This window comes from Psychrobacter sp. CX21, from assembly GCF_057396255.1.
On the sequence record NZ_JBXYJG010000011.1, the window covers coordinates 1 to 109,931 of the forward strand.

93 protein-coding genes, 1 tRNA gene and 1 pseudogene are annotated in these 109,931 nt (G+C 38.5%); 54 read left to right on the forward strand and 41 right to left on the reverse strand.

Annotation, left to right across the window (positions count from 1 at the left end; all coding sequences use genetic code 11):
- The first annotated feature begins 57 nt into the window (after positions 1-57).
- Positions 58-1,272: an IS256 family transposase gene (locus AC2SLP_RS07515; protein ID WP_486535535.1), complete on the forward strand. Its 1,215-nt coding sequence runs from the start codon at positions 58-60 to the stop codon at positions 1,270-1,272.
- Between the two features lie 45 nt (positions 1,273-1,317).
- On the opposite strand, the gene AC2SLP_RS07520 is transcribed toward AC2SLP_RS07515, so the two are convergent.
- The 12 genes from AC2SLP_RS07520 to AC2SLP_RS07575 form a co-directional block, all read right to left on the reverse strand.
- Positions 1,318-1,845, reverse strand: a complete 528-nt coding sequence (locus AC2SLP_RS07520) for a PepSY domain-containing protein (protein ID WP_486536056.1) — start codon at positions 1,843-1,845, stop codon at positions 1,318-1,320.
- 321 nt (positions 1,846-2,166) lie between these two features.
- Positions 2,167-4,365, reverse strand: coding sequence for a choline BCCT transporter BetT (betT, locus tag AC2SLP_RS07525; protein ID WP_486536057.1), 2,199 nt, complete (start codon positions 4,363-4,365; stop codon positions 2,167-2,169).
- A gap of 284 nt (positions 4,366-4,649) precedes the next feature.
- Positions 4,650-5,237, reverse strand: a complete 588-nt coding sequence (locus AC2SLP_RS07530) for a HupE/UreJ family protein (protein WP_486536058.1) — start codon at positions 5,235-5,237, stop codon at positions 4,650-4,652.
- 138 nt (positions 5,238-5,375) lie between these two features.
- Entirely contained in the window at positions 5,376-6,014 is a 639-nt protein-coding gene (gene ureG / locus AC2SLP_RS07535; RefSeq protein ID WP_486536059.1) for an urease accessory protein UreG, read from the reverse strand.
- Positions 6,015-6,072: 58 nt separating this feature from the next.
- Complete coding sequence (locus tag AC2SLP_RS07540) at positions 6,073-6,780, reverse strand: urease accessory protein UreF (protein WP_486536060.1); 708 nt, start codon at positions 6,778-6,780, stop codon at positions 6,073-6,075.
- Positions 6,770-7,333: an urease accessory protein UreE gene (locus AC2SLP_RS07545; protein ID WP_486536061.1), complete on the reverse strand. Its 564-nt coding sequence runs from the start codon at positions 7,331-7,333 to the stop codon at positions 6,770-6,772. The genes AC2SLP_RS07540 and AC2SLP_RS07545 overlap by 11 nt, the downstream gene beginning before the upstream one ends.
- 38 nt (positions 7,334-7,371) lie before the next feature.
- Complete coding sequence (ureC, locus tag AC2SLP_RS07550) at positions 7,372-9,075, reverse strand: urease subunit alpha (RefSeq protein WP_486536062.1); 1,704 nt, start codon at positions 9,073-9,075, stop codon at positions 7,372-7,374.
- Positions 9,065-9,406, reverse strand: a complete 342-nt coding sequence (locus AC2SLP_RS07555) for an urease subunit beta (protein ID WP_486536063.1) — start codon at positions 9,404-9,406, stop codon at positions 9,065-9,067. Before AC2SLP_RS07555 ends, ureC begins: the two co-directional genes overlap by 11 nt.
- 11 nt (positions 9,407-9,417) lie before the next feature.
- Complete coding sequence (ureA, locus tag AC2SLP_RS07560; RefSeq protein WP_486536064.1) at positions 9,418-9,720, reverse strand: urease subunit gamma; 303 nt, start codon at positions 9,718-9,720, stop codon at positions 9,418-9,420.
- 240 nt (positions 9,721-9,960) lie between these two features.
- A complete protein-coding gene (locus tag AC2SLP_RS07565; RefSeq protein WP_486536065.1) occupies positions 9,961-10,869 on the reverse strand; it encodes an urease accessory protein UreD in 909 nt (302 codons plus the stop codon).
- A gap of 254 nt (positions 10,870-11,123) precedes the next feature.
- Complete coding sequence (locus AC2SLP_RS07570; protein WP_486536066.1) at positions 11,124-11,612, reverse strand: hypothetical protein; 489 nt, start codon at positions 11,610-11,612, stop codon at positions 11,124-11,126.
- A gap of 447 nt (positions 11,613-12,059) precedes the next feature.
- On the reverse strand, positions 12,060-13,286 hold the full coding sequence (locus tag AC2SLP_RS07575; protein ID WP_486536067.1) for a hypothetical protein: 1,227 nt from the start codon (positions 13,284-13,286) through the stop codon (positions 12,060-12,062).
- A 453-nt stretch (positions 13,287-13,739) separates the two neighbouring features.
- On the opposite strand from AC2SLP_RS07575, the gene AC2SLP_RS07580 reads away from it, so the two are divergent.
- The 8 genes from AC2SLP_RS07580 (at position 13,740) to AC2SLP_RS07615 (ending at position 20,605) form a co-directional block, all read left to right on the forward strand.
- On the forward strand, positions 13,740-14,600 hold the full coding sequence (locus AC2SLP_RS07580) for a YagK/YfjJ domain-containing protein (protein ID WP_486536068.1): 861 nt from the start codon (positions 13,740-13,742) through the stop codon (positions 14,598-14,600).
- A gap of 130 nt (positions 14,601-14,730) precedes the next feature.
- Positions 14,731-15,012, forward strand: coding sequence for a hypothetical protein (locus AC2SLP_RS07585; RefSeq protein WP_486536069.1), 282 nt, complete (start codon positions 14,731-14,733; stop codon positions 15,010-15,012).
- A gap of 53 nt (positions 15,013-15,065) precedes the next feature.
- Complete coding sequence (locus tag AC2SLP_RS07590; RefSeq protein WP_486536070.1) at positions 15,066-16,058, forward strand: DUF932 domain-containing protein; 993 nt, start codon at positions 15,066-15,068, stop codon at positions 16,056-16,058.
- A gap of 88 nt (positions 16,059-16,146) precedes the next feature.
- Entirely contained in the window at positions 16,147-17,184 is a 1,038-nt protein-coding gene (locus AC2SLP_RS07595; RefSeq protein WP_486536071.1) for a YqaJ viral recombinase family nuclease, read from the forward strand.
- A gap of 101 nt (positions 17,185-17,285) precedes the next feature.
- Complete coding sequence (locus AC2SLP_RS07600) at positions 17,286-18,194, forward strand: recombination directionality factor (RefSeq protein WP_486536072.1); 909 nt, start codon at positions 17,286-17,288, stop codon at positions 18,192-18,194.
- Between the two features lie 163 nt (positions 18,195-18,357).
- On the forward strand, positions 18,358-18,618 hold the full coding sequence (locus AC2SLP_RS07605) for a helix-turn-helix transcriptional regulator (RefSeq protein WP_486536073.1): 261 nt from the start codon (positions 18,358-18,360) through the stop codon (positions 18,616-18,618).
- A 643-nt stretch (positions 18,619-19,261) separates the two neighbouring features.
- Entirely contained in the window at positions 19,262-19,642 is a 381-nt protein-coding gene (locus AC2SLP_RS07610; RefSeq protein WP_486536074.1) for a surface-adhesin E family protein, read from the forward strand.
- 330 nt (positions 19,643-19,972) lie between these two features.
- Positions 19,973-20,605, forward strand: a complete 633-nt coding sequence (locus AC2SLP_RS07615; protein ID WP_486536075.1) for a hypothetical protein — start codon at positions 19,973-19,975, stop codon at positions 20,603-20,605.
- A gap of 533 nt (positions 20,606-21,138) precedes the next feature.
- On the opposite strand, the pseudogene AC2SLP_RS07620 reads toward AC2SLP_RS07615, so the two are convergent.
- Positions 21,139-21,246: pseudogene (locus tag AC2SLP_RS07620) on the reverse strand (transposase); the annotation flags it as partial.
- A gap of 329 nt (positions 21,247-21,575) precedes the next feature.
- On the opposite strand from AC2SLP_RS07620, the gene AC2SLP_RS07625 reads away from it, so the two are divergent.
- From AC2SLP_RS07625 to AC2SLP_RS07655, 7 genes are all read left to right on the forward strand, one after another.
- Entirely contained in the window at positions 21,576-21,791 is a 216-nt protein-coding gene (locus AC2SLP_RS07625) for a hypothetical protein (RefSeq protein ID WP_486536076.1), read from the forward strand.
- 270 nt (positions 21,792-22,061) lie between these two features.
- Positions 22,062-22,931: a hypothetical protein gene (locus AC2SLP_RS07630; protein ID WP_486536077.1), complete on the forward strand. Its 870-nt coding sequence runs from the start codon at positions 22,062-22,064 to the stop codon at positions 22,929-22,931.
- The gene (locus tag AC2SLP_RS07635) at positions 22,931-23,185 is read left to right on the forward strand and encodes a J domain-containing protein (RefSeq protein WP_486536078.1); all 255 of its coding nucleotides are present in this window, start codon (positions 22,931-22,933) and stop codon (positions 23,183-23,185) included. Before AC2SLP_RS07630 ends, AC2SLP_RS07635 begins: the two co-directional genes overlap by 1 nt.
- Positions 23,178-24,293 carry a HesA/MoeB/ThiF family protein gene (locus AC2SLP_RS07640; protein WP_486536079.1) on the forward strand — a complete coding sequence of 372 codons (1,116 nt, stop codon included), beginning with the start codon at positions 23,178-23,180 and terminating at the stop codon, positions 24,291-24,293. The genes AC2SLP_RS07635 and AC2SLP_RS07640 overlap by 8 nt, the downstream gene beginning before the upstream one ends.
- 4 nt (positions 24,294-24,297) lie before the next feature.
- Positions 24,298-24,549 (forward strand): ubiquitin family protein, encoded by a 252-nt coding sequence (locus AC2SLP_RS07645; RefSeq protein ID WP_486536080.1) that lies wholly within the window; start codon positions 24,298-24,300, stop codon positions 24,547-24,549.
- Between the two features lie 3 nt (positions 24,550-24,552).
- Complete coding sequence (locus tag AC2SLP_RS07650) at positions 24,553-25,065, forward strand: ubiquitin-conjugating enzyme E2 (protein WP_486536081.1); 513 nt, start codon at positions 24,553-24,555, stop codon at positions 25,063-25,065.
- A 96-nt stretch (positions 25,066-25,161) separates the two neighbouring features.
- On the forward strand, positions 25,162-25,713 hold the full coding sequence (locus tag AC2SLP_RS07655) for a Mov34/MPN/PAD-1 family protein (protein ID WP_486536082.1): 552 nt from the start codon (positions 25,162-25,164) through the stop codon (positions 25,711-25,713).
- Between the two features lie 179 nt (positions 25,714-25,892).
- On the opposite strand, the gene AC2SLP_RS07660 is transcribed toward AC2SLP_RS07655, so the two are convergent.
- Positions 25,893-26,189 carry a tetratricopeptide repeat protein gene (locus AC2SLP_RS07660; RefSeq protein WP_486536083.1) on the reverse strand — a complete coding sequence of 99 codons (297 nt, stop codon included), beginning with the start codon at positions 26,187-26,189 and terminating at the stop codon, positions 25,893-25,895.
- A gap of 703 nt (positions 26,190-26,892) precedes the next feature.
- Here AC2SLP_RS07660 and AC2SLP_RS07665 point away from each other — a divergent pair.
- From AC2SLP_RS07665 to AC2SLP_RS07675, 3 genes are read left to right on the forward strand one after another with little or no spacing between them, the layout of a single operon-like run.
- Positions 26,893-29,766 (forward strand): ATP-dependent helicase, encoded by a 2,874-nt coding sequence (locus AC2SLP_RS07665; RefSeq protein WP_486536084.1) that lies wholly within the window; start codon positions 26,893-26,895, stop codon positions 29,764-29,766.
- A gap of 10 nt (positions 29,767-29,776) precedes the next feature.
- Complete coding sequence (locus tag AC2SLP_RS07670) at positions 29,777-31,570, forward strand: site-specific DNA-methyltransferase (RefSeq protein ID WP_486536085.1); 1,794 nt, start codon at positions 29,777-29,779, stop codon at positions 31,568-31,570.
- Between the two features lie 2 nt (positions 31,571-31,572).
- Entirely contained in the window at positions 31,573-34,266 is a 2,694-nt protein-coding gene (locus AC2SLP_RS07675) for a DEAD/DEAH box helicase family protein (RefSeq protein ID WP_486536086.1), read from the forward strand.
- Between the two features lie 70 nt (positions 34,267-34,336).
- On the opposite strand, the gene AC2SLP_RS07680 is transcribed toward AC2SLP_RS07675, so the two are convergent.
- The 3 genes from AC2SLP_RS07680 to AC2SLP_RS07690 form a co-directional block, all read right to left on the reverse strand.
- Positions 34,337-35,695, reverse strand: coding sequence for a tyrosine-type recombinase/integrase (locus AC2SLP_RS07680; protein ID WP_486536087.1), 1,359 nt, complete (start codon positions 35,693-35,695; stop codon positions 34,337-34,339).
- Between the two features lie 163 nt (positions 35,696-35,858).
- Positions 35,859-35,944: transfer RNA gene (locus AC2SLP_RS07685), tRNA-Leu, on the reverse strand.
- 150 nt (positions 35,945-36,094) lie between these two features.
- Entirely contained in the window at positions 36,095-36,868 is a 774-nt protein-coding gene (locus tag AC2SLP_RS07690; RefSeq protein ID WP_486536088.1) for a ferredoxin--NADP reductase, read from the reverse strand.
- Positions 36,869-37,438: 570 nt separating this feature from the next.
- On the opposite strand from AC2SLP_RS07690, the gene AC2SLP_RS07695 reads away from it, so the two are divergent.
- From AC2SLP_RS07695 to gspK, 7 genes are all read left to right on the forward strand, one after another.
- Positions 37,439-38,365 carry a tRNA (N6-threonylcarbamoyladenosine(37)-N6)-methyltransferase TrmO gene (locus tag AC2SLP_RS07695; protein WP_486536089.1) on the forward strand — a complete coding sequence of 309 codons (927 nt, stop codon included), beginning with the start codon at positions 37,439-37,441 and terminating at the stop codon, positions 38,363-38,365.
- Between the two features lie 243 nt (positions 38,366-38,608).
- Entirely contained in the window at positions 38,609-39,397 is a 789-nt protein-coding gene (locus AC2SLP_RS07700; RefSeq protein WP_486536090.1) for a TatD family hydrolase, read from the forward strand.
- A gap of 121 nt (positions 39,398-39,518) precedes the next feature.
- Positions 39,519-40,199 carry a TetR/AcrR family transcriptional regulator gene (locus AC2SLP_RS07705; protein WP_486536091.1) on the forward strand — a complete coding sequence of 227 codons (681 nt, stop codon included), beginning with the start codon at positions 39,519-39,521 and terminating at the stop codon, positions 40,197-40,199.
- A gap of 231 nt (positions 40,200-40,430) precedes the next feature.
- Positions 40,431-41,123, forward strand: a complete 693-nt coding sequence (locus tag AC2SLP_RS07710; protein ID WP_486536092.1) for a pilus assembly FimT family protein — start codon at positions 40,431-40,433, stop codon at positions 41,121-41,123.
- Between the two features lie 3 nt (positions 41,124-41,126).
- Entirely contained in the window at positions 41,127-41,792 is a 666-nt protein-coding gene (locus AC2SLP_RS07715) for a prepilin-type N-terminal cleavage/methylation domain-containing protein (RefSeq protein ID WP_486536093.1), read from the forward strand.
- The gene (locus tag AC2SLP_RS07720) at positions 41,782-42,657 is read left to right on the forward strand and encodes a prepilin-type N-terminal cleavage/methylation domain-containing protein (protein WP_486536094.1); all 876 of its coding nucleotides are present in this window, start codon (positions 41,782-41,784) and stop codon (positions 42,655-42,657) included. Before AC2SLP_RS07715 ends, AC2SLP_RS07720 begins: the two co-directional genes overlap by 11 nt.
- A gap of 188 nt (positions 42,658-42,845) precedes the next feature.
- A complete protein-coding gene (gspK, locus tag AC2SLP_RS07725; RefSeq protein ID WP_486536095.1) occupies positions 42,846-44,405 on the forward strand; it encodes a type II secretion system minor pseudopilin GspK in 1,560 nt (519 codons plus the stop codon).
- 9 nt (positions 44,406-44,414) lie between these two features.
- Here the strand turns inward: gspK and AC2SLP_RS07730 are convergent, their stop codons facing one another.
- The 5 genes from AC2SLP_RS07730 to AC2SLP_RS07750 form a co-directional block, all read right to left on the reverse strand.
- Positions 44,415-45,110 carry a TetR family transcriptional regulator gene (locus tag AC2SLP_RS07730; protein WP_486536096.1) on the reverse strand — a complete coding sequence of 232 codons (696 nt, stop codon included), beginning with the start codon at positions 45,108-45,110 and terminating at the stop codon, positions 44,415-44,417.
- Positions 45,111-45,304: 194 nt separating this feature from the next.
- Positions 45,305-46,825, reverse strand: coding sequence for a deoxyguanosinetriphosphate triphosphohydrolase (locus AC2SLP_RS07735; RefSeq protein WP_486536097.1), 1,521 nt, complete (start codon positions 46,823-46,825; stop codon positions 45,305-45,307).
- A gap of 428 nt (positions 46,826-47,253) precedes the next feature.
- Complete coding sequence (ychF, locus tag AC2SLP_RS07740) at positions 47,254-48,345, reverse strand: redox-regulated ATPase YchF (protein WP_486536098.1); 1,092 nt, start codon at positions 48,343-48,345, stop codon at positions 47,254-47,256.
- A 469-nt stretch (positions 48,346-48,814) separates the two neighbouring features.
- Positions 48,815-49,789 (reverse strand): phosphodiester glycosidase family protein, encoded by a 975-nt coding sequence (locus tag AC2SLP_RS07745; RefSeq protein ID WP_486536099.1) that lies wholly within the window; start codon positions 49,787-49,789, stop codon positions 48,815-48,817.
- Between the two features lie 146 nt (positions 49,790-49,935).
- Positions 49,936-51,678 carry an FMN-binding glutamate synthase family protein gene (locus AC2SLP_RS07750; protein ID WP_486536100.1) on the reverse strand — a complete coding sequence of 581 codons (1,743 nt, stop codon included), beginning with the start codon at positions 51,676-51,678 and terminating at the stop codon, positions 49,936-49,938.
- 540 nt (positions 51,679-52,218) lie between these two features.
- Here AC2SLP_RS07750 and ndk point away from each other — a divergent pair.
- From ndk to bamB, 8 genes are all read left to right on the forward strand, one after another.
- The gene (gene ndk, locus AC2SLP_RS07755) at positions 52,219-52,650 is read left to right on the forward strand and encodes a nucleoside-diphosphate kinase (protein ID WP_486536101.1); all 432 of its coding nucleotides are present in this window, start codon (positions 52,219-52,221) and stop codon (positions 52,648-52,650) included.
- A 356-nt stretch (positions 52,651-53,006) separates the two neighbouring features.
- Positions 53,007-54,218: a dual-specificity RNA methyltransferase RlmN gene (gene rlmN, locus AC2SLP_RS07760; RefSeq protein WP_486536102.1), complete on the forward strand. Its 1,212-nt coding sequence runs from the start codon at positions 53,007-53,009 to the stop codon at positions 54,216-54,218.
- Between the two features lie 334 nt (positions 54,219-54,552).
- Complete coding sequence (gene pilW, locus AC2SLP_RS07765) at positions 54,553-55,416, forward strand: type IV pilus biogenesis/stability protein PilW (protein WP_486536103.1); 864 nt, start codon at positions 54,553-54,555, stop codon at positions 55,414-55,416.
- On the forward strand, positions 55,407-56,333 hold the full coding sequence (locus AC2SLP_RS07770; protein ID WP_486536104.1) for a helix-turn-helix domain-containing protein: 927 nt from the start codon (positions 55,407-55,409) through the stop codon (positions 56,331-56,333). Before pilW ends, AC2SLP_RS07770 begins: the two co-directional genes overlap by 10 nt.
- Positions 56,334-56,615: 282 nt before the next feature.
- Complete coding sequence (gene ispG / locus AC2SLP_RS07775) at positions 56,616-57,743, forward strand: flavodoxin-dependent (E)-4-hydroxy-3-methylbut-2-enyl-diphosphate synthase (RefSeq protein ID WP_486536105.1); 1,128 nt, start codon at positions 56,616-56,618, stop codon at positions 57,741-57,743.
- A gap of 172 nt (positions 57,744-57,915) precedes the next feature.
- On the forward strand, positions 57,916-59,241 hold the full coding sequence (gene hisS, locus AC2SLP_RS07780; protein WP_486536106.1) for a histidine--tRNA ligase: 1,326 nt from the start codon (positions 57,916-57,918) through the stop codon (positions 59,239-59,241).
- 253 nt (positions 59,242-59,494) lie between these two features.
- Positions 59,495-60,262, forward strand: a complete 768-nt coding sequence (locus AC2SLP_RS07785; RefSeq protein WP_486536107.1) for a YfgM family protein — start codon at positions 59,495-59,497, stop codon at positions 60,260-60,262.
- Between the two features lie 238 nt (positions 60,263-60,500).
- Positions 60,501-61,697, forward strand: coding sequence for an outer membrane protein assembly factor BamB (gene bamB / locus AC2SLP_RS07790; RefSeq protein WP_486536108.1), 1,197 nt, complete (start codon positions 60,501-60,503; stop codon positions 61,695-61,697).
- A 127-nt stretch (positions 61,698-61,824) separates the two neighbouring features.
- Here bamB and AC2SLP_RS07795 read toward each other — a convergent pair whose 3' ends face one another.
- Positions 61,825-62,823 (reverse strand): DUF1853 family protein, encoded by a 999-nt coding sequence (locus AC2SLP_RS07795; protein WP_486536109.1) that lies wholly within the window; start codon positions 62,821-62,823, stop codon positions 61,825-61,827.
- Positions 62,824-62,968: 145 nt separating this feature from the next.
- Between AC2SLP_RS07795 and AC2SLP_RS07800 the strand changes: the two genes are divergently transcribed.
- Positions 62,969-63,781, forward strand: a complete 813-nt coding sequence (locus AC2SLP_RS07800; RefSeq protein ID WP_486536110.1) for a 3'-5' exonuclease — start codon at positions 62,969-62,971, stop codon at positions 63,779-63,781.
- 102 nt (positions 63,782-63,883) lie between these two features.
- Here AC2SLP_RS07800 and AC2SLP_RS07805 read toward each other — a convergent pair whose 3' ends face one another.
- Entirely contained in the window at positions 63,884-64,894 is a 1,011-nt protein-coding gene (locus AC2SLP_RS07805) for an alpha/beta hydrolase family protein (protein ID WP_486536111.1), read from the reverse strand.
- A 467-nt stretch (positions 64,895-65,361) separates the two neighbouring features.
- On the opposite strand from AC2SLP_RS07805, the gene AC2SLP_RS07810 reads away from it, so the two are divergent.
- Complete coding sequence (locus AC2SLP_RS07810; RefSeq protein WP_486536144.1) at positions 65,362-65,943, forward strand: LOG family protein; 582 nt, start codon at positions 65,362-65,364, stop codon at positions 65,941-65,943.
- 130 nt (positions 65,944-66,073) lie between these two features.
- Here AC2SLP_RS07810 and AC2SLP_RS07815 read toward each other — a convergent pair whose 3' ends face one another.
- Complete coding sequence (locus AC2SLP_RS07815) at positions 66,074-67,915, reverse strand: FAD-dependent oxidoreductase (RefSeq protein WP_486536112.1); 1,842 nt, start codon at positions 67,913-67,915, stop codon at positions 66,074-66,076.
- A 430-nt stretch (positions 67,916-68,345) separates the two neighbouring features.
- Between AC2SLP_RS07815 and AC2SLP_RS07820 the strand changes: the two genes are divergently transcribed.
- Positions 68,346-68,771 (forward strand): DUF1294 domain-containing protein, encoded by a 426-nt coding sequence (locus AC2SLP_RS07820; RefSeq protein WP_486536113.1) that lies wholly within the window; start codon positions 68,346-68,348, stop codon positions 68,769-68,771.
- Positions 68,772-69,461: 690 nt separating this feature from the next.
- Here AC2SLP_RS07820 and lspA read toward each other — a convergent pair.
- From lspA to yihA, 3 genes are all read right to left on the reverse strand, one after another.
- A complete protein-coding gene (lspA, locus tag AC2SLP_RS07825) occupies positions 69,462-70,082 on the reverse strand; it encodes a signal peptidase II (protein WP_486536114.1) in 621 nt (206 codons plus the stop codon).
- A complete protein-coding gene (gene ileS / locus AC2SLP_RS07830; protein ID WP_486536115.1) occupies positions 70,075-72,948 on the reverse strand; it encodes an isoleucine--tRNA ligase in 2,874 nt (957 codons plus the stop codon). The genes lspA and ileS overlap by 8 nt, the downstream gene beginning before the upstream one ends.
- A gap of 248 nt (positions 72,949-73,196) precedes the next feature.
- Entirely contained in the window at positions 73,197-73,895 is a 699-nt protein-coding gene (gene yihA / locus AC2SLP_RS07835) for a ribosome biogenesis GTP-binding protein YihA/YsxC (RefSeq protein WP_486536116.1), read from the reverse strand.
- Positions 73,896-74,402: 507 nt separating this feature from the next.
- On the opposite strand from yihA, the gene AC2SLP_RS07840 reads away from it, so the two are divergent.
- The 4 genes from AC2SLP_RS07840 (at position 74,403) to AC2SLP_RS07855 (ending at position 78,179) form a co-directional block, all read left to right on the forward strand.
- Positions 74,403-74,831, forward strand: coding sequence for a c-type cytochrome (locus AC2SLP_RS07840; protein ID WP_486536117.1), 429 nt, complete (start codon positions 74,403-74,405; stop codon positions 74,829-74,831).
- A 756-nt stretch (positions 74,832-75,587) separates the two neighbouring features.
- Positions 75,588-76,253 carry a c-type cytochrome gene (locus AC2SLP_RS07845; RefSeq protein WP_486536118.1) on the forward strand — a complete coding sequence of 222 codons (666 nt, stop codon included), beginning with the start codon at positions 75,588-75,590 and terminating at the stop codon, positions 76,251-76,253.
- A 421-nt stretch (positions 76,254-76,674) separates the two neighbouring features.
- Positions 76,675-77,784 (forward strand): hypothetical protein, encoded by a 1,110-nt coding sequence (locus tag AC2SLP_RS07850; RefSeq protein ID WP_486536119.1) that lies wholly within the window; start codon positions 76,675-76,677, stop codon positions 77,782-77,784.
- Entirely contained in the window at positions 77,781-78,179 is a 399-nt protein-coding gene (locus tag AC2SLP_RS07855; RefSeq protein WP_486536120.1) for an RnfH family protein, read from the forward strand. The genes AC2SLP_RS07850 and AC2SLP_RS07855 overlap by 4 nt, the downstream gene beginning before the upstream one ends.
- A gap of 296 nt (positions 78,180-78,475) precedes the next feature.
- Here the strand turns inward: AC2SLP_RS07855 and AC2SLP_RS07860 are convergent, their stop codons facing one another.
- Positions 78,476-78,850, reverse strand: a complete 375-nt coding sequence (locus tag AC2SLP_RS07860; protein WP_486536121.1) for an outer membrane protein assembly factor BamE — start codon at positions 78,848-78,850, stop codon at positions 78,476-78,478.
- A gap of 252 nt (positions 78,851-79,102) precedes the next feature.
- Between AC2SLP_RS07860 and fur the strand changes: the two genes are divergently transcribed.
- Positions 79,103-79,537: a ferric iron uptake transcriptional regulator gene (fur, locus tag AC2SLP_RS07865; protein ID WP_486536122.1), complete on the forward strand. Its 435-nt coding sequence runs from the start codon at positions 79,103-79,105 to the stop codon at positions 79,535-79,537.
- Between the two features lie 85 nt (positions 79,538-79,622).
- Here the strand turns inward: fur and AC2SLP_RS07870 are convergent, their stop codons facing one another.
- Both AC2SLP_RS07870 and AC2SLP_RS07875 read right to left on the reverse strand, forming a co-directional pair.
- Entirely contained in the window at positions 79,623-80,738 is a 1,116-nt protein-coding gene (locus AC2SLP_RS07870; RefSeq protein ID WP_486536123.1) for a PilT/PilU family type 4a pilus ATPase, read from the reverse strand.
- 46 nt (positions 80,739-80,784) lie between these two features.
- Positions 80,785-81,825, reverse strand: coding sequence for a type IV pilus twitching motility protein PilT (locus AC2SLP_RS07875; RefSeq protein ID WP_486536145.1), 1,041 nt, complete (start codon positions 81,823-81,825; stop codon positions 80,785-80,787).
- Positions 81,826-82,130: 305 nt separating this feature from the next.
- Between AC2SLP_RS07875 and AC2SLP_RS07880 the strand changes: the two genes are divergently transcribed.
- Positions 82,131-82,871: a YggS family pyridoxal phosphate-dependent enzyme gene (locus AC2SLP_RS07880; RefSeq protein WP_486536124.1), complete on the forward strand. Its 741-nt coding sequence runs from the start codon at positions 82,131-82,133 to the stop codon at positions 82,869-82,871.
- Positions 82,872-82,984: 113 nt separating this feature from the next.
- On the opposite strand, the gene AC2SLP_RS07885 is transcribed toward AC2SLP_RS07880, so the two are convergent.
- A complete protein-coding gene (locus AC2SLP_RS07885) occupies positions 82,985-84,643 on the reverse strand; it encodes an NAD+ synthase (protein ID WP_486536125.1) in 1,659 nt (552 codons plus the stop codon).
- 761 nt (positions 84,644-85,404) lie between these two features.
- Here AC2SLP_RS07885 and AC2SLP_RS07890 point away from each other — a divergent pair.
- Positions 85,405-85,812, forward strand: coding sequence for a hypothetical protein (locus AC2SLP_RS07890; RefSeq protein WP_486536126.1), 408 nt, complete (start codon positions 85,405-85,407; stop codon positions 85,810-85,812).
- Between the two features lie 60 nt (positions 85,813-85,872).
- On the opposite strand, the gene AC2SLP_RS07895 is transcribed toward AC2SLP_RS07890, so the two are convergent.
- A complete protein-coding gene (locus tag AC2SLP_RS07895) occupies positions 85,873-86,634 on the reverse strand; it encodes a cell division protein ZapA (protein WP_486536127.1) in 762 nt (253 codons plus the stop codon).
- Positions 86,635-86,742: 108 nt separating this feature from the next.
- Positions 86,743-87,147 carry a hypothetical protein gene (locus AC2SLP_RS07900; RefSeq protein WP_486536128.1) on the reverse strand — a complete coding sequence of 135 codons (405 nt, stop codon included), beginning with the start codon at positions 87,145-87,147 and terminating at the stop codon, positions 86,743-86,745.
- Between the two features lie 397 nt (positions 87,148-87,544).
- Between AC2SLP_RS07900 and AC2SLP_RS07905 the strand changes: the two genes are divergently transcribed.
- Both AC2SLP_RS07905 and argE read left to right on the forward strand, forming a co-directional pair.
- Positions 87,545-88,213, forward strand: coding sequence for a UPF0149 family protein (locus AC2SLP_RS07905; RefSeq protein WP_486536129.1), 669 nt, complete (start codon positions 87,545-87,547; stop codon positions 88,211-88,213).
- Positions 88,214-88,308: 95 nt separating this feature from the next.
- Complete coding sequence (argE, locus tag AC2SLP_RS07910; RefSeq protein WP_486536130.1) at positions 88,309-89,571, forward strand: acetylornithine deacetylase; 1,263 nt, start codon at positions 88,309-88,311, stop codon at positions 89,569-89,571.
- A 168-nt stretch (positions 89,572-89,739) separates the two neighbouring features.
- Here argE and miaB read toward each other — a convergent pair whose 3' ends face one another.
- Positions 89,740-91,236: a tRNA (N6-isopentenyl adenosine(37)-C2)-methylthiotransferase MiaB gene (gene miaB, locus AC2SLP_RS07915; protein ID WP_486536131.1), complete on the reverse strand. Its 1,497-nt coding sequence runs from the start codon at positions 91,234-91,236 to the stop codon at positions 89,740-89,742.
- 642 nt (positions 91,237-91,878) lie between these two features.
- On the opposite strand from miaB, the gene AC2SLP_RS07920 reads away from it, so the two are divergent.
- The 3 genes from AC2SLP_RS07920 to AC2SLP_RS07930 all read left to right on the forward strand — a co-directional run bounded on the left by AC2SLP_RS07920 (position 91,879) and on the right by AC2SLP_RS07930 (position 96,248).
- Positions 91,879-93,927, forward strand: coding sequence for a lytic transglycosylase domain-containing protein (locus AC2SLP_RS07920; protein ID WP_486536146.1), 2,049 nt, complete (start codon positions 91,879-91,881; stop codon positions 93,925-93,927).
- Positions 93,928-94,406: 479 nt separating this feature from the next.
- Entirely contained in the window at positions 94,407-95,390 is a 984-nt protein-coding gene (locus tag AC2SLP_RS07925; RefSeq protein ID WP_486536132.1) for a malate dehydrogenase, read from the forward strand.
- Between the two features lie 618 nt (positions 95,391-96,008).
- Positions 96,009-96,248 carry a DUF2789 domain-containing protein gene (locus AC2SLP_RS07930; protein WP_486536133.1) on the forward strand — a complete coding sequence of 80 codons (240 nt, stop codon included), beginning with the start codon at positions 96,009-96,011 and terminating at the stop codon, positions 96,246-96,248.
- Between the two features lie 309 nt (positions 96,249-96,557).
- Here the strand turns inward: AC2SLP_RS07930 and AC2SLP_RS07935 are convergent, their stop codons facing one another.
- The 4 genes from AC2SLP_RS07935 to hflX form a co-directional block, all read right to left on the reverse strand.
- A complete protein-coding gene (locus AC2SLP_RS07935; RefSeq protein ID WP_486536134.1) occupies positions 96,558-97,436 on the reverse strand; it encodes a lytic transglycosylase domain-containing protein in 879 nt (292 codons plus the stop codon).
- 460 nt (positions 97,437-97,896) lie between these two features.
- Complete coding sequence (locus tag AC2SLP_RS07940; protein WP_486536147.1) at positions 97,897-98,583, reverse strand: LrgB family protein; 687 nt, start codon at positions 98,581-98,583, stop codon at positions 97,897-97,899.
- A gap of 33 nt (positions 98,584-98,616) precedes the next feature.
- A complete protein-coding gene (locus tag AC2SLP_RS07945) occupies positions 98,617-99,138 on the reverse strand; it encodes a CidA/LrgA family protein (protein WP_486536135.1) in 522 nt (173 codons plus the stop codon).
- A 432-nt stretch (positions 99,139-99,570) separates the two neighbouring features.
- Positions 99,571-100,986, reverse strand: coding sequence for a ribosome rescue GTPase HflX (gene hflX / locus AC2SLP_RS07950; protein ID WP_486536136.1), 1,416 nt, complete (start codon positions 100,984-100,986; stop codon positions 99,571-99,573).
- 325 nt (positions 100,987-101,311) lie between these two features.
- Between hflX and AC2SLP_RS07955 the strand changes: the two genes are divergently transcribed.
- Positions 101,312-102,280: a lysophospholipid acyltransferase family protein gene (locus tag AC2SLP_RS07955; protein WP_486536137.1), complete on the forward strand. Its 969-nt coding sequence runs from the start codon at positions 101,312-101,314 to the stop codon at positions 102,278-102,280.
- Between the two features lie 143 nt (positions 102,281-102,423).
- On the opposite strand, the gene AC2SLP_RS07960 is transcribed toward AC2SLP_RS07955, so the two are convergent.
- A complete protein-coding gene (locus AC2SLP_RS07960) occupies positions 102,424-103,464 on the reverse strand; it encodes an aldo/keto reductase (protein WP_486536138.1) in 1,041 nt (346 codons plus the stop codon).
- Between the two features lie 175 nt (positions 103,465-103,639).
- The gene (gene fkpB / locus AC2SLP_RS07965; protein ID WP_486536139.1) at positions 103,640-104,158 is read right to left on the reverse strand and encodes an FKBP-type peptidyl-prolyl cis-trans isomerase; all 519 of its coding nucleotides are present in this window, start codon (positions 104,156-104,158) and stop codon (positions 103,640-103,642) included.
- Between the two features lie 516 nt (positions 104,159-104,674).
- On the opposite strand from fkpB, the gene rpsL reads away from it, so the two are divergent.
- From rpsL to tuf, 4 genes are all read left to right on the forward strand, one after another.
- On the forward strand, positions 104,675-105,049 hold the full coding sequence (rpsL, locus tag AC2SLP_RS07970) for a 30S ribosomal protein S12 (RefSeq protein WP_486536140.1): 375 nt from the start codon (positions 104,675-104,677) through the stop codon (positions 105,047-105,049).
- A 145-nt stretch (positions 105,050-105,194) separates the two neighbouring features.
- A complete protein-coding gene (rpsG, locus tag AC2SLP_RS07975) occupies positions 105,195-105,668 on the forward strand; it encodes a 30S ribosomal protein S7 (protein WP_486536141.1) in 474 nt (157 codons plus the stop codon).
- 471 nt (positions 105,669-106,139) lie between these two features.
- On the forward strand, positions 106,140-108,269 hold the full coding sequence (fusA, locus tag AC2SLP_RS07980) for an elongation factor G (RefSeq protein WP_486536142.1): 2,130 nt from the start codon (positions 106,140-106,142) through the stop codon (positions 108,267-108,269).
- Between the two features lie 478 nt (positions 108,270-108,747).
- A partial coding sequence (gene tuf, locus AC2SLP_RS07985) for an elongation factor Tu (RefSeq protein WP_486536143.1) occupies positions 108,748-109,931 on the forward strand: 1,184 nt, incomplete at its 3' end.

Sequence of the window (109,931 nt, forward strand, 5' to 3'; positions counted from 1 at the left end):
GAGACTTTCCCAAACTTTGTGTAACTGCTTATAATCCATAGTAAAGGAGAATAAGCAATGACAAAACAAACAGAACTAAAAAAACTAGCCGAACAAATGGCCAAACACGTTGGCAGCTTTGAAGACATCAAAGCATTTCAAAAAGAGCTCATGCAGTCATTTATTGACACTGCATTAGAAGCCGAGATGGAAGAGCATCTAGGCTATCCTAAGCATGAAAAGGCGGATACCCCAAACAAGCGCAACGGTCACACCAAAAAGACAGTGCGCAGTGACACAGGTGAGATTGAAGTATCTACACCCAGAGACCGTGAAGGAAGCTTTGATCCTGTATTGGTTGCAAAGCATCAAACTCGTATCACTGGGCTCGATGATAAAATCATCATGTTTTACGCCAAAGGCCAGACAACCACTGAGATTGTTGAGAGTATCAAAGATATCTATGACGTTGATATCTCAACCAGTCTCGTATCAAGGGTTACTGACAACATCATAGATGACATCACAGCATGGCAGAATCGTCCACTAAGTAGCTTATATCCTATCGTATATTTAGACTGCATTGTCGTTAAAGTACGTCAAGACAAGCAAATCATTAATAAAGCCATCTATCTGGCCTTAGGCGTCAATCTTGAGGGCAAAAAGGAGCTACTGGGTATGTGGCTATCGGAGAATGAAGGCGCTAAGTTCTGGCTAGGTATTCTCACTGAACTACAAAACCGTGGGGTTCAAGATATTCTTATTGCCTGTGTGGATGGTTTAAAAGGCTTTAGCGAGGCAATTAATACGGTATATCCAAACACACAGGTTCAGCTATGTATTGTGCATATGGTACGTTACTCTATGAAGTTTGTACCATGGAAAGATAGAAAAAAAGTAGCGGCTGGTTTAAAGGCGGTTTATGGTGCTGATACGCTTGAGCTGGCAGAGGCTAGCCTTGAGCAGTTTAATGAGATCTGGGGCGATAAATACCCGCATGTGGTTACCTCTTGGCGCAATAATTGGGAGGGCTTAACCGTGTTCTTTGATTACCCGAAAGACATTAGAAAAGCCATTTATACGACCAATGCTATCGAGTCATTAAATAGCGTGATTCGTACCGCTGTGAATAAGCGTAAGATATTCCCATCTGATCAAGCGGCGTTAAAGGTTGTTTATCTAGCGACTCAGCAGGCGTCTAAAAAGTGGTCGATGCCCATCCGTAACTGGACGTCTGCTCTTAATCGATTTATGATTATGTTCGATGAGCGTGTTAGTAAGCATTTAATCTAAATTGCAGTTACACAGAATTCAGGATGGGCTCAAAATAAAGCCAGATTAATCACGTTTGGTTTCAATAACACTACCAGTCATAGTATCCACATACACTTTATATTTTTGACCAGAATTAATAACTTTTACTTCAAAAACAGGTTTACCATTTTTGGTATCAAACTCAGCCTCAGTCACTTGCCCTGATACGCTACGATTAGCTATTTGCATAGCTTGAGTCAGTGAGATTTTTGCATTTACTAGGTCATCATACTTTCGAATGTCATTATTACTTAAATTATCACTTGAAGATTTAAGTATTCTACCAGTATTTGAATCAATTTCAAACTCATATTCCATAGTATTAGAAATCAGTTCTACTTCATACTCGTAATCATCATGATCATAATCTACGCTTTTAACGATACCTTGAGCTTCACTTTTAGCAATATCAACTGCTTTAGTAACACTGATTTGATTTTGAACAGTGGTGATATTGGTAAGGGGTTTAGGAGGTGCACTAAACGCAATACTTGAGGACATTACGGCAAACGTTAAAACTGTTGAAGATGCTATAATTTTTAAAATCTTCATAGATATTCTCCTATATAAATATTCTTATCAAACTTTAGTTCTTGAAGTGTAAAAGAGGCTAAAGGATGATAAAAAAAGATTAAAGGGTGTAAAAGTACTGATTCCAGACTATTAACTGTTCGATTGATAGTTAGGATTCTTATAGTTATAAATTATATAATCCTCATATTAATTTATGCTTACGGTTAGTTTAATGTAGTCATTTTAAAATTCTCTAATCACTTTGTTAAAAATTGAATATAAATGTAAATCATTTCCTAATAAGTAAATTTATATTTATACAGCTAATTTAATCAACTATATCCTTTAAATGTGTTCAAATTAAGGGGCTGTAATATGAGTGATAAAGGCCTCATATTGATCTAAAACATCATCAATAACTTGCTGTTTGGTTAAACCCATCAAATCGTATCCTCCCGAGCCCGTTTGGGTAGCAACTTCTAGGCGATAATACAAACCTGAGTTTGGCGGCGCTTTACCACTAAAGGTAGGAGAGGGCACGTCTACTAATAGAACCTCATAATAAAAATCTTCGTGCTCTTCGCTGACTACTTTTAGTATTGGACTGCTGTTATTCAGGTTAATATCGTCATTTTCAGGGATATCAAGTAAGATTTTATAGCCTTGACGCTCAAACTCGTAAGCTACTTCTGTTAAAGCAGGTTTAATGGTTCTATTTATAAAGGTGAGTACTTCACGCCTTGAGGGATAAGTCAGCATCTGACCCAGTCGTTGTTTCCAAGATCTATGTGGTAAAGTACTACCACTTGGCGCAACGGTTGGTCGTCTTAATACTTTTCCTTCGTTTTCAGCAGCTTCAATTTTTAGAGCTTTATAAAATGAGAACATAACCAGATAAGCAATGATGGTTACAGGTAAAGCAAATATTAACGTGGCATATTCCATCGTTATAACCCCACCTGCTAATAACATCGCTATGGTCAATAGTGCCGTTAATATCGCCCAAAAGATACGCAGCCATTTAGGACCATCTTCGGCAGGATCGGGAATAGAGGATGAGAAATTGGACATTACCATAGCACCTGAATTTGCACTGGTAATATAAAATAAAAATCCTGATAGTGTGGCTAATATGACTAAGAAGGTAGCTCCGGGGAATAGCTCCAGTAAAGCGTACCATCCTTGTTCGGGGCTAGACATTGCCAATTCGGCAAATGCTGTATTACCTTGTAAGACTTCGTATAACGCAGAGTTGCCAAAGAAGGAAACAATAATAAAATCACATAATACAGGGATGGTGATCGCGGCGATGACGAACTCTCTTAACGTTCTACCTCTAGAAATACGAGCTAAAAATACGCCCACGAAAGGCCCCCAAGCAAGCCAAAATGCCCAAAAGAAAAGAGTCCAACTGCCCATCCATTCACTACTACCTGGCTCATAAGCAAACGTCTGGAACATACGAGCGGGCAAAGTGACGAAAAACTGTCCAAGATTTTCTACCAATGCGTTTAATAAAAATGCGGTTTGACCAGCTACGAGAATAAAAATCATCATCGCAACCGCACTCCATAGATTTAGCTCAGATATCCAGCGTACGCCTTTATCCACTCCAGATGTGGTCGATAAAATAGTAAGAATTACTGCGCCAAGTACTAAAGAGATTTGTAAACTTAACCCCTCGGAAAAACCAAACAGTTTTGAGAAGCCTACATTCAAAAGTACCACACCGATTCCCATAGTCGTGGCAACACCAAATACAGTACCTACCAGTGAAATGGTGCTAATTGAATGACCTAAAGACCCATTGACTCGTTTACCTAACAAAGGATATAGCGCTGCTCTGATAGATAAGGGCATGTTCCAGCGGTAAGCGAAGTAACCCATTGCCATACCTAATAAAGCATATACTGACCAACCTGCAATACCATAGTGAAACATGGTCCATACCACCGCATTTTGTAAAGACTCAGCATTAGGTCCATCTCCTGTAGGCGGCTGCAAATACTGAACAACGGGTCCTGTTACTGAGAAAAAGAGCATATCAATCCCAACACCAGCGGCAAATAACATGGCTGCCCATGTTGCAAGCTTGTACTGAGGTCGTGAGTCATCAGGGCCTAAACGGATTTTTCCATACTTTGATAAAGCAATCCATATAACAAAACCGATAACAATGGTCATGGTCAGTACGTAGTACCATCCTAAATTGGTCGCAATCCAATCCACAACAAGCTTCATAACATAGCTTGCGTGCTGCGGCATAATTATCGCCCAGATTGAAAAGGCAACTATTATCATTGAGGAGATGATTAACACCCCCCAATTTACTTTAGCTTTAGCTTGAGACGAAAATTCTTCGGCTCCTTTTTTTAAATCTTTACGCGAAATTGGTGGCTCGCTATCACTGTCTTTCTTTAGTCGTACGGAGCCGCCAAACTGACTACGTTCAAAGGGTTTTGTGAAAGTAGATTCAGTGCTCTGTGAGCTGGAAACATTCTCTACAGTCTTAGCATTTTTGCTATTTGTACTGTCCATATCATTGGGGCTATTTGCCATACTCATAATCCTTAATAACTATCCACAATATTGAGCAATAGTATTGATTATTGGTATCAGTTAGTATCAATTTATTGCAACAATAAAGTGGGTAAAGAGAAACTAAGACTTTAGGTCAAAATTAATAATGAATAACTCTATATCTATCCTTCGTCTTTTAAATGCTACAGTAAAACCTAAAAGCCGTAGGTTAATACCCACGGCTTTTGGATTTACGATATATGCTTTAGATAGAATATAGCTGTTTAAATAACAGTTAAGCTACAGTATTTGAATTATAAAACTTAACCTGCAACCATAAAGCCACCAACAACTGCGACCACACCGCCGAGAGCACGGGTAACACGGTTGTCTGATTTTTGCATCGCTGAACCTAGCGCACGGCCGCCATAGGTAATTGCTAACGTAGCCGCTAAAAAGCCAATCATATACGTAGCAATATTAGCCCCTGCTGCCATTTCTGTTCCATGCGCATAACCATGAGCAATCATAAATAGTGCTACTAAAGTACCCCCAACGGCGGTAGGAAGTTTAGCTAGCGTTGCAATCAATACACCAGCGAGTAGTACTGACACAGCAATTCCCGTTTCAATACCAGCTAAGTTTACACCCGCCCACGCTATTGCCGCACCTAATATCATACCGCCAGCCACAAACAATGGCGTACCACGCTTCATGGTAGTATTTTGACGCATACTCCAAAACCCGATAGCCGCCATAGCTAATAAGTGGTCAAGCCCCATAAATGGATGGGTTAAGCCGCTTAGAAAAGCACTTCCATGTATTAAGCCATCGTGACCGGGGTGTGCCATCGCTACAGAGGCAGTAACCATAAGGCTTGCTGTAATCATTAACTTTGTTATATTTTTCATGCGCTGATTCCTTTTTGTGATGTTATTAACCCAAAATCGTGGTTTTTTAGGCTGTTACTATTGGATGTTACTGGTGGCCGTTATTGTTTAGTTAATAAATTTGGCTATTTTTATAAAACACTGATAATACACAGCCAATTAAGCATTCGCAGCTAGTTTTTCAGGACGACGCTCAGGCAGCATGCCTTTATCTAAAATAAAGTTGATAATCTCTTCCACACCTACGCCGTCATAAAGATTGGCGAAAATAAAGGGTCGATCACCACGCATCTTTTTCGAATCACGCTCCATAACCTCTAGTGACGCATGAACAGATTCAGCAATATCGATTTTGTTTATAATAAGTAGATCAGATTTAGTAATACCAGGACCGCCTTTACGAGGAATCTTATCCCCAGCAGCGACGTCAATGACATAGATAGTTAAGTCTGAAAGCTCTGGACTGAACGTCGCTGCTAAATTATCTCCACCTGATTCAACTAACACTAATTCCAAACCTGGATGACGGGCTTGTAGGTCATCGATAGCGGCTAAATTCATGGACGCATCTTCTCGAATAGCCGTATGCGGGCAGCCACCAGTCTCTACGCCTATAATACGATCAGACGGTAGGGCATCATGCTTTAATAAAAAGTCCGCATCTTCACGGGTGTAAATATCATTGGTAACGACTGCTAGATTGTAGTGGTCTTTTAGAGCACTACATAACTGGCGTAATAGTGCGGTTTTTCCAGAGCCCACAGGACCCCCAACGCCAACTCGTAAACAGTGTGTCATAATTTTATTTTCCTTTATTGATACAGATCGTTAGTTTATACATAAACTATAGTTAATTTTAACTTCTAAATAATCTAGAGTATTGAGTTTCATGCTGGGCACTGCCTAAGGCAAGTCCTGGCATTATAGGGCCAAGCTCGTCATCTTCAAGTGATAAAGCAGTATCTACAGCAACAACCAACTCCGGTCTTAACTGCTCATTAATGCGCTGCGCTGCAGTTTGACCTAGTGGCATCGCCTTACAAGCAACCGCTAATTGGTTCTCAAGCCATGCCCAAGCAAAGCCGATAAGCGTTAAGCGAACGGGCACATCGCGCTTATGTGCTGTCCACGCAAATGCAGTAAGATAAGTCGTCTCTTGCGGGAATTTTGCCTCACCGTCATCAATATTGGGCTGCAAGTCGAGACTATTAAGCAGCCTGACCAATGCCTGTCCAAGCCGGGTATCTTCATCACTAAGCTCAGCGCTTTCTCGATTAGCAAGGAGCCATTCGTTCCAATATGCTAATTGTTCGTTATTAGCCTCATCCCATGCCTGCATCAGTCTAGCCAGTACCGGTAACTCACAGCGAGTCAGTCCATCGTCTAATACACCTGTGATCCAATAAGATAACTGTTCTTCATTAGTCACCCACTCAAGCTCAAATGCGCTCTCTAGACCTTGAGACCAGGCGAATGCGCCTATCGGTAGTGCAGGGCTAACCAGTTGCATGAGTCCGAGCAAGCTCAAGTCAGTGATTGGTGTTGATTTAGAATCAATGCTCATGATGATGTCCATGACTGTGGCTACTATGTTCGTGTTCGTGATTATGACTATGTGCATAGCCATGACTTTGAACATGCTCACGCCCAGCGTGCGCATAAGCACCAGATTCTGGATCAAAAGGGGCATCGTGATGTACAACTTCTGCGCCTAACAGACGAGCCAACTCTTCTAGGACGTGGTCCGGAGGAAACCGTACCCAGTGGCGTCCATCGCTATCAGAACCAATAGCAAGTGACACATGACGATTACCCAGATGATAAGCCAGTCGAGCCAGCGGTAAGTTGCCTTCGATATAAGCCGTTGCTACCGGTTCAGCAGCAGCTAATACTTGGATAATCTCACCCGTTGACGCTTTTAATAAATCTTTATCACGTAATACAGGACCTCGATCTAAAAACAAACCAACCTCATGCTCATTATTGGTAGTGGCTTTTAGACGACCACGAATACGCAGCTCATAAGGTAGCGTTAGTGTGTCAAATATTTCAACACCATTATAACCCTTAGCGTCGTCAATCGTGGCATGCTCTATTCTTTCAACTAATTGCAGCATTTATACTTTCCTAAAGCATTTAAAACGGATAGTAGTATTTAAAACAAATGATAACGTTGTGCCAATGGCACTTCGGCGAGTGGATCACAAGTCAATAGCTCTCCATCAGCACGCACTTCATAGGTTTCTGGATCAACAGAGATGTCTGGACAGGCATCGTTTAGCTTCATGTCTTTTTTACGCTTGTCCCGTATGTCTTTACAGGCCACTAACTGGCTTTTAAGACCCAGTTTTTCTTCAATACCTGTGTTCATCGCCGCTTGGCTAACGAAGGTCATGCGAGTGGCAGATACGGCGCCGCCAAAGGCACCAAACATAGGACGATAGTGAACAGGTTGCGGAGTTGAGATCGCTGCGTTTGGATCGCCCATTGGTGCACCAGCAATCATGCCGCCTTTAAGAATAAGTGAAGGTTTTACCCCAAAAAATGCCGTTTTCCATAGTACTAAATCAGCAAATTTACCCACTTCAACGGACCCAATCTCATGAGCAACCCCATGCGTAATCGCTGGGTTAATAGTATATTTGGCAATATAGCGTTTGACGCGGAAGTTATCTGTGCCACGATCTTTATCTTCAGGAAGAAGGCCTCGCTGAATACGCATCTTATGTGCCGTCTGCCAGGTTCGGCATACCACTTCACCGATTCGTCCCATCGCTTGCGAGTCTGATGAAATCATAGAAATCGCGCCAAGGTCATGTAATATATCTTCAGCCGCAATAGTCTCACGTCGGATACGAGAATCGGCAAACGCCACATCTTCAGGAATATTAGGATCCAAGTGATGACATTCCATCAGCATGTCCAAATGCTCATCAACTGTGTTAATAGTATAAGGACGGGTGGGATTGGTTGACGACGGTAATACGTTAGGCTCACCGCAAGCGATAATAATATCTGGGGCGTGTCCACCACCAGCGCCTTCGGTATGATAGGAATGAATACAGCGATCTTTGAACGCCTCTAAAGTGTCTTGCACAAAGCCTGATTCATTTAAACTGTCAGCATGCAGCGCGACTTGAATATCGTATTTATCAGCAATATTTAAAGCGTTATTAATCGCGGCGGGCGTAGCTGCCCAATCTTCATGGACCTTCAAGCTCATAGCGCCTGCTTTGACTTGTTCTTCTAGAGCTTCAGGGGAGCTACTACTGCCTTTACCAAGAAAGCCTATATTCATAGGAAGCTGATCTACAGCTTGCATCATTTTACCGATGTACCAAGGCCCTGCGGTATTGGTGGTTGCTACTGACCCTGTCGCTGGACCTGTACCGCCACCAATCATGGTGGTCAGACCACTCATTAAGGCTTCTTCAAATTGCTGAGGGCATATGAAGTGAACGTGAGTGTCAATTCCGCCTGCGGTTAAGATCTGTCCTTCACCGGCTATAATCTCAGTACCGGCGCCGATACACATATCAACATCTGGCTGCGTATCTGGGTTACCCGATTTACCAATAGCGGCGATACGTCCATCTTTAAGGCCCACATCCGCTTTTACAATGCCCCACCAATCGATAATGATGGCATTGGTAATAACAGTATCCATCACGTCTTTAGCACAGAGCTGACTCTGACCCATACCATCACGGATAACCTTACCCCCACCAAACACTACCTCTTCACCATAGTGAGTATGATCTTTTTCAATCTCAATCCACAGCTCAGTATCCCCTAGACGGACGCGATCTCCGGTGGTAGGACCATATAAATTTGCATACGCTTCGCGATCAATCTTCATTATTATTCTCCTTCGCGTCATTCTTATCAATGGCACCCATCACATCGCCTCTAAATCCATAAATACGGCGTAAACCACTATACGGCAATAGCTCTACTTCACGTTTCTGACCTGGCTCAAAACGGATAGCCGTCCCAGCAGGAATGGCCAAACGATTGCCATACGCTTTTTCACGATCAAAGCTTAGTGCACTGTTAACTTCAGCAAAATGATAATGTGAACCCACTTGGATGGGTCTGTCACCTTTATTAGCCACTTCTAAGGTGAAACTTTCACGGCCTGAGCATAGCTCAATATCTTCGTCTTTAAATTTATATTCTCCGGGTATCATGGTTGCTCTCCTTAAACAATAGGGTGATGAATGGTCACCAGTTTGGTACCGTCTGGGAAAGTCGCTTCAATTTGCACACTTTCAATCATCTCGGGTACGCCTTCCATGACATCGTCACGCGTCAAAATCTCACGACCTGAGCCCATTAGTTCTGCAACGGTTCTACCTTCTCGAGCCCCTTCCATAACAGAGCAGCTTATAAAAGCAATGGCTTCTGGGTAGTTAAGTTTTAATCCTTTTTCCTTGCGGCGTTCAGCGAGCAAACCCGCAGTAAAAAGCATGAGTTTGTCTTTATCTCTTGGGGTTAATTCCATGTGTGACTCCCGTGTTATTGTTATAAAAGAAGGTGATTTGAACAGTTTTTAAATCTGACTATTAAATTAAGATTCTAAATTTTCCAAATAAAATTGAATGTCTTGTATATAGCTCGTTTTAAAGGTAAAACTTGATTTTAAAGATTAACCGAGTTGTTAATGTTATAAAACCCAAAATGCGTGATGATAACGTTATTTAGCTTAATCTAATCTGAATTCACCTAAGGGGTTATTAGTTTGCTAGGTTAACCAAATCCGTGGGGTGGTGGCTTCTTTATCAATGAGCAAAGGACGTAAGATATTTCGCGCATTTTGGAATAATTCCCAAGCCTCATTGCGCTCCATCCCAAGGTAGCGAAGAAGTAGCACGCCACGTCGATAGGTTACTGCCCAATGTTTACTGGCAGTTAACTGACTTCGTAACTCACTAATCGCTAAATCTGGATCGCTTAAACCAACTGTCCATAATGTCGCATGAACCGTCGCACCCCCTTGCCCCCACATCCCTTTAAATCTAGGATGGGTAGGATCTATAGACTGACGCTCTAACCATAAAGGGTGCCCGTTTTGGGTTAATTGAAAATGCTGCTCTATTTTGCCGCTTGCATAAGGCAAATCACTGGCAGGTCGACCTAGCCCTATTATCTCCCAGCCCAAACATTTAGCAGAGTCCTCAAGATCAATGACGACGGTTTGTTTGCCAATTGATCCATCAAAGGCTAAAGTTTCTTGCGGTAGCCATTCAAGCGTTGCGCCATTTGCAACTTTTAGATGAGTATGCTGTGCCCACGCGACCCCATTGCTATCTGCTTTGTATAATTTATTAGCAGCAGGTGTGGTCAGCAGGGTTTGAGCGTTTTCGGATACGGTGACGTCAATTGTTAGTGAGTCACCACTAGCGATACCGCCTGGGGGATGGAGTAAATATACATGACAACACCCATCTCGACCTTCTGGATAAAAAGCTCTTTGAACACGAAGGGGTCCGTAATGACGTGATACGTTCATACGGGTGATTGAGGTGTCATCTTGTGGGTAGGCTGCAAAGCCTAAGGTAAGAGAGGCAGGCCAGTGTCGTGATGAATCAAAATGATGACCATAGTCGATTTTAGTTTTAGAGGAGGGTGGTTCTACAGTTAATACGGTCATGTAAAGATCCATTTTGAGCGCAAATACAATTTTGCTATTAGTGTTTTAGTTGTCACACTTTTCTTATAATTTAATTGGTCTAATTTTTTAAGGTAGTGCAAAATCTAATAGCTAATGCCAAGTTCAAAGGCAGTGCCATATTAATATTAACTTTAAATGGTGTCCCGTAGTACAAACATCCTATAACTATAAACTGAGAAAAGATGTCTTATAGTTTAAATAAAATTTTATAAACATGCCATTTTATTAAGCAATTAACCGTCTTTAGACTGATTTTCAATAAGTGCTTTAGTTTCTAGGACTTTCATCTTAATGTTGTCTATGTCATTTAATAAATCGTCTAGTTTATCGAGAATATCATCACTATTGTCATCTTGCTTCAATACGATATCTGGATCAGATTTTTCGTTCTTATCTTCAGCAGATTTGCGCCACTTGTCCAATGTCCCTGTATTGATATTATGATACATTGCCAAAGCTTTTTTGGTCATGGTCAAATTATGACCTTCGGATAACAACTTATAAAGTTGGTTTAATATTAAATTTTTATGTTTTGCTTCATAGATATGTTTGCCTGACTCAGAAACCTGTTCAGGTTTAAATTTCACTAAGCCTTCTAACATCTCTTCATTAGTTTTAGTTGAGGCTTTAGGGTTTATGTTTTTGACCTCAGACTTTATGTCCGCCCCCTGAGGATCCGTAGCTATAGGGAAGGCCTTACCTGTATTTATTGTTTTAGTCATGACTCTTGTCCTGTGAAAGAAAAAGTAATTATCGTTCGATGTTATCTGCAAAAAATAAGCCCGTCAACTCACATTTACATAATAACTTATATCCATAATTACTTAATGAATTGAATCCATAATTAATATGTTAATTTTATTAAATTAAGAATAAAGTCATGGTTTCGTTCTAGGGATTTTAATATACTATAAAAGAGTGTGGTGAAGGGGTGCATTTTTTAAATACAAAAACAAAAAAACCCTTACAGAATCTCTGTAAGGGTTTGCTATATCAATAAAAGATATATTGGTACCAGTGGTCGGAATCATATATACCAGACAAACAACTGATTTAAAAGGTTTTTATTTTATACTAGTTAATGAGTGTACATGGCAGTGTACAGATAAATAATTGTTTGGGTTTTGATTACTAAGTCCGTGTCCCATAACTAGTAGAACTATCATTGTCTACTTTGATTTAAATAGTTCGTTGTACTTATCCTCGATCAACTGACTGATCACTTTATTAGCAGTTGTACCTTTAGCTTTCATGATTGAGTCTAAGTGATCATGGTTCTTTTTGTATATCTTGAGCTCATTTAACTCATCGTTTTTGTTAGCAGATGAAAACTTATTCCATGCATCTTTCATATTTTCTATGACTTTAGCTCTGTACGATATTTTTGGCATAGACTCAAAATCGGTAGAAGGGTCATTCAAGTCAATATTATTTGTAAAAGCCTCGTAGGTGTAATTAGCGTTTGATAAGATATCAAGACTAGCTAAAACTAAATCATATTTATCTTTATAGGTATTAGGTATGAAGATGCCTTGAAGTATCAAGTAGTCTCTTTTCTCAGAACATAGATAGTTATACGCCCATTCAATTTGACTACTGTCGTCACTTTTAAACCATTTTATCTCTCTATCAGTACGGTTTCTAAAATAGTTAGCTTTTATATTTTCTAATCGCCACGTTAGAAGGTTGGTATTATTATGAGGGACGTACGAAGTATAGTAAGGTAGTGTTAAGTGTATATGGTTAAAGTCAATTACTTCATATTTTAAGTAATTCAAAATAAAGTTAGTTAGATCATCGGCTCCATCAAAAGATTTACTGTTGAGTATCCCCTGGACCATATAGGCCACATGTAAAGCATTACGTAGATCTATTTTTATCCATTCGAGCGAGCTATTTGGTAATTGAGTATTGATTTTGAACTGCATCAGTTCATGGAAGTATTGAATAGGATAATAACAACTCTTGAAAATACTTATTAAAGTGAGTTTGAAAGACCCATTGTCATACTCTACAATTGACGAACCATAACCATTAGAAATATTATTATGGGCAATCACTAAACTTTTGCATTCATCTTCGTTAAAACGTTCAATCGTTTTGTAAAAATCTTTTAAATCTTTCCCATTTTCTTTTAAGTTATTAAAGTATAAATCAGTATTGAATTTACAGCTCTGAGTAAAATTATATGCGTTAGCGTGAATTACAGCTTCTTGATATGAATTAGAATATTCTGGTGTGTTAACTTGTATTTCCTGTACATCGTTATTTGAAATACTTACTGCCGTATAATTGTCATGATTAGCATCACCCAAAACTTCGTAAGCATCTTCATCTAAATCGTAAGTTTGATCTTGTTTATTCATATTAAAATTTGAATTATTGGTGTTTGTCATAGCTCGATTCCCTTCAAAAAAACTCTTATAGAGTAGGTTAAAAGTCCATAAAAGTAGGAAAAAAATACTATTTATCTCCGATAAAACTCCCTAATTATAAGGCCTGGTAAGTATATATTCAGTTTTTAACCTTATTTTTAGCTTAATTATATTTTCCTACCTTATAATCTAACTATACCCCTATAATAATTTAAGTGATAGTGTAAAATAAGAAAAGTTTAATAAGCTAATACGGCTTCACTTTATGCACTTAAAGTGGGTTATTTATATTATATTGAAACTAGTGACTTTAAATTAATATTGTATCAAGTAACCTCTAATTGTAGTTCGATAATTATTTACTGGATACCTATAAGTTATGTATTAATAACTTAATAGGCTATTTAAATGATAAATAAGACACAGTCACAAAGTAAAGTTTTAACAGATATAGATTCGTTGGTAAGAGCAATCATGTCTTATCAAACTGATATAAATACAGTAATGTTAGCACTAAACTATCTGTTTCCAATAATGATGTATTATGATGATCCGGATCTAGAACATACTGAAACGGTTAGATGGTTCATAGGTACAGCTCAAATTTTAAAAGGAGATTTATATCCTGATGAAGTAGTGTGGGATCGAGAGTCCGCCTACAGATTTATGGAGTTGATTCAAACGTATAGGTATGAGTTTTTACAGAGTAAAACCTACTTTCATTTAGTTGAGTCCAGTAATACTAACTCCTTAGTACAGTACTTAGAACGAATGTTTGATCACTATAGTCGTTTGTTAGTCGTTAGAGTCGACTTAAAATATAAAGTTGAGAGTCAAGCAAAAGTAACCGTGCGGGACTTTAATGATCATATTGGTATTTTAAGAGATAGGATAAGAAGGAAGAAAGGCGTATTTAAGTCACTCGAAGGATATGCATGGTCTCTTGAGCAAGGATATAATTCAACTTATAGTAATGGTCTTCACTGCCATTTAGTACTTTTATATGATGGTAGCAAAAAACATAAGGGGTGCTTTATAGGTCAGCAAATTGGCGAAAAGTGGGTGGATATAACAGAAGGTTTAGGAGCTTACTTCAACTGTAATGATCCCAATTATACTATCTACTTCAAGATGAGGAATGTTTGTGGGGTAGGTATGATTCACCGTAATAACATCCAACAGGTCCAATGTGCTATTAATACAATTAGTTATCTCACTACCAAGCCAGATAAGTTTGAGCAACGTCTTAAAACTAAAGTATCAAGTATGAAAACATTTAGTCACGGTTCTTACCGTACAAAGAAGCGTCGGGGCTTACCGCCCATAACAAACTAATTTTAAATACATACTACATTCATGAGATTTAGCGTTAGTCACTTAACGCTTATCCAATAACCAAACTTATGAGCATCATTAAGGCCTGCTATTGCAGGCCTTTTTTATGCCCTAAATTTAAGGAGTTCTTATGAAACAAGTATGTCCTCGTTGTCAGTCAACTGAGGTATATGAGATGACTGACTATAGCGATCCATTCAAAGATAGGATCGTATCCTTTGCAATACTTATCCCGTTGAGTATCAGCTTATGTCGGTCACTTAACATTAATCCTGGCATCGGTCTTGTGGTTGGCAGTGCCTTAGTTGCTGCTATTAAACAAGTTCGACCAGAGCAATCATCAATCCCTTTATTGAACACATCACAATACCGCTGTGGTCACTGTTCTTACGTTTTTCATAGATTCAATTAATCAGCTGTTTAAATAACTAATTATTTATCAAAATTATATAAGGAAATAATCTTATGGCACATTTAGTAGAAAGCATGGCATACGTTGGCGAAACCCCTTGGCATGGCTTAGGTAATCAGTTACCTAAAAACCAACCACTTGAAGTATGGGCTAAAAAAGCAGGTATGGATTGGCGTATTGAATCCTCTGATGTCAGCTATATGGCAACCAATGATAGAGGTCAAAGCATCATCATGCCTTATGACAAAAACAAAGTACTTTATCGTAGCGATACCTTAGAGCCTTTATCTGTGGTTAGCCAAAGGTATCAAGAGGTTCAGCCTGAGGAGATACTAGAGTTTTATCGTGACTTAACCGAGCAAGCAGACTTTGAACTTGAAACAGCAGGAGTGCTAAAAGGTGGGCGCAAGCTATGGGCATTAGCCCGTACAGGTCAGTCAGCAGCTCTAAAAGGCGGTGATGTTAGTCATGGGTATTTATTACTAGCGACCGCTTGTGATGGCACGCTTGCAACTACAGCGCAGTTCACCAATATTCGGGTGGTGTGTAATAACACCTTAGCCATTAGTCTAGCTGATGGTAGTGGTGGTCTGGTAAAAGTACCACACAGTACCGCATTTGATGGTGATAAGGTGAAACGTCAGTTGGGCGTGTCTGTTAGTCAATGGGATGAGTTTAACTATGAGATGAAGCAGTTAACCAACAGACGAGTCACACAAGCAGAAGCTGCCAATTACTTTAATCGTGTATTTAATGATACTGATGACGGCATCATTTTATTTAATACAGCCAAGCAGCAAAAAGAGGCTGTGCCTAATGCACGAGCTATGAACCAAGTAATGAGCATGTTTAACGGTCAAGGGCGTGGTGCAGAATTAGCCTCAGCTAAGGATACAGCTTATGGACTACTATCAGCTATGACCGAATATGTGGATCATGAGCGTAGAGCCATGTCGCAAGATCATAGGCTTGATTCAGCTTGGTTTGGTGCAGGAGCCAAACTAAAAGATAAAGCCAAAAATGAGGCATTACGTCTAATCGCCTAATTTTACTTAATATATAACAACACTAAACCACGCCTTAGAGCGTGGTTTTTTTATGCCGTTTATTTTAACAACTATTAAGGAGTCTACAATGACAACACTTGCATTAAACAATCAAAATGAGCTAACAAAAACCCATGCTGTTAAAACAAGTACAACTGCCAAGCGATTGGTTAATACTAGAAAATTAAGTCATGATAACTGGCTTAAGATCCGTAAGCTGGGTATAGGTAGCAGTGATGCCGCTGCTGCTTGTGGCATTCACCCTTACTTATCCATGCTTGAACTGTGGATGCTTAAGACCGGTCGCATTGATTCCAATATAGATGAAGGTAGTGATGGCTATTCACCACTTTACTGGGGTAATCAGCTAGAGCCTTTGGTCGCTAAATATTACAGTGAACATACTGGTAATAAGGTGCGCCGAGTCAATGCTGTCTTACAACACCCTAACCCTGATAAGCACTTTATGTTAGCTAACTTAGACTATGCCGTAGTTGGCACAGATGAGGTGCAAGTACTTGAGTGTAAGACAGCAGGGGAGCATGGCGCTAGGCTTTGGAAAGATGGCGTACCATTATACGTTGCTTGCCAAGTGCAACATCAACTGGCAGTGACAGGTAAACAGGCGGCTCATATCTGTGTTCTGCTATGTGGCCATGAAACAAAGCTATTTAGAGTTGAGCGTGATGAGCGTCTCATTGCTAGCATCATTGAACATGAGCGTTTATTCTGGCAATACGTTGAATCAGATACACCACCTAACCCTGATCACAGCGGATCAGCAGCCAAAGCATTAAAGCTACTTTATCCATCCCCTAAACCTGCCAGTAAGATTAATTTAAGTAATGATGAAGGTGCTAATAAATTGTTTGCTAAGCTCATTAGCTATCGTGACGATATCAGCGAGCTTGAGCAGCGCCATGATCAGGTCAAGCATCAACTGAAAGCATTAATCAAAGACAATGAAGTGGCTGTGTTTGATAAAGGCAGCATTTCATGGAAGCGATCAAAAGACAGCACAACCCTTGATAGCAAGGCACTGCTTAAAGCTAAGCCTGAGCTGCTCAAGCAATTTAGTAAAACACATCAAGGTAGCCGTCGCTTTTTAGTCAATACCAATACCTAATAAACGCATAGCAAGCCCACCATAAAGGTGGGCTTTTTTATGGCGTTAATTTTTAACAACCACTGCATAAATAAACAATGAACAAATCCAAGGAGTACATCATGATTAAAGGTCTAATTATCACCCCACCAGTTTTAGGACGTATCAGTATAGGCGGTACCATTGAGAAAAATGGCAAGCGCCTGCCTACTAAAGATGACCAGTTCACCATAACCAGTCAAGTACAAGGTAAGGAGGGCTGGATCAACCATCCGCTTGATGCCAAGTTCAGAGAGCAAAGTGACGGTAAGCTACGCAAGATACCGGTACGTATGTTGTTTAATGAGCCTGAGCTAAATCTTAGAGCAGAATACACTTTGTTTGATCGTCAAACAGGGCGACCTGTTTGTGTCGGTGATGGGGAAAGCTGTAAAAGGCGAACTCAACAAGGTGTTGAAACACACCCTTGTCCATCCCCTGAAATGTGTCCATTAGCCAAAGGAGGTGCGTGTAAGCCTTATGGCAGACTGTATGTCAATATTAGCGAAGACGATGAGCTAGGGACTTTTGTGTTTAGAACCACAGGCTTTAATAGTATTCGCACATTGGCAGCTAGGCTCAATTACTTCTCAGCGGTATCTAACAACAAGCTGTCTTGCTTACCACTACAACTAACACTGCGAGGTAAAAGCACGACCCAAAGCTATCGAACACCAATTTATTATGTGGATTTAACGCTAGAAGATGGTATCACTATCTTACAAGCCGTAGAGCAAGCACAGACGATGGATAATGAGCTTAAAAGCTATGGCTTTAATCAGCAGGCATTGGATGTGGCTGCCAAACAAGGCTATGGCAATTCAGAATTAGGCTTTGCTGATGAAGATACTGTTGGTGTGGTCGATGAGTTTTATCCCGAGCCAATTGAGAATTATGACCTTGAGGTTAAGGCTCAATGTAAGGGGCAGGATGTGGTTCAATTTGCTGATATTGCAAGTGGCTTAAGGCAAAGCGTGTCGAGCGTGAATTAACGCAAGTCGTTTTTTCAGAGCATAAAAAAGGAGCTGGTAAACAGCTCCTTTTTTTATGTCATAGCGAAAGGCAGTATGAGATGCAGTAAAAAAATATGGGACTGCGTAACTGTATGAGAGGAGAAGCTCTCAATCAATTACACAGTAACTAATGGAGTACAGTATGAACCAATTAAACAGCGAGCAACCTACTGCTACTACTACTCATGAATGCAATCACATTCCGCAGTTGTTAAACATTAAGGATGTGACAAAGTACACAGGTTTAAGTCGCTCAAGTATATATGAGATGCTCAATGAGGACTCAGATCGCTACGACCCAACCTTCCCGAAGAAGGTGCAGTTAAGTAAAGTGAGAGTAGCTTGGGTAGCACAGGAGGTAGCTGAGTGGATTAATAGTAAGATTAATCATCGTATGGTGTAAATTATAAGCCGCTTTACTTGAGAGTAGGGCGGTTTATTTTTTTTATTTTTTATTGAAAATTACTATAATAAATTATTAACAGATAAGTATTAGAGTCAAATCAATTAATTATAATTAAAAAATCACATTATTGAGCTTTTTTAAATAATAGACATTACGTTAAATGACTATCGTTTAAACTGTTTTAAGCTGTTGTTCATGGAAACTCCCCCTGCTTCAAAATAGCAGGGGGTATTTTGTTGAATTGTACGGTCAGGCCTTTTTTTATCAACAATGCTATTATTAATCAACATTTTTTTAATTAGTGATTTTAATATATGACCTTCTCAAAATTATCCGCGTCAATCCTTATTGATATTCTTTAAGGCTCGTAAGTTTTTTTCTAAGGGCTTTATTTATCAATGGTAGGATAGGCACAAGTCGACCAAATTATATAAGTCGCTTGTCATTGATCACATCAAAAATGGAAGGATTAAAAAACAATTGTTGGTACAAAGGTATTGAAATAAACTCAATCCCATGCAAGACCTAGTATAAAGCTATTTGGTTTACTTGCTACATTAGGAGCTAAACTCACTTTTTAACGTTATTTCTACTTTGATTGTTTGCGTTATAATCGGAAAAATTTGCATTGGGAGATGGTATGAAAAATTTAGTAATATTGGCAATGGCAGGTTTAATGTCAGTAACAGCAAGTGCGTCTAATTGGGTACAAGTTTCACAAGGCAGTGATATTGTTTCTTATATTGATACAGACTCAATAACAAGTGCTAGCGGTTATAAGCAAGCATTTGCCAGAATGGATTTCTCTAATGTTCAGACATTAGTTGATAAAAAATACAACTCAACGGTGTCATTAGAGCAATTTGATTGTAAGAGCCGACCTATGCGATATAGAACATTAGCATTATTAACTAGACTTGATGATAAAGTACTTTACAACCATAAAAGTCCTAGTGAATGGTCAATATTGTATCCAGACACAGTTGGTGAGACCTTAGCAAAATACGTATGTTCTCACTAAAAATAATTTAATAAAGTGTGAGCAAAAAGGGTTAAGCCACTGGCACTATTAAAAAAATTAAATCAGAAAATATTTTTGGAAAGGGCGTTTAGGATTATAGCCATTATGTTAAATTACTTTTTTTAATATAGAATCAAATAAATCTTAAAAATCTAAATTAACTAAGTGGTTTTTTTGTGTCGATTAAAGCTAAACTTAAATCGGAAAAGTTTATCTGGCTTTTTTTATTAATTTTTTGAGATTGTGTTTGGCATAATGTGTAATAATTGCTTTGAAAAATTAAAAACTAGTATCTATTTTACCTAATGTTAATAGGAATTAACCTAGACTATGCTTCTAAATGAACAGATAAATATCGATGGTCAGACATATACATTATGCCACTTCAAAGGTGAAGTTATTGAGCAACAAGTTGCATCCCAAACACATGTCTCAGGTGGCGGCGGTTATTCTAATAGCTATGGTACTGTTGTGCGACCTCTAGTATCATCGACTGATTGGTTTAATAATATTTTCTTGGTTAGTGAGGATGGGGAAGAAAGAAACTTTAAACTTACTAATGTCAACGTACCACCCATGAGATCAGGTCATATTTTACATGTAATGTGGCTTTATCCTCCAGTTGGTTCTTATTTATATATATCGGTAAATAATTTATCTTTAGATAATCGTTACTTTAATAAAGATGCAATAAAGGTTTTGGTAAGAGAGGGAGTAGGGAATTTATACCCTATAAAAGGAATATGTCTATCACTTTTCATCATTATTATTATTTCTATACTTTATTTATTTTGGCAAGCAGTAATGGGAGGTAACATTTCTACGCCTATGTATACAATGATTTTAAGTATTGGAGGATTGGTTTTTTTTATACCTTGGATTAACAGAAAAGTTGAACGTCAATCTGAGGAACTATATCAGGAAGTTCTTAATCGGGAAAGGAAGTACCGGGAAAAAAGCTAGCTAGACTAAATTTTGAACCTATTAACACGACAACTTCTGTCATATTTCCTATAAATGGTCAATAAATTACCTAGACTCAATTTCTAAGACCTCAGACAACTTCATATGTTCTCACTAACTAGGTGGCTTTTTTTGTGTCTGCTATTTAGTTTACTTACTGGTTAATATTCGGACACGTTAGGATAGTCACTAATGCAAAATGTTGTACACCCTGATGTACACTGCGATCCATTGCTACACTCAAAGCCTTATATATATTGAGCTTATCTAGCCTAATTTGGTTCCTGTATGGGGAGCCTTACCTTTCCAAAATTTAAAGAGCTTAAATTCACTGACATCTAATGCGTTATATCTTTTCAATGAGTCAGTGTAACCATTTTCTATAAGTTGTTATATCTCATACTTGAGGACAAGCCTCTCACCTTCGTCGCCAATTTCTTTTAGTTTAATAGGATCAAGGTTTAGTGTGCCGACTCGCTCTTTTTTCTTTATTCCTTTTTCCTTATTTGTTTTTTTGTTAAGAGCTATTTTGGCAGCCCTAACTGTTTAGCTGTGGCACTGATATTTCCGCCATTACTTCCTATAACTTTGACCACTTCTGCTTTAAATTCTTCACTGTATTTCTTAACTTTCTTAGTCATGGTAAACTCCTATTTATCTCCTTTAGTCTACCAAGTTTTATCTAAGGTTTTTTCAGCATAGCTCACTCACTTGGGCTGTTTGAATCAATTTAGTTTAGTCAGAGAAGATTATCTACATAGTAATAAACATGAATAAGGTGCACTAGTGCGTGTAAAAGATGGTTTCGCAGACTTGAGATATACTGAAGAAATTGATAACAATTTTTATGATAAATTAGAGGAATCTCTAAAAAATATCCAAATATTGAAAGTGTTTTGATTGTAAGCGGAGGGGTAGTTTCGGTAATGCAATTTCAGTAGGCTACTTATTATTTTCTAAAGGTATTGATATGAAATTGCATTCTGATTGCTACTCAGCTTGCCCATTAGTGTTTGTCGCTGGTGAACGAACGATCACGTTAGATAAACCGCTGATCAAATTAGGTTTTTATCAAATGTATAGTGTCGTAGACAATGAGGCGATTCCCGCACCTATAAGCACTTATTATGAAATTCAAAACTACTTATATAATACTGACCCACAATTGATAGCTATGCTTTTATAAACCTGATGCTATCTGCAAGTCCTGATAATATGACTTTTCTAAATATGAGTATTTATGTTAATAAAGTATAGCTAAATGAGCGCAGCGCACCTATTCTGAGAATGATTATAGATAATTAGAGATCACGCCCATCTATATATTTATTTGCATGTGGAAAATTAGTAGAATGACATCAAGTGGTTTTTCTTAAAAGGCTGAGTTGTATTTTGTAACGGATTTAACTATAAAAGTTGAATGAATTATAACTATGATTAGAGAGTGCAGGTTTAAATGGGTTGGATAATTTTTATTGCCATTTTATGGTTTGTTGGTTGGGTTTGGGATACTATCAATAATAACGATAGCTCAAGTTCTTCTTCTAATACATATCGATCCAATAATATTAGTAGCTCTAACACTTATAACCAGAGACAGATAAGAAATAACCGAGAGCGGGCAGCCCAGGAGCGCTTAGAGCGAGAGCTAAACCTAGAAGACCTAGAGCCAGACCTAGAGGTTGTTTTACGTGAAAAAAAGGAAAAGGAATCCTTTAGACCATCTGCAAGAAAAACCAATAACCCTAATATAACTTTCAAAACAGCAGATTCAGGTTTTACAAGTAGTACCCCTACAACTACATTAGATCTATCCGGACTAAATGATGCCTTTACTGGAGCTCCTTTAGATCGGAGTTTAGGGCTATATCAGTGTCAGGACTGTAAAGTTTATTATCATACTGAAAGTTATGAAGTTATAAAAGCAGAAAATAACTTACAGTGTATGGCATGTAACTCAAAACGTATTACTGCCATATTAGATGATTCTACAGCCCAAACTGGTAGAAACCACACTCCTGACATCGTCACCTTAAGTAACTTTAAAGATTATGTAGGCTCAGTAGTAACTTTTGAAAGTTATGTCTATAGAGTTTACGAAAGTAAAAGAGGTAATGATTTTGCAGTCATGTTTGAAAATAAAAGGTGGGTGGAAGGTTTCAAGCTTGTTTTCTTTAAGGGAGCTGTTAGAAAAGTGGGCGGTGCACAATATATTAATAGCTTAAAGGGTAAAAAGGTTAGAATTAGAGGACTACTGATAAAACATCCTACTTTTGGTTATGAAATCATTGTATCCCAAAAAAGTATGATTCTGAGTGTAAGATAATGAAATGGAAAGACATTGATGTTGACAATAAATATAAGAGTCAATTGGAAAAATTAAAGGCTCAAACACCATATGAAAGGCTAGGTGTTACTAAAGAATCTAGTTTAAAAGAAGTAAAGGCAGCATATAGAAAAAAGATGAGCATCTATCATCCAGACCGAGCTGATCCATTTATGGTAAATTACGGGGAAGAGGTAACTAAATTACTTAACTTATCCTTTGCCACCCTTAAAAGTAGAATTGAAGATGAATGATAAACGTTATTTAAGACATTCGCTTATTGATTGGTTCTCACAAGATAAAGTATATGGGTCTTCCATTGCTATAGTGGGTTGTGGTGCTGTTGGGAATGAAGTAGCTAAAAACTTAGCTTTATTAGGAGTAGGGCAATTAGACCTCTATGACTTTGACACTATTGAAATTCATAATTTAACGAGAAGTATTCTTTTTAGAGAGACAGATGTAGGGCTTAATAAGGCAGAAGTTGCTGGAAGAGAGATAAAAAAAATAAATCCTGATTCAGTAGTAAATATTTTCCCTGGAAACTTCTGGGATCTGATGTCTTTAGAACGAGCCCAAAATTATGACTGCATAATAAGTTGCGTAGACAACTTTGAGGCACGAATAAAGCTTAATGAGATTGCTTTAATAACTAAAACAAATTTCGTGAATACGGCCATTGATAGTAAATACGCTATTATAGAGGTTTTTCCATTTTATTTAAGCAATGCAACTGCCTGCTATGAATGTAACTTACCTGAAAGTTCATATGCGAGAATGCAAGAGAGATACTCTTGTGGTTGGCTGAAAAAAGTATCTTACCTTGAAAAGAAAATCCCTACAACTATCATTACATCTAGCCTTGCTGCGTCTATAGCTGTAGCAAATATCTTGCAGCTAATCAACAATCCAAAAAGTACCTTATCTAGACGTATTTTTATAGATACTTTTACTGGAAATTCAACTACAACAGTTTTAGGTAAAAACCCAGATTGTCCAGGATGTTCATTTCTACACACTGAGCCGTTGATATTAAAAGGATCACCTTTAATACATGATAGACTATCACTAGCCGTTGATGATTCTGCTACTTTAACCTTAAGTGACCCAGTTTTAGTCTCTTACAGATGTGTAGAGTGTAATCCTAATGAGGATGACGCTACAGTAGTTTTTGAAAGAGCGAGTAAATATAATACCGATATAGCTAAATGTATTAATTGTAAGCAAGATACAGTTCGAGTCAATATAAAGGATTCATTCACTATAAATGAATTAATATCAACAATGTACGGAAAAAAAATTCCTAGTAAATTTATTTATGTAATTGAAGAAGACGAAATATTAATAATTGATTTGGAGTAACATTATGTCTGAAGTGAATGTTGTAATTAGAACAGCTGACCAAACTCGTAAAGCTGAAGTTTCTATGGCCTCTGACACTACTGGAGCTGACGTAATTCAAGCGTCTGTTGATAATTGGTCGTTACCAGTTGATACTGACTATAGCTTAGTAAACGTTACTTCAGGAAAAACAATCATTCCAACTTCGACACTTAAGTCTCTAGAAGTCAAGAACGGTGATATATTAGAAGTACAACCAGTTTTAGTAGCGGGGTAGTATATGGCTATTTCAAATGAAAGAATTAAACAAGACTTGCTAAAAATTGAAGCCCTAGCAAGAACTACTAATCATAAAGTCAAAATAAAATCTAAATCTGGTAACCCAGTTAATAAAATAATTTTAGAGCTAGACTATCCTACTGCACCATCGGAAGATTACCCGAGTAAAATTCAACATACGACAACCGTAGAAATTGAGCTTTTAAGTCGATACCCTTTCCAGGAACCAAATGCTACTATAACTTCTACTATATTTCATCCAAATGTGTATAGAAGTGGAAAGGTTTGTTTGGGTACGAAGTGGTTACCTACTGAAGGTCTCGATCTATTAGTTAAACGTATTATTCAAATTATAACTTTTGATCCTCTCCTATTAAATGAGAATTCCCCTGCAAATGGACCTGCATTAAATTGGTATAGACGACAAATAGTTAAAAACCCTAATGCATTTCCAACTGATAAGTTGAATATTAAAACAGAACAAAAAAATAAAATTGTTTGGAACAACTTTTAACAACAAGGTTTGAAACCTTTAATAGTATCAAGTTAGATTTATCTATCTTATAGGTGCTTTTGACTGCTTGTCACTTAAAAATTGTAGAGCCTATTTATGAAGTGGACCAATCTTAAGTCTGAATTAGAACCTATTTCAGTTAATGGACTCTATCATAATCATTCAGCGATTGAGATAATAAATCTCCTTAAATTAACTAAAGAGCAGCCAGCAATATTGCTTACTCAATCAGTAAAAACCCGAATTCTTCAACATCTTGAAAGCAGAAATGTTGAACTGGGAGGGCTTTTACTCGGGAGGGTAGTTAGTAAGGTGAATCTTAACAAGGGTATTGTGGCTATTACCGTAGAAGATATTGTTGAAAGTAGAGACTATTCTTCTACTTCTGTCTCTCTATCGATGGACTCAAGTGTCTGGAATATGGCCACAGGAAAGTCCAGTAAAACTAATTTTGTAGTGGGTTGGTATCATAGCCATCCCAACTTAGGTGCTTTTTTTAGTAGTACTGACCGTACTACTCAGAAAAACTTTTTTTACCATCCATACAGTTTAGGGTTGGTTATAGATCCCATAAGAAAAGAGCAGAAGCTTTTTATAGGTCGTGAATCTATAGAAGTTGCCCCTTCGCATTTTCTGTATGGAGTATGAGATTTAAATCTCTCTTTATATAAGTATTCATTTGTAAGTTATAATCCTATACTTATAACTGTTACTACAGGTAAATTGTTTAATCTGTTATTACAATCATTATTTTTGAAATATAATGTTCGCTGAACACTTTTACGATAGTTTCTTAACATGAGAAGTTATATGAAACCATGTGTCTCTTAATGTATATTTACTGATGCATAACCATCACAACCTCCCTGTAAACCATTATCACAAGCCATTCCAAACCATTTCTTAGCTAACTTATAATCTACATTTACACCTAATCCATTTTCATAAATACGTCCCAACGCATATTGAGCAGGGATGCTCCCTTTATTAGCTGATCTTTTCATTTCTTTGTAGATACTAGTTGTTTTTTTATCTTCAAATACTTTCTGACAACCTGTTAGGATAAAAGGAGCTAAAATAAAAAAATTAATTATTTTAAATAACTGATATCTATTAATGCTCATGATATTGATTCTCTTTACTAACAACGACTTTGAAAGGATGTTAATTTAAGTTTAAATACTAGTATCTAAGGTTAATTTTACATAATCAAAAAAGTAAAACTTCATATTTTAAAAAAATATTATAATTTAAAACTTTAAACAAGTAGTAATACGCTTTACTTCGTATGTTGTAATAGCCATATCACTTCAACCTTTATCATCATTAAACCCTTTTAAACAATTGAGCTTTGCCAGTCTTAGGATAACTTCAAAGCATTTAAGTGGTGAAGTTACTTAATCATAGTCGATCTCATTAATTAATACACCAGATGGGACACTATTTACAAATTACGATTCATTTAACCTTGTTAGGCTTCAGCTCATTTAACCATGCTAGTGTTATGTATGCATGGCCTTAAGGTATTAATTGTCTGCTAAATACTCTTTTGGATCATCATCCTAAGTATTACCCATTATATTCTCCCTCTAAATTTTAATTAAATGAATAAATAGTATTTTTATGATTTTATTCTATTTGCATTATTTCAGATGTCCTGATTATACTAATTAATAATATTTAAAATGATGAATATCTCTATTAAATTCATAGTTTGATTAGAAAAACTGCAAATCTCACAAAACCAAAGTTCACACGAGACAAGAAGCTTAACTTTATAAAAGTTATAGATAACTTATAAAATCTAAAAATTAAAGTAGATGTGATATGAGCATTGCCAATGAATTCCAAAAAACAGCTATAGAGACGGTTAACGGACCAGTGCTAATAATTGCTGGCCCAGGTTCAGGTAAGACTTTTACCCTAGTAGAAAGGGTAGTTAATCTAATTCAGAACTATAGCGTTAAAGTAGATTCAATTCTAATAGTTACTTTCACTGAAAAGGCTGCCAGAGAACTTCGTACTAGGATATCAAATAGGCTAATAGAGCTAGATATTGCTGTTAATTTAAATGAAATGTATTTAGGCACCTTTCATTCAATATGTTTAAGGCTGCTTGAAGAATATCAACATTATACAAGGCTTAAGCGTAATTTTACTCTGTATGATCAATTCGATCAGCAGTTTATGTTATATAAGAATTTAAAAGCCTTCACAGAGATTGAAGGTTTTAATAGCTTAGTTAAAGAAAACCAGTCCAATTGGAATAAAGCGAGTCAGGTACTTTCTTTACTTAATAAGGTTACAGAGGAAGGTTTATCATATCAGAAGCTTCAATCAGCGGATTATGAGGAAGTGATTGTATTGGGCCATTGCTTAGAGAAATATCACCTTATGCTCGAAGAAGCTAATGCTTTAGATTTTTCAACAATACAGTACGAAACCTTTAAGTTACTGACTGATCATCCTCAGATTCTAGATGAGTTGCATCAAAAACTACGATATTTAATGGTAGATGAATATCAGGATACAAATACTATTCAAGAAAAAATTCTTAAACTATTAATGGGCAACTCAAAGAATCTGTGTGTAGTAGGTGATGATGATCAGGGGTTATATAGATTTAGAGGTGCTACGGTTAGAAACATCTTAGAGTTCCCAAAGATATTCGAAGATAATCAGTGTAGAAATATCCAGCTCGCAGTGAACTATAGATCTCATCCGGATATTGTGAAGTTCTTCACCAATTGGATGCAAAGAATAGAGTGGAGCGATGGTCTAAATTATTATCGTCACCATAAAAATATAGAAACTCCCGAAGCCTCTTACCCTGAAGTACCTGCTGTTGTTAAAGTGACAGCACGAGGACAAGACGAGTGGTATGAAGAGGTATATCAGTTTCTTATAAAGCTGAAAGAGAATGGTCTAGAGAACTGGAACCAAGTAGCCTTTTTATTCAGATCTGTCCAGAGTAAAAGATCTGTCGGCTTAGCTAACTATCTAGAGTCCAAAGGTATACCTGTCTATTCCCCACGCTCAAATCAGTTTTTTGAAAGGGATGAAGTCCGATTATTGATTGGATTATTTATATTTATTTTCCCTCGATACTTTAAGATTAGACAGTGGCAAGAAGGTATAGAGCTTGATATTTGGGATTATTATGATAGGCAGTGTATACCACTTGTTAAAGCTGAACTTGAGAAAGAGAATAATAAAGATTTACGTAAATGGGCAATTAATAAGGCAAGAAGTCATTATCAATTAAAAGATAATACAGACTATGGCTTCACAGCTTTGTTTTACGAAATGATACAGTTTCCATTGTTTAGTAAATGCTTTTCAGAAGATGCTTTAAATGGTGTAGATAAGGGTAGGGCTGCTAGGAATCTCTCGAAGTTCACTTCTCTATTAGCGAAGTTTGAGCATTTGCACTATATTTCTGTAATCAGTACAGAATACATAAATAGGAACTTGAATGATTTATTTAATCAGTATTTTAGGTTCTTAAAAAATGGTGGTATAGGAGAGTTTGAAGACGATAGTGAGTATGCCCCTAGTGGCTGTGTTTCTTTTTTAACAATTCATCAGTCTAAAGGGTTAGAGTATCCCGTAGTTGTAACCTGTAGTTTAGAAGGTGTTCCTCGTAAAAGTCATACAGACTTGGATGAGTTGTTACAAAATAAATTTTTTGACAAACCAGCTTATGAGCCATTTGAGAGTATGAAGGTATTTGACTTCTGGAGACTGTATTATACGGCTTTTTCTAGAGCGCAGAATTTATTGGTGCTAGCATGTGAGATTAAGGATGGACATGGGCGGTCGCCTTCAAAATATTTCGCTGATGTAGTAGACGAGGTGGTTGATTGGAGGCATGCTGGAGTTGATTTTTCTCAAATAGAGTTTGAACAGGTTAAAGAGATTAATATCAAAAGAGAGTATGCTTTTACTTCTCATATACTTCTATATGAAGCATGTCCTGAGCAGTATAAGTTTTTTAAAGAGCTTGAGATGCATCCAGTACGCTCGGGTGCTCAAATCTTTGGTACCTTAGTACATCAAACCATTGAAGATATTCATAAAGCGGTGCTTCGCAATGAATCGCAGATTATTACGAAAGAGAAAATACAGGATTGGCTTAATACTAATTACATGTATTTGTCAAAAAAAGAACGTCAGTACCTAGCTCCGATCACGCTAAAAGCAGCTGAAAAGCATGTCGTTAATTATTTTGAAAGAGAGAAAGAAAGCTTAGATAGACTTCAGGAGGCTGAAGTTGAGGTTTCATTGGTTAAAGAAGATTATATTCTTAAAGGGAGTATTGATCTGATTCGAGGTGAGGATGAAACAGTTGAAATTATCGACTTTAAGTCAGAAAAGAAGCCTGACTTATTCAAAGAAAAAGACAGGCTAGAGTCTTATAAACGCCAGCTGCAGCTTTATGCTCATCTAGTAGAAGAAAAGACTGGCAAGAAAGTTAGTAAAATGCACTTGTATTATACTGGTGAAAATAATGGCTCCCCTTATGTATCATTTGATAAAAACAATGAGCAAGTAGACAAAACGTTGGAACAGTTTGAGGAAGTTATTTCAAAAATCGAATCAAAGGATTATGACATGAGCTCTAGGCCGGATAAACTATGTCTAGAGTGCGATATGCGTTTTTACTGTAATAAAAAGAACTGGAAATTCAAACCTAATTAGGAAAAAATTAATGAGAGATATTGAAGAAAACCAAGTTGTTGTAAGTGAATATGTGTTTGAGCCAATTAAAGGTTATCCTATGCTGAATTGGCGCGGTAAGCGTCCATTTAAATCTACAAGGTTTTATCCTGCTCAACTAAAAGAGCAATATGGCGAAGATGTAAATGGATGGTTTAATAAAATATTCTGGGGAGATAACCTCCAAGTTATGTCTCATTTACTAAGAGAATTTAGAGGAAAGGTTGATTTAATATATATTGACCCTCCATTTGACTCAAAAGCAGATTATAAAAAAAAGATTAAATTAAAAGGTAAGTCTGCTACTAACGATCAAAATAGCTTTGAAGAAAAACAATATTCAGATATGTGGAGTAATGATGAGTATCTACAGTTTATGTATGAAAGGCTGATGTTGTGTAAAGAGCTTCTTTCAGATACAGGCTCGATATACCTGCATTGTGATTGGCATCAAGGTCATTACTTGAGGCTCATTCTGGATGAGATATTTGGAAAAGCCAATTTGCAAAATGATATTATTTGGCATTACTCAGGGTGGAATAAACGAAATAAAACGTATTTTAATAAGAGACATGATTATATCTTTTACTACACAAAGACCGATAGTCCTTACTTTGAACCTTTTGATATCCCATGGGAGTCTAAAGAAGCGTATGTAAAACATAGAAAGCAAAAGCTTCATACAGATGATGAGGGTCGTGAGTTTGTTTATTCAGATGGTGGTAATGGTACAAGAGTCAAAAGGTATATTGAAGATGCCTTGGCTGAAGGCAGAAATGCTGACGATGTATGGAGTTTAGATAAGGTAAACAACTCTGCAAAGGATAAAACAGATTATCCTACCCAGAAACCACAAGAGCTCCTAAGAAGAATAATTGTATCCTCTAGTCCTAAAGGGGGGTTGGTTTTTGATTGTTTTATGGGCTCAGGAACAACTCAGAACGTTGCTATGAAGTTAGGGAGACGCTTCATAGGTGCAGACATCAACACGGGATCTATTGAAACTACAACCAAACGCCTACTACAGACAGTTAAAGATATAGGTTTAGGGGAAAATGATTTAGATGATGGAACAGAGCTCTTGTACACAGGGTTCGAAGTTTATAACGTAAATCATTACGACATTTTTAGAAATCCTATTCAAGCCAAAGAACTTCTAATCGAAGCTTTAGAAATACAGCCCATCCGTAATAGTATTTATGATGGTGAAAAAGATGGACGTATGGTTAAGATTATGCCTGTTAACCATATTGCTACGAAGCAAGATGTTCAGGATTTAATAAGCGGAGTGGACTATAAAACATTCGAAAAGAGAAAAGATGATAAGCCTAATCAAGCAGTGGAGAAAATGCTAATCGTTTGTATGGGCCATGAACCTGACTTGGCAGCATATATAGAGCAGTTGATAGGTTATAAGTTAGATATACAAGTAGTAGATATCTTGAAGGATAGAAAGGACTTAGAGTTTAAACGTGACTCAGAGGCACTAATCCAAATTGATGACGGAGTTTTAACTATTGAAAGCTTTTATCCTCTTAACTTGATGCAAAAGCTTTCAATGATGAAGGATAATGTTAGCGACTGGAGGGAAATGGTTGAAACCATAAAAATTGACTGGAATTATGATGGAGCAGTATTCCAACCTAAACTCATTGATATGCCTGACAATGAAGAATTGGTTGAGGGTAGTTATAGTGTACCTGAGGACGCGGGAACGATTAGAGTAAAAATCACAGACTTGCTATCTGAGGTATTTGAGATCAGTTTGAATGAAGGAGGGGTTTAGAAATGGCAAATTCAACTCGCTCTACATCAGCCCTAGACTTCGCTTTTTTTAACTTCCTATGGTCTTTCTATGATATTAATAAAGGTGCAATTAGGCAAAATTATAGAGATTTAACTAAGAAATACTTGGACTATAACGATAGCTCTAAGCGTAGAGAAGCTTTTCTTAGAAGGCCTCAATTTGAAGCATTAGAGATATATATCTTTTTGAAAGAGTTTTTAAATAATGAAAAAGTAGAAAAGATTTTCGAGGATTGGTACAAATCCCAGAACAAATTTGAGAATAGAAAAGCAACTGGCTTCTTACAAAATGAATCTCAAGGAAGCTTGCTGCTTGATGATGCGATAGAATTAGAAAATTATAAAAAAGTCTTACAAAAAATGAAAGATAATAGTCGGGAGTACCCTAACTATATCTTTGCACTGACTATGGGTACTGGTAAAACGCTCCTTATGGCCACCTGCATCTACTATGAGTTTTTACTAGCTAATAAATTTCCTAAAGATGATAGGTACTGTCAAAACGCGTTAATATTTGCACCTGATAAAACTGTCTTACAGTCTTTGAAAGAAATTGAGACATTCGACTTAAGTAAAGTAGTGCCACCAGGCTATGAGAATTTCTTAAATACTAATATCAAATTTCATTTCTTGGAAGAGACTGGTACGAACTTAAGTACGATCGATAACTCAGCTTTTAATATTATTGTTTCTAATACTCAGAAAATTATCTTGAAGCAATCTCATAAAGAAAAGAGCGCATCTGATCAATTGTTCGAAAGTGATAAAGTTGATTTCGGCGAATTTGGAGATTTATACGGCGACTTAGGAGCCCCCACTTCAGAAGCTGAACTAACTTCCAACCAAAGATTCGAAAAGCTGTCTAGGTTGCCAAGATTAGGTGTTTATGTTGATGAGGCACACCATTCATTTGGTAATACGCTAAAGAAAAACATGCTAGGCACTAAGTCAAAGACAGACAATAGTTTAAGACGCACAATCGATGAGTTGGCTGCTAAATTAGAAGCAGCAGGTACTAAGGTAGTGGGTTGTTATAACTATACCGGTACACCGTATATTGGTAAAGACGTACTACCTGAAGTAGTGTATGCATTCAACCTAAAAGATGCTATTAGGGAAAAATATCTTAAGAATCCAGATGTAAACTCCTACTCAAATACTAAAGATAGTGATTTTATTAGTCTAGTAATTGCAGATTTTTTAGAAGCAGTAGAGGGTCTACGGCCTGAAGGAATGTTACCTAAGATTGCTTTTTTTGCTACTAGCATTGATGAGTTAGTTAATGAGTTGAAGCCTAAAATTGAGAGACAGCTCATAAAACACGATATACCATTAGATCGTATTCTAGTTAACGTAGGTGATGAAAAGCATACTTCATCGGATGATATTCGCGAATTTAACCGTTTAGATACCCCAGAATCCAACAAGCAATTTATTTTGTTAGTTAATAAAGGGCGAGAAGGTTGGAACTGTCGTTCTTTATTTGGTGTAGCAATGTATAGGTCTCCTAGATCAAAAGTATTTGTACTTCAGGCAACGATGCGTTGCTTACGTTCTATTGGAGATAAGCAACATACAGGCTCCATTTTTCTGAGTGAAGAAAACTATGAAATATTAGATAAAGAATTACAATCTAACTTTAGAATGACAGCTAATGAGTTTAATGAAAAGTCCAAGGATGACAAGCCTAAGCTTAAGGTTAGGATGAGGGAGGCTGTAAAGATTCCTCTTAAAAAGGTTAAGCGTACAGTAGAACTTAAGGACAAGCAGTTTGTTAATGGCACACCTATAGGGTTGAATCATGAGGATCCTGATGAGTGGCATGAGCTGACTAAAGAATATCGGATTTTGCAGACAAAAACGACTTTAGAAGAAAATTCAACAAGTTATAACCAGAACCTTCGGGTCAAAGATAGAACCTCAGAAAAAGAAAAGCGCTCCTACAGTAAGCTAACATTAGTCGCTGAGATTTCTACGTACTTAAATATCAGCCCTTTAAGAATTGAAAGTATCCTGAATCAAACACATGAAGGTATTGATGTAGTTCTTAAGTGTGTGAATGAGTTTAATGAGCTATTATATGATTTAGTAATTCCAAACCTATTCAAAGAAATGCATGAAGTGGAGACTAAATTTGAGACAGTCGAGCATCAAGTAGACTTAATTATACCTCCGGCGCTTGGGGAGCAAAGCTACTTCGAAGTGCATGAAGGAAAGGGTGGAACGGCTTATTATAATGATTCACCAACAGAGTACAGAGATAAGAGCTTTAATCTAGATACTTATACTTTCGACTCAAATCCAGAGAACACTTTATTCTGGGATTTATTAAAAGACGAAGAAGTTGAGAAGATATATTTCACTGGTATGTTCACTAGCAAAAATAAAACTGACTTTTATTTCCAGTACATTGATCCGGACTCTTATGCATTAAGAGACTACTATCCTGACTTTTTCGTTCAGCTAAAAGGTGGTGGTTATCTGATTATTGAAGTAAAAGGGGATCACCAGTTTGAAGATAAAACTGTTTTAGCGAAGAAAAAAGCCACTCAAGAGTATGCTCTTGAAAGTAGTATAGAGTACCGTATGATTAGAGGTACTGACGCAGATGCTCACCTTTATAAATATCTATTCGATAAAAGAGACTTGCCACTTGAAACTAATTTAAAATTTTAACTATATTTTGTTAAAAGTTGTTTTTAGATAATAGTATGTTCTTGAATCATTTTTATGGTGTTTAAATAGCTTATAGCTTGTTTTTAAGCATCTCCATAACTTTATCCTCACCCAACTTGTCAATCAAAGCCTGCAGTTCATCTGCAGGCTTTTTTGCCGTGTTGTTACGGATAAACTGATCTGTATTCTCACCAGCTCTTAAAGCATCCAGATAATCAGCCCACTTCTGCATCATCTCAGCCCTATCATCAATGTACTCAAATCGACCATAAGCGCCTCCATTTGGATCTTTAGTCGTATGACCCAATGCCATCTCAACAAGCAGTAGAGGGTACTTTAAATGCTCTTGCAGAATAGTTTTTGCAGTAGCTCTAAAGCCATGCACACAGTGAATGCCTTGATAGCCTAATTTGTTAAGTTGTTTGGTAGCAGTATTTTCTGAAATGATGTTATGCTTTTTAGCAGTAGCGCTGTAAAAGACATATTCAGTATGACCATTTAACTTTTTTTGTTCGCATAAAAGTTCAACCGCTTGTCTAGGCAAAGGCACAACCATTTCTTTTACCATATTGACCTTACCTTGGCCTTTTAACGGCTTAAGCTTCCATCGGCCTTCGATTAAATCTAAATCTTCCCATCGCATACGTCTAATATCACCATTACGTACAAACAGCATAGCCAATAGCCTAAGTGAATTCATGGTATTCTTATCTGCCTCTAAGGTCTCAATATCCCTTAATAGCTTGGCCAAGTCTTTAGGTTTAGTTATCGCTGGTCTATGCCCGTAACGAGCAGTGGCTAACTGACTCTTAATCAGATTAGCTGGATTTGAATCACAGAAGCCACGAGCACCTGCATAAACAAATATATCACTGGCAATACCAGCGCATCTTTCAGCCTTATCAGTAGGCTGCCCTTGTTTGTTAAGCGAGCTGTTTTGAATATCAAGTAGTACCTCTAGCATTTGAGGAGCAGTAATATCCTTGATAGGTTGATCGCCAATATAATGGCACAGAAGCTCAATACGTCCTTTTTTCCGCAACAATGTATTTGGTTTTTGTACTTGTACTAAGCTTTCGAAGTATGACCAGGCAAAATGCTCAAAAGTATTATTAGCATTACTTAAAAGTAATTGTTCTTTTTCTTCACGATATTCTTTAGGGTCAATATTTTTACTGATCAGATCTTCATACTCATGCCAAATCTCATACGCACGAGAAAGCTTCACATTAGGATAAACGCCTAACGATATTCTCTTGGCTTTCTTAGTAATAGGGGAGTTGTAGCGATAGACCCACGACTTCGTACCATTAGGTCTAACCATCAAATACAACTTAGGATGGTTCTTAACAGACACCAGATATTCTTTATCTTCAGTTTTATGGCTAGAGATACTACGATCAGAAGAGATTGGTTTGCGTTGAGTCATGATGGCCTAATCCAATGTACATTTTAAATAGGTGTACATCAGAGTGTACATTAAATGCAGGGATTAGTGTACATTATACAGGACAATATAAGACATCAGATACAACAAAGCCCTTGATAAACAAGGGCTTGAGGATAGTATAAAACTATATAGAACTTATATATGGTACCAGTGGTCGGACTCGAACCGACACGCTTTATAGGCAACGGATTTTGAATCCGTCGTGTCTACCAATTCCACCACACTGGCATGTAGGGTTACTAACTTTAATATGTGTTAGATAGGGGGCGTATTATATCAACTTATCACGTCTGGTCAAGCGGTTTATTAGGGATAGATTTGTCTATCATACTCTATCAAAACTTAATGAGCTAAACCCTTAAAGATGTCATACAGTAATTAACCGACGAAGGCGCGCTCAACCACATAATCTGCTGGAACGCCCATACGCGGTGATACCTCTAGTCCAGCCTCATCTAATATAGCAGAAACATCTGCGTTAAATGGCATGCTGCCACAAATCATCACACGGTCATCTTCTTTATTGATTAGCGGTAAACCAATGTCTTCATAAAGTTTACCAGATTTCATTAAGTCTGTGATACGTCCTGTATTACGGAAGTCTTCTCGCGTGACAGTAGGATAGTAAATAAACTTCTCACGATACCATTCGCCAAATAATTCGTCATTGGGTAAAGTATCTTCAAACATTTCACGATACGCCAAGTCTTCTACGCGGCGCACCCCATGACATAAGATGATTTTATCAAACTTTTCATAAACTTCTGGATCACGGGCCAAGGACAAAAATGGCGCGAGCCCTGTACCCGTTGATAGCATATACAAATGTTTTCCAGGCAATAAGTCATCAAGAACCAAGGTGCCCGTAGGTTTTTTACTAATTAATAATTCATCGCCAACTTTAATATGTTGTAAGCGTGAGGTAAGAGGACCGTCTTGAACTTTAATAGAGAAGAACTCCATATGGTCTTCGTAATTAGGACTTGCGATAGAATAGGCTCGGCATAATGGGCGACCATCTACCATAATTCCAATCATAGCAAATTCACCATTGCGAAATCTCAGACCGGCATGGCGCGTGGTTTTGATCGTAAATAATGAATCGTTCCAGTGGTGTACATAAGTGACGGTTTCAGTTAGAAACTTTGACATAAAGGCCTCAATTAATAATGATGGCAAATCGGTTGATAATAAATCGATCAATAATGTTATAAATTATTTTAAACGGGTTCTTTGCACTCAACTTTGATTAAACACACAAAGTAATAAGAAACACCAAAACCATTAGCAAGCAGTTAAAATAAAGTAGTGATGAAAACCTAGTTGCGTATTATATAAAGTATTGGCTATTTAGATAAGGCTTGTACTTAGTACATAATTTCAAGACGCATATGATAACAAATAATTACTTGTCATAATGGCTATAAATTTAAATTAGGTCAAATATCTCATTATAAAATGGAATAAGAGTTATTAAAATAATTATAAGCGAGCGTTATTATATCATTTTATTAAGTATTACTTAATTAGAAAACATAGTTCAATGCCTAAATTGGGTGAGACTAAGATAAACTTTTTAATGCTTTTATTATGCGTTGTCTTAATAAGATATTGTTATTAAAAAATAGCTATCAAGTTAATTTAAGTCATTCATTATGATTGCAATACCTTTACACTCTATTATAAATTTTACCAACTCCAAATTCGTGATGACGCCTAACTATGACAAACTCTGTTAAACATGATCAAACCTCTGCGCCTCTCATTTCTGTACCGATAATTGGATATCATCGATCGCCATTAACACAAAAGTTTGGTATTCCCCGTCAGCCGAATTTAGTGGCGATAAATAGTGTAATAGAGTTCATTTCCCCTTATGATACGCTAGAAGCCTTTGAGGGTATTGCAGATTTTAGCCATCTTTGGATTACGTGGTACGCGCATCAAAATAACAATCAGCAGACAGTAAATAATCAACAGTCCAGCTCTACATACAATCATCCCTCTACACATAATGAAGCGCCTTTTAAACCCAAAGTTCGGCCACCTAGACTGGGCGGAAATAACAAACGGGGAGTATTTGCCACGCGAAGTACTTACAGACCTTCTAAACAAGGGCTGTCGGTGGTTAAGTTTCTAAAAATTGAGCGTGTTGATAATACGCTAAGACTTCATATCAGAGGTGCAGATATGGTAGATGGCACGCCCATTATCGATATCAAACCATATCTTCCTTATAGCGATAAATTAGAGGCGTCCTCTAGTACTTTTGCGCCCGAAAAACCTAATAATAAAAAAGTTGTTTTATCTGAAATTGCTAATAATCAGTTTCAATCACTCATTAATAGTGGGGCATGTGATTCTACGTATAATAGTTTTAAGGCTAAAGACTCTACGCTTGATAATTCTAAAAGCAGTCAAGAATTAGACATCCTTACCGAAGAGGACAAAGTGCTTATCATGCAAATTATCGCGCAAGATCCAAGACCCGCTTATCGACGCTCCGATACTGATCGTCAGTATTATATACGTTACAAAAACTATGATATCGGCTTTAGAATGAGCGCTACAGATGACAATGAAGCTTCTCAAGACAATGGAAATTCCCAAAATGTTCTGCTTATTGAATTCGTTATAAAGATTTCATAGTTGGAAAGTTAAGTAGTTGGAAAGTTAAGTAGTTAGAAAGTTCAGCAGATAGAACAATAAATTGATAATAGTTAAGTAGCTAGCTTTAGATATTTTTAATGCCCTATAATCCAAGTGCTTGAAATATAGCCAACTTAATATATAGCCAACTTGAAATATAAGCAATGAGTAGCAATTAATAAAGAATATTTGAATAAAATGCATTATTAATTGTTTTTGCTAAAACTAAATAGAGACATCCCTATGTTTACAGACAGTCATTGTCACCTTAATCGATTGGATTTAACACACTATAATGGCGAGTTATCAGGTGCGATAAACGCTATGAAACAAGCCAATGTCAGTAGAGCAATGGCCATCATGTGCGACTTTGCTGAATATGATGAGATTTATGACATTGTTACTGAGTTTTCTGATGAAGAGTTAACACTAGGCATGAGTGTGGGCATTCATCCTTGTGAGGATATTGAAGTTTTAAAATCCGCTTCGGTAGAACGTTTGGTTGACACAGCGAGTGCAGACCATGTATGGGCTATTGGTGAAACGGGTTTGGACTATTATTGGAGCGATGAAAATAAACAAGAACAGCAAGCAAGTCTAGCGCGGCATATATATGCCAGTCAAACTTTAAAAAAACCCTTAATAGTACATACGCGTGAAGCGAAGCACGATACCATAGATATCTTAAAGTCAGAAAAAGCAAACCACGGCATCATTCATTGCTTTACCGAAGATTGGGATACGGCAAAAAAAGCACTAGATTTAGGCTTTTATATCTCGTTTTCAGGCATTGTTAGTTTTAAAAATGCTCAGAGTTTACGTGACATTGCACTAAAAGTACCCAAAGATAGACTGTTAATTGAAACAGACAGCCCTTATCTTGCGCCAGTTCCCAAACGTGGTAAATCAAATGAGCCTGCTTATGTTCCCTATGTTGCAGAGTGTATTGCAGATTTATTTAATACCTCGCGTGAACAGATTGGAGAATTAACTGCAAAAAACTTCGATGATTTACTGGCGCAAGTACAATAAAATCGGTATCCTATGAAAGGTTATGACCAATCAGTCATAGCATTTTTTATATAGGCCTTGTGGTTTAAGGGCTTACCCGTTTATTCAATAACGTATTTGGTATGTCAGGTTAGGAGTTTGCATGAGCAGGCAGCAGCAATTCAAGAACCGTGAAGAGAAGATTTTAGCCACAGCTGAACAGCTCTTACTTGAGTCAGGTAGTGGTGATATTACTTTGGATAGCCTTGCAGATCTGTTAGATCTTGCAAAAGGGACGTTATACAAGCATTTTTCAAGTAAAGATGAGCTTTATCTGCGTATCATTATTCGATATGAAGAGCAGTTATTTAGTATTAATAAAATCGATGATTGTCCTGCTGCTGGCGTGTCACGCATGATTTTACAACAATTATTCAGTCCGCAAAAGGCGTTATTATTTAACCAGATTGAAGAGCGGTTGGCCGCGTCAGCTCATGGATTGAACCGTATGTTTAGTGAATTGTATGAAATCAGACGCGCCCGTATGAAACGTCTGATAGACATTACTAGCACGTATTTAAATCAAGAAAATAGCGGACTAAGTACGCGAGATTATCTATCAACTATCTGGTCGATAGGGCAGGGCGGTGCCAGTCTTCTAAACTCAAGCTTTTATCAGCGCTATTTAGGGCGTAGGGATACCTTACGTATGGCACTGGTTCAGCAGATGTTGGATTTGCCAAAGCAGTACCCGAGCGATAATAAATTTGATGATGATATGGTGGATTTGGTCAGCCAAATTGATTCAGAAATCGAGGCTTATTCTAAGGCTCAAAGCTCTTAAAGATTTTGAATAACGGTGCATGGGTTAGTTATTATTGTCATATTAAAAGTTTATAATAAAAATCTGTTCGTTCTATCAATTCTATCCAAAATATACCACAGTAGTTCATTGCTTTTAGACTCGTTACCGAACGCTTGTGGTGATTGTTTTTACAGTGACGTCTTAAGCCCAGATGTCTAATGTCTTAACGTCTAAAGCCTTGACATCAAAAGTCATGCTAAGCTAGCTACCATGAGCCATACCCACGATATCCGTCTTTCAATGCCAAATGTTAAAGCGATACAATCAGGGTTTACCTTGATCGAAATCATGGTAGTCATTGTTATATTAACCATTTTTGCTGGTATGATTACCGTATCAGTCGGAAGTACCGAGTCGCGTAAAAACCGTGCTTTTTATGAGCATATGATTGATAGCTTAAGCTATGTCAGGCTATTATCGGCAGAGCGTATGCAGCCAATGGGTCTGGTATTGCAATCGGACAATAAAGGGCAAGTAAATCCCGTCATAATGGCATTAAATAACCCTTATGCACATATTGAGAATCAAGCTTTAGCGTCTGTTAATCGTGCAAAAAACAGTATGGAGTTGTCGGGAATGCAATCTAACACGCAAGCGGCATTACCTAACTGGCGCATTGAAGACGATGTTACGTTACCATCACTGCCCGCCAATGTTGAAATTATCATTATTCCTCTTGATGCACCAATCTCTGGTGCATCATCATCTTTTAACCGATCTTCAAGTCAACTTACTTCTACTCAGCAATTACAGCCTTGGTTTGTTGGGACGGATGTTCCCCAAGTATTATGGTTTGGCACGGGGGAGGCTGCAACTGCACGTATCGAAATCAGACACAACAAACGGCTGGTAGGTGACGCTATTACGTTACTTCCAGATGGCAGAGTGACTGTGGGAGAATAAGTGATGTTTAATGACAACAATAAAGATAATAATCAATTATTAAATCGCCTAAAGTTACTCAATGTTTATAAAGATGGAGAGGATAGGCGTACGCAAAATGGATCTAAACCACTAAGATTGCCACGTTATGAATATGGATTCACCTTAATTGAAGTGGTTGTAGCCCTTGCGATACTAGCAACCGTAGCCATGGTAGCTAGTCAAGCAAGCGGTACATATTTGCGTTCGGTAACCAATCTTAAAACACGCACATTAGCTGTCTTTGTCGCGCAAAATACAGCAGCTACTTTAGATATCAATTCTCAGAACTCTCAAAACTCTCAAAATTCCCTAAATTCTCAAGATACCCTAAGGCCACAAACTGCCCAGATCAATCAAGTCTCTGAGCAGGGTCGAACTTGGGAAGTTTCAGTTATTCCTCAGACTACCAACGAGACTATAGATACCTCCAATACTATGATTAATAGCTTGTCCGATAGTATCCAGCCAGTCCTCATACAAGTTGCTCCTGTCAATGATGCAGGTCAAGCCGAGCATACTATCGTAGATATTAATAAGTTGTTAGGAACATCGATTTCAAGAACATCGATATTAGAAACAGCGTCTACGACGATGACCACAGTTAACTTGCAAGGTGTAGCATCAGGATTAGCACACTATGACAATTAGTGCATTATATATCAATACAAGGTTATGGTCTCAAAGATTGCCTTGTGTTAAGCAATCTCAAAGTGGGTTTACCCTGCTTGAGCTTATGGTTGCGATGGCGATTTTTGCAGTGATGGCAGTCGCAGGGTGGCAAATTTTTGATAGTATCAGTCGTAGTAAAGAGCGCGCTGAGATCCAGTTTGATACCTTGAGTGAATTACAATACGCTTATGGTCAATTGCAAAGGGACATGATGCAAGCCGCCGCTTATGAGCAACCGGGCAGACAAAACTTAGCTCAAAGCGATGCTAATGAGACAAATGAGAGAGGTAACCCTGTTCAATTTGGTCGAGATGTTAATATAAACGATGCTAATCAGCCACAATCTATAGACACCAGTGTCAGCGCGTTTAAACTTGCGAACAATCAATTAAGCTTTATTCGTTATTCAGACCCAGACCCTCGTTATGCGCAGCCCACAACCCTTGAAAAAGTAGTTTATTATTTTAATCAAGAGGGGTTGGTGAGAGAACGTTATACCAGTTTAGATGAGGCAAACAATGAGACGCCACTGCAAAGCGTCATACTCAGTACAGTTTCGGAGGGGCAGTTTCAAGCACTTTTACCGGAGCCTAGCACTGAATTTCCACTGCACACTCAAAGTAAATTCACCTCAACATTAAACAGAGCATCAAGCACTCAAAGAGCAAATGGTTCCCGTGTAGAGTCGAATAATAATACGTCAGAAGATGAGGCACAATCGTCACCTTTATTGCCTAAAGGGGTTCAAGTTAACTTTAATATTGTAATTGGTAACGAGCCTACTCCCATTACTTGGAAATATGCTTTGAGTCAATTACCACCTTCAATAGAAGGTTCTAATTGATTTTATGAACTTATAATTTGATAACAAGCTTGCTGTCACTTAGCGTCTATAGTCAGAAAAATACTAAACGGTTACGATGTTGACCTAGCTTGCCCTACTATAGTAGTACTTGCACTAGTAATACTTGTACTCAGGTGCCTTGTAACCACTTATGATTTCTTTGACTATATTTAACGATTAAGCTTAAAATGAAAAAACTAATTAAAAAGCTGCCCGACTCGGCCAAATTTATTAACGATCAATTTGCCGTTCAGTCGAAGGTGAGCATACCTGTAGTGAATGGTATATCACTGCCTTCACATCAACAGGGTGTGGCGCTATTAACGGTTCTATTGCTGGTGGTTGCCATAACGGTGATCGCAGGGTCTATGCTTGCCAGTCAAAAGATATCGCTCAGACAATATGAGCTGATGAGAGATCAGAATCAAATAGCCAACGATATTCGCTCAGCAGAGCAGCTCGCCGTCGCAATCATACAAGCTGATAATGCGGTCAATGATAATGACAGTTATCAAGATGTTTGGGCCAAACCTATCGCTCCGTTTACACTTGGCACTCATCAAGTGACGCTTGAGATTAAAGATGCGTCGAGCAGATTCAATATCAATAATTTATACCAAAATGGGGAGGTTCACGAGCCATCGCTTGCTGTATTTAAGCGATTATTAGAGCAATTAGGTCATGATGGTGCGTTGGCATACGCGGTACTTGACTGGCAAGACCCAGACTCTAAAGCCTATCTACCAGATCAACACACTGACATTCAAGCGCCAGTATCAGAGACAGGCTCTGATGTAAATGCTGGAGCAGAGGTAAGAGTAGGAGCTGGCTCAGAGGATGACAATAGTCAAGCAGATAGCGAATTTTCGGTGTATAACGCTGGTGCAGGTTCAAGTCTATTCACTAGACCTGAGAGCCGTGAACGTATCATCAGTAATCAGCCGTATATGAGTGTGGCACAACTAAGTTTGGTAAGAGGATTCACCCCCGAAATTGTATATCAGCTCAAACCCTATATCACGGCAGTACCTTACTTTCTACCCATTAATTTAAATACGGCTTCCGCACAACTGATTAGTGCCTTAGGAGATGGCTCATCTGAGCTCGCTCAAAGCTTCGTTAATGATCGAAAGAATAAACCAGGCCAAGATGTGGATGAGATGCTGGCACAGTTGCCATTAGCAGAGTTGCCACAGTCGCAAATTACGCAATTAGAATCGTTGTTGGATATTAAGAGTCATGGTTTTTATGTAGCAATTGATGTCGCTGTTCCTAATAACTATGCTAATAACTATCCTAGTAATCATGCTAGTAACCATGTGAATAACAATGCCAATAGCTACTCTAATAACAGCGCTAACAATGAAGCTGCTGAGCAAGCCAGACATCGGTATGCCACCACATTCGTTAGTAAGATTGATCCAAACCTAGCCTTAAACACTGATTCTCAAGCAAATAATGATGATGGATCTAATGATAATAATACAGAGTCGGCAAATTCATCCGCTCCAACAGGACAATCTGATGTTACCGCACAGTCTACTGAAAACTTGCAAACCAGCGGCGATACAGATGCCAACCAATCAAACGCTAACAGTCGGTCAAACGCTAACAGTCAAACAGGTAATAATGGAAGTGGCAGTAATGGCAGTAATGGCAGTGATGCCAATGGTGACATAGGCTCTAATGAAAACTTACTTATTAACGCATTTGGTACTCGCTTATGGACTTATAAACCTGTATTTTAGCCCAGTTAATTAATCAGTAGTCAATAAAGTGTTTTCAGAGGAACGCCAGTTTTCTGCACCATAAAATAACATCTGCGCTTGGCGGGTACACTGCCTTAGCATACGATCTTTTTGAGCCTCTAAGTTTTCAATATCGACCTCATCATCATGCGTTTGTGAGTAGGTCAAATCAAGCCAATCAATAATCCAAGTTAAAAATAGGTTTAAGCCTGCTTTAGCTAACAAACGACGATCTGACGCATTAATGTGTTTGAAGGCGGGCTGAATGCCTAAGTCTTCACTCATAATTTGGGCAAATATTTTAATCTGAGCATCTATCGCATTGCGTACCGATTCTGAACCCCCAAAGCGCTCACTGACCAAAAACTGCCAATAACGAGGATGCGCATCCACTGAATTGAAGAATAATTGAATGCTTTTAGCAATTTGCCGATCATAACTGCGTGTACGTCCCATTTGAAGCCCGCGACGTAGTGTAGAAAGCGCTTCGCCCAGCTCCTCTTCTACCAAGCAGCGACCTAAAGATTCCATATCGTCAAAATGACGATAAAAAGCAGTAGGTACAACGCCCACTTCACGGGTAACTTGACGTAAGCTGATTGAACCAAACGATTGACCCATCATACATAAGTCTAATACCGCATTAAAAAAAGCTTGACGTGTTTGACGTTTTTTTTGTTCACGACTATTTATAGTATTGGACATGATACAGTTTTCTCTAGTTATACAAGCAAGCATTGATAGTCGAACCACTTTTATGCTGATTGACTATATGACAATTATTGAATGACGAATATTGATGACGGATACACATGACGATGATAAGTAACCAATGCTGAACATTTGATAGCATTTAAAATAATAGAGGGGTATGCCGCTGATTTCAAGTGGTTTAAAGTTTACCAGACTCTATCTCCAATACCGTTAAGATCCTGCGCTAAGCGGTAGGCTTCATGATCATTCATACCCGTTAGATAATCTAAGATATTTAGAGCATTGTCATAGACATCATTATTTAGTGATCGGTGCAAATTGTGTAAGTGTTGGTCTAGTAGGCGTTTTAGATGCTTTTGTTCAAAATGCGGTGGCTGATCTGTTATGGGTAAAAGCGCTAATGGCATAAACGCATCGAGTAATGTCTGCAAACATCTATTTGCCATTAGCTCCATCCTTACTTTATCAGGATGCGCAAATATTTGGTTTGAAGCAATCTTTTTAGCCTCGGCGATGCCTTGACTAACGCTGACATCACAATGATCAAATAAGCTACCTTGAAGCTCGCCTGCTAACATATCATCCGCATGAGTGACAAAGGCCTGCGTGACTTTATCGACCAAACGCATCATAGCACGGCCACGTAGCGCTGCAAGTTTTTGCGCTACGGGTGCATCGTTAACCACTTCAGGCGGAATACCTCGCGAGCCAATCAATTCTAGCATTAAGGGTTCAACATCTTTATAGCTCAACATATTAAGATGGATGCCATCTTCTAAGTCAATAAGGGCGTAACATATGTCATCAGCAGCTTCGAGCAGGTAAGCCAATGGATGACGAGCATATCCATCATGATCGGGTGAATAGGGCAGTTTTAATTGTCCCGCCAGCTTATCCAGTAAGGTGGCATCATTATTAAAGCAGCCGTATTTATTAATAGTTTGGGCGCTTAAGTTGATGATGCTAGGCTTAATTTCAGTTCCTGGAGTCTTTTGTGACGCTTCAACCGCGGTTTGTGTGAGCGGCTCTAATTTGGGAGATATGATATTGCTGTGAGTGGCCAGCCAAGGGTATTTCATAAATGCTCCCAAAGTGGCACAAGTTAAGCGCATTCCGCCGCGATCAGGATGGTGCTCATTACGGGTAATGAGTCTAAACCCTTGCGCATTTCCCTCATAGCCTTGCAAGTCCAAGCGTTTCTCTTCAGGGATATGGTATAGAAAATCTTGCTGGGCGGGCTTGTTAAACCAGTCGCGAATTGCATATTCACCCGCATGACCAAATGGTGGATTACCAATATCGTGTGCTAGGCATGCCGCTTGAACAATCACGCCCACATCACCCACACTAACACCTTTTGGTAGACCATTTGATAGGGTAGCGTGCAGCTTCTCAGCTGCCATCATACCTAATGAGCGACCTATACAGGACACCTCAAGGGAATGCGTTAGACGAGTATGTATGCCCATTTGATTGGTCAGGGGATGTACTTGAGTTTTTTGATTCAATTGACGAAATGACTGCGAGAAAATAAGCCGATCGTAGTCTTTATGAAAGGGGGTTCGTGAGACTTCGTACGATTTATTATTATGAATACGGCCCAGTCGCCGGTCTGTAAACAGGTAAGACCAACGTTTTTCAGTACTAATATGCGCTAAGCTTGATTCATTTAGGGCACTGTTTAGGTTTAAGCGATGCTGTGTCATACGTTATTGAACTATGTTATTAAAGTATCTAATAGCATATCAGAAAAACTCTCGATGAGTTTGTGCAGAATGTTTATATAGGGCGTGTCCTCAATGGATACTCCTAAGATTGATGGCCAAAAAATGGCTATATTCTCACTACTCTTTGCAAATTTTCAGATAATATATTTATATTCTCTGCAAAATTTAAGGTGATTAGCAAAAATCTATCTCATTTTTGCCTCACCAGCCAAATAGGGGGCACGCCTTAGTTTGAATAAAGCGAGTAGTAGGGTGTGATCAAAAACTTGAATTAAAGCGCACATTAATAAAGTTAGCGTTAAAACAAAGGCCGTATAGATTTCTATACGGCCTTAAAGTAACCTTGGAGTAGCTTCAGCTAAATGGTCTGAATAGCTATTAGATCTTAAGTAGTTAAAATAGAAACATTACACATTAAATCTAAAATGCATCACATCGCCATCTTGCACGATATACGTTTTACCTTCTAAACGTGATTTACCCGCAGCAGCCGCACCTTTCTCACCATCATATTCGATAAAGTCTTCATAAGCGATGACTTCGGCACGTATAAAACCACGCTCAAAATCAGTGTGAATGACACCAGCCGCTTCAGGGGCGGTCGCGCCAACTTTAACTGTCCAAGCACGAACTTCTTTTACCCCAGCAGTAAAGTAGGTCTGCATATCTAGTAATTCATAACCCAGACGAATCACCTGATCAAGACCCGCTTCTTCCATGTCCATTGCTTCTAAGAAGTCAGCTTTATCATTCTCATCAAGCTGCGATATTTCAGCTTCAATCTGATTACAAAGTGGCAATACAATGGCATCTTCACCAGCTGCGTATTCTCTTACTGCATCTAAGTAAGGGTTGTTCTCAAATCCATCTTCACTAACGTTAGCAATATACATGGTAGGCTTTAACGTAATAAGACCATAGCTTTTGATGATTTTTTTCTCATCATCATCTATATTTGCCGCGCGCGCCGCTTTACCTTCTGCCAAAAATGGCTCAATCTTCTTGAAGACATCTAGAGCCGCTTGCGCTTCTTTATCATTACCTTTGGCTTTTTTGGTAAGATTGGTGATGGCACGTTCGACCGCTTCCAAATCGGCCAGTGCAAGCTCGGTATTAATGGTTTCAATGTCATCAATAGGGCTTACGCGGCCATCAACGTGAACGACGTTATCATCATCAAAGCAGCGAACCACATGCGCAATAGCGTCTGTTTCTCGAATATTGGCCAAAAATTGGTTGCCCATGCCTTCACCTTGCGACGCACCTGCTACCAAGCCTGCAATGTCTACAAATTCCATTGTCGTCGGTAAGACGCGCTCAGGCTCAACAATGTCTGCTAGTTTTTTTAGGCGCGGATCAGGAACAGGTACAATGCCTACGTTTGGATCTTTGGTGCAAAACGGAAAGTTCTCCGCAGCGATTCCAGCTTTAGTCAAAGCATTAAATAAAGTTGATTTGCCAACATTTGGTAAGCCCACGATGCCACAGTTAAAGCCCATGTTATGTCTCTCTTAATCTAATTGTAAGGTTAAATAAAAGTTAAATCGGATTTGTGATGCTACATAAAATAGCATGTGTGTTTAATTTGGATAGAACAGTTCGGATAGACCATTAAATTTTGTGTCTATTGTTGATTGTCATTATCGAGGATTTAGCCGTCAGATGTTTATATATCGGCATCTATATATCATCGGTTCTATACTAAAGATTCTATGTTGAAGGCTTATACAAAAGAGCCTGTATTATAGTCTTAATACGTAAAAGCCAGTTTTAATGTCTATATACTATAGTCAAAGAAATCTAAAATGGATACAAGGTAACCGAGTGCGAGTACTGCTATAGTAGGGCGAGCGAGGTTAACACCCTAACCGTTTAGTATTTCGCTGATTATAAAACAGCGACGATATAAAATAATATGCGTATTGTAGCAAACTTCATTGGATAGGGGGCAAGCTAATATAGGCATATTTATTTTGCAGGATTAGTCTGTTCAACCAGACCCAGCATAACCCCCATGTTTTTATCATCTTTAATATTAATGCTAGGCGCGTATAGGGCAGAGGCAATACCCCCATCTAAAAATAAAGCTTGGGGGCAATTCAAAGCGTCTTTAAAATATGCGGCAAACTGATAAAAGTTAACCGGCTCAGTACTGGTCACAAACTTGACGCTGTCATCTTCACAGATTCCAACTCCATTGCGAATCTTAAGTGAGTTACTAGACTCATTGAATTTAGGATGGATAGTATTGTCAATGACGAGCATAGGGCCAGATTGAGTGGCATACCATGGCGTCGTCGACCCCTCTTTTAGCATTGCGTCAAATTGATGACTCTCTGTGACATGAAAGTTATTATGTTTATCCCACCAAAAGATGCCATTTGGAGTCAAATGAAAGTTACCCACGCCTTCATTTAAATTCAACGACAAAATTTGCTGTCCTTGTATGACTGTATAGCCTATAGGCGCAAAATCAGCATCATACATTCCAGCGTTTGCAGCAAATATTAAAGTGGTATCATCCTCTAAATCGTTGATCAAAGTGTCAAATTTATAAAGTGGTTTGATAGATTGATCGGTATCGGCAAACGTGCCTGGTTCGATGTTATCATTTTGCACGGCTTGCATAGCTTGCACAGTGTCTTGATTTTTAACTGAGATAGGCTCAGAGCTCTTTGGCTGAGTTTTGCCTGACTTCCAGAATAATTTAAGGTTAAGTTGATCGTTGTCTTTAAGCGCTTGTTGCGAGACGTCACACAGTGCATGATTAAAAGGTGCCTTCTTTATTTGGCAGTATTCGCCTTTCAGCGGCGCCTCGTTATTATTAATCGTGTGCATGATTGATTTTAAATCATCTTTACACCCCATCAATAGCGTACAAGCCAATAATATAGGCAAGGATAATTTTAATAATAATATGGGCTTTAGCGGTGGTGTTAACACGGTGTAGGTATCTCAAATTAGGGTTCAATAAAATTTCATACACAAGGTAAAACAAGGTTTGATTCAGACAGAGTCAGTTATTTTATGACATTATTATAACCGATAAATACAATCGGGCCGTATGATAACAACCCGCTTTTTTATGACTATAACATCAACTCAACATTACCTATATCACCGCTATCTTTGTTTTTATCGTTATCTCTTGAGTCTTTGTTGTAAGCAACATAGGCTTCATTATCTGCTTTAAAGCTATTAGGATCCGCCATGACCCACATTTGATTATAAATATTAGCACGAGCGCTGCCATCAATTAGGACACCTTCATCCGTAAAGTAAAAGAATTTTGATAAAAGTTTGATTGAGCCGTCATTCATGCGGCGGGCAATATGATAGGCATGCAAGTCATCAGGATGCGATAAACCAACAGCGCCAACTATATTTGCTAACGACTTAAGTGTGTTTTGATGGAAGTTTGCCACACGCTGAGCTTTACCGGGCACATCAAGCGCCTTTTGACGATAGGGGTCCTGGGTAGCAACGCCAGTCGGGCAAGTGTTGGTATGACAAGAGCGAGATTGAATACAGCCGACTGCGAACATAAATCCGCGCGCGGAATTACACCAGTCCGCACCTAAAGACAGCATTTTAGCCAGATCAAATCCTGATACAATCTTTCCACTAACGCCAACCTTTATTTTATCACGGATGCCAGCACCCACTAAGGTGTTATGCACCAATAAAAACCCATCAATCAAAGGCATACCAACACTGTCCATAAATTCAACTGGAGCAGCACCAGTACCCCCTTCAGCGCCATCGACCACGATAAAGTCAGGATAGTTGTCTTCTTCTATCATGGCTTTAACGATTGCCATGAACTGCCAAGGTTGGCCTATACACAATTTAAAGCCAACTGGTTTGCCACCTGATAAATCGCGCAGCTGCTGCCAAAAGTGCACCAGTTCACGCGGTGTGCTAAACGCTGAGTGAGTAGAGGGCGAAATACAGTCTTCACCCATCGGTATGCGCCGCGTATCTGCTATCTCTTCAGTAATTTTTTCAGCAGGCAGTACGCCGCCTTTACCGGGTTTAGCGCCTTGAGATAATTTGATCTCAATCATTTTTACCTGATCGTCTTTGGCGTTTTGTGCAAAAAGATCTGCATCGAAATTACCGTTTTGATCACGGCAACCAAAATATCCTGTGCCAAGCTCCCAAATCAAATCGCCGCCAAATTTTCTATGATAGGGACTAATAGCACCTTCACCAGTATCATGAGTAAACTTACCAATTTGAGCGCCTTTATTAAGCGCCATAATGGCATTGCCTGATAAGCTACCAAAGCTCATGGCAGAGATGTTAAAAACAGACATTGAGTAGGGTTGTGAGCAATGACGATTGCCAACCGTTATACGAAAATCAGTATCTTTAAGGGGTCGACTGTTTTGAGATTGTAAAAACCATTCTTTATCATCTGAATAAAGGTCGTCAAGGGTACCAAAAGCATTAGTATCACTAATATTTTTCGCACGCTGATACACAAGTGCACGCTGCTGGCGCGAAAAAGGTACTTGCTCTTTATCATCTTCAATAAAATATTGACGAATCTCTGGGCGATAGTTTTCTAAGAAATACCGAATATGACCCGCAATAGGGTAGTTATAAAGGACAGCATGCCTTGATTGAGAAATGTCATATAATCCAACAACGATTAAGGCGGCACAAATAAGTGCCAGCCACCAAACTGAAGTAAATATGGTAACGATTAAGCCAATAGTAACTATGATTAATAGCGCATATCGTTTAAGCGCACTCACTTGATATTGGCGCTCATTTGACTCCATACTGTCATCTTGTGGATTCAAGTCCGTTCGTGATTGTGGCATAAACCGTCCTCTTCTTTCATAACCTTTAAATACATTTCGTCATCTATATGCCGAAATGTTTTATCTGTTGTATTCTTATCTATTGAATTTATATCTATTGTATTCTTATCTATTGTATACCGATGATAAGTTTTAATTATAACGAAGAATATCTTATTATCCCATGCCTTGAGACGTTAATAATACACTGTGAGTGGTTAGCATTCCTTCTCTATTTAAAAAAACCAACTTAATCTAAACAGTCCCTAAGCATTCCATCAAACTGTCTAGATGTTTGGCTTAATGTAAAGTGTCTGATTACATTGTGTATATTTTAGAAAAAAGACCGTTTTGCTCTATCATTTATAACTTGAATCGCTATAATAAACGCTGTCTTAACTCATATACGTGAGTTTAACGAATCTTTAGATCATCTCAATACTAAATCTAAGTAGATAAATGTTAGGTGAATGAAATTTGATGAATGTTTAATTTAACGATTTTATTCCCCGAATTTTTATGTTAATAATGTCGATTATTCTATAATAAAAGGAGCTAAACATGGCTATCGAACGTACACTTTCTATTATCAAACCTGATGCTGTAGGCGGCAACCATATTGGTGCAATCTATAACCGTTTTGAAGAAGCTGGTCTTAAAGTTGTTGGTGCTAAGATGTTGCATCTTGATGATGAAAAAGCAGGCGGATTCTATGCTGAGCATAAAGAGCGTCCATTTTACAATGATCTTGTATCCTTTATGACCTCAGGCCCAGTAGTTGTGTCTGTACTAGAAGGTGAAAATGCGATTGCTAAGCACCGTGAAATCATGGGTGCAACTAACCCAACTGAAGCAGCTGAAGGAACTATTCGTAAAGACTTCGCGACAAGTATCGACGAAAATGCTGTCCACGGTTCAGACTCTCCTGAATCAGCAGAACGTGAAATTGCTTACTTCTTTGATGAGAATGAAGTTCTAGATCGCACGCGTTAATTTACGGTGTTCGAGCAAATTATTGTCTAGATATTTATCTTATCTGCATAATAACTACGGCTAAGCGATTGCTTAGTCGTTTTTATTATATAATCTCAAGGTTGTATTTATATAAGTTATATATTCACAAGTTACTTAAGGTATGACAACATTGGCTTAATAACTTTAAGTTAGTATGGTGATTAATGTATCCTAAGCTAAACTTATATAGAAAAAAGGTTTTTAGACCCAATATATTAGACTGTGAACACAGGCTAATATGTCAAACAATTAAATTACAAACTATTTAGATCAAAGCCATACTAGACTAAAGAATAGACAAAAGAGTAGACAAAAGACTAGACATAAGAAATTATATGACCAAAATACCAATGCAGTCTGCTGATAGCATTCCAGCGACCTATAATCCAAACGATGCAACTTTTACCAAAGTAAATATTCTTGGTATGAGTCAGCAACAATTAGGTGATTACTTCAAACAAATTGGGGAGAAGCCGTTTCGTGCTACCCAAGTTATGAAGTGGATATACCAACATGGGGTTACTGATTTTTCGCAAATGACAAATTTATCCAAAGGATTGCGGGAAAAGTTAAGTCAGCAAGCTTATGTTCAAGCTCCAGAAGTCGTTCATAAAGAGTTTAGTGAAGACGGTACGCGTAAATGGGTATTTAAGGTCGCGGGTGGGTCTTTAGTAGAAACTGTTCTTATTCCTGCTGAAGACGGGAAGATAGAGGGGCGCAAAACCCTATGTATTTCTTCTCAAGTTGGCTGCGCTTTAGATTGTAGTTTTTGTAGTACCGGCAAACAGGGCTTTGAGCGTGACCTTACTGCTGCTGAAATCATTGGACAACTGTGGGTAGCTAATGCGTCTTATATGGAAGGTGTTGATCATAGCGACTGGGAAAACAAAGTAACCAATGTGGTGATGATGGGCATGGGTGAGCCGCTGCTTAATTACCAGCCTGTAGTGGCGTCAATGAGTTTGATGTTGTCTGATCATGCGTATGGGTTGTCAAAGCGCCGTGTGACGCTATCAACCTCTGGTGTGGTGCCCAAGATGTACGATTTGTACCAAGACATCGATGTGGCATTGGCCATCTCCCTTCACGCTCCAAATGATGAGCTGCGAAATGAGCTGGTGCCTATTAACAAAAAGTACCCGCTTAATGAATTAATAGCGGCGGCAAAAGCGTATGTGTTTGACAACAATCCTCGCCATAAAAAACACGTTACCATCGAATATGTGATGCTCGCTGGTGTCAACGATAGTGATGAACACGCGTATCAATTAGTCACCCTACTAGATGGCTTACCTAGCAAAATTAATCTAATTCCATTTAACCCATTCCCGCATACCCCTTACGATCGATCGAGCAATAACCGTATCCACGCTTTTAGTAATATCCTAAATAATGCAGGCTTTGTCTGCACCATTCGTCAAACTCGCGGCGATGATATCGATGCAGCGTGTGGTCAATTAGTTGGACAAGTCGCTGATAGAACACGTCGCTCTGCCAAATGGCAGCAAAGCATTAAAGAGCGTAATATGAACAAACAAGAGGTTTAGTATTCGTTGATCCTAAATATTAACTTGAAGTGCAATCTTATGGTAAATTAATATTAAAATAATAATTATTAAAGTTCACTATAGTCAGCCAACTACTATAGGTTACGGCGTTAACCTCGCTGAGCCTACATGAGCAGTACTTGCACTCGGTTGCCTTGTAAGTATTTTAGATTTCTTTGACTTTAACTATTAAGTTAAGGTTACAATAAGTTTTAAAAATGAGTTTTAATAAGATTAAGCCATCATTATGATTGATTGCTTGATAAGTTAGTATACTAATTATAAAATCTTCAACGACTCGTATTATTCGCTCAAGATAATTATAGGGACTAAAATGTCAGGCAAACCTTGTCATCACAATTCAATCTCAGTATTGATGGTTGCTATAATTAGCTTAGCAACAGCAGGACTAACAGGATGTGTCTCAAATAATACTGATATTGACCAAGTTGGTGGTTATTCAGCTGGCAGTTCTGCATCTAGTAATAATTCTGATAAAGCGGCAGCGATTCGAACACAGATGGCAGCCCAGTATATATCAAAAAATCAATTGGACGCCGCTAAGCGGCAATTAGAGAAAGCCTTAGCTTCTAATAAACGTTATGCACCCGCCTATGATATGATGGGGGTTTTGTTACAAAGAGAAGGTAGTCAAAGTAACGTTATTAAAGCAGAAGCGTATTTTTTGAAGGCCATACAGTTTGATCCAAGCTTTATGCAAGCGCATAACAACTACGGCGTTTACTTATCTCAGTTAGGACGTGACGACGAAGCGCTTGAGCAGTTCGAGTTAGCAGGTTCAGCCCTTGGTTATGAAGGCCGTATTGGCGCACTAGAAAACCTTGGTCGTACTGCATTGAAGTTAGATAATACAACGCTTGCCAGTCAATCCTTTGTTAGAGTACTTGAAAACGATAGAAATAATGTGATTGCTCATATTGAGCTTATAGATATTTTGATCGATAGTAATCGTATAAGCCAAGCACAGAATTTGTATAACGAGTTGTTAGTTCTTGTTGGTGATAGTGCAAACCAAGTACCCCGAATATTATTCCAGGGTATCAAGCTTGCACATTTACAAAATAATTTATCTCATAAAGAAAAACTTTCGCGACAGCTTTTAGCAGACTTTCCGCTAAGTGAAGAGGCAAGCAAGTTAAGAGTTTTGATTCGTAACCCAGAGGCATCATGGAAATAAATAATAAAAAACCTTTGACTCCTAATACTGATACATCCAACCAAAATTTTGGCTCATTTGGTCATCGACTCAAGCAAGAACGAGTGAAACAAAATTTGAGTATTGATGATGTGTCAAACGAGCTTTTCATTTTGAATCGTCACCTAGAAGCGATAGAAGCTGAAAACTTTAAATCTTTACCTCAAATTGCATTTACACGTGGCTTTGTATCAAACTATGCTAAGTTTTTGGGGTTAGATGCTGAACAGATTATTGAAAGCTTTAATCGGGCTTATCCTGACGAATTAAGACGCAAAAATGTAGATGATATCGAATCTCCGCTAAAGCCTATGGGGACTTTACAGCGTGAAGGCGGACGATCGTTACGTATCAATCCATTACTTATCTTAGGTTTAATTGGGTTAATTATTTTGGCCGTATTTTTAATACGTACTGTTTCGAATGCACGTGATGCCAGTCAAGCAGATAATGAAAATATCGAATTGATTGATGATTTTTCTGATGATGAGCAATCGGCTGGAGCCGCTATTGATAGCTCCGTTAGCAGTAGTGGCAGCGCCCTAGATTTAGATGACTCAGTTGCAGCCTCTGGATCTGCGCTAGGTATTGATAACTCAGTAGTTGAGACAAATACTAATGCGGATGATGCAATGACCCAAACTAACTCGGACAACCTTGAAAATTCGACACTTGATTTTTGGGTAAGAGATAACACAAACATAGAAGTGGTTGATGCCACAGGCAATACCTTACTATCGGGCGTGCAGCCTCGAGGTGGCTATAAATTACAGGGTAAACCACCATTTAAAGTTCAAGTAGACGCCGTCTCTAATGTTACTCTAAACCTTAATCAAGTCCCAATTAAATTGAATGACTATTCACAAGATAATAAAGCTAACTTTAGTCTGTCTCCTTAACAACAGATGACTCAATATAGTTTGAGTTCTTATATAGCTAACCGCTTTAAAAGTTGCGTATAAGTAAAATTAAGAAGTTGCACACAAGTATAAATTAGTAGTGAAATAAAGAAGTAAAACAAAAGTGATATTGTTAAGGCTGCTTTTTTAAATTGCAGCCTTTATCTTATAATAATTCCCTACAATCATGGTCATATAATAAATTATAATATGACGTTTCAGCGTAAAATACATCTCTATCACGTTACGAATCCTATATTTTTCAGTCAACTGAGAAGCACTATGTCCTTACCCTCTCCTATAAAACGTAAAATCACTAAAAAAATCTATGTTGGCGACGTCGCTGTGGGTGGTGATGCGCCCATAAGTGTACAAAGTATGACCAATACTGACACGTGCGATGTAGAGGCTACCGTCGCTCAGATCAACCGCTGCGTTGATGCAGGAGCAGATATGATGCGGGTATCTACACCAACGATGGATACGGTAGCCGCATTTGCAGAAATAAGAAACCGTGTTGATATCCCACTAATAGCCGACGTACATTTCGATTATAAAATAGCACTTGCTGTCGCAGAAGCAGGGGCGGATTGTCTACGTATCAACCCAGGAAATATTGGTAATGACGCCAAAGTTAGAGAGGTGGTTGCCTGTGCGCGTGATTACAACATACCTATTCGTATTGGCGTAAATGCAGGCTCTCTTGAAAAAGAAATTCAACGTAAATATAAAGAGCCAACCGGTGAGGCTATGGTAGAATCAGCCATGCGTCATATTGATATTTTAGAGCGATTAAACTTTGACCAATACAAAGTTTCAGTAAAAGCCAGCAATGTGTTCTTAACACTCGATGCCTACCGTCTGTTGTCACAAAAAATTGATAACCCGCTACATCTTGGGGTGACAGAAGCGGGTATTTATCGAACAGGTACGGTAAAGTCAGCGATCGCATTAGGCGGTTTACTGCTTGATGGTATCGGAGATACTATCCGTATCTCTTTAGCAGCTGAACCTGAGGATGAAATTAAAGTAGGATTTGATATTTTAAAATCTCTAGGTATCAGAGCAAATGGTATTAACTTTATCGCCTGCCCAAGTTGTTCACGTCAAGAGTTTGACGTTATTAAAGTGATGAATGAGCTTGAAGCGCGTTTAGAAGATGTTCGTATTCCTATGGATGTGTCCGTTATTGGGTGTAAAGTCAATGGGCCTGGCGAAGCGAAAGAGTCTAATATTGGTGTTGTTGGCGCTTCACCTAACTCATTGGTTTACCTTGAGGGTGAAAAAAGCCATTTGATTGATACAACCACTCTGGTGGATAATATAGAAAAGATGGTGCGTGAGCGTGTCAGTAAAGCAGAACAACTAGCTGCTAACGAGATATTACGGGTCGATGGTAACCAGTTTTGATAGTTACCTATCTTAATAATTACCCATCTTAATAGTTACAAGTATTAATAATTGCCCGTCTTAAAGCGGCTCAAGATAACCGACTTGCCTTTTAACTTACATGATAAGTTTATTTAAGACAGCTCTTTTGTAATAAAACAATAAATAATAAGATAAATATTGGGCAACCATAATGATTAAATCAATTAAAGGATTTAACGACATTCTGCATGTCGCAACCTCAACAAGCTTTGCGAGTGGAGATTGGCGACACTTAGAAACGATATTACGTGAGGTATTGGATCAGTACGGCTACGAAGAGATCAGACTGCCTATCGTTGAGGAGACGCAGTTATTTGCCCGTGCTATTGGGGATGCCACTGACATCGTTGAAAAAGAGATGTTCAGCTTTACAGATAAGTCAGATCCACCCACTCCCATTACTTTACGTCCAGAGGGTACTGCGGGAGCAGTTCGCGCTGTCATCGAGCATAATTTACTACGCGGTGAAAGTCCTAAGCTTTGGTACATGGGACCCATGTTTAGATATGAGCAACCACAAAAGGGTCGTTACCGTCAGTTTCACCAATTAGGTGTAGAGGTGTTTGGCTGTGAACATGTTGATGTTGAAGCAGAACTCATAGCCATGACCCATATGATGTGGAAGCGGTTAGGCATCGACCACGAGCTTACACTTGAGATAAATAGCTTGGGAGAGTCTGATGAGCGTTTGGCTTATCGTGACGCGTTGGTAGAATTTTTAACTGCTAAAAAAGACACTTTAGATAGTGATAGTCAACGCCGCCTGACGACGAATCCTTTACGTATATTAGACAGTAAAGACAAAAATACCCAAACTATATTAGCAGACGCGCCCCAGTTATCAGATTATTTAGGGGAAGAAAGTCGCGAACATTTTGAGCTATTGCAGCGCTATCTAAAAGCACTGGGAATAGACTATACTATAAACCCGAAATTAGTACGCGGGCTAGACTACTATAACAAGACTGTATTTGAGTGGGTAACAGATAAGCTCGGTGCTCAAGCGACAGTCTGTGCTGGAGGACGGTATGATGGCTTGATTGGTCAGTTAAAATCTATTGGCAAATCTGCCGATAAAGCAAGTAAGATCAAATCTGATCCAGGCGTTGGCTTTGCTATGGGGCTTGAGCGCTTATTATTGTTAGTCGATGCGGTAAACCCACTTCCTACTAAGCCTGTTTGTGACGTGTTTGTCGTCGTACATCCTGATTGGTATGAAGCAGGTTTGATTTATGCCCAGTCATTACGTATGGCGCGCTATGATTTAAGCGTTAAAATGTCGAGTGCGACTAGCTTAAAGTCGCAGATGAAAAAAGCCGATAAGTCAGGCGCGAGCCTTACTGTCATCATTGCTCAAGATGAAATAGAAAGTGATACAATCAGTGTTAAGACTATGTCCACCGGTGAGCAAGAACGTCATGACCGTCTGTGGTTACATGAAGCGGATAACTATTCTTCGGCAACTAAACTCAAGTAACTGACTTTAAGTAACTGACTATAAGTAACTTGAATAAAGTAACTGGATCAAAGATCTAGTCGTATAGAAGTCTGTCGGAGAAAAATCACTTCTTGATTGACAGTGATTAGTGATGTTCTTGATGTTAATTTTTTCAAAATAATGATTGTCCAAAAAGCTAATTGTTTAAAAAGCTAATTGTTTAAAAATTATTTAGCGATCGGTAAGAAATATTATATAACTTAATTTAAAGATTTAACCACTAGGTAGAATTATGGCCAAACGTCCCATTACCGTATCTTCTGATGCAAATGATCCTAATAACGATCAACAATCTATGGAAAAGCTAAAGAAGTCTGCGGGCTATATATTAGGCATTATCGTAGTGGCTTTGGCAGCATATTTTGGATGGAGTTACTTTCAAAGCTCATCGGTAAAAACGGACACCGTAGCCGCCGAAAAATATGCCCTTATAGATACGATGATTGAAGATCTAAGATATAATCCTAATATTGATGGCTCAAATGATGCAGCGGTACAACAGTTGAATGATCAAATTGATGCTCTAGTGGCAGACCATGGATCAACTATTTACGCATGGCAAGCTTTAATGATTAAAGCCCGTCTTGCGGTAGACATTGATGATTTTGAAACTGCAAAAGAGGCGCTTAATAAGGCCATGCAAATTGATTTAAAAGACGCAGGCCTTCACGCCATTACCCAATTACGCTATGCCACTGTATTACTTGCCAGTGGTGATATTGAAGCGGCTTTACATCAGGCTTCAATCGATGTGCCAGTACCTTTTGAGCCAACACAGCAAGAGATATTGGGCGATATATTTATAGAGCAAGGTAAGCAAGATGAAGCGGTACGTGCTTACCAAAATGCTTGGAGCTTATTATCTAAACGACAAGAAGAACGAGAGGTTTTGCGTCTTAAGCTTGAAAGTTTAGGGGTTAATCCTGAACCAATTGAACTTGGACCTCAAATAGTCAGTCAATCTAATATGACGCCGTCTGGGATACAAGAGGTTCCTTAAGCCGACACCGAAGTTGAAACTGAATCTACTACTGAATCTGAAGGATTGGTTAAGACTCAGAGTGAAAGTGCAAATACTGATCCATCTGGAACTAGCTCCTTAGAAGATGCTTCTTCAGAAAATACGTTAGAAGAAGTAGAGCAATAACTTTAAAGTAATTTATTAGGGGCTGGCTGTATTAGATAATTGCCCCCATACCCATAGAGTTTATTTAAAAATTAACAGAGCCGAGACCATTATGCATACTGATAAAGCCAAAACGTCACTGACCCAAGTCATTACTCAAACTTCTCTGATTGGTGTGTTTTGTGCCGCTATTGCCGTCTCGACAGGGTGCAGTAAGACGATCAAACCTGAGGTGAATAAACCCTCCAAATTAGTACAGCTTGAGCAGAGTTTAAAGGTCATCGATCCTGTGTTCCAAACATCCTTAAAGGGTCGTACTAAGCTTGCAGAGGTAAACCGCTTTAATGTAGGATTTGATGGTCGTCAAGTTGTAGCAGCCTCTGGTTCAGGTAATGTTGAAAGCTACGGTTTAGATGGCGAAAGACTATGGAAAGCTAATGTGAACGAGCCTATAGTTGGGGGCGTAGCCTTTGATAGTGCAAGTAAAACTGCTGTAGTCAGCACTAAGTCTGCACGAGTTATTGCTTTTGATACCACAACAGGTAACGTCAAGTGGGAAAGTAAGCTTGGCGGCACCGTGCTATCTCCTGCTTTGATTCATAATAATCGCGTGGTGTTATCGGGAAATGATGGTGTTATGTATGGTCTGGCTTTACAGACTGGCGCTGTTATATGGCAGTACACCACTCAAGCCCCTGCGATAAGTGTACGAGGTAGTTCATCACCCATATTACTCGGTTCGCAATCTGTACTTATTGGCGGCGCCGATGGACGTCTGCATGCTGTCGATATCGAAACAGGTATACCTGAATGGAACCGCAGAGTGGGCATTCCATCAGGAGCCAGTGAAGTGCAGCGTATGACAGATGTTGATGGTACTCCGGTCATTGATAATGGTCAGCTTTATGCAATCAGCTACAGTGGCCAATTAATTGGAGTTGATTTGGTCAATAGTCAAATCATGTTCCTCCAAGAAGCCGCGAGTCGCAATAGCGTCGCCGTTGTTGGTAATGCGGTTATCGTAACGACATTGGATGGTATGGTCATTGCCTATCATCGAACGACGGGAGAGCTAATGTGGAAGAACGATGCACTTGCTTATCGTAAGCTGAGTAATCCACAACTAATAGGTAATTATATAGCCATTGGTGATTTAGATGGCGTGATTCATATCCTATCTCCAGAAAGTGGACGTATTATGAGCCGTACAAAAACAAAGGGCGCTATCAACAAACTTAGTAGTGTTTCAGATTATTTATTATCGCAGACGACTTCTGGGCAAGTTAATGCATGGCGGTTAGTACGGTAAACTGTCTTTATTACATGTGTTTAGCTAGTTATTCGTTTAGTTATTCGTTTAGCAAGTTATAAGCTTAGCTAAGTTTCCGTTTAATGATGTAACCGTTTAATGAAGTACTCGGTTAGCGGTTATCTGTTTAGCTGATTTTAATAACCAAAGGTTCGCTGTCGTAAATATATAGCCCTGTAGAAATATCTTTAAATTCTAATAGTGTGTAAGGCCAAGCTTCTAACTTCGCTCGTCGCCTAGCCAATTCATCTTTTCTTAGGTTAGGATCTAGTACAGGCGTGGTTGAACGCATTAGAAAGCTTGCCTCGTAAAATGGACGATGTGTAAACCATTCAATATAATGAGCAGGACGCAGCTTATCTACATTTAATGACTCAAAGTCATCGCGGTTATTGATATAACACCAGTTATGCATAGGGAAGCTTCCATTTAGCCACTCTGGTAACACGCGTTTACGTTCATCAAAGGGTTTAAAAAACCGACCTTTTAACACAGCAAAGCGCTTGTCGATCTTTACCTTTTCATAAAAATCCAGATCTACCCAAACGCTACGAAAAGGTTTGGTTTGCATATGTACTAACTTACGCTCAAGCGTATCGCGTGAATTGATACCTACCCAGTCTGAAAAATCATAAGGCGCACTACCCAAATAAAATTTAACTGCCAGTTCCCAATGTTCAATATCCATGGTGTCATGGTTGCGTAAGATAAAATCAAGTTCACCTGTAGTTTCAAGTCCTTTATATAATTGAATATTATGAGCTACTACCTCAAAAGGGTGCAAATTGAGTCGATAGCCATCTTCTAGCCAATAATGCAATAACCCTTCAAAATGAAAGCCAAGCCGATACGGGCTAGGCCTTGACATTAGGTAACGGGTTAAGTCTTGATAAGCTTCAGTATTATCAAGCTCATGTAGACGAGAGGCATAACTGTCATATTGTTCACGCCAAAAGTCAATATCGTGTACATTTATGATAGGAGAAACCAAATCGGGGTGGGGTGATACCCAATGGGTCAACGCATCGGGACATGCCAATGCAAACGCTAAGTCGCGTACAAATGGGCGGTTGTAAGTCTGCCAAGGTGCAGTAGCTGTAGATGGCTGATTTGAGTCTGTTAGCATGTGTGATAAGGTCTATTTCAATTAATAAATACGTATAATAGCAAATAAAGATTAGAATATAACTAGGGCGTGGTGACCCTTCAAACAGGGCGCTTGAGTTTTGAGGTCACTGTGCCAGCAGCAGCATACAATCTAAGGTGAATAAATGAGCGGCAATAATACTCATCAAAGTGCGCTAGTGATAGATACCGAAACGGATCAAGGGCGCAATCCTAGACCCATTCAGGTAGCAACGATAGATGCCATAACGGGTCATGAATGGATGTCATATTTTAACAGCGGGCGTTCTATATCGCCGGTAGTGACCAAAATTCATGGCATCACAGATGAGGATGTGGCGGGACTAGAGGCGTTTAATCTCAATAAGATGACATTGACAGATTATCTTATAGGTCATAATGTACGCTTTGATTGGGGTGTGATAGGTAGACCTTCTGTAAAACTCATATGTACAGTACGTCTTGCTCGCGTAGCCTTTCCAGAATGGCATCGATATTCGCAATCAAAATGTATCGAACAGCTTATCGGAACCGAAAAAGCTGCACAAATGACTGCGCACGCACATGATGCCTTAGGCGATGCACGTATGTGCTATTTGCTCTATCAAGCCTGTTGCGAACGGCTAAAAATAGAAGTAACTGACTTTGCAGCGGCACACAAAATATCTAATAATGCCAAACCGGTAACGCGTATGCCTTTTGGTAAACATAAAGGCAAGCTTGTGAGTGAGCTGCCCATCCATTATGCAAGATGGATGCTAAAGAATATACCTAACTTAAAGCCATCATTATATTCGGCATTACAGCGGCGTATTGACAAAGAAGCGGACCAAAAAGCTAATCTTAAAACTGACCAAAAAGCTGAACAGCAATCTGTCATTGAAACCACTAAAAAATCTGACAAAGAAGCTACTATAAAAGCTACAAAGAAATCAAATAGCCCTCAAAACAGTCCTTAAAATAGCAATTAAAATAGAACCTACTACTAACGCTGGCAAAGAATTAATAGCTAAAGCTTCGCAAACAGCATACTCAATAAGTTCTATCTAAACTTTATGATATTAAGCAGTTTTAGGGTCACTACGTTTATCATGTGACTCATGACTGTGAGATAGTATCCAGTCTGTAGCCATCTCCCACAAGTGAGGGGCTTTAGCATACACTTTACGACTAAAGTATTTCATGTGACCGATTGAGCTTACCCCTAATTCTTTAGGATCAAACATGCATTTTTGGACAGGCATGGCGGTAAATACGGCAAGCATGTCCTCTAAGTTTTTAGCATTAGCGATATCATCATCCGTAAAGTTAACCCATAACCCAGGGATATCAAACTCGTTATAATAGTGGGTAAAAATAGTATCACCGAAGGCTGTTTTTACATACCCTTTGCCATTACACCAGTCTCGCCACTGTTTTGCAACGCCACGCGGTAGGGGTTGTCCCATACCAAATTTGTGAGATGGCGTATACCCAAGCAGCGTATTGCTTACTGGAATAACACCATCCATAAATAATATGGCTTGAGCTTTAAAAGGCATGTCCATATTCTTAATACGTCCAGATGAACACGAGACATTAAACACCGAAGATAAAGCCTTGTAATTAGGCATCAGACCTATCAGCTGACCACCAGCGCTATGGCCAACTAAATGATAACTGGCATTTGGAAACTCATCTTGTAGCACCTCCAATATGGAGGTAGCATCATGACGCCCCCAAGTTATTAAAGACGCATCACATTTTGATAACTCACCTATTAATGAGTCGCCAATCCCTTCATTATCATAGGTAATGACTGCAAACCCTTGATCAGCGAGATAACTTGCAAAGCTGTTATAAAAAGAGCGCTTGATACCTGTGGCAGGCCCTATCATAACGGCATTGCCGATGTCCTCATGACTCGTATTGCTAGGGACATATAAACTGGCAGTTAAGGGCTGATTACGCTCAGTAATAACAGTCAAGGTCGTTTTATTAATCGGCGATGGGGTATTGTTAGGTGTTGACGGTTTATTCGATTCAGTTAGACTTTTTGCTTGAGTTTTTTGTGCGGTATTCGTATTGTTCATAATTACTGCCCTGTAAGTATTGTCTTATTTAGTTATGGTTCAGGTCGTAATGATTTAAAATATCTATCATAAGAGATTTACGCTAAATTAGGTATAAAAGTTTTGAAATCATTAACTGTCACCTCGCCATTGAATGTCATCTCGCAAAGCTATGAAACATAGTGAAAAGGTTTGCCTAATCAGACTATGATATTATTAATGATTAATTATATAGACGATAAAGGTTGTTCTAAAACCTCTCTTATGAATCAATAGCCACTAAGGTGTTAAAATACTTTAACAATTCAAACGTATGATAAAATTTTAAAATAATATAAAAAATTGAACCCAATAATTCATGATGATATAAGGTGATAAGATATATGAGCCAATCTGTAATAGATTCTGCCGAAAATGAAAAAAATAGTCCTAAGATATTTACCAGTAAAGATGTTGAGCACGTCAGTGACGTTGTTGATAAGACGTCAATGGATCAACCCTTAGTTGCTGTGTATTGCGGGTCTCGTGTTGGCAAAAATCCAGTTTACGAAGCGGCGGCTAGAGAGCTGGGAACGGCACTTGCAGATAACAATATGGGGCTTGTATATGGTGGTGCAAGTATAGGTCTAATGGGCGCTGTAGCAGATACAGTGATTGAAGGTGGTGCGCATGCTGTGGGGGTAATACCTAACTTTATGTTGAATCATGAAATCGCACACGAAGGGTTAAGCCGATTACATTTAACGGATACCATGCACACGCGTAAAGCTATTATGGCAGAATATGCGGATGCTTTTATCACGTTACCCGGCGGTTTAGGTACATTAGAAGAAATCATGGAGATTGCCACATGGCGTCAACTGTTTCAGCATGAAAAGCCGATGGTTATTTTAAACATTAATGGTTTTTATGACCCATTAATAGCACATCTTAAGCACACTGCTGCAGAAGGGTTCATGAGTGAACAAGACCTTGATAGGCTGGTCGTATGTAATGACATCAACTCAGCCATGGAATTATTAAGTAAGGTCGTTCACATAGTCAATCCCATAGCCACTCACAAAATTTAGATTATGGCTTTAGGTACTGATTGAATATATTTTGTAAACCTGTTTTATCATCGATTCTGTTTTATCATCAATATAGCGTGGTTTGCAATAATTTATTAAGGACGCTTTTAAGTATAAATTTAAACGCTATCTATAGCATATATGCTTTTATCAACCCTGACATCGCTGGCGGGTAATCACGCTTTTCAGCCAATGTCAAAGCAAGCTCATCAATTTGACGCGAGGTGGTATTAGATAAGTAAGACCACTTATGATGATGCCGTGCATCAAATTGTTCAGGGTCTTCAACTATCAGCTGTTGAGAAGTTAACTGTTCAACGATGTCGTCCGCTGCGGTAAGAGCAGAAGATGCTTTCACATTTTCAGCTCTTGCATAATTCAGGTCTGGGTATAAGCTGACATCGGCAACTCTTAAAGCATCATTTTTACCTGGAATCTGTTGTCCTCCGTATAACGCATTATTAGTCGGATTTGCGGTTGCAAAATTTGGAACAAATTCACTAACTTGTTCAATGGCGCGCTCACTACGACTTTTTAGGGTTTCTGGATTCCAGCCTTCATCAATATAGTCTATAAATTTTGGCTTAAGTTCTGGCTGTGCATCGTCTTCGGTATTTGCCACTAGTCCATCATTAAAGAGTGTTACTGCTTTATTCATACTGTGTATTTGATAATACCCTTGTGGGTATGGGGTCAGTTGGACCATACCATGAGGCGTTCCTCGCTCGCCATGTATGATAATTTCAGGTAACCTAAGAGCGTCATTGACAGACTCCATATTTGGAACTGATTGACTGTCCCAATGCGTAATGTAAGAGGCTTTAAATTCAACCATCCTTTCTACAGGTACGCCTACCATGTTATCAATGACGCCAGTCCTAAAACCACACGCATTGATTAGATAATCAACGGTAACACTACCTTCGTTTTGTTCATCATTATCAGTGTCATTCTGGGTAGCATTCGATTCAGCGCTACTATTTATAGCGTTAATAGTTTCAGAGTTACTGGTTTCAGTTTGGCGCGTTTTAGTTTGGTTAAAGTTAATAAAATCAATTTGCCATTTATCTACCTTAATGTCTTGGTTGTCTGCGTCTGTGGCAAGAGAGTTGCTAATAGAGGCGTGGATAGAGTCACTGCTAGAGGGACTGTTAAAAGTATCGTGGGAAACTTCTTTAGTGTCAGTTCTCTTAGTATCATTTGCGATAGTGTTAGGAATATCAGTTACATTAGTAACCTCAGTGTTTAACATCAGATTCATATTAGGATAGTTGTTTGATGCTATCTGAGCCGATGCCGCCAATCTAAATATGTTCCAGCCGTATTCTCTGACGGCAACTATAGGATACTTTAACTTGTCTAGATCTAATTGAGCCGCCGCAGCCGCTACCCATTCGTCCATATGTTTAGGTAATTCACCCGCTGGTAGCGAATGTGATTCAATTAAAGTTTCTAACCTGTCACGATCATAAAGTTTGTAATAGTCTTCAGGTTCGCCCAGTACTTTGTTTGCTGGATCTTCAGCAATCATGTTACTGTATTCTTGAGTGAGTAACTGCAATCTGGGTACCAAATCTTGAGGATCTCCAGGGTCTCGTTTGGGTATGGCAATGACTGTTGGGCGGACATCGATACTGTGTGGGTATAGTCTTAACATATCTATAGATTGTTTAAGAAGCTCGACACCGTCTTCATCGGGTATATCGCGGTATAAATTACCCCCTGCATGTAAGTGACACATAGGCGGCCCATCGATTAAGCTTGCTTTTGTTTCAAACAAATACGTCTCTACACCTAAAGCTGCCAAGCGTAAAGCGATTGTTGAGCCAGCAACACCGCCACCAACGATACCTACTTTAAAAGCACTATTAGACTGAGAGTAGCTATTTTTGCTAGCAGATGAAGTTTTGGTTTGAGCTGGGTTGTTCATGGTTGATTGTGCGTCTGTACCGTTTAAGTGTGATTTTTCCATTATATTTATATTCTACCTAATGCGTGAATTTTAAATGTTTGGTATTAAACTTGGGCGTATCCCTAATTGATACTCCTAAGATTGCTGGCAAAAAATGGCTATATTCTCGCTAATCTTTGCAAATTTTAAGAAAATATATTTATATTCTCTGCAAAATTTATGTGATTAGCAAAAATCTATCTTATTTTTAGCCTCACCAACCAAATATGGATACGCCCTAGATATTTTTGTTATTTATAATCAATTATCGAAATTAATATTAGTATGGATTGTTTAAAAAGACTTACATTACATTAAGCAAATAGCATACCAAATCTAGTCAAGCATGACTGTTGTACCGAAGTAGTTGACTGTGGCATATATATAATCCATGTCTATAATTTGCAACTTAAAATTATAAAATACATTGAATCTAATAAATGAGTTAGAGATGAGCAAACAATACCTTAAAAGTAAAAAACAATATCGAAAGAAGCGAAGACAACCGTACCCAAGGCATAATCAAAATAAACACTGGTTATTGGGTGCGGGGTTTTTTGTGGTATTAGCAATATTAGCGTTAAACAACGATATCAGCTGGGGCGTTTTAGGTTGGTATATTGCGGTAAGTATAGTGACTTATTTTATCTATTATAAAGATAAGCGCGCCGCGCAGCGAGGGTCTTGGCGTATTCCAGAGATAACCTTGCATTTATGGAGTCTGATTGGGGGATGGGTAGGTGCGCTAATTGCACAAAATTCGCTACGTCATAAAACAAAGAAATCAAGTTTTAAAACCGTTTATTATCTCACGGTTATTTTAAATTTGACGGTATTAATATATTTGATGTTAAATGCGCAGCATATCAATCTTTAGACAACCCCTAGACTTATTAATACGGTATTAGAAGTTAGGTTTAATGAACAATAAAGAAGCTAAGACATTAGCGCAATCAACGTTTCACTTATTGTTTTTAATCCATTAAACTTTTAAGAGTAGTAGATAAAGGTTTTCTGATTATTAGGGTCTGTTGAACATTCAAATATTAGGACTGCTGATAGCTAAAATTGTTCCAAACTAGGCATAAACCGACGATAATGCCCGAAGCGTATTGGACCTTAGCTAGGTTTATAACAACGTTTGGGGCAATTTTAGCATCAGCCCTACGGGGCGGGTCTATTTTTTGTCAATATATTGTGAAATTTTCTAACTTAGAATAACTAAGTGTCTAAAATTTCCCTGCATATTGTCTAAAAAATAACCGCCGCCAGTTCCATATTTGAATGTTCAACAGACCCTAGTATAAAACAAAGCTTTTTCACCATGCTCAGTTTTTTACATTTCACGAGTAATCTACATGTCAAGTGGGATAAACTTTTTTGAGGTTTAAATAAAAGAGATCAATTATGATCTCTTTAAAGTCTATATACAGGGAGGAATATGCAAATATGAATTATGAATACATTCCGAGTCTATTTGTACTCTGATTTAAACTAAACATCTAAACTAAACATTTAAACTAAACTTTTAGACTAGGTATCCAAACTAAAAATAAAAACAGCTGATTTAATCAAGGCGATATTTAGCATTTCTTTTACTTTCTAAAAATAGCATATCAATCACGGCCATGGCAACACCAATACAAATGGCAATATCTGCAATATTGAAGATAGGGTAGTGCCATACATCTGCGTAATGCACATGGATAAAATCGATGACTTTACCAATACGTAGTCGATCTATTAAATTACCAATAGCACCGCCTAATATCAACGCCAAACCCATATTCAAAAGTTTGGCTTGTCTTGGTGCCTTTAATATATAGCTGATTAATAGGATAGATATCACGACAGATATTCCCGAAAAAAACCATTTTTGCCATCCCCCTTGATCCGCTAAAAGACTAAAAGCAGCGCCATAGTTATAAGCCAAGGTCCAGTTTAAAATGGGTTCTATAACTGGTATAGGTTCATGAAAATTAAGTTTGGTATTCGCTAGCCATTTGGTCCATTGATCCAATCCTATCACTACAAGGGCCAATAAATACCAGGTCCATGCTTTACTGCCATTAGGTATTAATTTTGGTCGCTTAAGAGCACTAGGCTCAATGCTAGCATAAGCAGGGTTAGGCTGGTCTGATTCGGCCTCTTGCATGACAATTTGCCTCTCTTCAATATGATTAGGCATAGTAACGTACCTCTCCTGGGCCTTCAATATTGGAGACACAGCGCGTACAAATTTGATTATGTTTTGGATCTGAGCCGACATCAGTACGTACGTGCCAACAGCGAACACATTTTGTACCTTCTGCTGCAGCAACTGTTACGCGCAGGTTTTCCATATCTGTATTTTCACCATATACATCCCCACCTTGTCCGCCAGTTTCGTTAGCCGACGCGTTAGAATTTAAAGGCAATAATTTGGCTGAGCTGGTGATAAGGACAAATCGCAGCTCATCTTGAAGTTTCGCCAAGCTATCATAGACCTCGCCTGCAGCATAAATAGTGACACCAGCGGATAAGTTGGCATTGATTAACTTCGCTTCACGAGCGCTTTCGATGACTTTATTGATGGCATCTTTGGCTTCTAAGATGACCGCCCAATCGTCCTCGCTAATCTTATCCATAACAAAATCAGGCAACTTATACCAGTCTTGGGTGAACACATAAGCATTCACGCCCGTTGCGTTATCTTTTAACAATACTTCCCAAGCTTCTTGAGCAGTAAAGCTTAATATAGGCGCAATCCAGCGTAACAAGGCATGCGCAACATGGTACATTGCCGTTTGCGCTGAACGGCGCGGTTTGCCATCATTCATCGTAGTATATTGACGGTCTTTAATAATATCTAAGTAGAAGCCACCTAAGTCTTGTGAGCAAAACGCAGTCACTTGTTGTGTCACTTGGTGGAAATCCATCGCATCATAAGCGTCAACAATAACTTTTTGAGCTTTTTGCGCACGATGCATAATGTATTTATCCATACTCACCAGCTCTTCCATCGGTAAGCTATTGGTCTCTGGATTGAAGTCATCAGTGTTGGCTAATAAAAAGCGTAGCGTATTGCGGATACGGCGATACATATCGGTTGCACCCTTAAACGCTTGTTTACCCGCATTCATCTCATAACGGTAATCACTTGATGCAATCCACATGCGCAGCATATCAGCACCAGTTTTGTTGATTTCATCTTGCGGATTAATAATATTACCTAAAGACTTACTCATCTTACGGCCATTTTCATCGACCACAAAACCATGCGTCAGTACTTGCTTATAAGGTGCGCGGCCGTACATTGCCTCAGAGGTAAGTAGTGAAGTTTGGAACCAACCACGGTGCTGATCTGAACCTTCTAGGTACATATCCGCCGGATTTCTTAACGCATCATCTTGCTCTAGTACAGCAAAGTGCGTGGTGCCAGAGTCAAACCAAACGTCTAAGGTGTCAGATGATTTGACATAGTCTTTGGCATCGTCACCAATAAACTGCTCGGCATCTGCATCAAACCACGACTCAACACCGCCATTTTCAATCACTTGTGCAATGTCTTCCATGATTTCAAGCGTGCGGGGATGTAGCTCATCGGTGTCCTTATGCGTAAAGAACGGGATAGGTACGCCCCAAGTACGCTGGCGAGAGATACACCAGTCTGGACGACCATCAACCATGGCTTCAATACGGTTTTGACCCCAAGCTGGTGTCCAAGTCACGTTTGGAATATCGGTTAGTGTTTGCTCACGCAAAGTATTGCTACGACCGTCTACTTGATGGTCCATACGAATAAACCACTGCGGGGTAGCACGGAAGATAATAGGGGTTTTATGGCGCCAACAATGCGGGTAGCTGTGCTCCATTTTATAGTGCTTTAATAGATGACCGCTCTCACTTAATATATCGATGATTTTTGGTTGCGCTTTATAGATATGCTCACCAACAAACACTTCTGCTGTATCAAGATAAACACCATTACCAGCAACGGGATTGGTCACTGGTAAATCGTAGCGTAATCCAACCACGTAGTCATCCGCACCGTGTGCAGGCGCGGTGTGCACTAAGCCTGTACCGCTTTCGGTCGTAACATGATCGCCCAAAATAATAGGCACTTGTCGCGACTCAATGAGCGGATGTTGAGCCTTAATTAACTCAAGCTTGTCACCGGTTAGGGTGCTCACCACGCCTTCATTTTCAAACCCCAATGCGTTAAGAGCGTCATCAACCAAATCAGTTGCTAAGATGAGATTGCCTTTAGTGGTTTTAACCACGCTGTATTCAAAGTCCGCACTTACCGTAATCGCTTGGTTGGCTGGTAGCGTCCACGGTGTCGTGGTCCAGATGACCGCTAAGGTTTTATCAAAGTTGCTCTCAGGCAGAATTTGAGACGGATCAACGATTTCAAATGACACATAGATAGCGTCAGAGGTTTTGTCTTCGTACTCAACTTCTGCTTCAGCAAGTGAAGATGAGCAGTCCAAGCACCAGTTCACTGGCTTCATGCCACGCGTCACATAGCCATTGGCATAAATTTTACCCAGCGCACGTACGATATCGGCTTCTTGCTGGAAGTTCATGGTGAGGTACGGGTTTTCCCAGTCCCCGAACACCCCTAAGCGTTTAAAGTCAGCCATTTGTAAGTTGACTTGACTGCGAGCATATTCGCGGCACAGTCCACGAAATTCAGTAGCAGAAACCTTTTTTCCAACTTTACCTACTTTGGCTTCTACTTTTTGTTCAATCGGTAGTCCATGACAATCCCAACCGGGCACATAAGGAGCATCATACCCTGATAGCGTTTTTGATTTGGTAATGATGTCTTTCAGTACCTTGTTAACCGCATGGCCCAGATGAATCTGACCATTTGCATACGGAGGACCATCATGCAAAATATACTTTTCTCTTCCTGCTTTAGCGGCACGAATCTTGCCATATACATCATCTTCTTCCCACGCTTTTAGCCATTCAGGCTCGCGTTTTGCAAGGTTACCACGCATTGGAAAAGCCGTATCGACTAGATTGAGCGTGTCTTTATAATCAGGAGTTGAGTTTTTTTCTGTCATAGAAGTCGTCTTATTTAATAAAGTAAAAGCTGAGTTTATAACTGGGCAGTTAGGAGTATTAGGGAAGTTAGGGATACGGCCCAGATATACCCTTATATTAATATAGGTTTGATATATAAATGTAGAAACATTATAAGTTAAAACCACATCATAGTGAATCAAGTCGCTATCAGCATGGGTTAAGTTTATGGATTAAAACAATATAAGGTTAAACCATAGGACTAAAACCATTATTCAAATATCGAGAGTTAATCAGACGGTTGTAAGGGCTTTGCATTATTGTCTATATGCAACCAGTTACCCATGACCTCTACAAGCTCATCCACGCCCTCTTTTTTCAGAGATGAAAATAACTGAATAGAGAAGGGAAGGTCTAACTTCTCCATGACACGTTTGGTATTTAGCAAAATGTTTTTTGCAGGACCATATTTAAACTTATCGGCTTTGGTTAGCAGTACGTGCACAGGCAGTTCGCCATCTTTGGCCCAATGTAGCATTTGCTCGTCAAAAAACTTTAAGGGATGTCGGATATCCATCAAAAGCACTAAACCAGACAAACTTTCACGAGAAACCAAATACTCTTCAAGTTCAGTTTGCCATACCACCTTCATCTTTTCAGGTACAGCGGCGTAACCATAACCGGGTAAATCAACCAAACGCGCTTCTTTATTACCAATCGTAAAGAAGTTAATCATTTGAGTACGCCCAGGCGTCTTTGAGGAACGTGCTAATTGACGCTGATTGGTCAATACATTAATAGCGGATGATTTGCCTGCGTTAGAGCGCCCCGCGAAAGCAACCTCATAACCCACATCTGGTGGGCACAATTTAAAGGTCGGCGCAGACATCAAAAATTCAGTTTGCTCTAACCGTTTACGCGCCGATAAGTGCGATAAATCCTGCGGCTCAGTAGGTTGAGGTTCGACCTTTAATGATTTTTTATTCATAGTCTTTCTCAGATCGGGCTATTAAAAACTATTATTATAGCGATTCTTATGCGTTAATCCTAATTAGTTGTAAAGATATTGAACAACAAAAAAGTTTTATGAGCCTAATAAGCTTATAAAAACCCAATAGATAACTTTAATGATTGATATTCTAGAATAAATCACCATAATAAACGTATATTCAGTGAATATGTGTTTACTGAAAAATACTTAAGGTTCTTTCTATCAAATTATGTTTTAAGAGTCTTAAAGGATACCTCACTCTCAACTCTTTGCGTAGGCTGTGGCTTTAGCCCAGCGTATTTAGTTAAAAGATACGTTTTGATGTGCTAAATGCACCAACCTACATTTGGTTGTAATAAGTTGAGAGTGGGGTAAAGGATGTTTGCGAGTAATTGTTTACAAGTGATTGTTTAAAAGTAATTGTTTAAAAGTAATTGAGTACAAACAATTAGGTTAGTAAACCTTAGTTTAAACTTGCGACATCAGATATCAAGGAGACTACTTATGAGACTGTCTATGCGACCTTCCATTAATGTACTAAATGAAGTATCTATTAATAATGCATCAAATCATGATGTAGCAGGGTATGAACTCGTCCCTATACATAAAGTATCAACTGCTAAAATGATAAAAAATTTAAGGTTAATGGTTTTATCTGTGGTAGGAGTAATGTTTTGGGCGGCGCCTACGCTAGTAAATGCCAATATCGATACCATATATCAAGAAAGCTGTGCCACTTGCCATGACTCAGGCGCTTTCAAAGCACCTAAAACTGGAGATACTGCTGCATGGACGAAGTTGAAGTCGGAAAAAGGCATACCTAATTTGCTTAATACGGTAAAAAATGGGGGCAGACAGATGCCCGCTGGCGGGTTGTGCCCTGACTGTACCGATAAAGACTACGAAGCACTTATCGAATATATGTCTAATTAATAGGTATCTATCCCCTGTTTAAATTAAGGTTTTGTGATGGATAGGGTCTGTTGAACATTCAAATATTAGGACTGCTGATAGCTAAAATTGTTCCAAACTAGGCATAAACCGACGATAATGTCTAGACCTTAGCTAGGTTTATAACAACGTTTGGGATAATTTTAGCATCAGCCCTACGGGGCGGGTCTATTTTTTGTCAATATATTGTGAAATTTTCTAACTTAGAATAACTAAGTGTCTAAAATTTCCCTGCATATTGCCTAAAAAATAACCGCCGCCAGTTCCATATTTGAATGTTCAACAGACCCTAATACTAATCGAGGGTATTATTTGTACTCAGATTGACTAATATGTCACGGATAAGTAGCTATTATTACAAAACTATTGATATAATAATCCTATTAAATATTCTCTGTGAGTAGTTATAACGAAACTATAGCTCATAACCCAGCGTCTATAACCACATGGCCATTGAAAACAATCTGGTTATTAAAAACAATCTGGTTATTAAAAACAATGTTGTTATCAAAATCAACGTTGTCATTAAAATCAACGTTGTTATAAAGTTCAGCGTAGTTTTCAAAACTTTATTGGTTGGAGTGCAGGTTTTTATCTAAGATAGGTTTATCATTATTTTAGATAACTAAGAAGCAAAGCTTAAGAGGGGAGTTTCTTAAGGTTTTGAAGCTTCGAGTTGATAGTTTTAAATATAGTTACTTAGCTACCGCCTGAAAGACTTAGTAGGATTAGACTATAATGAAAAAATTGCTCGTTGTCACCAGCGTATTATTTGCCAGTATCAGCGCCCATGCAGTTATTACTGTTCCTAAATATGATGTTGAGGCAGCTAAAGATATTGTTGCTAACAACTGTAGTGCTTGTCATGGCGAGACTGGAATTAGTGTCATACCAACTCAGCCAAATCTAGCCGGACAAAATGTTCGCTATTTATACAAACAGCTTATGGATTTTAAAACCGGCTATCGCGTAAACGGTATTATGCAAGCGCAAATTGCTGGTTTATCACAACAAGACCTTGCGAATCTTGCAGGCTATTATGCCAGTCAGAAACCTTGGACTGCTTTCGCTGGTGATCCTGCTACGAGTGAAGAAGCCAATCACTTGTTCTTAGGCGGTGATAAGTCTCGTGGTATTATCGGCTGTGCAGGCTGTCATGATCCTAAAGGCGCAGGTAATGCATATGCTGCTTTCCCTCGTATTGGTGGTCAACATGAAGAATATTTAGGGTTACAGCTTAAAATGTTCCGTGCAGCAGGTCGTGAAGATGATGTGTCTAAAGATCAGATGCGTATCAATGATGCGGCTAAAGAAGGGGATAAGGGCATGATGCAAGTGGTCGCATCAAAATTATCTGACAATGATATTAAGATATTGTCAAAATATATTAGTGCCGTACACTAAACCTTACTTATATTTATAGCTATATAAGCTAAGCTATATAAAATAAGCTAAATAAATTAGGTTAAATATTTAAATAAATTAAAAATCGTTTTAAATACGTTATTTAACCCAATATTTTAAGTTATACAGCCATAAACCCCGTTTTCGGGGTTTTTGTTATTATATAATGGCATTATTTGTGCTACTACATTTGATACCTTTTCTTAAATCAACCTATCTTTGTCGAACTCGCCAAACCTACGAATGGTAGTTTTAGCACTCGTTATCCTCGATATGTAAATTTTAAGATTTGGTATGAGTTCGCTGATTATGGTTTATAGATTATTGGTCGATTTGATGTCTAATTAGGGGTTGCGGCCATGTAATGACACACATAAAGCGACATACAATATAAATACTATTCATAGCCGTGGGAATTACCATGTTAAACCGTTTTTCTTCATTGTTCATTGCTGCGTTATTGCCTTTGTTACTTTTTAGATGGTTTGTACCAGCACCAGCAGGCCAATTAGACTTTTGGTTAATGTGGCTTGTAGCAATGTTTGCCGTTGGCTTACCGTTATTATATGCAGAAATTGGTCTTGCGCATCGTAGCTTAAAGACGCCGGCTATAGGCATTCAGGAATTAACACGTCAAGCTGACACCTCAACTTTATGGCGAAGCTTTGTTTGGATTACGGTTATCTTGTCACTGTTGATCGCAAGCTTAAGTATTGATGCGGTGAGTGCAAATCTATTAAATGCCACGCAACAACTCGGTATGCAACTAAATGTTCCGAGCATAGCTATTGCTGGTGTGATGGTGGTTATTGCTGGGTTATTGAGCTTGCTAGGGGGCGTCACATTATTAGCGGCTATTGCGCTTATTGTCGCATCCTTTTTATTAGGCGCTATTAGCAACCTATCTTCTATCAGCATGGTCATGACAGAAGCAACTTTAGGAGAATGGGCAAGGGCGGTAACGCTTGCTCTTGTGACCGTAGGCGTAGGTTCGGGACTGTATTGGTTCACAAGCCCTCTTGTCGATAGCCATGAGGATCTAAATAAATCCTATGATCGTAACCCAAAAAAAGTAGCGACCAAAACGGTATTTCCCATTTGGATCGTTCAATTGGTTATAGGTAGTATAGCGCTGATTTTCAATACTGCGGTCTTGTCGCCAGGACTAACGCTGATCTATGCGTTAGGTGTGTTAGCTGCAGCAGCTTATTTTATCCATTATGCCAGTACTCAAATTGCCACTCGATTTAATCGGTTTGGAATATGGATTGCGACAGTAATTAGCATTATTTTAACTCTTGTGATCGTCTCTATAGCCACACCTCAGATTCTAAGCGTGGCATTGGTTGTTTTAAGTATTGTGAGTGCCTTGATATTAGCCATATTCTCAGGATGGCTAATGAAAATTAGCCATATGCGCAAATCATTGAACTTTAGTTCTGAAGGGTTTTATAACCTATGGCGAGTAGCCATTCGTATCATTGTGCCAATATTAGTCATTAGTGCTATTGTCAGTTGGTTAATCGCATGAAAAACGATGTGATAATTAATACTTATTCAAGTAAAGATACTGATAAAAATACAGACACAGACACAGACACAAACATAGATGCGACATTGCCAGTGAGCTTAGCTTATGCAAAGTCGGCCAATGATCATCTTTATATCGATATGAAATTTGGAAAAAACACCACTATTTTGGAAGCACTGAGACAATTAGGCTTGCTCGATACTTTTCCTGATTTAAGACAGTGGTGCGAGGCTAATAAAGATAAGAATAAAGTTGACAACAAATCATGGCGAGTGGGTATTTTTTCACAAAAAAAACCGCTTAGTTATGTTTTACAAGCACATGATAGGATTGAGGTGTACCGACCGCTGACCATTGATCCTATGCGCAAACGCAAAAATAGAGCAATTTTATAAGCTGTAGATTTATGCATTTAGTCTTATATGCATTTAATATATATGCATTTAATCTACATGCATTTATACCGAAATATACCTTCATGCATAACTTAACATGACATAAATAAGTATATTAATAAGTATAAACGACTACTTACTTTTAGCATAGCTGAAGTTTAAGTCATGCATGAATTTAAGGGATGTATACAAATCCGCTTTAAGCATAATTATTAAAAAAACATTGATTAAAAAACAATTATTTAAAAACTGTGATCAAAGCACAGTGAATGAAGTGGTTCTTAATACCAACGCTACTATTGGTTCACTTTTGGTAAAGTGTCCACACCTTCAATGCGAGTCACCACATTGGAGTCATCAAAATAGATAATTAAATGCTGCTTGGCATCACGGATAATTTGTTTGCCTTCACGAACCCCATATGTACCCGGCGTATAGTCGTAAATATAATCCCAACGATTAGGGGCTAATGAATCACGTATGGCAGGACTGCCAATCAGATAAGAGACCTGATTCTTATGCATACCAGGCTGAATTTGCTGCGCTTGCGCTTGCGTAATAGGCGTACCTTGAGGCAAATCAATTTTATAAACACTAAATACAGAGCAGCTTGCAAGAGTTAAGAAGCTTGATAAAGCGATAGGAAAAAGTAAAAATTTTAATTTATTCATAATATCACGTTTTAATAGTTACTCATTGTTTACTTGGCATGTGTCAATTAACATTGATGGTAAACGATTAATTGACTCGTAATTTATATTATTTAGACAAATGATACGTTAATTACTTGCAAATGCCTACCACTTAAGAGACTATTTAACTAATTTTGTTTTAATACATACTTTGAATATAATTTGCTAATAAGCGCTTATGCTAACTAAAGCCTAATAAACATTCACAACTATAAATATATAAGGAATGCTATGAAATTTACAAATCAGGATTTACGTAAAGCAGGGTTAAAGATTACTTTACCTCGTGTCAAGATACTAGAACTTCTTGAAAGCGCTGAACACCACCATATGAGTGCAGAGGAAGTTTATAAAGCTCTCATAGAACAAGGTGAAGATGTGGGTCTGGCAACAGTATATCGCGTTTTAACTCAGTTTGAACAGGCAGGTATCGTAGAGCGTCACAATTTTGAAAATAACTTATCTGTGTTTGAAATAATGACAGATGAGCATCACGATCATCTGGTTTGCGATATATGCGGTAAAATTATTGAGTTCCATAACGAAATTATTGAAAATGAGCAGCTAAAAGTTGCTCAGGAACATGGCTTTAGGTTATCAGGTCACTCATTGGTATTATATGGTATTTGTAATAATGTAGAATGCCAAAATATTGCCTCTAAATAATATTTTTGTATAAATCAAAGGAGCAAACCTGCTGGTTCGCTCCTTTTTTTACATTAAAACTTAAGCTTAAGCATACAGATTAGGATCAATGATCGATTGATAGTGCCATTAAATCTTCAGACCTATTATTATCTAATTTACTTTCAAGCTTAATTCTCAAGCGTAAATCATTAGGTGAATCTGCATTGCGAATGGCGTCTTTATAGGTAATTTTTTGTTGTTCGTGCAAGTTATATAATGCTTGATCGAAGGTTTGCATGCCCACTTCATTAGACCGTGCCATGAGCTCTTTTATCTCATTAATTTGCTTTTTACGTATATAGTCACTGACTAAGGTAGAGTTTAATAAGATCTCTAGTGCCGCATATCTACCATCTTCGTGTGCTGCGGGTATAAGCTGCTGCGCTATAATAGCATTAAGATTTAAAGACAAATCCATAAACAATTGATCATGACGAGTATATTCAAAAAAACTAACAATGCGATCTAATGTTTGACTGGCATTGTTAGCGTGTAAGGTTGCCAGTACTAGATGGCCAGTCTCAGCATATTGTAAGGCGTAGCTCATGACTTCACGGTTTCTAATTTCACCAATGGAGATTACATCAGGTGCTTGACGTAGCGTATTTTCAAGTGCCACTTCAAAAGACTCTGTGTCCACCCCCACTTCACGCTGAGTAACAATACAGCCCTCATGGTGGTGTTCAAACTCAATAGGATCTTCAAGAGTGATAATATGATCATTGGTCTCACGATTACGCAGACCTAACATCGCAGCAAGCGTGGTTGATTTACCCGTACCCGTGCCACCGACGATTAAAACTATTCCGCGTTTTGCTAAGGCTAGGTCTTTAATAACAGGGGGAAAGTTTAATTGTTGAAGGGTAGGGATTTTAGATTCAATCTTACGCAGCACCATACCTGCGCTGCCCCGTTGTATAAACGCACTTACTCTAAACCGAGTGGTTTGCGACTTATCATAGATAGAAAATTGCAGCTCTTGATGCCGATTAAACTCTTGACGCTGCTGCTCTGTCATACAGTTTAGTACCAGCTTCATACACTGTTCACTAGTAAGCGGTGTATTACCGACAGCTCTGATTGTCCCATTGATTTTGAGTGATGGCGGGGCACCTGCGGTTATAAATAAATCAGAACCATTTTTAGTAATAAAGGTTTGAAGCAAGTCGTTAAAATTCATGGCAGTTTAGCTCGAGATAAGAGTCGTTAATATCATTATGTAGTGATTACATAAATGAGTCTGGTTGTTTGGCATAAGGCTTAGCAGTTGCTAAATCAATCGTATTATTGTCCACAAGGTTTTTTAAAGACTTGTCTAAAGTAATCATACCTTCACTTGATCCCGTTTGGATAGAGGAGTAAATTTGCGCCAATTTGTTTTCTCTTATCAGGTTACGTACCGCAGTGGTTCCAATCATAATCTCATGTGCTGCTACACGTCCGCCTGTTTTTCTTTTGAGTAATACTTGAGACACTACTGCTTGTAAAGATTCAGATAGCATTGAGCGAATCATTTCTTTTTCTGCGGCCGGAAAAACATCCACAATACGGTCAATCGTTTTGGCTGCTGAGCTGGTATGTAAGGTGGCAAATACTAAATGTCCAGTTTCAGCCGCGGTTAATGCCAAACGTATGGTCTCTAAATCGCGTAATTCACCAACCAATATTACATCTGGATCTTCGCGCAAGGCTGAGCGTAATGCAGCATCAAAACTATGCGTATGACGATGAACTTCACGCTGATTGATTAAGCTTTGCTTAGAGTGATGTACAAATTCGATAGGGTCTTCGATAGTCAATATATGCTCTTTACGAGTCTCATTAATGTAATCTAGCATGGATGCAAGCGTTGTAGACTTACCTGAACCTGTTGGACCAGTTACTAAGACAATACCACGCTTATGACTCGATATCTTTCTAAATACCTCACCTAGCCCTAAGTTTTCTAACGTTAAAACTGACTCAGGTATCGTACGCAGTACAGCGCTCGCTCCACGGCTTTGATTAAAGGCATTCACCCTATAGCGAGATAAACCAGATATTTCAAATGAGAAGTCTGTTTCTAAATGTTCTTCATAGTCAGCACGCTGCTGATCAGTCATGACATCATATATTAAGCCTTGAACCATTTTATGGTCCATAGAGGGCATATTGACCTTAACCATATCGCCATCCACTCTAATGATGGCTGGCATGCCTGCTGATAAATGTAAATCTGAGGCATTGTGTTTATGCGCAAACCTTAACAGGCTTTCGATGCTAACAATTCCTTTTTCTGACACCGTATGGTTCCTTTTTAAATCTATGTCGGTTTTGATTAGATAGATGACTCATTTTTTAATTAAGCTCAAAGTTGTAAAATTCTTAAGTGCCACTATCATATCAAGGCTAAAAATAATTGTCAGATATTATTTCATTTACTTTTAATTTAAACTTCTATTAAATTTTGACGAAGTATATATTAAAATATAAGCCACTTTACATGGTGTTGCAAATTTACTGACGAGTGTATTAGAGAAACACTGGCGCTAGTGTTAGGATTATATGTAAATAGATTAATCGAGTATATGAAATGACAGCAACAAACCTTATAAAGAATTGGCAAAACGTACGTGACCAAATTTGTGAAGTAGAAGACTCAATATCTCAAAGTGATTTAATGGGAAATATTAATAAAAAAAATGAAGTGACTCTTTTGGCAGTCTCCAAAACCAAACCTGCTCAAATGGTGGCAGAATTAGCAAAGGCGGGTCAAGTTCATTTTGGAGAAAACTACTTACAAGAGGCGCAAGATAAAATTAATGAGGTCAATCACCTGTTGGCTGGTGACTCTGATCAAGCTGCCTCTAAACGGCTCGTATGGCATTATATCGGGCATATACAGCGTAATAAAACCCGCGATATTGCCAGTGCTTTTGATTGGGTACATACCATTGAAAGAGACATCATTGCCAAACGATTAAATAATCAGCGTCCTGATGATAAGGACAATTTGAATGTATTAATCCAAGTTAATATAGATAAAGAGGAGAGCAAATCAGGATGTATGCCAGAAGCGCTGAACGAGCTTGTCAAAACGGTTAAAACATATGATCGATTAAATTTACGCGGATTGATGATTATACCATCTACGGAAGATACGGGCGCTTTTGAGCGTACCAAAACGCTTTTTGATAACATTCGCCAAAGTCACCCTGAATTAACAATGTGGGATTCTCTAAGTATGGGAATGAGTAGTGACTTACAACAAGCTATTACTCAGGGTTCTACTATGGTGAGAGTCGGCAGTGCTATTTTTGGTGAACGTGAATAGAATCAAATACAATCAATTTAACAGATAATTTTGTTTTATAAAAAAGGGCTGCATATTGCGGCCCTTTTTTTAACTTTTAATTCTAAATTCATATAAAAAGCTAATTCGCTAAACTATTCTTCCGTTTTCCATCCATTAACAAGTGGATAACGACGCTCACGTCCAAAAGCTTTGTGACTAATTTTAGTACCAATAGGTGCCTGACGACGTTTAAACTCGCTATTATCTACAAGTTGTATGGTTCGACTGACCACGGCGGGCTCAAATCCTTTTGCAACGATATCTTCATACCCTAAATCATTATCAATATAGTCTTTTAAAATAGCATCTAAAACATCATAATCAGGTAAGCTGTCTTGATCCTTTTGGTCAGGACGCAGTTCAGCAGAAGGCGGGCGTGTTATTACACGCTCTGGTATAACATCGGAATCTTCTAAGCGATTACGATAGCTTGCAAGCGCATAAACCTGTGTTTTGTAGACGTCTTTAAGCACATCAAAACCACCAGCCATATCGCCATACAATGTCGCATATCCTACTGCCATTTCAGACTTATTACCTGTCGTAATGACCAAATGACCAAACTTATTAGAAAGTGCCATTAATATCATGCCGCGCGCTCGAGCTTGAATATTTTCTTCAGTAGTATCTGCTTTGGATTTGCTAAATAGGGGTGCGAGCGTATGACGAATACCATCGACAGCGTCGTGTATGGGACAGACAGTGTAAGACACATTCAAACGACGTGCCTGAGCTTGCGCGTCTTCTAGACTAATCTGTGAAGTGTACTCATAAGGCATCATAACCGCATAGACCTTATCTGCACCTAACGCATCAACCGCAATACATAAAGTCAATGCCGAGTCGATACCACCGGATAACCCAACGATAACACCACCAAATCCAGAATGATTAACATAGTCGCGTAGACCGACGACAAGTGCTTGATACATTTCAGATTCAGTACTCAGCTGCAAAGGTGCTTTGTCTTGAGTATCAAATTTACCTTGTTCAATATCATAGGTTGCATATAGGGTTTGCTCTAAAAACCTTGACGCTTCATGCGCCACTTGGCCGTTAGGCTGCACCACCATAGAACCACCATCAAACACTAAGTCGTCTTGGCCACCTACCGCATTCACATATACGATTGGAATGCTATTTTTAGAGGCACGTTCATTAAGCATGGCTTGACGAACAGACTGTTTGTTCGATTCAAAAGGAGACGCATTTATACTGATAACTAAATCAGCGCCTTGATCTTTTAAAGCTTTAAGCGGCTCTTCTTGCCATAAATCTTCGCAGATCAGTAGACCTATGGTCACCCCTTGATAATCAAACAAGACTTGATTGCGACCTTTATCAAAATAGCGGCGTTCATCAAATACACCATAGTTAGGCAAATACTGCTTATGGTAGAATCCTTTTTGTTGACCATTTTGTATGATAGCGGCTGAGTTGAACGTACCATGATAATCAACATGCGGATAGCCAATAATCATCACGATATCATTAATATCGCTTAGAGAATTTAGAGCAGCTTTAACACGATCGGATAGGCGAGGACGTAATAATAAATCTTCCGGTGGATATCCTAATAAAGCCAGTTCAGGGAATACAATAATATCCGCACCATTATCACGAGCTTCGATAGCTAAGGCACGCATTCTATCAATGTTAGCTTGAATGTCACCTACCATGAAGTGGGACTGGGCGAGGGCAAATTTAAGCTGTTTTCCTTTTAATTGTTGTTGAGTGTTATCGCTTGACATTTAATATCCTATAAATTTGGGTGTGCATGTGTTATGTATTGAATGTTATGTTATTAAAATAAACTGGTAATATCAGATCAAATAATTATTTAATTATCCATATAAGAAGATATGAGCCCCGTCAAATTAATAGTAAGATAAGTAAAATAGATGATAAGAGTTCTTTTTAAATCTATTAAGTCCTATAACTTTTATTAAAATTACCTCATTTAGAACTGAGCTGACTAATATATATTTGAACAGAATATTTTAAATTAAAATTTCTTCAAGGGTAAAGTAAACCCATGAACAGTTATTCTCCAACGCTTATAATAAGCTTTTCAATAATTTTTATAGCAGCAATTAAATATATAACGTTTTATAATAAATATTACTAGTATAGCATCAAAAATTTAATCATTTATAAACCAGTTATACTTCTTGTCCAAGACTTGTTCCTATTAATTAAATGATGTATAGATATAGTATTGATTACTTTATAAATATTTTGACATGACTGTGTAAATCAATTTATTGTTAATTTATAATTTAATAAACCAAGTGATTTCATACACTCATTATCAAATCAAATTAAGTGTTATAGTTTTTATTTAAACAAACATAAATATTTAATCACTATATCGGATATATTCCAACTATTTCATAGCGCCAATTAAACCGCTTTTAAAACAGTTATTTTATAATACATCTATTCAAATAGAGATAAGTCTATGCTCACGTTTTTTTCTTTTCTATTTCTTTTCACTATAATGTGGGTCTCAATGTGGGCATTTTTTAAATTTATGTATCCAAAACCACCGAAAGCTTTTATGCCAAAACTAGGGGATATAATTACTCCCAGAGAGTGTGATTATTGTAATCACCCGTTAGCTGAATACCGTGGTGTGTTAGAGAGAAAACCTCTAGATACTCTTACTGAGCACCAACAAGACAAACTCAATAGTATTGAGAGCGAAATTGAAAAGCTTAAAAAGGTTATAGAGGAAGAAAAGGTCAAACAGGCAGCGGCCTACAAATATCTATCGCTAAAACAAAAGCGTCAAGCGAAGTCTGAATTAGAAGAAAAAGAAAAACAGCTCTTTCAACAAAAACAAGCCGCTAAGCAATTAGCGACTTGGTTTTATTGCAATTATGAACATCAAGCTCAATTTCATGCTGAAAGAAGTTAGGATTTAGTGAGCTTTAAACTATTGTATTGTAGAGCGTTTAGTTAGATAGTATCTGAATAATTAGTCTTTATGCTCATAGTCTTGTAGCATTTGATGTACCAATGTATTGGCCTGTTGCAAAGTTTGCGCATCCGAGCTTGCTGAATGTTTGGCTTGCGACATTTTTTCATATAGATTTAAACACGCTAATACCAATAAATTTTTGGGCGATAGCATAGGTGCATCGTCGCGTAAATCATTTATGAATTCATTGATATCTCGCGTGGCAGCATATAGCTCTTCTTCTTCGCCCTCAGGACAATAAATAGTGTAGTCCTCGTTTAATATAGTAATATCAACAGGCAAAGAGGGCGGCTCAATGTTTAATTCATGGTCTATATCATTATCACTACTTTGGGTAGCAGTAATGGTATCATTTAAAAAATCATCATTATCATCATAATCAATTGGATTGAAGCTGTCTTGAGTGTCTCTTTGAGGTTCGATGATAATTTCCTCATCAATATAATCTTGATCATTAAAGACTGACTTATTAGCGTTTGTGGCGCTATTATTATTAATTGCATCACCTGCAACACCTTCAACATCGCCACTGTCTATGCTTTCAATATTATCATGTGGGTAGTCATGATTGGGCGCGCTAATATGAACCTCTTGATTGGCTTCTAAATTTGTCTCAGCCTTTGAATTAACGAATTCTGACTCTACATTATTATAGTTAGCATCGTCTACCTCTAAAGGTTTTGAACGACTTTCATTTAAACTATTCGAGCTATTTAAACTATCGTGACTGCTGTTATTCGTATTATTTAGGTTTGACATAGGCTTCTCGTAAGATATTAGACGGGAATTAGGTGTCATATCAGAAAGAGGGTTTGTAACTATTTACCATTTCACATTCTGATAAGGTATCGCTCAATAGAGTATGAATTAAGCTTGATCAATTTTTGTTAATCGTTCATAGACCACGCGAGTATGCTCACGTGCCAGTCGGTTTTTCTCTAGCAATTTTTGGTTCGCTTCTTCAAGTGTTTTAACCTGCGCTGCCATTTCAGTATGCTTATCTTTTAGTTGGTTGTGACTATCAATCAACAACTGATGTTCTTTATCTAATTGATCAAATTTATTTTGTAGTTCAGTATATTGTTCACAGCTTTTATTATAAGCCGTATCAGAATCATTGAGCTGTTGTTTGACTTGATTTAATTCCTCAATATCCGCAGATGGTGTAGATTTTAAGGTATTTAACTCTGTATGGGTGGATTGATAGCGCTGGCGAGCGTCATGAAGCACTTCATCCAAACGCTGCAACTTTTCAATTAACTGTTCGGTCATGAGTATTCACTTTTAAAAAAGGTGTATTTTGGTTTAAATGCAATATATAGTCAGCGAACTACTAAACGGTTACGGCGTTAACCTCGCTAAGCCAACATGAGTAGTACTTGCACTCGGTTGCCTTGTAGCCATTTTAGACTTCTTTGACTATAAATTGAATATTATATGTTCATTACCTTTAATAATGCCACAGATGCCCACATTATATCTAGCATTAGGATGTTAACGAATGTTTTTAAAGTAGGTAGAGACAACATTATTAATTCACGGTAATCTACGGCTCAACAATCTACAGCGTAACAATTTAGATAATAGTTAAGAAGTTTCTGCACGCTAGCAACCGTATGTTTTGCTTTAAGACGACTTATGCATTTGATGATACAAAGGTTAAAGAATTATGAATGATGATATTTCAGGCTGGAATGACTGGACACGAGCATTTGCTGATTGGAATGATATCAGTATCAGTGAGCTTCATGGTCTTATGACAGGATTAATGACCGTATGCCATGCCCCCTCAAACACTCAAGAATGGGAACAGTTATTAACAGAATTAAGCTTTTCTATTCCAAGTGAGTCTGCATTAACTTTACTTGCTGAAGAAGCTGAAGATACGGCGTTTCAATTAAAAGATAAAGACGATGCCTATCAGTATTCGCCATTACTACCCGATGATGAGCACAATTTGTTCGAACGAGTCATAGCTTTAAAAGATTGGGCTAATGGCTTTATGACAGGATTTGGGGTGACTGATTCTAAATTAAGCGCTGAAGAGAATACGATTTTATCTGATCTGTCCAAAATAGGCAGTATCCGTATCTCTCCTGAGGATGAGTTTGAGGGCGGAGAGGAGTCTTATCTTTACTTGTACGAATTTGTGCGTATGGTGCCAGTAAGCTTTGCTACAAGACCTCGTAAGGCGCTAATGTCGCTGCCGTTAATTGCAGGGTTATCACTAGGTGCAAAGACGGCGCAGGAGCTTGAACAAGAAGGACATACCAAAACTCCTACTCAATCCCCTATGCCACCGGTCGTCGATGCGATGAATAGACACAATCCATCGTAAACTAAATTTTTAAAGTTGCGGGTATGTTCAAAAAGGTCTAGGCTGACTTATTGTTATTTATCATGTGATAATTGCTATTTGTTAAAGGTTAAATTATGACTTCCAAAAGCAGCAGTACCTCTCAAGTTAACTGGTCTAGTAGTGATGATTATCCAGCAAATAGTATTAAGTGGCTTAGCAAACTTATTGGCTTTGATACAGTAAGTCGCCATTCAAATCTAGCACTTATTGAAGAGGTTCAAGCTTACTGTCACAGTTTAGGCCTAACGCCCTATCTGACTTACAATGAGGCTAAAACCAAATCTAACTTATTTGTGACTATACCTGCTACCAAAGCTGCGCTTAACGCATCTGCAAATGATTTAAATGCAAATCATTTAAATGGAGGCATTGTACTCTCTGGGCATACGGATGTGGTACCTGTCGATGGGCAAGTGTGGATATCAGATCCCTTTAAAGCGCAAATCAGAGATGGCAGATTGTATGGCCGCGGCGCTTGTGATATGAAAGGATTTATCGCCTGTGCGTTAGCTGCATTACCGAAAGCTGTGATGTTGTCAGAGCAAAACAAGCTTAAGCGGCCACTGCATTTAGCGCTATCGTTTGATGAAGAAGTCGGGTGTTTGGGCGCGCCATTATTACTAGAGGATCTACAGCAACGAGGCATTACTCCCGATTATTGTATTGTTGGTGAGCCCTCTTCAATGAAGCTTGTCACCGCACATAAAGGAATTTCTGTATTTCGCTGCTCAGTTCACGGTAAGTCGGTACATTCTTCTCTCACCCCGCAGGGGGTAAATGCCATTAGTTATGCCGCAAAGCTTATTGGCTTTATCGACGAATTGGCGAATCGCTTAACTCATTCAGAAAATAATGATGATGGTTTTGATATACCATTTTCGACCCTGTCCATTGGGACAATAGCGGGAGGTACGGCCACTAATATCGTACCGAACTTATGCCAGTTTACTTTCGATTATCGCAACCTACCAAGTATGCATACCAAAGACATTCTACCGGCTATTCAGCAGAAAATTGATGAGTTAAATGAGCAAATGCAGCATATTGATAGGAATACAGGTATTGAGATTGAGCAGCTTGAAAGCGTGCCAGCGATGACCGATAGTGAAAGTGAAGCATTGCAAGAGTTGATTGCAGGATTAGTTAAAGAGTCTGCGCGGCATAAAGTTGCTTATGCAACAGAGGGTGGTCAATTTACGAATGCGGGTATTCCTACTATCATATGTGGTCCAGGCAGTATTGAGCAAGCGCATAAACCGGATGAATACATCGAGATTGACCAAATTGAACAATGCGATGTATTTATTAATGAAGTATTAACTACCTTACAATGCTGATGATTCAATGACCACGATTAAATGACCATGATTAAATAACCACGATTAAATGACCATGATTAAATAACCATGATTAAATGACCATGATTAAATGACCACGAAAACTAAAAAAGGAACCTCAGTTTATGAGGTTCCTTTTTTTAAGAAGGCTTGAAGTAAAATAAGACTTTAAACTAAAACCTCTACCAATTCGCCGCGTACCATATGCGGGCTCACGAATTCTTTAATGTTTACCATCACAAACTGGCCCATTAATTCAGACTTTTGCAGCTCGGTGGCTTCAAAGAGTACCGAACGGGTATTGTCTGCTGTACCTAGTAATTGATTAGGGTAGCGATCAGCAATGTCTTCGACCATTACACGAACTGTATTGCCAACCATTTCACGGGTTTTCTTGACGGTCGAATCACGTATAACTTTTTGGAAAATTGCCAAACGTTCTTTCTTAGTCTCTAGGCTCACATCATCAGGTAGGTCAGAAGCAGGCGTTCCTGGACGTTTAGAATAAATAAAACTATATGAATGATCAAAATCTAAAGCTTTAGCAAGATTCAAGGTTTCAAGGAAGTCTTCTTCTGTTTCACCCGGAAACCCAATAATAAAGTCGCTCGACAAATGCATGTCAGGACGCACCGCCATTAACTTATTGATTTGATTAATATAAACATCAATGGTGTGGTTACGTTTCATCGCTGCTAATATTTTATTCGAACCACTTTGAACGGGTAAATGCAAATGTGACACTAGCTGCGGTAACTTAGCATAAGCGTCAATAATATCATCTGTAAACTCTAGTGGATGACTGGTGGTATAACGAATACGTTCGATGCCATCAACATGGGCAACGTAGTGTAGTAGCTCTGCAAAACGACAGATGCTTCCATCGTCTTTTTCACCGCGGTAACCATTTACGTTTTGACCCAGTAGCGTCACCTCACGCACACCTTGTTCTGCAAGGCTATCGATCTCTGCTAATACATCATCAAGTGGCCTTGACAGCTCTTCGCCGCGCGTATAGGGCACCACACAGAATGAGCAGTATTTAGAACAGCCTTCCATAATAGAAACAAAAGCACGATAACCCTCAACCTTAGGCTCAGGTAAAAAGTCGAACTTTTCTATACTGGGGAAAGAGACATCAACCGTGCCGATACGATCTTTTGGCTTTACGTTTTTTTGTGTACTTGATTGGTCATATAAATCGGGCAAACGGTGTAGGGTTTGTGGGCCAAAAACCATATCCACATAAGGCGCGCGTTTTTGAATATTGTCGCCTTCTTGAGAGGCAACGCAGCCGCCAACACCAATCACTAGGTCTGGGTTTTTATCTTTTAGTTTGCGCCAGCGGCCCAGTTCAGAAAAGACTTTTTCCTGTGCTTTTTCACGAATAGAGCAAGTATTCATCAATAACACATCGGCGTCTTCAATATTGTCAGTCACAATCATGTTATGAGAGTCGCCAAGCACATTTCCCATTTTTTCAGAGTCATAGACATTCATCTGGCAACCTTGAGTTGAGATGAATACTTTTTTTACTGGAGCATCTGTTGAAGGATTTGACTCCACCACATCATTCGAAGAGGGGTCTTCAACTAAAACCCTAGTCTCTTTGGCAGATAAAGCTTTAGGGTCAAATGCTTTAGGATTAAATAAAGTAGCACTCATAATAAGCAGTCCAGGTTTGTCTAATGATATGTATGGCTAACTGACTTGAAAGCGACTGGCGCTTTTATATCGAAATTAAATGAAGAGGTTAGCATCTATGTGTTTGATATACGTTTTAAAAGATGCTTAATTGAATCATAAAAGGGGCATATTATACCACATGCTGTTAAACATTAAATATTAATGCCATTCAAGTTGATTAAAAATTATACAAAATTATTTTTATATATATCACACGAATACTGTGTGCTAAGAGGTTTTACTTTCAATATAAGTAGAATGCGGTAGGTACATAAATATGTCTGCAACATGAGCTTACATAAAGCATTTGGGCGAGGTAAGGATTATTGCCTATAATAATTTTATCTGATTCTATTATCGAAGACTTGGTAACCCAAAAATATAGGTCATTATAACTAGAAACTAGAAACGAAACCTTAGATTTTAATTATCAATATAAACCTAATGAAAAGCACCGTTTTTATGAATCGTAACTTGAATTCTAACCACAATTTTAAAAAGTTATCTAAACGAATCATGTGTGCTAATGCAATAAAAGGACGTACATAAAATTATATGTTAAAAAAATATCAATTAAAAATAGATGCGCCGTTAGATAAGCCAAAGGGTGAAATTAATATTATGGGCCATACTGCAAAATTTAAACAGACCTTGTTGTCAAAAGCGACATTGACTGCCTCGTTGCTAGGTTTATTTGGGATGTCGCAGATTGCCTGTGGCCAGTTGACTTATCAAGACTCATTGGCGACCTCATCTTCTGATACCAGTATTGGCTATTTTAATGAAGCGCTCTCAGCTGCTGAAAGTGGTGATGTTAATATGCTCTATCAATACGAGCAGATGATGAGTGGCGGGTTATTTGCGATGTATCCAACGTATTGGCGTTTAAATAATGATCTATCGACATTACATCCAAGTGTCGTTACACGTTTTGCCAACCAATATAATGGCAGCGTTATGGCAGAGAAGCTAGCAGCAGACTATGCGGAAGCCAAAGCGCAGATGGGCGATTATGCTGCTGTACGTCAAGTTTCTAACAATATTATTAATGCTGATACCAGTGAAAAATGTGCTGTCGCCCTAGGATTTAATAATGGTGGTGACGCCATGCGCGCCATGTCCCTAAAACCTGAAGTATGGTTAAACACAAAAAAACAGCCTGCATTGTGTTATCAATTGGCAATGGAAATGAATAATAATCCGATGATCAGTAATGCGGATCGCGAAGCGCGTTTGTTAAGGATGCTTAGAGTGGGAAAAACTGGCGATATTATGTCGCTTACAAGTACCCTTGGCATTCCTATAGATTATAGTGAATTGAGTGATATCCAGCTCAATCCAAACGCCTTCATACAGCGTATGAGTAGTCAGCCTTATAGCCCCAAAAACCAATATCTTTATATTTATGCGATAGGACGTATGGCAGACAAATCCTATCGCGAAGCGGCCATGCAAGTCGATTTCGATATCAAACAAGATGATTTGCGCGCTCAAAAACTAATTGGCGAAGAAGCACGCCGCTATGCCTATCGTATTTTAGGTGTTAAGCGTATGAACTATACGACCGATGACGGGTTTAATAAAGAGGCGTTAACTTGGTTTCAAAAAAGCTTAGGCGTTCCCTTTAATTATGAAGAGGCCGAGGATTATGCTATTGCTGCTATAAGGTATAGCGAGTGGGGAGATGTGGTTCAAGCCATTGGTAGTATGGACAATGCCACGCAGCAAGAAGACAAATGGCAGTACTGGTTAGCGCGCGCTTACGCAAAGTCTGCCGACAGCAGTAAAAAATCTTTATCTAGACAAATATATCAGCGACTCGCTGGTAAGAATAATTATTATGGCTTTTTGGCCCAAGATGTCGTCGGTCAGCGCTTTAGTGCACGGCGTGCAGGCGGAACTGGTGTGCCTAATGTTCCAAATAGTGATGTTAGTCGAATGCTAGGTAATCCGCATTTTGCGCGAGCATTGGCCTTATACAATAATGGCTCTAGTCGAACCTATGCCAATCGTGAATGGAACTGGGCGGTTAAAAAAGCAAGAGATGCTAATGATACCGGTATGATATTGGCGGCGTCCAAATATGCGCACGATATTGGCTGGCTAGACCGTTCTATTTATGCTATTGATACTACCGATAATGTTATGAGCTATGGGTTATCACATCCCATGCCTTATCAATCATCTGTGGTACGTTACAGCCAAAATGTGGGAATTGATCCTGCATGGGCCTATGGCATCATGCGTCAAGAGAGCCGCTTTGTAAGTAGTGCGCGATCGGGTGTCGGTGCCAGTGGGCTCATGCAAATTATGCCAGGTACTGCCAAGTATATTGCTCGCAAACTTGGAGAGCCGTACAGTGCTAGCCAAGCCAATAGCGGGGATACGAATATTCGCTATGGTACTTGGTATATGAGCGATATTATGAACAAGCTAAATTACCAGCCTGTATTGGCAACCGCAGGATACAATGCAGGGCCTAACAAAGCCCAACGCTGGCAGCCCACGTATGGGTCGTTACCTGCGGATCAGTATGTTGAAACTATTGCTTATCCTGAGACACGAAACTATGTCAAACGGGTGATGGAGAATGCAACCATTTATAGTAGTTTGTTAGGCACAACAATACCGATATCTACTCGTATGGGTACCATCTCTCCAGAATATTGATACGTTTAAATTTGGTGATGACATAAAATTATCCATAGATGTGCTCTATAACATTGTAAATGCTCAATAGGGTTTAGGTCGCAAGTTAAATATTTGAAAGTAAAAAGTGATCAAAAATTTATGTGACTTATTTTGAGCGATCATTAATAGATTAGCTAAGTAGTAAATAATAAGGTTTGAGCAATATTTTGAAAGGTGCTACACTTTTACCGCGTCTTAATATAGTGATTTATAGTATTGCTGTCCACATTACAAAGTAGTTATATATAATAGTGAGCAATACCTATAAATCGACTTTTATTTGCAGATCTTTGATAATTAATTATTCGATAATGTTGTAGGTTTTTTATTATTTTATAAATTGGTCAATTGATTTAATAAATCTCATTCACTGCTTATTTATATCAAGATATGACATTATTAGGGGCACGCCCTAGTAACGATATAAATTAACCTTAAAAATCCACTAGGAGAATTAAATGAAACAACCTGTTCGCGTTGCTGTTACTGGTGCTGCTGGTAATATTAGTTATGCTATGCTGTTTCGTATTGCTTCAGGCGAAATGTTAGGTAAAGATCAACCTGTTATTTTACAACTATTAGAAATCACACCAGCTTTAGATGCTCTAAAAGGCGTAGTTATGGAGCTTGAAGATTGTGCATTTCCATTATTAGCAGGTATTGTGCAGACTGATGACGCAAACGTAGCGTTTAAAGATGCTGACTATGCACTATTGGTTGGTGCGCGTCCTCGTGGTCCTGGTATGGAGCGTAAAGACTTACTTGAAGCTAACGCAACTATTTTCTCAGCTCAAGGTAAAGCTTTAAATGAAGTGGCCAGTCGTGATGTAAAAGTATTGGTTGTAGGTAATCCAGCAAATACCAATGCTTTGATTGCTCAGCGTAATGCACCTGATTTAGATCCACGCAACTTTACCGCCATGACTCGATTAGATCATAACCGCGGTATGGCTCAGCTTGCAGAAGAGACAAACAGCACTGTTAATGACATCAAAAAGATGATTATTTGGGGCAACCACTCTTCAACTCAGTATCCCGATTTAAGCCAGTGTACCGTTAATGGTAAGCCTGCTTTAGATATGGTTGACCGTGATTGGTATGAAGACACTTATATCCCTAACGTACAAAAGCGTGGTGCTGCTATTATTCAAGCCCGTGGTGCATCATCAGCCGCATCTGCCGCTAATGCTGCTATTGCGCATATGCGTTCTTGGGCACTTGGTTCAGATGAGAATGATTGGGTATCTATGGGCGTTTATTCACAAGGTGAATATGGTATCGCTAAGGGTCTAATTTATTCATTCCCATGTACTTGCGAGAATGGCGACTGGAAAATTGTTGAAGGTTTAGACACGTCTTCTGAGTTTTCACAAGAGAAAATGAAAGCGACTGAGCAAGAGCTTAGCGAAGAGCGTGACGCAGTAGAGCATTTACTACCATAGTTCTACATAATAATTATGCTTTATTAAAACTATGCATAAGCTTTAATAGTACATATTATTCAAAGACCTGCAATTTATTGTGGGTCTTTTTGTATTAAAATCAATCTTGAGCGTAACATTAAGGGTAACGTTTTATAAGGGTCTATTGAACATTCAAATATTAGGACTGCTTATAGCTACCAATTAATCAAAGCTGTGTTCCAAACTAGGCATAAACCGACGATAATGCCCGAAGCGTATTGGACCTTTGCTAGGTTTATAACAACGTTTGGGGCAATTTTAGCATCAGCCTCACTCGAGCACAGCTCTCGCCTTGCGAACAGGCAAAGCAGTGCTTTGCTTAATCCGTTCTCAGGGGCAGGGCTATTTTTTGTTAATATATTGTGAAATTTTCTAACTTAGAATAACTAAGTGTCTAAAAATTTCCCTGCATATTGCCTAAAAAATAACCGCCGCCAGTTCCATATTTGAATGTTTAACAGACCCTAGTAATGCCCTAACGTGTTAACACAAAAGCAAAGCTTCTAAATAGGAAATGAACAGAATAAATATTCTATTTTGCTACTATAGTGCTAACATAGATAAGTATATTAATTTGATAATAATTTTGGAGGCATCATGTTAGGTGAACAAGAATATACAATGAATAATTTATTTGCACAATTAGGGTTAGAAAGCTCTGATGAAGCCATTGATCAGTTTATAAAAGATCATCAATTGGGCAAAGATGAAAACTTGAAAGACGCTGATTTTTGGACAGACTCACAGCGCGCTTTTTTGACTGAAGAATGGAAACGCGACGCAGCTTGGGTTGAAGTTATCGATGAGTTAAATGTTCGTTTGCACCCTACTGCTTAGACTTTTCACATATTAGATCTATAACAAGACAGTTTTAAGTTAAGAAGTTGTTATAAATAAAGAGTTTGTTAAAAGTGAATATGTTGCTACATTTGCAAAATATTTAAGTATCGCTTTTATTTAATTTGCAATCTAAATAAAAAAGACCTTCCTAAATAGGAAGGTCTTTTTTATTTGGATATTCAATAAATGCTGCATCACTGACGCTTTAAGCTTATTTTAATCAATTCTTATTTTAATCAATTCTTATTTTAAGGTTAAATCAACTAATCCATTTAATGGCCCGACTTAAAGGACTGATGCAAAACTCTAACGTAAAGCATCAAAGGCAGTTTGAGCGTAGCTATTGCGATTGGTACTAAAGCTCATTCTTTGAACTTGTGCCGTACTGCCATTGGTACTTGAACCTGATACACCCATTATACCTGATTCATTTTTGTATAAACTATTGTAACGACCCATCACTTTTTTTACATAATTTTGAGTTTCACGAAAAGGTGGGATACCGCCATATTTATCTACATTTCCTTCGCCAGCATTATATCCAGCAAGTACATGATCTATTCTGCCATTAAAGCGTTTGCTTAACCAAGCTATGTACTTAGCAGCGCCTTCAATATTCTCAGCAGGATTCCATGCGTTTCTAACAGAAAAACGTCGCGCCGTAGCAGGCATTAATTGCATAAGCCCTTGAGCACCAACTGGAGAACGCGCATTGGGATTAAAAGCAGACTCAGTATGCATCATCGCTTTAATTAAAGCGGGGTCTACACCGTGTCGCATAGCAGATGCGCGAATATAGGCATCGTAAGCGTTGCGGTTAGAGCTTCTAGAAGCTCCATAGGCTCTATAGCTAGTAGGGCTTGATGCAGTAGATGATGACGTAAAGTCTGTACTAGTATTCGTAGATGATACTGAGGCGTTAGGGTAGTAAGTTACCTTAACTTTTTTATTAAATTTATTAAAGTTACCAGAGGGGTTAATATTAGTCAGCAAGACTTGACCGCTATCGTCCTTATAGATATACATATTGCCAGCTTGCGCCTTTTGCGGAACCATTGACAACAGCATGGTCGAGAGTAATGTTATAGAAAGCAGTGTTGTAGAAAGCAATGCGGATTGAAGTATTGAATGATTAACAGTAAGACAATTCGGACGAATTACCCTTCTCAATATAATTTCAGACATAAGAAATTCACTTTTAAACGGTATTGATTGTAAAACGTATATAAAAAAGGTTTTCCTACCAAGAAAAATAACTATTTTATAAAAGATTTAATAGAATCTAAGAAATCTAATTAGCTCGTTAAAGCTTAAAATACGTTGAAGAGACTTTAATAGATTGCCTATAATTAATAGATTTCTATTGACAGACTTTAATTAACACATTCTGATGTTTAATCAATCTAATTGTAAGGATAATTGAAAAAACTATAAATTTAATAAATATTATAACAGAATAGATAAAGTTTAGGACACTATGAATACCTAGAACATTTTTGATTGTTAATATTGATTATAAATAAATAATAAATAAATAATAAATGATAAGAAAGGTACTCTTATAGATATATCATTGAAGATTATTTGTTTAATTCTAGAGTGTTTACATCTCAGAATAATATAATGCAGGTTATATAAAGGCAGGCTATATAAAAGCTGAGAGGAATACGGGTACCCATATCGCTGTGACTAAACCATTAACCGCCAAGCCAAAGGCAGCATATCGACCCGCAGTATGGCTGATTTGCCAAGCTTCAACCGTACCAAATGCATGCGCAGCAAGCCCAAGAGCCAATCCCTTAGCTTTATCATCATGTACATTCTTAAATAAAAACCTCGCCATCGTCCCACCAAGTAATCCTGAAACAATAATTATCAGGTTTGCTAAGGCTAAAGGCGCTTTAATAATTTCTGCAACACTCAGTCCAATTGGTGTGGTTACTGAACGTGTGGCAAAAGCTAATATCGTATCTTGGCTCAAAGCAAATAGGTAAGCCATGCCCATAGGTAGAATTGCTCCTATCATGCTGGCAATACAGACAATAATGGTTAATTTTTTAAGAGGTAATCCTTTAAAACTCATGGTAGCCAAAGGTATGGCTAATAAAACGGTAACATAGCCAAGCAGATGATCAAAGATTGGTTTAGACACCGCATAATAATGCGTGTAATCCCACCTAAAGATGAATAAAAATACCAAAACTAAAACCAGTGCAGTAATGACCATAGGTAGTGAAGAGAAGCGTTTAGATAGTAGTCGAGCCGTAACATGGGCCACTAAAGTAAGCATAAACGCTGCTAAAACTACCAGGTATGTTGTGCCATCAGGCATAGAATCTAGCATTATCATGTCCTTAGCACAGCATCATTTTTTAGGGTGTTTAGGGCGTTTAAGGTAGGATTTGGTTTTATCAAGCGTCTTATTAGTAGATTCTGCCTTTTGAAGTGGTTCATTATTATGTGGCGTATTGATAGAGTCGGTATGATGACTGTTTAACCACGTATCACTTAATTTTGCTAAAAACCAAAGTGGAATTAATGTACTAATAATGATGGTTATTGAAATACCTAGAAGTTCATCGCCGAGCCCAAACATTAATAACCCTGCACCAGCTGAAACCGGTAAAAAAGCAAAACCGCTGTCAACTAAAAGTGTATTACTAGCAGAGGTTATCCAATCAGGTATGCCGAAGGTGAAGCGCCATAACATTAATATTAAAAATAGAGTGATTAGACCCACAATATTGCCTGCACTCTCGTAACCCAAAGTTCTACAAATTAAAACGGCAGTCTCGCGAATACAAACAACGATCGTTAAAGTTATTATAATCGCTATTGGTAATGAGACAAGTCTTTTAGAATTTGACGTTGTGCTGGAGAGGGACATATTGAGTAGGGCCTTTAAGTATTAAAATACGACTACTTTATACATACAAGAACTTTAATCAAATAACCTGTTTAGAAATCATGAGACATATAGAATTTGGACTACTATTTTATATATAATCACCATTAAAGTTTATTCATAGATGACATCTTTTATTTATGGTTTCACTTATGGTGTCGGTTATGACGGGTATAAAACTCTATCATAGTTGCCACTTTATATATTGGCAATAGTTATCGGATATCATACTCTATATATATTATAAGAATAGACATAAAAAATCCCATTAATCTTAAGAGAATAATGGGGATTATTAAAAATAGCTTTTATTATCGAATTTCAGAATCAGTGCATACGATAGCAACATATTTTAGAGTAACAGTTTTAAATTAACTGATTTAGAGTTTGATAACTTTCAATATCAACAATGCTCTAAAGATCATCATTTTCAAGCCCTTCAGTATATTCAAGCGCCTCATCTGATATCGAGTTACGTTGATCTTGATCTGCTAAGCGCTCTTTTTCAAAAGGTTCAAGCTTGGGCACCAACAGCTTCGCTTGCTCTTGGGGCAATACACTAAATGGATCGATATTGGACTCACCTAGAAGCTGCTGTAACTTCTCAGCAGGTAATCTAATGGTCAGTAGCTCATGCCCAGACTCGTCATAGCTTTCTTGCTCCACCACATCTAAAAGATATAAATCATTTTTAAAGCTGCCAGCATCAAAAGGTAGCGTGATATCAAAGGTATGTAGTTTACCGGTAAGAAGCTGCTGTACGGCAGTCGCTAACATGCTCATGCCTAAATCTTCTTTAGCAGAGACATATACGCGGCTTGGCACGCCTTGTTCAGCGTATTTAATACGCGCAGGCTCGCCTGTCATATCAATTTTATTATATACATTGAGTACGGGCACATCATTATTAATCTCTGCAAGTACATTCTTGACCGCTTTGATTTGCTCATGCATATCATGGCTTGAGGAATCTATCACGTGCAGTAACAGGTCAGCTTCGAGTGTTTCTTCTAATGTAGCGTGAAAAGATTCTACCAATTCATGCGGTAAGTGACGAACAAAACCGACGGTATCTACTAAGACCACACGCCCTACACCCTGCCAGTCAAGACGTCTTAATGTCGGATCAAGCGTCGCGAACAGTTGGTCGGCTGCATATATATCTTCATCGACTAAACGATTAAATAGGGATGACTTACCCGCGTTGGTGTAGCCCACTAAAGAGATGGTAAGAACATCAGACTTTTGGCGTTTTGCTCGCCCTTGAGCTCGAGTTTGTTTCACTTTATCCAAACGGGCTTTTAACTGATTGACGCGAATTTGCAGAAGTCGTCTATCGGTTTCTAACTGTGTTTCACCAGGACCGCGTAATCCAATACCCCCTTTTTGGCGCTCCAAATGCGTCCAACCACGTACTAGGCGTGTTGCAAGATGGTTTAACTGTGCAAGCTCTACCTGAAGCTTACCTTCATATGTGCGCGCGCGTTGAGCAAATATGTCTAAGATCAAACCAGTACGGTCCAGAACACGGCACTCAAACAACGTTTCTAAATTACGCTCTTGAGATGGGGTCAAACTATGATCAAAAATCACAATATCCGCTTCTAATTCTTTGACTAGTTCAGCGATTTCGTGAGCTTTACCACTACCGATAAAATATTTGGCATCTGGCTTTTGTCGCGACCCCGTAATAACGGTCAACTGCTCAGCACCTGCCGAATCCACCAATAACTTGAATTCATCCAAATCATCTGGATCAGTAATCTGTCTAATATCTAAATGTACGAGGATGGCACGTTCACCACCTTCATGTCTCTCAAAATACTCCAAAAATAATCACCTATTTTCTAAATTTATATTGAGCAGTAGTTATTTCAAATTAACTTTAAAAGTAGTTACTGCAATATACTATTAATGGCGATGTTTATAACAATTTAAAGGGGGTAAAATTTTAATAATAAATTAGCCTTTTTCAAACATACCATTAGTAAGAACTAAATAAATTAAGTTAGTTTTCAGTGAACACTTGAATACTCAATCATATTTTTTGCTATACTCTGTCATAATCCATTCATTAAATACTGGTATGAGTGTCTGTTGATTGAAAGGAATAATGTTTTTTATAAAAAATTAAATATGTTACTAAGGATTCGCTATGTTGCAAACGAATGAACTAAATAAGCTTAATGAGTCGACTAAAACACAAGCCTCATCTATTAAAGATAACGCGTCAATCAAAGATAACGCGTCAATCAAAGATAATAGTAACAAAGATTTTACAGCTTATGATGGCAAAACTTATCAAGGTAAAGATAAACTAACTAAAAAAAGTAAGCTACTAAAGACGCTAAAAAACCAGGCTAAAAATAACTTAGGCCGTGCAAAGTCAGTCGCTGGTTTATCAAATACATTGGTTGGCGGTTATCGTGCTGCTACCAAAATAGGAGCTTGGCATGAACCGCCTCGCGATATTTTACCCAAATACATTCAAGCTTTTTGCCGCAACATGGCAGCGGCATTTAATGTTACGGTAGTTGCTGTAGAGCCCATACCTAATATTCATGCCCTATGGGCTTCAAATCATGTGTCTTGGATGGATATTCCAGTTAATGGCTCTATCGGTCAAGCCTTCTTTTTATCTAAAGCAGAAGTTAAAGAGATGCCCATATTTGGTAGATTAGCACGCGCTTGTGGTAGCTTATTTATCCATCGCGGCTCAGGGGATGCAGGCTCAGTCTCCCAGCAAATGGCAGACTTTTTAAATGGAGGTTATTCAATTATATTTTTCCCTGAAGCGACAACCACAGATGGAAAGCAGATCAAAAAGCTGCACGGTAAGTTACTTCAATCTGCAATTGACTCTGATCATCCTATTCAGCCAACTGTACTTTGTTATGTGAATAAAGAGGGCAAGTTAGATGATCAAATGCCTTTTTATGGCGGTATGACGTTTAAACAAAGTCTCTTTCAAATCATGGATAGTGATCCTGTGACAGCTTATGTTCTCCCGCTAGAACCGATTTATCCTGAAGGTAGAAGCAAAGAAGAATTGACCCAAATTCTACAAGAGCATATGCAAATAGGATTAGAGGAGTTACATAGTAGAGTGGTTAAGTCAGATTGATACCAATTGGCTATATAGTTCATTAAGAGTTTATAAATATTATTTCTAGCTCTAAAACTTATAGATAAATCCCGCTACGAGCGGGATTTATTATTAATATCAAGTAAAAATTATTTAATATAACCTAAGCATAGTATGAAAGTTTATGGCGAAGGGTTAGGCTGTTTGGTATGAACCGCTTCGATAGCATCTAATACATCATCACTCAGTTCTACATTGATACTGTCTATGTTTGTTTTGAGCTGATCTATCGACGTGGCACCAATAATATTGCTCATAACAAACGGACGGCTGTTAACAAATGCTAGCGCCATTTGAGCCATATTCAATCCTGCTTGCTGAGCTATTTCAGCATACTCTAAAGTAGCTGATTTCGCTTCGTCATTAATATAACGCTCAAAGCGATCGTAAATAGTTAAGCGCGCGCCTTCAGGTTGCTTTCCATCCAAGTATTTACCAGACAACACACCAAATCCTAAAGGGGAGTAAGCCAACAAACCGACGTTCTCTCGGTGCGATACTTCAGCCAGACCCACCTCATATAAGCGATTTAACAAACTATATGGGTTTTGGACCGTGATAGGGCCTTTAAGCCCAGCTTTATCCGCCTCCCACAAATAGCGCATCACACCCCAAGGGGTATCATTGGATAATCCATAAGCTCTAATGCGACCTTTTTTTATTTCATCGTTTAGGGCTTCAATGGTTTCCAGAAATGGCGTCAGATTCGTTAAGTCTTGCTCTGCCATTTGTGGGGTGTAGCCACGAGTACTGAAAAAATTCGTTCGTCGTTCGGGCCAATGCAATTGATAAACGTCGATGTGATCCGTTTGTAAGCGCTTTAAGTTGTCATCTAACGCCTCACTAATATACTTTGCATTAAACCGAGTATTACCCTCTCTTAAAAAGCTCATGGGCGAGATTTTACTTGCCAGTATAATGTCATTTCTACGTTTGGTTTTAGCAATCCATGAGCCTAAGAACTTTTCTGTATCACCTTGTTTGTCTTTATCAGGTGGAGAGGGGTACATTTCTGCTGTATCCCAGAAGTTTACCCCCTCTGATAATGCAAAGTCCATCTGCTCATGCGCTTGGGACTCTGTATTTTGTTGTCCCCATGTCATGGTGCCAAGACATATTTTAGAGACCTTATCACCGAGTTTGGGAAGGGTTGAATATTTCATAAACATATCCTTTATTTATATTGTTTTTTATTTTATATACTGTTCGTATTTAAATTTTAGTACTGATATTTTCGTGCTTATATTTTTGTACTTATATTTTTGTGCTCATATAATGAAGCTTACTGCACGAAATTTAAAAGTCTATTAAAAGTTTACTAAAAGTATAGCTACTAAACTACATCAATTTAATACCTACTTGACCAGGTGGCGTCACCTTAAATATTTGTACCTTAAATAAGACGGGTTGTCCGGCAAGAGGGTGATTAAAATCAACTTTAACCTCATCTTTATTAACACTACTAATGACACCTGGCAAAGTGTTTTTACCTTTATCTTCAAATTCCATCATCATACCGACTTCTGGATTTGGCTCTGATAATGCAAATTGAGTACGGGTGAATGTTTGTACGTTGTCTTCATTCCATTCGCCAAAAGCTTGCTCTGGTTCTAAATGTGCGGTGCGGGTGTCGCCTGCGCGTAGATTATTTAATACATTCTCAAATCCTGGTAATAAACTCTCATCACCTACTGTCAAAGCAACCGGCTCACTTCGACTAAATGTAGAGTCAATAACTGTGCCATTTTCTAATGATACTTCAAAATGAAGAAGAACATGACTGCCGTCTGTAATACGAATGTCTTGATTTGGTGTCACAAAATCAATGCTTGAGGTTGGTTGATTTGAGTTAGTCATAAATATTTTCGCTTATACAAATTTTTAATATGAAAAGGCTGGGGTATATAGAATTAATGACGCTAGTTTATCATAAACATACTCCCGCTTTAGACAGATACATATACATTTCAAAATGCTTTAAAGAAGAAGAGGGACTTAATGGTATTAGGTAAATACGAGCCATTAGACTAATGCAATTTAACTGAACTAAAGCAGGTAAGCAGGTTAAGTAATAGGGTAAGTCGTTAAGTGGTGCATCAATAAAGTGTACCTCTTGAAAATAAACTAAGTTGACCTAAAATAGGCAGCTGAAGCAGATTTAAGTCCATATACTATTCATAATGACTACTTGAATAGATGGTATTAAGTCTATATAATATAGTGTCCGAAAAATGGGTAAGCTTCTGTGACGTTTAAGCTTATTTTGGTATTAACCACACTCCGAGAGTGAGGGTTAATCATAAAGTGGCGTTAAGCAGCAGATGGCTTAGTAACCCATTTTTTTGTATTTATTAAACGGGAGAAGGATGCCTTATGGCAACAACTAACCAATTGATTCGCAAGGGTCGTAAAGTATTAAAGGAAAAGTCTGGTGTTCCTGCTTTACAAGCATGCCCTCAACGCCGTGGTGTATGTACTCGCGTATATACAACTACACCTAAAAAACCTAACTCAGCTATGCGTAAAGTATGCCGTGTTCGCTTAACTTCAGGTTATGAAGTATCAAGCTACATCGGTGGTGAAGGCCATAATTTACAAGAGCATAGTGTTGTACTTATCCGTGGTGGTCGTGTTAAAGACTTACCAGGTGTACGTTATCACACTGTTCGCGGCGCACTTGACTGTGCAGGCGTGAAAGACCGCAGACAAGGTCGCTCTAAATACGGTGCTAAGAAGCCAAAATCATAATTAGCACATTACTCAATATTACGCATAGGCTTGGTGTTCTAAATGAACATACCGCTATGCAGTAAGGCTGGCTGGTAACCATTATCTAACCTTATCGTATAGATGGTTATGAATGCCAGACAACCCTGAAGACAAGGAATTTATTATGCCAAGACGTCGCGTCGTTGCTACCCGTGAGATCCTTCCGGATCCTAAATTTGGTAGCCAAACAATTGCTAAATTTATCAACCACGTTATGGTGGATGGTAAGAAATCTACTGCTGAACGTATCGTTTACGGTGCGCTTGACCAAGTAGTTGAGAAACGTAACATTGAAGATCCTGTTGGGTTCTTTGAAGAAGTACTTGAAAACGTTCGCCCTATGGTTGAAGTTAAAGCTCGCCGTGTTGGTGGTGCAACGTATCAAGTTCCTATGGAAGTACGCCCATCCCGTCGTACAGCTCTAGCGATGCGTTGGTTAGCTGACGCTGCTTCTAAACGTTCTGAGAAGTCTATGGCTCATCGCTTAGCGGGCGAGCTTGGTGATGCATCAGAAGGTAAAGGTTCTGCTGTAAAAAAACGTGATGAAGTTCACCGTATGGCAGATGCTAACAAAGCATTCTCACATTATCGTTTCTAAGCTTATTAACTTTTAAGCTTATTTATAAGAAGCAAATTGTATATAATGATTTAACGCTATCAATAACGTCAGTTTTTGATAGCGCACTTTAAAAAATAAAGAACTCACTAAAGAATTAAAAGTTACATACTTATAGCTTATGATATAGAGATCTTACTAAATGCTAAGTCATTAAATGCTAAGTGCTAAGTGATCAAACATTAAGTAGGTGAGTCTCAATAATATGAGTAAGGTAGCTTAGAGTAATCTGTAAGAAAGTTTTGGTAGGTGCTAGTAGGATTGTATAGCTGCCGATTCAGTAAAGCAGTTTAATTGACTAAAAGTTCGCTCATCAAACGATACAAACTGAAAGAAATTAAAACAGTTATGTATCATTAAAATGACATCTTTTTTGGTTATTCTACCAGTCATTGCTATCATAAAATCTATATAACGAAATAAATTATAAAGACATTCCATTAGGAAAAAATTATGGCACGTGCAACCCCCCTAAACCGATATCGTAATATTGGTATTTCAGCACATATCGATGCTGGTAAAACAACAACGACCGAACGTATCTTATTCTATACCGGTGTTAGCCACAAACTTGGTGAAGTTCATGATGGCGGCGCTACAATGGACTGGATGGAACAAGAGCAGGAACGTGGTATTACTATTACCTCTGCTGCGACCACTTGTTTTTGGTCAGGTATGGGTCAACAGTTTCCTGAACATCGTATCAATATTATTGATACCCCAGGCCACGTTGACTTCACTATTGAAGTAGAACGTTCAATGCGTGTACTTGATGGTGCATGTATGGTTTATTGTGCGGTTGGTGGTGTACAGCCTCAGTCTGAGACTGTTTGGCGTCAAGCAAACAAATACAAAGTACCACGTTTAGCGTTCGTTAATAAAATGGACCGTGTGGGTGCTGATTTTTACCGTGTAAAAGAACAAGTTAAAGCCCGTTTAGGTGGCAACCCTGTTGCTATGGTTATTCCAATTGGTAAAGAAGATGACTTTGAAGGCGTTGTCGATCTTATTAGCATGAAAGCACTTTATTGGGATACCGAATCTCTTGGTATGAAATACGAAGAGCGTGAGATTCCTGCAGAATTACAAGATAAAGCAGAAGAGTACCGAAGTGAATTAGTTGAAGTTGCTGCTGAAGCAAACGAAGAGCTAATGAATGCCTATCTTGAAGGTGAAGAGCTGACTGAAGAGCAAATTCATGCTGCGATTCGTGAGCGTACTATCAATAACGAAATCATTCCTATGTTCTGTGGTACTGCCTTTAAGAACAAAGGCGTTCAAAGAATGCTTGATGCTGTTATTCAGTATATGCCAGCGCCTCAAGACGTACCAGCTATCCGTGGTATCCTTGATGACAAAGACGAAACCGAAGGTACTCGTCCAGCTTCTGATGATGCACCATTTGCGGCTCTTGCATTCAAAATTATGAATGATAAGTTCGTTGGTAACTTAACGTTCGTACGTGTTTACTCTGGTGTTATTAAGCAGGGCGAAAGCGTTTACAATCCAGTTAAAATGAAACGTGAGCGTGTTGGACGTATCGTACAGATGCATGCTGATTCGCAACAAGAGCTTGATGAAATCCGTGCAGGTGATATTGCTGCATTAGTGGGTATGAAAGACGTTGGTACTGGTGATACGCTTTGTGATGAAAGTGAAGCCATTACGCTTGAGCGCATGGAGTTTCCAGACCCAGTTATTAGTCTAGCAGTTGAACCAAAAACTAAAGCTGACCAAGAAAAAATGTCAGTGGCTTTAGGACGCTTGGCTAAAGAAGATCCATCATTCCGTGTACATACTGATGAAGAATCTGGTCAGACGATTATTAGTGGTATGGGTGAGCTTCACTTAGAAATTCTTGTTGATCGTATGAAGCGTGAATTTAAAGTTGAAGCAAACATCGGTGCACCGCAAGTTGCTTATCGCGAAACCATTCGTAACTCAGTTGAACAAGAAGGTAAATTTGTTCGTCAAACAGGTGGTCGTGGTAAGTTCGGTCACGTTTGGTTGAAGCTTGAGCCTCTTGATCTTGATGAAGGTCCTGAGTATGAGTTTGAAGAACAAATCGTTGGTGGTGTCGTACCTAAAGAATACCATGGTGCAGTTGATAAAGGTATTCAAGAACGTATGAAGAATGGTATCCTTGCCGGTTACCCAATCGTTGGTGTTAAAGCTACATTATATGATGGTTCATACCATGATGTTGACTCGGATGAGTTATCATTCAAAATGGCAGGTTCTATCGCATTCAAAAAAGGCTTCATGAATGCTAACCCAGCACTTCTTGAGCCAGTTATGAAAGTTGAAGTTGAAACGCCAGAAGAGTACATGGGTGATATCATGGGTGACTTAAACCGTCGCCGTGGTATGGTTCAAGGTATGGATGATTTACCTGGTGGCACTAAACAGATTCGTGCTGAAGTTCCATTAGCAGAGATGTTTGGTTATGCAACCAACCTTCGTTCACAGTCTCAAGGCCGTGCAACATACTCTATGGAATTCCAGAAGTATGCTGAAACACCTAAGTCTGTAGCCGAAGATATTATGAAGAAATTCTCTGGTAAAGACGACGAAGACGAGTAATTCTAGTTTTATTATTGGATAAATATATTGGAGTACTTAGCGAGCTAAGTACTCTTTATATATTCATTGGATAATAATTACGTTTGATATTAATTGTTCAAGGTCCTAGATACTTCTAAAGGTGATTAGTTTTAATATTATTCAATAGGTTTTAACATAAACACAGCTAGTAACTTATCGAAAGTGTAATTTATTACTGAATTTATAACCTTTTAGGTATCAAACCCTTGTCAATTACTTGTATTATCTTATATCATTTGCAACTGACTTAAATAATATCTTACTTCGTATTTTCTTATTAAGTAATTATTATACTAACTCTCTTAAGTAACTTTTTACTTCAGAATCTTTACTAATAAAGTATAAGTTGCTTTAGATAAAATTTTATGACAGATAATTAATGATTGTAGTCACAGACTATTTTTATATTATTTGATCTGTTACTTGAACTACATATTTAAAAAAAGAGGACACACCCATGGCAAAGGCCAAGTTTGAAAGAAATAAGCCGCACGTTAACGTAGGAACCATTGGACACGTTGACCACGGTAAAACCACACTAACCGCAGCAATCGCAACCGTAGCAGCCAAAACATCAGGCGGCGACGCAAAAGACTACGCAGCGATTGACTCAGCACCAGAAGAAAAAGCACGTGGTATCACAATCAACACCTCACACATCGAATACGACACCGAAGCACGTCACTACGCACACGTAGACTGCCCAGGTCACGCAGACTATGTGAAAAACATGATTACTGGTGCCGCACAGATGGATGGCGCAATTCTAGTCGTATCAGCGACAGATGGCCCAATGCCACAAACACGTGAGCACATCCTACTATCACGTCAGGTAGGCGTACCATACATCATCGTATTCATGAACAAATGTGACATGGTAGATGACGAAGAACTACTAGAGCTCGTAGAAATGGAAGTACGTGAATTACTATCAGACTATGACTTCCCAGGTGATGACACCCCAATCATCAAAGGATCAGCGCTAGAAGCCCTAAACGGCAATGACGGTCCATATGGCGAACCTGCAGTAATCGAACTACTAGAAGTACTAGATACATATATCCCAGAGCCAGAGCGTGACATCGATAAAGCATTCCTAATGCCAATCGAAGACGTGTTCTCAATCTCAGGACGCGGTACCGTAGTAACAGGCCGTGTAGAATCAGGTATCATCAAAGTAGGCGATGAAATCGAAATCGTAGGTATTAGAGACACTCAAAAAACCACCTGTACAGGTGTAGAGATGTTCCGTAAGCTACTAGACGAAGGTCGTGCTGGTGAAAACTGTGGTGTACTACTACGTGGTACAAAGCGTGAAGACGTACAGCGTGGCCAAGTACTAGCAGCGCCTGGATCTATCACACCGCATACAGACTTTGATGCCGAAGTATATGTACTATCAAAAGAAGAAGGTGGCCGTCATACACCATTCCTAAATGGTTACCGTCCACAGTTCTACTTCCGTACTACAGACGTAACAGGTGAAATCATTCTACAAGACGGTACTGAAATGGTAATGCCTGGCGATAACGTTGAGATGAGCGTGAAGCTAATCTTTCCAATCGCAATGGATAAAGGCTTACGTTTCGCAATTCGCGAAGGTGGCCGTACTGTAGGTGCTGGTGTTGTTGCTAACGTTAA

What these genes read in the sequence shown, in the direction of transcription:
- AC2SLP_RS07515 (WP_486535535.1), top strand. Translation starts at nt 58, where the DNA reads ATGACAAAACAAACAGAACTAAAAAAACTAGCCGAACAAATGGCCAAA.
- AC2SLP_RS07520 (WP_486536056.1), bottom strand. Translation starts at nt 1,845, where the DNA reads ATGAAGATTTTAAAAATTATAGCATCTTCAACAGTTTTAACGTTTGCC.
- betT (WP_486536057.1), bottom strand. Translation starts at nt 4,365, where the DNA reads ATGGCAAATAGCCCCAATGATATGGACAGTACAAATAGCAAAAATGCT.
- AC2SLP_RS07530 (WP_486536058.1), bottom strand. Translation starts at nt 5,237, where the DNA reads ATGAAAAATATAACAAAGTTAATGATTACAGCAAGCCTTATGGTTACT.
- ureG (WP_486536059.1), bottom strand. Translation starts at nt 6,014, where the DNA reads ATGACACACTGTTTACGAGTTGGCGTTGGGGGTCCTGTGGGCTCTGGA.
- AC2SLP_RS07540 (WP_486536060.1), bottom strand. Translation starts at nt 6,780, where the DNA reads ATGAGCATTGATTCTAAATCAACACCAATCACTGACTTGAGCTTGCTC.
- AC2SLP_RS07545 (WP_486536061.1), bottom strand. Translation starts at nt 7,333, where the DNA reads ATGCTGCAATTAGTTGAAAGAATAGAGCATGCCACGATTGACGACGCT.
- ureC (WP_486536062.1), bottom strand. Translation starts at nt 9,075, where the DNA reads ATGAAGATTGATCGCGAAGCGTATGCAAATTTATATGGTCCTACCACC.
- AC2SLP_RS07555 (WP_486536063.1), bottom strand. Translation starts at nt 9,406, where the DNA reads ATGATACCCGGAGAATATAAATTTAAAGACGAAGATATTGAGCTATGC.
- ureA (WP_486536064.1), bottom strand. Translation starts at nt 9,720, where the DNA reads ATGGAATTAACCCCAAGAGATAAAGACAAACTCATGCTTTTTACTGCG.
- AC2SLP_RS07565 (WP_486536065.1), bottom strand. Translation starts at nt 10,869, where the DNA reads ATGACCGTATTAACTGTAGAACCACCCTCCTCTAAAACTAAAATCGAC.
- AC2SLP_RS07570 (WP_486536066.1), bottom strand. Translation starts at nt 11,612, where the DNA reads ATGACTAAAACAATAAATACAGGTAAGGCCTTCCCTATAGCTACGGAT.
- AC2SLP_RS07575 (WP_486536067.1), bottom strand. Translation starts at nt 13,286, where the DNA reads ATGACAAACACCAATAATTCAAATTTTAATATGAATAAACAAGATCAA.
- AC2SLP_RS07580 (WP_486536068.1), top strand. Translation starts at nt 13,740, where the DNA reads ATGTCTTATCAAACTGATATAAATACAGTAATGTTAGCACTAAACTAT.
- AC2SLP_RS07585 (WP_486536069.1), top strand. Translation starts at nt 14,731, where the DNA reads ATGAAACAAGTATGTCCTCGTTGTCAGTCAACTGAGGTATATGAGATG.
- AC2SLP_RS07590 (WP_486536070.1), top strand. Translation starts at nt 15,066, where the DNA reads ATGGCACATTTAGTAGAAAGCATGGCATACGTTGGCGAAACCCCTTGG.
- AC2SLP_RS07595 (WP_486536071.1), top strand. Translation starts at nt 16,147, where the DNA reads ATGACAACACTTGCATTAAACAATCAAAATGAGCTAACAAAAACCCAT.
- AC2SLP_RS07600 (WP_486536072.1), top strand. Translation starts at nt 17,286, where the DNA reads ATGATTAAAGGTCTAATTATCACCCCACCAGTTTTAGGACGTATCAGT.
- AC2SLP_RS07605 (WP_486536073.1), top strand. Translation starts at nt 18,358, where the DNA reads ATGAACCAATTAAACAGCGAGCAACCTACTGCTACTACTACTCATGAA.
- AC2SLP_RS07610 (WP_486536074.1), top strand. Translation starts at nt 19,262, where the DNA reads ATGAAAAATTTAGTAATATTGGCAATGGCAGGTTTAATGTCAGTAACA.
- AC2SLP_RS07615 (WP_486536075.1), top strand. Translation starts at nt 19,973, where the DNA reads ATGCTTCTAAATGAACAGATAAATATCGATGGTCAGACATATACATTA.
- AC2SLP_RS07625 (WP_486536076.1), top strand. Translation starts at nt 21,576, where the DNA reads ATGAAATTGCATTCTGATTGCTACTCAGCTTGCCCATTAGTGTTTGTC.
- AC2SLP_RS07630 (WP_486536077.1), top strand. Translation starts at nt 22,062, where the DNA reads ATGGGTTGGATAATTTTTATTGCCATTTTATGGTTTGTTGGTTGGGTT.
- AC2SLP_RS07635 (WP_486536078.1), top strand. Translation starts at nt 22,931, where the DNA reads ATGAAATGGAAAGACATTGATGTTGACAATAAATATAAGAGTCAATTG.
- AC2SLP_RS07640 (WP_486536079.1), top strand. Translation starts at nt 23,178, where the DNA reads ATGAATGATAAACGTTATTTAAGACATTCGCTTATTGATTGGTTCTCA.
- AC2SLP_RS07645 (WP_486536080.1), top strand. Translation starts at nt 24,298, where the DNA reads ATGTCTGAAGTGAATGTTGTAATTAGAACAGCTGACCAAACTCGTAAA.
- AC2SLP_RS07650 (WP_486536081.1), top strand. Translation starts at nt 24,553, where the DNA reads ATGGCTATTTCAAATGAAAGAATTAAACAAGACTTGCTAAAAATTGAA.
- AC2SLP_RS07655 (WP_486536082.1), top strand. Translation starts at nt 25,162, where the DNA reads ATGAAGTGGACCAATCTTAAGTCTGAATTAGAACCTATTTCAGTTAAT.
- AC2SLP_RS07660 (WP_486536083.1), bottom strand. Translation starts at nt 26,189, where the DNA reads ATGAGCATTAATAGATATCAGTTATTTAAAATAATTAATTTTTTTATT.
- AC2SLP_RS07665 (WP_486536084.1), top strand. Translation starts at nt 26,893, where the DNA reads ATGAGCATTGCCAATGAATTCCAAAAAACAGCTATAGAGACGGTTAAC.
- AC2SLP_RS07670 (WP_486536085.1), top strand. Translation starts at nt 29,777, where the DNA reads ATGAGAGATATTGAAGAAAACCAAGTTGTTGTAAGTGAATATGTGTTT.
- AC2SLP_RS07675 (WP_486536086.1), top strand. Translation starts at nt 31,573, where the DNA reads ATGGCAAATTCAACTCGCTCTACATCAGCCCTAGACTTCGCTTTTTTT.
- AC2SLP_RS07680 (WP_486536087.1), bottom strand. Translation starts at nt 35,695, where the DNA reads ATGACTCAACGCAAACCAATCTCTTCTGATCGTAGTATCTCTAGCCAT.
- AC2SLP_RS07690 (WP_486536088.1), bottom strand. Translation starts at nt 36,868, where the DNA reads ATGTCAAAGTTTCTAACTGAAACCGTCACTTATGTACACCACTGGAAC.
- AC2SLP_RS07695 (WP_486536089.1), top strand. Translation starts at nt 37,439, where the DNA reads ATGACAAACTCTGTTAAACATGATCAAACCTCTGCGCCTCTCATTTCT.
- AC2SLP_RS07700 (WP_486536090.1), top strand. Translation starts at nt 38,609, where the DNA reads ATGTTTACAGACAGTCATTGTCACCTTAATCGATTGGATTTAACACAC.
- AC2SLP_RS07705 (WP_486536091.1), top strand. Translation starts at nt 39,519, where the DNA reads ATGAGCAGGCAGCAGCAATTCAAGAACCGTGAAGAGAAGATTTTAGCC.
- AC2SLP_RS07710 (WP_486536092.1), top strand. Translation starts at nt 40,431, where the DNA reads ATGAGCCATACCCACGATATCCGTCTTTCAATGCCAAATGTTAAAGCG.
- AC2SLP_RS07715 (WP_486536093.1), top strand. Translation starts at nt 41,127, where the DNA reads ATGTTTAATGACAACAATAAAGATAATAATCAATTATTAAATCGCCTA.
- AC2SLP_RS07720 (WP_486536094.1), top strand. Translation starts at nt 41,782, where the DNA reads ATGACAATTAGTGCATTATATATCAATACAAGGTTATGGTCTCAAAGA.
- gspK (WP_486536095.1), top strand. Translation starts at nt 42,846, where the DNA reads ATGAAAAAACTAATTAAAAAGCTGCCCGACTCGGCCAAATTTATTAAC.
- AC2SLP_RS07730 (WP_486536096.1), bottom strand. Translation starts at nt 45,110, where the DNA reads ATGTCCAATACTATAAATAGTCGTGAACAAAAAAAACGTCAAACACGT.
- AC2SLP_RS07735 (WP_486536097.1), bottom strand. Translation starts at nt 46,825, where the DNA reads ATGACACAGCATCGCTTAAACCTAAACAGTGCCCTAAATGAATCAAGC.
- ychF (WP_486536098.1), bottom strand. Translation starts at nt 48,345, where the DNA reads ATGGGCTTTAACTGTGGCATCGTGGGCTTACCAAATGTTGGCAAATCA.
- AC2SLP_RS07750 (WP_486536100.1), bottom strand. Translation starts at nt 51,678, where the DNA reads ATGCCACAATCACGAACGGACTTGAATCCACAAGATGACAGTATGGAG.
- ndk (WP_486536101.1), top strand. Translation starts at nt 52,219, where the DNA reads ATGGCTATCGAACGTACACTTTCTATTATCAAACCTGATGCTGTAGGC.
- rlmN (WP_486536102.1), top strand. Translation starts at nt 53,007, where the DNA reads ATGACCAAAATACCAATGCAGTCTGCTGATAGCATTCCAGCGACCTAT.
- pilW (WP_486536103.1), top strand. Translation starts at nt 54,553, where the DNA reads ATGTCAGGCAAACCTTGTCATCACAATTCAATCTCAGTATTGATGGTT.
- AC2SLP_RS07770 (WP_486536104.1), top strand. Translation starts at nt 55,407, where the DNA reads ATGGAAATAAATAATAAAAAACCTTTGACTCCTAATACTGATACATCC.
- ispG (WP_486536105.1), top strand. Translation starts at nt 56,616, where the DNA reads ATGTCCTTACCCTCTCCTATAAAACGTAAAATCACTAAAAAAATCTAT.
- hisS (WP_486536106.1), top strand. Translation starts at nt 57,916, where the DNA reads ATGATTAAATCAATTAAAGGATTTAACGACATTCTGCATGTCGCAACC.
- AC2SLP_RS07785 (WP_486536107.1), top strand. Translation starts at nt 59,495, where the DNA reads ATGGCCAAACGTCCCATTACCGTATCTTCTGATGCAAATGATCCTAAT.
- bamB (WP_486536108.1), top strand. Translation starts at nt 60,501, where the DNA reads ATGCATACTGATAAAGCCAAAACGTCACTGACCCAAGTCATTACTCAA.
- AC2SLP_RS07795 (WP_486536109.1), bottom strand. Translation starts at nt 62,823, where the DNA reads ATGCTAACAGACTCAAATCAGCCATCTACAGCTACTGCACCTTGGCAG.
- AC2SLP_RS07800 (WP_486536110.1), top strand. Translation starts at nt 62,969, where the DNA reads ATGAGCGGCAATAATACTCATCAAAGTGCGCTAGTGATAGATACCGAA.
- AC2SLP_RS07805 (WP_486536111.1), bottom strand. Translation starts at nt 64,894, where the DNA reads ATGAACAATACGAATACCGCACAAAAAACTCAAGCAAAAAGTCTAACT.
- AC2SLP_RS07810 (WP_486536144.1), top strand. Translation starts at nt 65,362, where the DNA reads ATGGATCAACCCTTAGTTGCTGTGTATTGCGGGTCTCGTGTTGGCAAA.
- AC2SLP_RS07815 (WP_486536112.1), bottom strand. Translation starts at nt 67,915, where the DNA reads ATGGAAAAATCACACTTAAACGGTACAGACGCACAATCAACCATGAAC.
- AC2SLP_RS07820 (WP_486536113.1), top strand. Translation starts at nt 68,346, where the DNA reads ATGAGCAAACAATACCTTAAAAGTAAAAAACAATATCGAAAGAAGCGA.
- lspA (WP_486536114.1), bottom strand. Translation starts at nt 70,082, where the DNA reads ATGCCTAATCATATTGAAGAGAGGCAAATTGTCATGCAAGAGGCCGAA.
- ileS (WP_486536115.1), bottom strand. Translation starts at nt 72,948, where the DNA reads ATGACAGAAAAAAACTCAACTCCTGATTATAAAGACACGCTCAATCTA.
- yihA (WP_486536116.1), bottom strand. Translation starts at nt 73,895, where the DNA reads ATGAATAAAAAATCATTAAAGGTCGAACCTCAACCTACTGAGCCGCAG.
- AC2SLP_RS07840 (WP_486536117.1), top strand. Translation starts at nt 74,403, where the DNA reads ATGAGACTGTCTATGCGACCTTCCATTAATGTACTAAATGAAGTATCT.
- AC2SLP_RS07845 (WP_486536118.1), top strand. Translation starts at nt 75,588, where the DNA reads ATGAAAAAATTGCTCGTTGTCACCAGCGTATTATTTGCCAGTATCAGC.
- AC2SLP_RS07850 (WP_486536119.1), top strand. Translation starts at nt 76,675, where the DNA reads ATGTTAAACCGTTTTTCTTCATTGTTCATTGCTGCGTTATTGCCTTTG.
- AC2SLP_RS07855 (WP_486536120.1), top strand. Translation starts at nt 77,781, where the DNA reads ATGAAAAACGATGTGATAATTAATACTTATTCAAGTAAAGATACTGAT.
- AC2SLP_RS07860 (WP_486536121.1), bottom strand. Translation starts at nt 78,850, where the DNA reads ATGAATAAATTAAAATTTTTACTTTTTCCTATCGCTTTATCAAGCTTC.
- fur (WP_486536122.1), top strand. Translation starts at nt 79,103, where the DNA reads ATGAAATTTACAAATCAGGATTTACGTAAAGCAGGGTTAAAGATTACT.
- AC2SLP_RS07870 (WP_486536123.1), bottom strand. Translation starts at nt 80,738, where the DNA reads ATGAATTTTAACGACTTGCTTCAAACCTTTATTACTAAAAATGGTTCT.
- AC2SLP_RS07880 (WP_486536124.1), top strand. Translation starts at nt 82,131, where the DNA reads ATGACAGCAACAAACCTTATAAAGAATTGGCAAAACGTACGTGACCAA.
- AC2SLP_RS07885 (WP_486536125.1), bottom strand. Translation starts at nt 84,643, where the DNA reads ATGTCAAGCGATAACACTCAACAACAATTAAAAGGAAAACAGCTTAAA.
- AC2SLP_RS07890 (WP_486536126.1), top strand. Translation starts at nt 85,405, where the DNA reads ATGTGGGCATTTTTTAAATTTATGTATCCAAAACCACCGAAAGCTTTT.
- AC2SLP_RS07895 (WP_486536127.1), bottom strand. Translation starts at nt 86,634, where the DNA reads ATGTCAAACCTAAATAATACGAATAACAGCAGTCACGATAGTTTAAAT.
- AC2SLP_RS07900 (WP_486536128.1), bottom strand. Translation starts at nt 87,147, where the DNA reads ATGACCGAACAGTTAATTGAAAAGTTGCAGCGTTTGGATGAAGTGCTT.
- AC2SLP_RS07905 (WP_486536129.1), top strand. Translation starts at nt 87,545, where the DNA reads ATGAATGATGATATTTCAGGCTGGAATGACTGGACACGAGCATTTGCT.
- argE (WP_486536130.1), top strand. Translation starts at nt 88,309, where the DNA reads ATGACTTCCAAAAGCAGCAGTACCTCTCAAGTTAACTGGTCTAGTAGT.
- miaB (WP_486536131.1), bottom strand. Translation starts at nt 91,236, where the DNA reads ATGAGTGCTACTTTATTTAATCCTAAAGCATTTGACCCTAAAGCTTTA.
- AC2SLP_RS07920 (WP_486536146.1), top strand. Translation starts at nt 91,879, where the DNA reads ATGGGCCATACTGCAAAATTTAAACAGACCTTGTTGTCAAAAGCGACA.
- AC2SLP_RS07925 (WP_486536132.1), top strand. Translation starts at nt 94,407, where the DNA reads ATGAAACAACCTGTTCGCGTTGCTGTTACTGGTGCTGCTGGTAATATT.
- AC2SLP_RS07930 (WP_486536133.1), top strand. Translation starts at nt 96,009, where the DNA reads ATGTTAGGTGAACAAGAATATACAATGAATAATTTATTTGCACAATTA.
- AC2SLP_RS07935 (WP_486536134.1), bottom strand. Translation starts at nt 97,436, where the DNA reads ATGTCTGAAATTATATTGAGAAGGGTAATTCGTCCGAATTGTCTTACT.
- AC2SLP_RS07940 (WP_486536147.1), bottom strand. Translation starts at nt 98,583, where the DNA reads ATGCCTGATGGCACAACATACCTGGTAGTTTTAGCAGCGTTTATGCTT.
- AC2SLP_RS07945 (WP_486536135.1), bottom strand. Translation starts at nt 99,138, where the DNA reads ATGTCCCTCTCCAGCACAACGTCAAATTCTAAAAGACTTGTCTCATTA.
- AC2SLP_RS07955 (WP_486536137.1), top strand. Translation starts at nt 101,312, where the DNA reads ATGTTGCAAACGAATGAACTAAATAAGCTTAATGAGTCGACTAAAACA.
- AC2SLP_RS07960 (WP_486536138.1), bottom strand. Translation starts at nt 103,464, where the DNA reads ATGAAATATTCAACCCTTCCCAAACTCGGTGATAAGGTCTCTAAAATA.
- fkpB (WP_486536139.1), bottom strand. Translation starts at nt 104,158, where the DNA reads ATGACTAACTCAAATCAACCAACCTCAAGCATTGATTTTGTGACACCA.
- rpsL (WP_486536140.1), top strand. Translation starts at nt 104,675, where the DNA reads ATGGCAACAACTAACCAATTGATTCGCAAGGGTCGTAAAGTATTAAAG.
- rpsG (WP_486536141.1), top strand. Translation starts at nt 105,195, where the DNA reads ATGCCAAGACGTCGCGTCGTTGCTACCCGTGAGATCCTTCCGGATCCT.
- fusA (WP_486536142.1), top strand. Translation starts at nt 106,140, where the DNA reads ATGGCACGTGCAACCCCCCTAAACCGATATCGTAATATTGGTATTTCA.